92 protein-coding genes and 1 tRNA gene (1 of these 93 cut by a window edge) are annotated in these 115,343 nt (G+C 45.6%); 31 read left to right on the top strand and 62 right to left on the bottom strand.

Annotation, left to right across the window (positions count from 1 at the left end; genetic code table 11):
* The 6 genes from KOE27_RS27235 to KOE27_RS27210 all read right to left on the bottom strand — a co-directional run.
* Positions 1 to 1,104: the 5' portion of a RagB/SusD family nutrient uptake outer membrane protein gene (locus KOE27_RS27235; RefSeq protein WP_215242013.1), read on the bottom strand. The gene continues 384 nt to the left of window position 1, outside the view; only the first 1,104 of its 1,488 coding nucleotides appear in the window; its start codon is at positions 1,102 to 1,104; its stop codon lies beyond the left edge, outside the window.
* A gap of 24 nt (positions 1,105 to 1,128) precedes the next feature.
* Positions 1,129 to 4,542 carry a SusC/RagA family TonB-linked outer membrane protein gene (locus tag KOE27_RS27230; protein WP_229253012.1) on the bottom strand — a complete coding sequence of 1,138 codons (3,414 nt, stop codon included), beginning with the start codon at positions 4,540 to 4,542 and terminating at the stop codon, positions 1,129 to 1,131.
* 133 nt (positions 4,543 to 4,675) lie between these two features.
* Complete coding sequence (locus tag KOE27_RS27225) at positions 4,676 to 5,650, bottom strand: FecR family protein (RefSeq protein ID WP_215242012.1); 975 nt, start codon at positions 5,648 to 5,650, stop codon at positions 4,676 to 4,678.
* A gap of 21 nt (positions 5,651 to 5,671) precedes the next feature.
* Entirely contained in the window at positions 5,672 to 6,304 is a 633-nt protein-coding gene (locus tag KOE27_RS27220) for an RNA polymerase sigma factor (RefSeq protein WP_215242011.1), read from the bottom strand.
* Positions 6,305 to 6,358: 54 nt separating this feature from the next.
* Entirely contained in the window at positions 6,359 to 7,855 is a 1,497-nt protein-coding gene (locus KOE27_RS27215; protein WP_229253011.1) for a PQQ-dependent sugar dehydrogenase, read from the bottom strand.
* A gap of 332 nt (positions 7,856 to 8,187) precedes the next feature.
* Complete coding sequence (locus tag KOE27_RS27210) at positions 8,188 to 8,634, bottom strand: SRPBCC family protein (RefSeq protein ID WP_215242010.1); 447 nt, start codon at positions 8,632 to 8,634, stop codon at positions 8,188 to 8,190.
* Between the two features lie 437 nt (positions 8,635 to 9,071).
* Here KOE27_RS27210 and KOE27_RS27205 point away from each other — a divergent pair, with 437 nt between their 5' ends.
* From KOE27_RS27205 to istB, 7 genes are all read left to right on the top strand, one after another.
* Entirely contained in the window at positions 9,072 to 10,286 is a 1,215-nt protein-coding gene (locus KOE27_RS27205) for an inositol-3-phosphate synthase (protein ID WP_215242009.1), read from the top strand.
* 598 nt (positions 10,287 to 10,884) lie between these two features.
* Complete coding sequence (locus tag KOE27_RS27200) at positions 10,885 to 11,418, top strand: hypothetical protein (protein ID WP_215242008.1); 534 nt, start codon at positions 10,885 to 10,887, stop codon at positions 11,416 to 11,418.
* Between the two features lie 23 nt (positions 11,419 to 11,441).
* Positions 11,442 to 12,653 carry an IS256 family transposase gene (locus tag KOE27_RS27195; protein ID WP_215238454.1) on the top strand — a complete coding sequence of 404 codons (1,212 nt, stop codon included), beginning with the start codon at positions 11,442 to 11,444 and terminating at the stop codon, positions 12,651 to 12,653.
* Between the two features lie 233 nt (positions 12,654 to 12,886).
* A complete protein-coding gene (locus tag KOE27_RS27190) occupies positions 12,887 to 14,257 on the top strand; it encodes a sensor histidine kinase (protein WP_215242007.1) in 1,371 nt (456 codons plus the stop codon).
* A 94-nt stretch (positions 14,258 to 14,351) separates the two neighbouring features.
* Positions 14,352 to 14,663 (top strand): hypothetical protein, encoded by a 312-nt coding sequence (locus KOE27_RS27185; RefSeq protein WP_215242006.1) that lies wholly within the window; start codon positions 14,352 to 14,354, stop codon positions 14,661 to 14,663.
* Positions 14,664 to 14,939: 276 nt separating this feature from the next.
* A complete protein-coding gene (gene istA, locus KOE27_RS27180) occupies positions 14,940 to 16,517 on the top strand; it encodes an IS21 family transposase (protein WP_310590060.1) in 1,578 nt (525 codons plus the stop codon).
* A 21-nt stretch (positions 16,518 to 16,538) separates the two neighbouring features.
* On the top strand, positions 16,539 to 17,264 hold the full coding sequence (istB, locus tag KOE27_RS27175; RefSeq protein WP_215238296.1) for an IS21-like element helper ATPase IstB: 726 nt from the start codon (positions 16,539 to 16,541) through the stop codon (positions 17,262 to 17,264).
* Positions 17,265 to 17,296: 32 nt separating this feature from the next.
* Here the strand turns inward: istB and KOE27_RS27170 are convergent, their stop codons facing one another.
* From KOE27_RS27170 to KOE27_RS27155, 4 genes are all read right to left on the bottom strand, one after another.
* Complete coding sequence (locus KOE27_RS27170) at positions 17,297 to 17,596, bottom strand: hypothetical protein (RefSeq protein WP_215242005.1); 300 nt, start codon at positions 17,594 to 17,596, stop codon at positions 17,297 to 17,299.
* A gap of 323 nt (positions 17,597 to 17,919) precedes the next feature.
* Positions 17,920 to 18,210 carry a hypothetical protein gene (locus tag KOE27_RS27165; RefSeq protein ID WP_215242004.1) on the bottom strand — a complete coding sequence of 97 codons (291 nt, stop codon included), beginning with the start codon at positions 18,208 to 18,210 and terminating at the stop codon, positions 17,920 to 17,922.
* 58 nt (positions 18,211 to 18,268) lie between these two features.
* Positions 18,269 to 18,514: a hypothetical protein gene (locus tag KOE27_RS27160; protein ID WP_229253010.1), complete on the bottom strand. Its 246-nt coding sequence runs from the start codon at positions 18,512 to 18,514 to the stop codon at positions 18,269 to 18,271.
* A 54-nt stretch (positions 18,515 to 18,568) separates the two neighbouring features.
* On the bottom strand, positions 18,569 to 20,005 hold the full coding sequence (locus KOE27_RS27155; RefSeq protein WP_215242003.1) for an NADP-dependent isocitrate dehydrogenase: 1,437 nt from the start codon (positions 20,003 to 20,005) through the stop codon (positions 18,569 to 18,571).
* A gap of 91 nt (positions 20,006 to 20,096) precedes the next feature.
* Between KOE27_RS27155 and KOE27_RS27150 the strand changes: the two genes are divergently transcribed.
* Entirely contained in the window at positions 20,097 to 21,026 is a 930-nt protein-coding gene (locus KOE27_RS27150; protein ID WP_215242002.1) for a LysR family transcriptional regulator, read from the top strand.
* 300 nt (positions 21,027 to 21,326) lie between these two features.
* Here the strand turns inward: KOE27_RS27150 and KOE27_RS27145 are convergent.
* The 13 genes from KOE27_RS27145 to KOE27_RS27085 all read right to left on the bottom strand — a co-directional run bounded on the left by KOE27_RS27145 (position 21,327) and on the right by KOE27_RS27085 (position 41,107).
* Positions 21,327 to 21,398 (bottom strand) — tRNA-Arg (locus KOE27_RS27145).
* Between the two features lie 83 nt (positions 21,399 to 21,481).
* Positions 21,482 to 22,153 carry an NUDIX hydrolase gene (locus KOE27_RS27140; protein ID WP_215242001.1) on the bottom strand — a complete coding sequence of 224 codons (672 nt, stop codon included), beginning with the start codon at positions 22,151 to 22,153 and terminating at the stop codon, positions 21,482 to 21,484.
* A 31-nt stretch (positions 22,154 to 22,184) separates the two neighbouring features.
* Positions 22,185 to 22,871 (bottom strand): hypothetical protein, encoded by a 687-nt coding sequence (locus KOE27_RS27135; protein WP_215242000.1) that lies wholly within the window; start codon positions 22,869 to 22,871, stop codon positions 22,185 to 22,187.
* 134 nt (positions 22,872 to 23,005) lie between these two features.
* On the bottom strand, positions 23,006 to 25,000 hold the full coding sequence (gene glgB / locus KOE27_RS27130) for a 1,4-alpha-glucan branching protein GlgB (protein ID WP_215241999.1): 1,995 nt from the start codon (positions 24,998 to 25,000) through the stop codon (positions 23,006 to 23,008).
* A gap of 132 nt (positions 25,001 to 25,132) precedes the next feature.
* The gene (locus tag KOE27_RS27125; RefSeq protein ID WP_215241998.1) at positions 25,133 to 26,341 is read right to left on the bottom strand and encodes a dipeptidase; all 1,209 of its coding nucleotides are present in this window, start codon (positions 26,339 to 26,341) and stop codon (positions 25,133 to 25,135) included.
* 179 nt (positions 26,342 to 26,520) lie between these two features.
* On the bottom strand, positions 26,521 to 27,381 hold the full coding sequence (locus KOE27_RS27120; protein ID WP_215241997.1) for an esterase-like activity of phytase family protein: 861 nt from the start codon (positions 27,379 to 27,381) through the stop codon (positions 26,521 to 26,523).
* 249 nt (positions 27,382 to 27,630) lie between these two features.
* Entirely contained in the window at positions 27,631 to 31,098 is a 3,468-nt protein-coding gene (locus tag KOE27_RS27115) for a patatin-like phospholipase family protein (RefSeq protein WP_215241996.1), read from the bottom strand.
* A 234-nt stretch (positions 31,099 to 31,332) separates the two neighbouring features.
* Positions 31,333 to 33,447, bottom strand: coding sequence for an outer membrane protein assembly factor BamB family protein (locus KOE27_RS27110; protein WP_215241995.1), 2,115 nt, complete (start codon positions 33,445 to 33,447; stop codon positions 31,333 to 31,335).
* A 19-nt stretch (positions 33,448 to 33,466) separates the two neighbouring features.
* Positions 33,467 to 35,422, bottom strand: coding sequence for a sialate O-acetylesterase (locus KOE27_RS27105; RefSeq protein ID WP_215241994.1), 1,956 nt, complete (start codon positions 35,420 to 35,422; stop codon positions 33,467 to 33,469).
* Between the two features lie 258 nt (positions 35,423 to 35,680).
* Positions 35,681 to 36,628, bottom strand: a complete 948-nt coding sequence (locus KOE27_RS27100) for a hypothetical protein (protein ID WP_215241993.1) — start codon at positions 36,626 to 36,628, stop codon at positions 35,681 to 35,683.
* A 16-nt stretch (positions 36,629 to 36,644) separates the two neighbouring features.
* Positions 36,645 to 38,468, bottom strand: a complete 1,824-nt coding sequence (locus KOE27_RS27095) for an ABC transporter ATP-binding protein (protein ID WP_215241992.1) — start codon at positions 38,466 to 38,468, stop codon at positions 36,645 to 36,647.
* A gap of 107 nt (positions 38,469 to 38,575) precedes the next feature.
* On the bottom strand, positions 38,576 to 39,559 hold the full coding sequence (locus KOE27_RS27090; RefSeq protein ID WP_215241991.1) for a glycosyltransferase family 2 protein: 984 nt from the start codon (positions 39,557 to 39,559) through the stop codon (positions 38,576 to 38,578).
* A 681-nt stretch (positions 39,560 to 40,240) separates the two neighbouring features.
* On the bottom strand, positions 40,241 to 41,107 hold the full coding sequence (locus KOE27_RS27085) for a tetratricopeptide repeat protein (protein WP_215241990.1): 867 nt from the start codon (positions 41,105 to 41,107) through the stop codon (positions 40,241 to 40,243).
* Between the two features lie 220 nt (positions 41,108 to 41,327).
* Between KOE27_RS27085 and KOE27_RS27080 the strand changes: the two genes are divergently transcribed.
* Positions 41,328 to 42,611, top strand: coding sequence for a putative sensor domain DACNV-containing protein (locus KOE27_RS27080; RefSeq protein ID WP_229253009.1), 1,284 nt, complete (start codon positions 41,328 to 41,330; stop codon positions 42,609 to 42,611).
* Positions 42,612 to 42,616: 5 nt separating this feature from the next.
* On the opposite strand, the gene dinB is transcribed toward KOE27_RS27080, so the two are convergent.
* On the bottom strand, positions 42,617 to 43,741 hold the full coding sequence (gene dinB, locus KOE27_RS27075; RefSeq protein ID WP_215241989.1) for a DNA polymerase IV: 1,125 nt from the start codon (positions 43,739 to 43,741) through the stop codon (positions 42,617 to 42,619).
* 161 nt (positions 43,742 to 43,902) lie between these two features.
* On the opposite strand from dinB, the gene KOE27_RS27070 reads away from it, so the two are divergent.
* The gene (locus tag KOE27_RS27070; RefSeq protein ID WP_229253008.1) at positions 43,903 to 46,050 is read left to right on the top strand and encodes a M43 family zinc metalloprotease; all 2,148 of its coding nucleotides are present in this window, start codon (positions 43,903 to 43,905) and stop codon (positions 46,048 to 46,050) included.
* A 48-nt stretch (positions 46,051 to 46,098) separates the two neighbouring features.
* Here KOE27_RS27070 and KOE27_RS27065 read toward each other — a convergent pair whose 3' ends face one another.
* Positions 46,099 to 46,491 carry a hypothetical protein gene (locus KOE27_RS27065; protein ID WP_215241988.1) on the bottom strand — a complete coding sequence of 131 codons (393 nt, stop codon included), beginning with the start codon at positions 46,489 to 46,491 and terminating at the stop codon, positions 46,099 to 46,101.
* A gap of 463 nt (positions 46,492 to 46,954) precedes the next feature.
* On the opposite strand from KOE27_RS27065, the gene KOE27_RS27060 reads away from it, so the two are divergent.
* The 3 genes from KOE27_RS27060 to KOE27_RS27050 all read left to right on the top strand — a co-directional run bounded on the left by KOE27_RS27060 (position 46,955) and on the right by KOE27_RS27050 (position 52,976).
* Complete coding sequence (locus KOE27_RS27060) at positions 46,955 to 50,416, top strand: SusC/RagA family TonB-linked outer membrane protein (protein WP_229253007.1); 3,462 nt, start codon at positions 46,955 to 46,957, stop codon at positions 50,414 to 50,416.
* Positions 50,417 to 50,423: 7 nt separating this feature from the next.
* Positions 50,424 to 52,010, top strand: coding sequence for a RagB/SusD family nutrient uptake outer membrane protein (locus tag KOE27_RS27055; RefSeq protein WP_215241986.1), 1,587 nt, complete (start codon positions 50,424 to 50,426; stop codon positions 52,008 to 52,010).
* Positions 52,011 to 52,178: 168 nt separating this feature from the next.
* On the top strand, positions 52,179 to 52,976 hold the full coding sequence (locus KOE27_RS27050) for a hypothetical protein (RefSeq protein ID WP_215241985.1): 798 nt from the start codon (positions 52,179 to 52,181) through the stop codon (positions 52,974 to 52,976).
* A gap of 128 nt (positions 52,977 to 53,104) precedes the next feature.
* Here KOE27_RS27050 and KOE27_RS27045 read toward each other — a convergent pair whose 3' ends face one another.
* The 4 genes from KOE27_RS27045 to KOE27_RS27030 all read right to left on the bottom strand — a co-directional run bounded on the left by KOE27_RS27045 (position 53,105) and on the right by KOE27_RS27030 (position 59,869).
* On the bottom strand, positions 53,105 to 55,690 hold the full coding sequence (locus KOE27_RS27045; protein WP_215241984.1) for a T9SS type A sorting domain-containing protein: 2,586 nt from the start codon (positions 55,688 to 55,690) through the stop codon (positions 53,105 to 53,107).
* Positions 55,691 to 55,813: 123 nt separating this feature from the next.
* Positions 55,814 to 57,502, bottom strand: a complete 1,689-nt coding sequence (locus KOE27_RS27040; protein ID WP_215241983.1) for a tetratricopeptide repeat protein — start codon at positions 57,500 to 57,502, stop codon at positions 55,814 to 55,816.
* A 479-nt stretch (positions 57,503 to 57,981) separates the two neighbouring features.
* Positions 57,982 to 58,845, bottom strand: a complete 864-nt coding sequence (locus KOE27_RS27035) for a hypothetical protein (protein WP_215241982.1) — start codon at positions 58,843 to 58,845, stop codon at positions 57,982 to 57,984.
* Between the two features lie 142 nt (positions 58,846 to 58,987).
* Positions 58,988 to 59,869 (bottom strand): sugar phosphate isomerase/epimerase family protein, encoded by an 882-nt coding sequence (locus KOE27_RS27030; protein ID WP_215241981.1) that lies wholly within the window; start codon positions 59,867 to 59,869, stop codon positions 58,988 to 58,990.
* A 421-nt stretch (positions 59,870 to 60,290) separates the two neighbouring features.
* Here KOE27_RS27030 and KOE27_RS27025 point away from each other — a divergent pair, with 421 nt between their 5' ends.
* Positions 60,291 to 62,207: a CocE/NonD family hydrolase gene (locus KOE27_RS27025; RefSeq protein ID WP_215241980.1), complete on the top strand. Its 1,917-nt coding sequence runs from the start codon at positions 60,291 to 60,293 to the stop codon at positions 62,205 to 62,207.
* Positions 62,208 to 62,239: 32 nt separating this feature from the next.
* Positions 62,240 to 62,542, top strand: coding sequence for a hypothetical protein (locus KOE27_RS27020; RefSeq protein ID WP_215241979.1), 303 nt, complete (start codon positions 62,240 to 62,242; stop codon positions 62,540 to 62,542).
* A 68-nt stretch (positions 62,543 to 62,610) separates the two neighbouring features.
* Here KOE27_RS27020 and KOE27_RS27015 read toward each other — a convergent pair whose 3' ends face one another.
* Positions 62,611 to 63,597, bottom strand: coding sequence for a helix-turn-helix transcriptional regulator (locus KOE27_RS27015; protein ID WP_215241978.1), 987 nt, complete (start codon positions 63,595 to 63,597; stop codon positions 62,611 to 62,613).
* 119 nt (positions 63,598 to 63,716) lie between these two features.
* On the opposite strand from KOE27_RS27015, the gene KOE27_RS27010 reads away from it, so the two are divergent.
* Complete coding sequence (locus KOE27_RS27010) at positions 63,717 to 64,454, top strand: siderophore-interacting protein (protein ID WP_215241977.1); 738 nt, start codon at positions 63,717 to 63,719, stop codon at positions 64,452 to 64,454.
* On the top strand, positions 64,454 to 65,176 hold the full coding sequence (locus KOE27_RS27005) for a class I SAM-dependent methyltransferase (protein WP_215241976.1): 723 nt from the start codon (positions 64,454 to 64,456) through the stop codon (positions 65,174 to 65,176). Before KOE27_RS27010 ends, KOE27_RS27005 begins: the two co-directional genes overlap by 1 nt.
* A gap of 114 nt (positions 65,177 to 65,290) precedes the next feature.
* Here the strand turns inward: KOE27_RS27005 and KOE27_RS27000 are convergent, their stop codons facing one another.
* On the bottom strand, positions 65,291 to 65,572 hold the full coding sequence (locus tag KOE27_RS27000; RefSeq protein WP_215241975.1) for a hypothetical protein: 282 nt from the start codon (positions 65,570 to 65,572) through the stop codon (positions 65,291 to 65,293).
* A gap of 99 nt (positions 65,573 to 65,671) precedes the next feature.
* On the opposite strand from KOE27_RS27000, the gene KOE27_RS26995 reads away from it, so the two are divergent.
* Positions 65,672 to 66,058 carry a DUF2958 domain-containing protein gene (locus KOE27_RS26995; protein WP_215241974.1) on the top strand — a complete coding sequence of 129 codons (387 nt, stop codon included), beginning with the start codon at positions 65,672 to 65,674 and terminating at the stop codon, positions 66,056 to 66,058.
* Between the two features lie 205 nt (positions 66,059 to 66,263).
* On the opposite strand, the gene KOE27_RS26990 is transcribed toward KOE27_RS26995, so the two are convergent.
* From KOE27_RS26990 to KOE27_RS26980, 3 genes are all read right to left on the bottom strand, one after another.
* On the bottom strand, positions 66,264 to 67,187 hold the full coding sequence (locus tag KOE27_RS26990) for a S1C family serine protease (protein WP_215241973.1): 924 nt from the start codon (positions 67,185 to 67,187) through the stop codon (positions 66,264 to 66,266).
* 180 nt (positions 67,188 to 67,367) lie between these two features.
* On the bottom strand, positions 67,368 to 67,847 hold the full coding sequence (locus tag KOE27_RS26985; RefSeq protein ID WP_215241972.1) for a Dps family protein: 480 nt from the start codon (positions 67,845 to 67,847) through the stop codon (positions 67,368 to 67,370).
* A gap of 122 nt (positions 67,848 to 67,969) precedes the next feature.
* The gene (locus KOE27_RS26980; RefSeq protein ID WP_215241971.1) at positions 67,970 to 68,455 is read right to left on the bottom strand and encodes a TlpA family protein disulfide reductase; all 486 of its coding nucleotides are present in this window, start codon (positions 68,453 to 68,455) and stop codon (positions 67,970 to 67,972) included.
* Positions 68,456 to 68,585: 130 nt separating this feature from the next.
* Between KOE27_RS26980 and KOE27_RS26975 the strand changes: the two genes are divergently transcribed.
* The 4 genes from KOE27_RS26975 (at position 68,586) to KOE27_RS26960 (ending at position 72,082) form a co-directional block, all read left to right on the top strand.
* Positions 68,586 to 69,059 carry a response regulator transcription factor gene (locus tag KOE27_RS26975; protein ID WP_215241970.1) on the top strand — a complete coding sequence of 158 codons (474 nt, stop codon included), beginning with the start codon at positions 68,586 to 68,588 and terminating at the stop codon, positions 69,057 to 69,059.
* A 105-nt stretch (positions 69,060 to 69,164) separates the two neighbouring features.
* Positions 69,165 to 69,683, top strand: a complete 519-nt coding sequence (locus KOE27_RS26970; protein WP_215241969.1) for a DUF4199 domain-containing protein — start codon at positions 69,165 to 69,167, stop codon at positions 69,681 to 69,683.
* A gap of 206 nt (positions 69,684 to 69,889) precedes the next feature.
* Positions 69,890 to 70,750, top strand: coding sequence for a sugar phosphate isomerase/epimerase family protein (locus KOE27_RS26965; protein WP_215241968.1), 861 nt, complete (start codon positions 69,890 to 69,892; stop codon positions 70,748 to 70,750).
* A 66-nt stretch (positions 70,751 to 70,816) separates the two neighbouring features.
* Entirely contained in the window at positions 70,817 to 72,082 is a 1,266-nt protein-coding gene (locus KOE27_RS26960; protein WP_215241967.1) for an NAD(P)/FAD-dependent oxidoreductase, read from the top strand.
* Between the two features lie 27 nt (positions 72,083 to 72,109).
* Here the strand turns inward: KOE27_RS26960 and KOE27_RS26955 are convergent, their stop codons facing one another.
* From KOE27_RS26955 to surE, 10 genes are all read right to left on the bottom strand, one after another.
* Positions 72,110 to 72,691 (bottom strand): chemotaxis protein CheB, encoded by a 582-nt coding sequence (locus KOE27_RS26955; protein WP_215241966.1) that lies wholly within the window; start codon positions 72,689 to 72,691, stop codon positions 72,110 to 72,112.
* Positions 72,673 to 73,482, bottom strand: coding sequence for a CheR family methyltransferase (locus KOE27_RS26950; RefSeq protein WP_215241965.1), 810 nt, complete (start codon positions 73,480 to 73,482; stop codon positions 72,673 to 72,675). Before KOE27_RS26950 ends, KOE27_RS26955 begins: the two co-directional genes overlap by 19 nt.
* A gap of 11 nt (positions 73,483 to 73,493) precedes the next feature.
* On the bottom strand, positions 73,494 to 73,859 hold the full coding sequence (locus tag KOE27_RS26945) for a response regulator (protein ID WP_215241964.1): 366 nt from the start codon (positions 73,857 to 73,859) through the stop codon (positions 73,494 to 73,496).
* A 54-nt stretch (positions 73,860 to 73,913) separates the two neighbouring features.
* Positions 73,914 to 77,510 (bottom strand): response regulator, encoded by a 3,597-nt coding sequence (locus KOE27_RS26940; RefSeq protein ID WP_215241963.1) that lies wholly within the window; start codon positions 77,508 to 77,510, stop codon positions 73,914 to 73,916.
* A gap of 25 nt (positions 77,511 to 77,535) precedes the next feature.
* A complete protein-coding gene (locus KOE27_RS26935; RefSeq protein WP_215241962.1) occupies positions 77,536 to 79,107 on the bottom strand; it encodes a hybrid sensor histidine kinase/response regulator in 1,572 nt (523 codons plus the stop codon).
* Between the two features lie 295 nt (positions 79,108 to 79,402).
* Positions 79,403 to 80,020 carry a hypothetical protein gene (locus tag KOE27_RS26930; protein WP_229253006.1) on the bottom strand — a complete coding sequence of 206 codons (618 nt, stop codon included), beginning with the start codon at positions 80,018 to 80,020 and terminating at the stop codon, positions 79,403 to 79,405.
* Between the two features lie 91 nt (positions 80,021 to 80,111).
* A complete protein-coding gene (locus KOE27_RS26925) occupies positions 80,112 to 81,290 on the bottom strand; it encodes a THUMP domain-containing class I SAM-dependent RNA methyltransferase (protein WP_310590084.1) in 1,179 nt (392 codons plus the stop codon).
* A 259-nt stretch (positions 81,291 to 81,549) separates the two neighbouring features.
* Positions 81,550 to 83,868 carry a DUF7133 domain-containing protein gene (locus KOE27_RS26920; protein ID WP_215241961.1) on the bottom strand — a complete coding sequence of 773 codons (2,319 nt, stop codon included), beginning with the start codon at positions 83,866 to 83,868 and terminating at the stop codon, positions 81,550 to 81,552.
* 66 nt (positions 83,869 to 83,934) lie between these two features.
* The gene (locus tag KOE27_RS26915; protein ID WP_215241960.1) at positions 83,935 to 85,233 is read right to left on the bottom strand and encodes an MFS transporter; all 1,299 of its coding nucleotides are present in this window, start codon (positions 85,231 to 85,233) and stop codon (positions 83,935 to 83,937) included.
* 244 nt (positions 85,234 to 85,477) lie between these two features.
* Entirely contained in the window at positions 85,478 to 86,215 is a 738-nt protein-coding gene (gene surE, locus KOE27_RS26910; RefSeq protein WP_215241959.1) for a 5'/3'-nucleotidase SurE, read from the bottom strand.
* 91 nt (positions 86,216 to 86,306) lie between these two features.
* Here surE and KOE27_RS26905 point away from each other — a divergent pair, with 91 nt between their 5' ends.
* The 3 genes from KOE27_RS26905 to KOE27_RS26895 all read left to right on the top strand — a co-directional run bounded on the left by KOE27_RS26905 (position 86,307) and on the right by KOE27_RS26895 (position 88,683).
* On the top strand, positions 86,307 to 87,200 hold the full coding sequence (locus KOE27_RS26905; protein ID WP_215241958.1) for a diacylglycerol/lipid kinase family protein: 894 nt from the start codon (positions 86,307 to 86,309) through the stop codon (positions 87,198 to 87,200).
* 153 nt (positions 87,201 to 87,353) lie between these two features.
* On the top strand, positions 87,354 to 88,358 hold the full coding sequence (locus KOE27_RS26900) for an NAD(P)/FAD-dependent oxidoreductase (protein ID WP_215241957.1): 1,005 nt from the start codon (positions 87,354 to 87,356) through the stop codon (positions 88,356 to 88,358).
* Between the two features lies 1 nt (position 88,359).
* On the top strand, positions 88,360 to 88,683 hold the full coding sequence (locus tag KOE27_RS26895; RefSeq protein ID WP_215241956.1) for a 2Fe-2S iron-sulfur cluster-binding protein: 324 nt from the start codon (positions 88,360 to 88,362) through the stop codon (positions 88,681 to 88,683).
* A 69-nt stretch (positions 88,684 to 88,752) separates the two neighbouring features.
* Here KOE27_RS26895 and KOE27_RS26890 read toward each other — a convergent pair whose 3' ends face one another.
* Positions 88,753 to 89,466 (bottom strand): SGNH/GDSL hydrolase family protein, encoded by a 714-nt coding sequence (locus KOE27_RS26890; RefSeq protein WP_229253005.1) that lies wholly within the window; start codon positions 89,464 to 89,466, stop codon positions 88,753 to 88,755.
* Between the two features lie 364 nt (positions 89,467 to 89,830).
* Here KOE27_RS26890 and KOE27_RS26885 point away from each other — a divergent pair, with 364 nt between their 5' ends.
* A complete protein-coding gene (locus tag KOE27_RS26885; RefSeq protein WP_215241955.1) occupies positions 89,831 to 90,574 on the top strand; it encodes a peptidase in 744 nt (247 codons plus the stop codon).
* Between the two features lie 62 nt (positions 90,575 to 90,636).
* On the opposite strand, the gene KOE27_RS26880 is transcribed toward KOE27_RS26885, so the two are convergent.
* The 6 genes from KOE27_RS26880 to pdxA all read right to left on the bottom strand — a co-directional run bounded on the left by KOE27_RS26880 (position 90,637) and on the right by pdxA (position 99,117).
* Positions 90,637 to 92,916, bottom strand: a complete 2,280-nt coding sequence (locus KOE27_RS26880; protein ID WP_310590083.1) for an efflux RND transporter permease subunit — start codon at positions 92,914 to 92,916, stop codon at positions 90,637 to 90,639.
* A 118-nt stretch (positions 92,917 to 93,034) separates the two neighbouring features.
* Positions 93,035 to 94,219 carry a class I SAM-dependent methyltransferase gene (locus KOE27_RS26875; protein WP_215241953.1) on the bottom strand — a complete coding sequence of 395 codons (1,185 nt, stop codon included), beginning with the start codon at positions 94,217 to 94,219 and terminating at the stop codon, positions 93,035 to 93,037.
* A 107-nt stretch (positions 94,220 to 94,326) separates the two neighbouring features.
* Positions 94,327 to 96,138: a tetratricopeptide repeat-containing sensor histidine kinase gene (locus tag KOE27_RS26870; protein ID WP_215241952.1), complete on the bottom strand. Its 1,812-nt coding sequence runs from the start codon at positions 96,136 to 96,138 to the stop codon at positions 94,327 to 94,329.
* Between the two features lie 150 nt (positions 96,139 to 96,288).
* Positions 96,289 to 96,897, bottom strand: coding sequence for a DNA-3-methyladenine glycosylase (locus tag KOE27_RS26865; RefSeq protein WP_215241951.1), 609 nt, complete (start codon positions 96,895 to 96,897; stop codon positions 96,289 to 96,291).
* 151 nt (positions 96,898 to 97,048) lie between these two features.
* The gene (locus KOE27_RS26860) at positions 97,049 to 97,936 is read right to left on the bottom strand and encodes a YicC/YloC family endoribonuclease (RefSeq protein ID WP_215241950.1); all 888 of its coding nucleotides are present in this window, start codon (positions 97,934 to 97,936) and stop codon (positions 97,049 to 97,051) included.
* 74 nt (positions 97,937 to 98,010) lie between these two features.
* Positions 98,011 to 99,117, bottom strand: a complete 1,107-nt coding sequence (gene pdxA, locus KOE27_RS26855; protein WP_215241949.1) for a 4-hydroxythreonine-4-phosphate dehydrogenase PdxA — start codon at positions 99,115 to 99,117, stop codon at positions 98,011 to 98,013.
* 96 nt (positions 99,118 to 99,213) lie between these two features.
* Between pdxA and KOE27_RS26850 the strand changes: the two genes are divergently transcribed.
* The gene (locus tag KOE27_RS26850) at positions 99,214 to 100,161 is read left to right on the top strand and encodes a 2-hydroxyacid dehydrogenase (RefSeq protein ID WP_215241948.1); all 948 of its coding nucleotides are present in this window, start codon (positions 99,214 to 99,216) and stop codon (positions 100,159 to 100,161) included.
* 65 nt (positions 100,162 to 100,226) lie between these two features.
* Here KOE27_RS26850 and KOE27_RS26845 read toward each other — a convergent pair whose 3' ends face one another.
* The 7 genes from KOE27_RS26845 to KOE27_RS26815 all read right to left on the bottom strand — a co-directional run bounded on the left by KOE27_RS26845 (position 100,227) and on the right by KOE27_RS26815 (position 104,530).
* Positions 100,227 to 100,727 (bottom strand): DUF421 domain-containing protein, encoded by a 501-nt coding sequence (locus tag KOE27_RS26845; RefSeq protein WP_215241947.1) that lies wholly within the window; start codon positions 100,725 to 100,727, stop codon positions 100,227 to 100,229.
* A gap of 94 nt (positions 100,728 to 100,821) precedes the next feature.
* Positions 100,822 to 101,388, bottom strand: coding sequence for a 50S ribosomal protein L25/general stress protein Ctc (locus KOE27_RS26840; protein WP_215241946.1), 567 nt, complete (start codon positions 101,386 to 101,388; stop codon positions 100,822 to 100,824).
* 42 nt (positions 101,389 to 101,430) lie between these two features.
* Positions 101,431 to 102,375, bottom strand: coding sequence for a ribose-phosphate pyrophosphokinase (locus tag KOE27_RS26835; protein ID WP_215241945.1), 945 nt, complete (start codon positions 102,373 to 102,375; stop codon positions 101,431 to 101,433).
* A 39-nt stretch (positions 102,376 to 102,414) separates the two neighbouring features.
* Entirely contained in the window at positions 102,415 to 102,990 is a 576-nt protein-coding gene (locus KOE27_RS26830; protein WP_215241944.1) for a phosphatase PAP2 family protein, read from the bottom strand.
* Entirely contained in the window at positions 102,987 to 103,964 is a 978-nt protein-coding gene (trpS, locus tag KOE27_RS26825) for a tryptophan--tRNA ligase (RefSeq protein ID WP_215241943.1), read from the bottom strand. The genes KOE27_RS26830 and trpS overlap by 4 nt, the downstream gene beginning before the upstream one ends.
* 36 nt (positions 103,965 to 104,000) lie before the next feature.
* Positions 104,001 to 104,306: a type II toxin-antitoxin system RelE/ParE family toxin gene (locus tag KOE27_RS30080; RefSeq protein WP_215241942.1), complete on the bottom strand. Its 306-nt coding sequence runs from the start codon at positions 104,304 to 104,306 to the stop codon at positions 104,001 to 104,003.
* On the bottom strand, positions 104,303 to 104,530 hold the full coding sequence (locus KOE27_RS26815; protein ID WP_215241941.1) for a type II toxin-antitoxin system prevent-host-death family antitoxin: 228 nt from the start codon (positions 104,528 to 104,530) through the stop codon (positions 104,303 to 104,305). The genes KOE27_RS30080 and KOE27_RS26815 overlap by 4 nt, the downstream gene beginning before the upstream one ends.
* A 191-nt stretch (positions 104,531 to 104,721) precedes the next feature.
* On the opposite strand from KOE27_RS26815, the gene KOE27_RS26810 reads away from it, so the two are divergent.
* From KOE27_RS26810 to KOE27_RS26795, 4 genes are all read left to right on the top strand, one after another.
* Entirely contained in the window at positions 104,722 to 105,393 is a 672-nt protein-coding gene (locus KOE27_RS26810) for a DUF2461 domain-containing protein (protein WP_215241940.1), read from the top strand.
* Positions 105,394 to 105,461: 68 nt separating this feature from the next.
* Positions 105,462 to 109,112, top strand: coding sequence for a DNA polymerase III subunit alpha (gene dnaE / locus KOE27_RS26805; RefSeq protein WP_215241939.1), 3,651 nt, complete (start codon positions 105,462 to 105,464; stop codon positions 109,110 to 109,112).
* 88 nt (positions 109,113 to 109,200) lie between these two features.
* Positions 109,201 to 109,533: a thioredoxin gene (gene trxA, locus KOE27_RS26800; RefSeq protein ID WP_215241938.1), complete on the top strand. Its 333-nt coding sequence runs from the start codon at positions 109,201 to 109,203 to the stop codon at positions 109,531 to 109,533.
* Positions 109,534 to 109,757: 224 nt separating this feature from the next.
* The gene (locus KOE27_RS26795; protein WP_229253004.1) at positions 109,758 to 111,005 is read left to right on the top strand and encodes a sensor histidine kinase; all 1,248 of its coding nucleotides are present in this window, start codon (positions 109,758 to 109,760) and stop codon (positions 111,003 to 111,005) included.
* 38 nt (positions 111,006 to 111,043) lie between these two features.
* On the opposite strand, the gene KOE27_RS26790 is transcribed toward KOE27_RS26795, so the two are convergent.
* Genes KOE27_RS26790 through KOE27_RS26775 form a run of 4 tightly spaced genes read right to left on the bottom strand, consistent with a single transcriptional unit; the run spans position 111,044 to position 115,335 of the window.
* On the bottom strand, positions 111,044 to 111,934 hold the full coding sequence (locus KOE27_RS26790) for a serine hydrolase (RefSeq protein WP_215241937.1): 891 nt from the start codon (positions 111,932 to 111,934) through the stop codon (positions 111,044 to 111,046).
* A 28-nt stretch (positions 111,935 to 111,962) separates the two neighbouring features.
* Positions 111,963 to 112,841 (bottom strand): aldose 1-epimerase family protein, encoded by an 879-nt coding sequence (locus KOE27_RS26785; protein WP_215241936.1) that lies wholly within the window; start codon positions 112,839 to 112,841, stop codon positions 111,963 to 111,965.
* A gap of 4 nt (positions 112,842 to 112,845) precedes the next feature.
* Positions 112,846 to 114,060, bottom strand: a complete 1,215-nt coding sequence (locus KOE27_RS26780; RefSeq protein WP_215241935.1) for an aspartate aminotransferase family protein — start codon at positions 114,058 to 114,060, stop codon at positions 112,846 to 112,848.
* Between the two features lie 54 nt (positions 114,061 to 114,114).
* Positions 114,115 to 115,335, bottom strand: a complete 1,221-nt coding sequence (locus tag KOE27_RS26775; protein ID WP_215241934.1) for a hypothetical protein — start codon at positions 115,333 to 115,335, stop codon at positions 114,115 to 114,117.
* Positions 115,336 to 115,343 lie beyond the last annotated feature (8 nt).

Genomic DNA, 115,343 nt, shown 5'->3' with positions numbered 1-115,343 from the left:
TATTACTTCTGCAAAACGCATGATAGGAAGGTCAAGCCCGGAGGTATTTGGCAGGTGAGGAACCATGTATTTATTAATATAAGGATACCAGATAGGCTGGGAAGTTGGCGTGGCATTGGCAGGAAGCTGCCATTCCTCTATGGTCACTTTTTTCCGGGTATCCAGCGGGTCGTAGCGTTTGTGAAGGTCCCAGGAAGGGCGTCCCACCCTGTTTCCTGTGGAAACGATCCCATAAACACCCTGCAAAGGCGCGAAAGTAGTTGACAATTCCTGGCCATTGGTACCAGCCACAAAGGGTACCGAATAAATCGCCTCTGTATTGGCTTCCGTTTCCAGGCTGAAAAGATCGCGGAAATTGGTAACCAGTTTGTAGTTAAAGCCATTGATCACCTGTTCCAGTCGTGTTTTGGCATTGGCATAATCCTTCATCTGAATGTATACACGGCTAAGAAGTGTAAGCGCTGCGGCTTTGGAAGCCCGGCCTCTGGGCACCGCCGATGGGTTGGGTAAATTGGCCACCGCGTCATTTAAGTCGGCAAGGATCTGGGCGTATACATCGGCACTGGGAGTTCTGCCGATCTGTTCAGCTTCTGCGGCAGAAATCTGATTAAGAACCAGGGGCACATCGCCGAAAATACGTACAAGGTCAAAATAAAACAGCGCACGCATAAACTTTGCCTCTCCGATGTACTGATTCTTCTTTCCCTCGGCGTAATTGGTGGGGCGGTCGATGTAGTTAAGTACCGAATTGGCTCTGAAAATTCCGCTGTATGCATTTTTCCAGAACACATTGAGGATATTGTTTTCAGACGAAACGGTAAGAAATTCCATCTCAATAAGCCCTGGTTCGGTAGCGTAATACTCGGCGAACATATTGTCAGAAGTCATCTCCATGATCAGATAATCCTTCTGGACCTTCGTCTGCAAGCTGCTGTATATCCCCAGCACGGCCAGATCTATATCCTGTGCGGTATTAAAAGCGTTTGCGGTGGTCAGTACGGATTCGGGAACCGGATTCAGCAGCTCATCGTGACAACTTGTTACGCCGGTCAGGAGCACGATCGCCGTAACGATCCTGATCAGTATAGTATTTGTATTTTTCATATCCCTATGATATTTTCTGTTTGATTAAAAACTGACATTCAATCCCAGGGCATAAACCCGGTTGATCGGTTCCGAACCGCTGTTGAGGCCCGGTATACTGTTAACACCGCTGATCTCTCCGTTTGTAAAACCCTCAGGATTGTAGGAGTGATTTCGTTTGCTCTTCACCATCAGCGGGTTATTGATAGAGGCGTAAATGCGTAACTGGCTCATTCCCAGTTTGCCGATCAGGGTAGGTTTGAAGGTATAGCCAAGGTTCAGGTTCCTGATCGTCATGTAGGAGGCGTTTTCCAGATAGAAATCTGTATTGGCGTTGTACTGAACCAGCTGGCTAAGGGCTGCCGCCGGTGTTTTGCCGTCACCAGGGTCGGACTCAGACCACCACTGATTTTCAGAAAGAGATCTTCTCATAGCACCCAGCGTATTTCCTTCGTAGTACTGATTTTCCAGGTTATACATTTTTGCACCGAGCGAAGCTTGTATCATCAGGTTCAGGTCAAATCTTTTGTAGGTGAAATCATTGACAAAACCCAGCAGGTACTTAGGCTGGAAGTTACCAAGAACCACTTTGTCCTGCGGATCGATCTTGCCGTCATTGTTCACATCGGTAATAATCGGATTGCCCGGTTTGGCCCCGGCCAGGTGAGGTGTACCGTCCACCTGCGCCTTGTTCTGATAGATACCGTTCATTTTGTAACCGTAGTACGAGAACATAGGATCTCCAACTTTCAGTATCCAGCTCATGCCGAGAGAATAATTGTAAATACGTTCCGAAATACCTCCCAGGTTAACCACCTCGTTTTTGTTGTGGGAAAAATTGAAAGTCGAGTTCCAGGTCACAGGTCCCAAAACGTTACGGGTGGTCAGTTCCAGCTCAATACCCTTGTTTTTGATCTCACCAACATTTGTGATGGTACTGGTAAAACCTGTGATGGCAGGAATGGAAACGTTGTAAAGAAGGTCATTGGTGGTCTTGTCGTAAAGATCCACGCTCAGGTAAAGACGGTTGCTGAACAACCCCACGTCAAGCCCAAGGTTGTAACTTACCGTTTTTTCCCAGCCAAGCCTAGTGTTTTCAAATGAAATGGGTGCCTGTCCGTTCACAAGGTTATTATCAGGAGAATATTTTACCGATCCCACACGGCCCAGGTATGCAAAGTCGCCGATGTTGAAATTACCAGTGGAACCATAACTTGCCCTTAATTTCAACTCGCTGATGCTATGAACCCTCTTCAGGAAATTCTCCTCACTGATCCGCCATGCAGCCGAAAATGCTGGAAAAAGCGCCCATTTATTATCGGGGCCGAAGCGGGAGGAAGCGTCGGTACGAATGGAGCCCGCTAGCAGGTACTTACCATTGTAACTGTAATTCACCCGCCCGAAGTAAGATACCAGTCCCCAGGCCGACTTGCTCGTGCTGGTGGCGGCGGGGTTGATGACAGCATTGTTCAGGGTCTGGATGATTTCGTTATTATAAGATCCCTGTACTGCGCCAATGGAGGTACTTCTGGAGGTCTCTTTCTGGTAAGATGCGCCCAGCAATCCGGTAAAGTCGTGTTTATTAAATGTCTTAGCGTAGGTCAGCGTGTTTTCGTTGATCAGGTTGATCGAGCGGTAATCACTTGTGGAGCCCTGTGTGGGAACCAGCTTGTCACCGGCTCCGCCCCGGAAATAGTCGGTACTGTTAAAAGTGATATTGGTACCTACGGAGGTATGAAGAACCAATCCGTCCACAATTTTTAAGTTACCAAAAATCCTTCCGATATTTTTGAACGAATTGGTTTGGTTGTTGGTCCCGTACAGAAAAACATAAGGGCTGGCTTGTCCGGAGTGTCCGGTTAATATATAATCCTGCGTACGGGGATATCTTCCCTGTTGGTCGGTTGGGGGTACAAAAGGGGGATATTTGGCCAGGCTGACCATATTACTCCCTGCCAGGCGACGAGTGGAATAGGAGGGGCTCAGTTCTACTCCCAGGTCAAGCGCATCATTGATACGGGCATCCAGATTGGTTCTCAGGCTGTACTGTTTGTACCCGGCCGTCAGGACATTTCCTTTTTCATTCTTAAGAGATCCGGACAAAAAATAGCGTGTTTTACCTTCTCCGCCGCTAATAGAAAGGTTGTAGTTCTGTATAGGAGCATTCTGGGTAATTTCATCCTGCCACACCGTCTGGGGAAGCTCATAGGTAAGGGGGTTAACCTGATAGGTCACCGGGCGGCGGCTGTCGCCGAACATCGGAAGGCTAACGTCTCCACCTGCCCACGCAAATTCCCTGTTCTGATATTTTACAAGGTAATCATACCACTCTTTGCCGGTAAGCCAGTCGTTGTGCAGCATGGGTACACCTACACCCACATACGTGTTGAAATCCAGCTTTGCTTTGCCGGAGCCTCTTTTTGTGGTCACCAGGATCACCCCTCCGGCGCCGCGTGACCCATAGATGGCCGCAGCTGAGGCATCCTTTAAAACTTCTATGGATGCGACGTCGTTCATGTTGAGCTGGCCCAGATCTCCGCCGGGGAAACCATCAATAACGATCAGCGGGCTGTTCTCGGCGTCAATAGAGCCCACACCCCTGATCCGGATCAGCGGGGCGGCGCCTGGAGTTGCTGAGTTGGTTACCACGCTCACACCGGCCAGCCGGCCTGCCAAAGCACTTTCTATACGGCCTGCAGGCATCTGATCCAGCTTCTTGTTTTCGACCCTGGTAACTGCCGCTGTCAGTGAACTTTTCTTTACCGCACCATACCCAACCACAACCAGTTCTTCCAAGGCATTTACATCCGCTTTCATGACAAGGTCCACCTTGGTCTGGTTTTTAATAACAACTTCCCCGGTTACGTACCCGATAAAAGAAAATATTAAAACAGGTTCGCCCTCCGGAACACTGATCAGATAATTACCGGCATCGTTGGTAACAGTACCTTGCTGAGTACCCTTGATGAGGATGGTTACACCGGGTAGCGGCTCACCTTTTTCGTCGGTCACTTTTCCGGAAATATCCCGCGCCATGCCACCTTTGTTCGACGAGGAATATCCCGAGGAAGAACTTTTATCGCTCGTCTTGTCGGTTTTATTGCCGGTATCATTTCCTTTGTTATCTTCCACGATGGCATAACCCCCTGACGATAACTTTCTGTATTTCAGATTGAAAGACGGGAGTACCTGTTTCAGTACCGATTCCAGATCTTGCCCCGGCTTAAGGGAAAAGTTTACTTTTTTGTTCTCCGGCAGTTCAGCGGAGTAGACAAAAGTGGTTTTGTACATCTTTTCCAGCTTTTTCAGCAGGATTCCCAAGGTTTGAGCCTCCTGTTGAACGGATGCAGAGGTACTGGCAGGATAGTTGGCAGCAAGGGCATTTTGCCCGTGACATCGCTGATCGGGAAGGGACAGCAAGCCGGTAATGCATAGTAAAGGAATAGTAAAATATTTCATAACACGTAAACAGGTTTTATAAAATTTTTTACATGTAAAACAGTTGAATTTCCTGCTTTTCCCTTTTTTTTTGAAAAAAGTTAAAATTTTCTTTCAGCAGTGCGTTTGCTTAAGGCAGGGATAGGAACAAGGGTCAGTAAAGACGGTATCCCTTGGCAGTTTTCATCACCTGAAGGTCCAGAATGATGGCCAGATCATTGGCGAAATCATTGATATTTTCAAGCGGTAGCTGGCCGGAAAGGTTTTTCCTGAGCAATTCGGGCTTTGCCAGCTCGATTTTAACACCGAATGAATCTTCAACCGTAAGAAGGGCTTGTGATACCGGTGTGTTGTCCAGAATCAATACCCTCTTCATCCAGGAAAGGTAGTCGCTGGGTTTTACTTTCTGCAGGGCAATCGCCGCATTCTGTTTACTCACCGAAGCCATTTCGCCGGGTTTCATATAAACCGGTAATGTTTTTCCGTTGGAAAGGTTAACTTTCCCCTCACGCAATACGACTGTCGTGTTTTCGCGCCGGGTATGTACGTTAAACTGTGTACCCAGTACCTCCACCCGTGCTTCGGGTGTTTTGACAATAAACCTTGAACCTTTTATTTTGGCTATTTTAAAAAATGCTTCTCCGTTCAGTTCTACTTCACGGTTACCCGACAGGTTTTCATAAACAACTACTGAGGAACGGGCATTGAGGACGATCTCACTGCCCTCTTTCATTTTGATCTCCCGGAGTTCACCGTAACCTGTTTCATAGCGCACCCCTCTGGAAGAAGTATATATCCTGAACCCGACGGCGATCAAAATCATTGCGAAACAGGCCGCAAAGGAGTACCGCAGGTAGCTTCTCTTTTTGTCATACCCGCGATCTGCCTTGTCCAGTTCGTATTCAATCCTGGATTTGAGAGCAGCCAGGCGTTTTCCCGAAGGTTGGGTGACCTCAAACTCAATGGAATTGAGCATCAAGATGGCACTCCTGATCTCCTCTTCCTTTTCAGGGTGTACGGCCCTGAACTCCTTCCAGAACATGTCTGTATCGGTGGTAGGGGAAAGCACCCATTGTACAAAATGAGGATCAGCGCAAAAATCGGCAGCCTTGTAATCAGAATATTCCATCGGGTGGGGTTTTTAACAAACTTACTCGGCTAGCCAGAGCCCGTATGTGATAAGTTGTATAAATGTATAAAACAGTCCTTCCTGATAAAAAGAATCTTTCATACACTTTTTTAATGACGACAAAGCAATATGTACGGTGTTGTAAACACTTTTGATGGTGATGCCCATGATTTCGGCAGCCTCGGGGTAGGAGAGCTCCCGGAGGTATACCAGATAAAGGATTTCCTTTTGCCGCCGGGGTAATTTATTGAGCTCACTCGCGATGATCCTGGCTCTCATGGAATGGTGCTGCTGCTCTATCAGTTGTTTTTCAACGGGCTGTATTACAAACTCGGACGTCTCAAATGCATAGCCGTTGGCCGACAAGATACTTTTTTTCCGGGAAATGGCGTTAAGGAGACGGTTCCTGACGGCTTTGTAAAGGTAAAACCGGATATTGTCCGTTGTGCCCAGAGATCTTCCCTTGACGTACATAGATAAAAACAATTCCTGTATACAATCCTCCACCAATTCTTTGTCCCGGACCAGGTTATAACCATACCGGTAGAGCTCCGAGGCGTACAGCTCGTATATCCGGGAAAATGCTTCCCGGTTACCTTCCCGGAACGACTCCCAAAGTAAAACATGATCTTCCGGCTTTTTTAATGTTTTCATCTTAATGGGATGATGGATAGTTTGTTAGACTGCTTAGATGTTATAAACCCAATTTCATTTTCCCGGGTCCTGTCTTGCTTTACTTACCTCCCGGGGCATTACTCTCTCGCTATCATTCTCAAATCCGGCGCGTATGTAGGTGGCAATGTCGGCTATATCTTCGTCCTTAAGAAAAAGAAATGCGGGCATTTGCTGATCGTATTTTCCTGAGGCATTCTGTTTTGCCGGTGAAATTCCGCCCAGGATTATCCTCAGCAGTACGGGTTTGTCTCCTTTCACATGAGGCGAGCCTGCCAGCGAAGGAAAAACACCTGCTACGCCTTTTCCGTCCTCTTTATGGCATGAGGAACAGTACTGGTGGTAAAGCGCCTTGCCCGCAGGTTCATGAGCAGGCCGGGCCGATGCCACCGGGCCACTCAGGTCAGCCAGCTTAATACCCCCATTTTTTCTGCGGATACGAAGAATTCGGTCATCTCCCTGTGTTGGGAAACCTTTTCCCGGGTTCCAGTCACGATTGCTGGTAGAGACATAGACATCGCCCGTGGGTGAAACACACACATCTCGTAGGCGGCCATACTGCTGATCCAGGTAAATTCTTTCAGATATGATCTTATCTCCCTTTTCGTCCGGTTTCAGAACACGCAGGTCTGCTTCTTTGAGGGTGGTCATCAGTAAACAACCCTGCCATTCCGGAATAGCGTGTGAGCCGTAAAAGGCGATTCCAGCCGGGGCGATGGTCGGGGTCCAGGCCATCAGCGGAGGTGTTATTCTGGCAGAATCGCAGCATTGTTTTTCCCTGGGCTGGTCACAATAGCCTTCCACTTTTGGCCAGCCGTAATTGTTGCCGGGCAGTATTTTGTTCAATTCATCATCGGTTGCATCCCCGTGTTCCGAGCTGAATAGTATCCCTTTGGGGCTGTAAACCAGGCCCTGAATGTTGCGGTGGCCCCATGACCATACGGCGCTTCCTTTAATAGGGTTGTCTGCTGGTACCGTCCCGTCCAGATTCAGGCGAAGTACCTTGCCGTTGAGAGAAGCCAGGCTTTGCGCATTAGTGATGGTTACCGCATCACCAGTGGCGTACATAATTTTGTGGTCAGGAGAAATGACAATCCGCGAACCGTTGTGCCCTTTGTGCCCGGGTATTTCAAGCAGGATAACCGGGGCCGACAGTTTTCCTTTACTATAAGTGTAGCGGACCAGCTTGGTGGCGATGGTGAGGGAATCCTTTCTATAGGTATAATTGGTAAATAGGTAGGGCTGACGTTTGAAATCGGGATGGAAGGCGAGGCTCATCAGCCCTGGCGTGGTGAGACGGAGTACATCCGGAATATGCACAAGCAGTTCGCTTTTTCCTGTGCCAGGGTCCAGCCTGCTTATTTTTCCGGCCTGCTCGGTATACCAGATCTGGTTATCGGGCCCCCAGCACAGGTCCCAGGGAACATCAAGACCGGACAGCAGCGTACTGACCTCCACGGTGGATGAAGAGGGGATTTGCCTCGGTGCAGATTGAGGCCTGGGAAATAAAATCCCAAAGACCATTATGCTCATACCGGAAATTATCAGCATCCAAATTCTCATATCTGTTTTATTACTTTCCTCAGTGTATACTAAACTCTTCCTGCTGATTCGTTTCTCCCGTTTGATATCCCCTCTGACCGTATCTGCCCCGCATTTAACCTTGTCACAAGCAATTAGCAGAAGTTTAGAATTTCAATTGCGGGTACGTACCCGTGAAATTACAAATCTATTTTATAAAAGCAAACCTGGGAAATAAATAATAACAAATCCGGGTAAAAGGGAAATAAGCTACTGCCAATTTCTCCTTTACCCGGATTCTATTCTTTGGCCCATAACCTGGAAGTTATGTGAGCAGCAAGAAACTAATTCCAGTTGTCTATTTTCACATCATCAGGATCCGGTGATCCCTTGCCAGTTTCTATCAGTGATTTCAGACTCATCAGAAAGACAGCCCATTTGGTACTGCAATGATGCATGAACTCAACAGGCTCCTGCCAGTTCATGTGTTTGAAAAGCAGAATGATGAAATCATCTTCCTGCCGGAGTTCAAAACTGATGCTGGTGCCTATCCATTCTTCCGGCCCGTCGGATACTTCCCACCGGACATAGGCAGGCTCTCGCAGCTCCGTTACCCGCATATCGAAACCTCCGGCGCCAAAGCGGAACGCGATGATATTGCCCGTCTGATCACCTTCCCCGCTGGTATTGGTGGTCCACCAGCCTGCAAGTCCATCCCGGGTAGTTAATGCCTGGTAAACTTTTTCGATGGAAGCGGTCTGGATGCCCACTCTGTGTAAGATATCTGCCATGATCTTTGTTTTAATTTTTCTGATGTTGATAATGTTAATTTCAATGCTCAAAAATATAGAGTTGGCTATTCATTACCCCCGTGTAATATAGACATTTCACGGGGTTGATTTGGACTTTTTGAGACTGATTGTAAACAGATTTTCTATGATACCCATGATAATGCCTTGTTTGGAATGCTCTTATTTACATGTAAAGCTCTTTTTTGACTTAAAAAAAATATTTCAATCTCTATTTTTTTTAAAGTGTTGAATATTAAATAAATATAATGTTTTTCAGTTTTAAGATTTAATATATCCACTCGATTTTCAAATTTATGCAAACGTTTGCATAAATTTGAATGTTAGCTTTTCAAAACAGATTTTCCTCCCTTTTTGTATAGTAGGTTGGGGATTTTTCTTAGAAAATAATCAATGGTTTATTAAATTCATTATCAGGAATGTTTCAGGAATTAAAAAAAATTAAGGTGGCCATTTTGGGCGTTGGAAATTGCGCCAGTTCACTTGTTCAGGGGGTGGAATATTACACCAGATATTCGGAAAATACCTCGGGGCTGATGGCGGATGATATAGGTGGGTACAAGGCAAAGGATATTGAGTTTGTTTGTTGTTTTGACATTGATGAGAGGAAAATAGGGCTTACATTAAAAGATGCGATTTTTGCGCGACCCAACTGTGCGATCGTACTGAATCGCGAGATTTCTTCGGAAGCACTGGTATACCGGTCGCCGGTTATTGACGGAGTTTCTCCACAGATGTCACTTTATCCGGCAGACAGCCGGTTTGTGGTAAAGGAAGAACTGAAAAAAACAGATGTTTTGGGTAGCAAAAGTAATTACGATGCTTCCTTTATTGCCGTTTTAAGAGCAGAGATTGTTCAGCAGCTGAAACACCACCAGGCGGAAGTTTTAATTAATTATCTGCCTGTCGGATCTCAGCTAGCCACGGAATTTTATGCTGAAATTTGTCTGGAACTGGGCATCTCATTAGTGAACTGCATCCCTGTATTTATTGCATCGGACCCTGTTTGGGAGCAAAAGTTTGTGCAGGCGGGTATTCCGCTCATCGGCGACGACATGCGCAGCCAGTTTGGGGCCAGCATCGTATCCCAGATGTTACAAGAACTTGCTTTTGAGCGAGGTCATCACGTAAAAGCCCATATCCAGCGTAATGTAGGGGGCAACACCGACTTCCTTAATATGGAGGACAAGGGCAGGCTACAGTCTAAAAAGATATCGAAGGAAAATGTGATCAGGGCGCAGAACGACATAAGGGGGATTTCTACCAACGATAGTTTTCTCCATGCGGGGCCTTCCGAATACATTGCCTATTATGGCGATAACAAGGTAGCCAATTTCAGGCTGGAACTGGAAGGCTTCATGGGGGCTCCGGTGATCCTGGATGCCCAGCTTTCTGTGCAGGATTCCCCCAATTCCGCTGGAGTAGTCATCGATGCAATCCGTTATGTTTATGTAGCCAGAGAACTTGGACTGGTGGGGGCACTGAGAGGCCCTTCCGCTGCAACACAAAAAACGCCGCCGCAGCAGATGATGTTTAGCGATGCGTTAGCTGAATGCCGCGCACTGGCCAACCGTGAATTAACGGAGTCTACCAGGAAACAGCTTAAAAGTAGAAGCCAGGTGGGCCTGATGTAAAAAGGTGGCCAAGGAAATGAAGAGGGTTGTATGCCGTTCTGCCATGCTGGGGTACGAAAGCGATCCCCTAAACTTTGGACCGGATGAGTCTGAAAACTAAATTCGTTGGCTCGGGCCTAATGAACTAAAAAAAGAGACAGCTTGGAAATAAACCAGGTTGTCTCTTTTTGTGTGCCCCCAACGAGATTCGAATTGTTGCTTGAAATCAACCGGGATTAGGAAATCGGTGATTTGGAGAAAGCGAAAAGCGTTTTACCGGGAACAATGGCAATACTATTTATCCGCTAAACATGGGTGACAAAAGTGGAAGTCAGCTGGGCGAAAGCGGAGTTGAAACCAGGAAAGTGATAAAAGGTACTATTGTCCAAACTGTTGCTGAAGTAATTGTAATTTTACCCCGAATTCACGTTAGTTAATAGGTATGAGAAGGTGTTTACTCTTTTTTCTTCTATTTTACTCTTTTGCGCAGGCGCAATCGCTTCCCGATTTGTCTGGGTATAGGACGTCTGGGCAAAAACTCCAGCGGTTGGCTGAGTTGTGTGACTCCCTTTTTTTTGCGCGGAACTTAGCAGGGGAGCGAAAATTGGCGAGCTATGGTTTGAGAATTTCGCCTTCTGACGACAACTTTAACCGGTCACGTTTTCATTTTTATCTCGGTGTTGTTCATGAGAATCAGGTAACAATGGACAGCTCGGAAATGCACTATCTGTTGTCAAAAAAATATGCATATCTCTCAGGAAATGCTAAAAGAATCAGGAATGCCCTAGACAGGCTATTTATCATTTATTCTCAGCATGTAGGAACCACGGACAGAAGCAAGGGAGTGCTTCGGGAGTCACTGGCGTTTATCGACTCTACCAAGAATGTGAAGGAAAAAGTAGCTTTATATGCTTCTGTGGCACGCTACTATAACATGATAGGGCAGTATGAGAAGCAGATATTTTACCTGTTGAAAGGGATCGAGGGTAAGAAAGCAATGATTGCCAATGGTTTGATCACGGATCGGGAAGAAGTTGTGATAGATCTGGTCAATTTGGCCGAAGTATATCTGGACCAGGAAAAGAGTGAAAAGGCCATTCAATATCTCGGAGAGGCCAGACCGTATAGAGACTGTAAAATGAACTCTGTCTAAAAGTTTTAACTTTAAGACAGAACATGGAAAAGACAGAATTCGAACAGATGCGCGACAAGGCGCTGGAACAGTTGATGAAAGGACAATCGTTGACTGGTAAAGACGGGGTCTTCGCTCCGCTACTTCAACAATTTTTGGAAAGTGCTCTTGAGTCAGAAATGAATGCTCATCTCAGTGAGCAGGAGCGGGAATCCGGTAACAAACGCAATGGCAAAGGCAGCAAACGCTTAAAGACTATGTCTGGTGAAATTACTCTGACTACGCCAGAAGACCGAAAGAGCAGCTTTTCCCCACAAATTGTCAAGAAACGCGAAACGGTCCTGGCTGATAACCTCGCTCCTCAAATTATTGGATTATACAGTAAGGGCATGAGTTTTCGCGATATATCTGATCACATTCAACAGATGTATGACGTTGAAATATCTCATGCAACACTCTCCGAAATCACAGAAAGAGTAATTCCGCAAGTCAAGGAATGGCAAAGTAGGCCACTAGAAAGCCTTTACACCATTGTTTGGTTGGATGCTATGCATTATAAGGTGCGAGATGGAGGCCGGGTCGTGACACGGGCTGTCTACAATGTGCTTGGTGTGAATCGACATGGCTATAAAGACTTGATTGGCATGTATGTCTCAGAAAGCGAGGGCGCTAACTTCTGGCTTTCAGTACTTACAGATCTGAAATCCAGGGGAGTGAAAGATATTTTGATAGCTTGTACCGATAATCTTACTGGCTTTTCCGAGGCAATATTGGCGTCATTCCCGGAATCGGAAATTCAAAGTTGCATCATTCATCAGATCAGAAATTCGCTTAAATACGTCGCTTCTAAGGATCAAAAAACTTTCATGCAAGACCTAAAAACGGTCTACCAGGCGCCCACGAAAGATAAAGCAGAGTTAGAGCTGGATAAACTCAACGATAAATGGGGCCCCAAATATCCGGTTGTGATCAAATCTTGGCAGAATAATTGGCATAAACTGTCAACCTATTTTGCTTATGATGAGCAAATTAGAAGACTTATTTACACGACCAATGCCGTAGAAGGCTTTCATAGGCAAGTCAGAAAAATTACAAAAACAAAAGGTGCCTTCCCTAATGATATGGCCCTGTTAAAATTGATCTATCTGGCGGTTGAGAATATAAGTCGGAAGTGGACCTCCCCTTTACAAAATTGGGCACTTACCGCCCAACAATTGCATATCAAATTTGGCGACAGAATGCGGATGGACCTTTAATTTTGCTTCCCAATATGAAACGCAAAAATAGCCTGCTATTGAATTTATCAAGGGTATATAAACGGCTTCGTGCCTCCGCCGCCCTTGACAAACCCAATAACAAGCAAAAAAGCATTTGAAATCGAAAAGAAAAATTAAATTTGAACCAACCTAGATAGCCAGACAGAGTTCAGATTACACTCCCACCGTATATTGAAAATACACTGGATTATATAAGTTATTATTACAAAAGGATGGCCGAAGCTTTCCTTTTGGAATCAAACCTCGCTCAGTCCAGAGTCTATTTTGATAGTCTAAATCTTTTATCCTTAAAACATCCGAAAGATCCTGGGGTCAGCATAAATATCATGACTACGGAATTGGCGTATGCAGACTTTTATTTACAGAAGAAACAACCTGATCTGGCGTATGTCTACATTTTGAGGGCAAATCATATTGACCGGAAACTTTTGGGCGATATTGACCGGATCCAACTTGACCTAATGACGGGAAAAATGCTCGTGGAACAAAAAGAATATGCGAAAGCATTGCCACTTCTCGAATCGTCGGCAACTGTCGGATACGAAATTGGTCCAGAGGTATATTTGTCTTTGTTGCAGACCCTATCACTTTGCTATTCCAGATTGAATCGCTGGCAGGACGCCTACCTTACTCTTGAGCGATATGTTCCTTTGAGAGACTCTCTTTACCTGGAATCATCAAAAAAAAGCATAGCAGACGCTGAGGGGAAATATCAGAATAAAGCGAAACAACAACAGATAGACGAGCAAAAAAGTGAACTTGAATTTGTCAGAAAGCAACGGTTATGGCTTACAGCCGCGGCGTTGATGTTTATACTAATCGCCGCTTTGCTCATTGTGATCTATCGCAACAAACAAAAGTCGGCTGCGAATCTTAATGCAAAAAATATAGAACTTGGACGAGTGATTGTTGCACTTGAAGAAGCGAACAAAACGAAAGCGAAGCTATTCGGAATTCTCAGCCACGACCTTCGTTCGCCGATCAGCCAGGTATATCAGTTTCTTAAATTGCAGAAATTAAACCCTGGCTTATTAACTGAAATTCAAAAAAAAGAATTGAGTCATAAGATCGAAACAGCCACTGCTTCCTTATTAGAGACGATGGAAGAATTACTTGTTTGGTCAAAAACGCAAATGAATTCTTTCAACTTCGATATCAGACCTGTGGAGGTATTTTCATTAGTGAAGAATTCACTGAATTTGCTGCAACTCAATATTGAAGCCAATCAAACTATAATTGAGAACGCTATTCCAGAAGATCTGATTATCCAGACAGATGAATATTTTCTTCAGACAATTCTTCGGAATTTGTTACAGAATGCAATCAAGGCCTCTGGTGAAAATGGTGAAATTCATATCAGCTACCAAGAAGAATCAAGCGGGAGCGCCATTGTCATAGCAAATACAGGGAACGAATTCTCGCAGGATGACTACGAGTCTGCGCTGGTAATGGATCTACTGCATCAAGGACTCAATGGCCTTGGGTTGAAACTGGTTGATGAATTGTCAGTCAGGATTGGCGCACGTGTATCTTTTTCCAGGCTGAACAGCAGAACGTTGGCTACAATCCTTTTTCCTAACTAACGCTCAGCGATTTCCAGGCGCCTTTCATCGATATTTGTTTCTGCCAAAATACATCTCGTTTTAATTTTGGTCGTACTAAAAAACCATTGCTAATATGAAACGATTGATAAAAGCGACGATGAGAAATGCCACTTTGGCGGGTGGTTTGTTGATTTTTTGTGCAGCCACTTCTTGTGGAAAAAATGAAGTGGAGAGGGACATGATGACTGTTGATAAAGCGGGAAGTTTTAATATTGACGGGTCAAATTTCAGAGGCAAAAGTTCCGTTCAGAAATTTGGGAATGGGAACTACTCGATTTTATGTGAACAGGAAGATCCTTATAAGTTGATTCAGATTACTTTTCACAGCCAGGCGGAGGCCGAAACAGGTGGTACATTTAAAGTGGGTGCATATTCCACTCTATAGTTTACCACGATTCCGCTACAAAGTTTACCAGGCATTCCGCTGGAAAGTTTACCACTGTTCCGGGGCAAACCTTACCAGTTATTCCATTGGAAAGTTTACCACTTATTCCGGAGCAAACTTTACCACTTTTGGATAAATTGGGTTAATAACGACCTGACATTCCGACGTATAGTTTACCAGTTATTCCGTCGGAGCGCCGACCGCTGCAAAGTTTACCACTAAGGATTTAAAATACGCTGTCTGATACATTTGATTACGATCAAAATCTATCAGAGAATGGCTAACAAATCCCTTAGTATGCAAAAAATACGTCAAATACTGTTGCTTCTTTCGCGCGGTCATTCAGAGCGATCCATAGCGAAACAGACCCAGGTCTCACGGCCTACAATTCATCATTACAGCGTTATATTCTCGAGTGCTGGGAGTGATTATAATTATAGCACACTCATGGAGCTTACCGACCAGGAGTTAAATTTGCTGGTTGAAGGCGGCAAGTCAGGTAAGGTGCAAGTTCCTGATCTTCGCAAAGTACATTTTTTTGAGCAGGCGGACTACTTCATTTCGGAGCTCAGAAAGGTCGGTGTGACACGCTATCTGCTTTGGCAGGAATACCTGGAGGCTTATCCAGATGGTTTTCAATATTCGCGGTTCTGTGAGTTGCTGGATTCTGCCATGAGTACCAGAAAGCCCAGCATGCATTTATACCATATTCCAGCAGAGCTGATGGAGGTCGATTTTGCAGGCTCCAAGCTTCATTATGTTGATCAGGATAGTGGCGAGGTAATCGAATGCCCTGTGCTTGTCGGTGTGCTTCCTTTTAGCGGCTACTCTTTTGTTCAGGCTCTTGTGGATGCGAGTCTTCCACAAGTCGTATCGGCTTTGAACAATATGCTGGATTATCTAGGTGGTGTACCCCTAAACGCTATCTCGGATAACATGAAACAGTGGGTGAGTAAAACCTGCCGATACGAACCTACCTTCCCAGAGATGCTTCAGCAATGGGCTGTTCACAATCACATCGGTTTACTCGCTACGCGACCTGCCTCACCGAAGGATAAGGCATCTGTAGAGAACCAGGTTCTGATCACGTACCGACGTATTTATGCGCTTCTGCGAAATACCACCTTCCATAGTCTGGCGGAGATAAATACAGGAATTATGCAAAAACTGGAAGAGCATCACCGGAAGAATTTTCAGAAGAAAACTTACAGCAGACAAGAACTTTTCGTCTCTCAGGAGCAAGGTTTATTACAGGCTTTGCCTGATACAGTCTACCATCTGAGACATTACACCCGCGGTAAAGTACATAAAAACTACCATGTAGTTATTGGGGAAGACTGGCACTTTTACAGCGTGCCTTTTACCTATGTTGGAAAAGAAGTCCGGATTGTTTACGACAGTGATCATGTAGAAATATATTATGGACATGGACGTATTGCGCTGCATACCAGAAACTTTAAGAGTCATGGATACAGTACCCAGTTGGAGCACATGCCTGAAAATCATAAAATAATAGCGCAGCAAAAAGGATGGGATCCGGAATACTACCTCAGAAAGGCTTCTGAAAACGGCCCATCTACCCGTGCTTTTTTCGATGAGTTGATGAAGAGCAAGATCACCATTCACCAAGCCTATGGTCCCTGCCTGGGCATACTCAGGTTGGTGAAAGAGCACGGAGGGGACAGAGTCGAAGCAGCCTGCAAAAGAGCCCTGCAAGGCCATAAGTACAACTATGGTGTAATCAATACCATCCTGGAAAACAACATGGATCTTCTGGCAGAAGCCAGTGAAGCTCATTCGCCAATCCCTGCACATAATAATCTCAGAGGAGCGGAGAACTACAAAACAAAGTAACCAACCTAATCAAATAACGATATGAACACCCAAATGACACTGGAACAGTTGAACACCCTCAAACTTACGGGTATGGCCAAACGCTATCAGGCTGCACTCGCACTTCCCTCACACCAACAAGAGGATGCACATTCGCTACTTGCTTTGCTCTGTCAGGCTGAGATGGAATACCGTAACCACTACCGAACAGAGCGACTGCTAAAAAACAGCAAGCTCCGGTATAATGCAATTTTAGAAGAAGTTGTTTGCACCCCCGAAAGGGGGTTGTCCAGAGAAATGCTGATGCGTCTTTCAGACGGAATGTTTATCGAAAAGGGAGAAAACGTCTTAATCACCGGCGCTACCGGGACCGGTAAAAGCTACCTTGCCTGCGCCTTAGGGCGCAGCTGCTGTCTACTTGGCTATAAAACCCTGTACTTTGCAATGAACAAGTTCCTGGAAACACTCATTCAGGCCAAACTGGATGGCTCTTACCTCAAATGGATCAAGAATATCGCCAGCCACCAGGTCTTAATCCTTGACGATTTTGGCTTAAAACCGCTTACCCATGACGCCAGACTCGCCTTGCTGGACATCCTTGAAGACAGGTATGGAAAGTGTGCCACCATAATCACCTCTCAGCTTCCACTCGACAGTTGGTATGCATTCATAAACGAGCCCACCGTCGCTGATGCGATCCTTGACAGATTGACAGCTTCGGCTAATAAAATCGATCTTTTAGGCCGCTCCTTGAGAAGAAGAAAATAAAACTTTAATATTGATAAATCATAGACACATTCTTAGTGATCTAAACCAGCAGCTACTGGTAACCTTTCATCCGGAAAAACTGGTAACCTTTCGTCCGGAATCACTGGTAAACTTTCCCCGGAATATGCAAAGTGGGAGATGATATCCTGAATATTCCAGCTGGACAAGTAAATATTGGCGTTGATGGTCTCACATTTGACCCGGATGGCAGCTTTTCCGTTACAGTTACTGGTCATAAAATTGTTGCTTCTGGTATCAAATTGATCCAGACTGGCGGAGGCAGTAAGAAATTTGTTATTAAAAGTGCCAGTATCGAATTTTAATTTTGCCATCAGCAGGCTGGCGTAAATTTCTGCCTAGTACCATCCGTTGTGCAGGATGATGCTAGGCAGAAAAGCCCTCCCAGAGCACATTCTAGCTTCACGTGGGTGTCTTCGGTAGCTTGTCTGCGAACGGGCTATTTTTCTTTGCAATCGTGATCGGAGACATCTTGCCTAGCACAGGCCTCAGCAGCTGGTCAACGATACGCAGAATAATACCGAAGGTTAAATAGCAAAACAGAGAATTAATTAATGGGAATTCGGCTGCAAGTACTTTGCTTTGCATAACGGGACTTTCATGTTATCTTTTGAAAATTCATGTTTAGATTTTCAGGTTACATTACCCCAGCTGGAGGTAGTAATTGGATCGAAATCCTGGCATGAACAGACAAGGTGCATCCAAGGGACGTGGCAAGTTTTGTATATTCTTCAACATTAAGTCGGGCCTGTGCCAGCTCTTTGATCCTGGATGTACTTTGGTTGTCAACAGTGCCATATCGTTCCTGTTGGCTGAAATTTTTTAATTGGTGATATTGAATCTTTTGGTTGATCAGGCCTAGCAGGAGATCTCGGGCATCATCAGACTCAAATACCCCGGAAATAAGTGAGATTTCGGCATTTTCCATATTTATGCGTAATTGGTTTTTGGCTATGAATGCATTTTTATGAAAGGAGTTCGTTGGGTTATTCAATATTTACATGGGATGCCAGTGCCACATTTCCTGGGATCCCGGCTATGTGTTTTTTTACTTCGGACAGGTCTTCTTGCAGTTTTTTTATTTTTTTCTCTCGAAACTTAATATCCTCCTCGCTCATATCGGAGCTTATCTTTTGCTCATGATATTTAATTTTAGTTTGGATAAGATTCGTAATTATCCCCAAAGCATCACTAGCGGAAAACTCCCCTTTTATTAATTGAATAGTCATCATGAGATCGTTAGTTTTTTTTGAAATTTGCTAGTCTTTTAAATATCTCCTACTTTTTTACTGTCCTTGCCCTAAGGAAAACCCTGGCTTCCCGTCGAATGCATAGAGGTTTTCGGTCTTTATTGCATCAATGTTTTCTTCCAGGCATTTGGACAGAAGCCTAACTACAACGGCTTTGTCAATGACTTGCCCCGACTTGTGCTGAAACCGGCATCGCCAATGGTCCGTACAAAACGTTTCCTTAAACCCGTTCGGCCAAACTTTTATGCCCCGGTTGGTGATCATGCGCAGGCTAATGTCTTGTGCATCTAATTTCTGGACCTGCTGTGCGAGTTCGTTCGGGTCTGATCCATCCCAGTGGACAAATACATCCACACCAATCAATTCCTTTTTGGCTTGTGGTTTTCGCTTATAACGCGGAAGTGTAATTGTTACATTCTTCGTGTATGCAACCGGTTTTAATTTTGATGGTTTTTTCCCAATGTTTGCGATGACTGCATCTGCAAATTCACTGGTTCCGACTTGCACTTTGCTGGTTCCCTCTTTAAATATGTCATAGGTATGGATTCCATCCTCAATCGTTTTCAGCCATGCGTTTTGTACCTTTTCGGCTATGTCTGTCTGGCTTATGTGATTCAGCATCATGATTGCTCCTTGCAGGAGTCCCGATGGATTTGCCATATTTTGGCCAGCTCTTCTTGGTGCCGAACCATGGATCGCTTCAAACATTGCGCATTCTTCCCCAATATTAGCGGAACCGGCCAGTCCAACTGATCCGGCTATCTGCGCTGCCACGTCGCTAAGTACATCACCGTAGAGGTTTGGCATGACCAGCACATCGAAAACCTGTGGAGTATCTGCCAGTTTTGCTGCTCCGATATCAATGATCCAGTGCTCATTCTCAATATCGGGGTATTCTGTCGCGATCTCGTCAAAGACACGGTGGAACAGACCATCTGTTTGTTTCATAATGTTGTCTTTTGTAAAGCAGGTGACTTTTTTTCTTCCCTGTTGCCGGGCGTATTCAAATGCATAACGAATGATTTTTTCACATCCCGGTCGGCTGATCAATTTGAGGCATTGTACTACTTCATCTGTTTGCTGATGCTCGATACCTGCATATAGGTCTTCCTCGTTTTCACGTACTATTACAAGATCCATTGCTGGGTGCTTTGTACTTACAAAAGGATGAAGGCTAATGCAGGGCCTTACATTTGAATAAAGTCCTAAAAATTTACGAGTCGTCACATTTAAGCTTTTATACCCCCCGCCTTGAGGCGTAGTAATGGGGGCTTTCAAAAAAATCTTATTACGTCGGATAGCCTCCCATGCCTCAGGTGTTATCCCGGCGGTGTTCCCAGCCAGGTACACGGCCTCTCCAACCGTAATTTCTTCAATTTCTATTCGGGCTCCTGCGGCCAAAATAATTTTAAGGGTGGCATCCATGATTTCCGGGCCGATCCCATCACCTTTTGCTACTGTAATTGTTGTCATTCTGATTTATTTGATTGTACAGCTGCAAAGCTATTTTTAAGAATTCATAAATTTTTATTTATATTTGTAATGATTAGTATAATGATAATTTATGAATTATACCCTGAACCAACTTCGAATATTTTTAGCTGTCGTAAAATCCCAGAGTGTTACCAAAGCGTCAGAAGAGCTTCATTTATCTCAGCCAGCCGTATCTATTCAGCTTAAAAACTTCGAAGCACAATTCGACATCCCCCTGACCGAGGTAATAGGAAGGAAGATATACATCACTGACTTCGGACGTGAGATCGCTACGGCAGCAGAGAGCATTATTGAACAGGTGCACGCTATTAATTACAAAACACTGGCATATAAAGGGGGAATGACCGGAAAGCTGAAAATCTCCGTTGTATCGACCGGAAAGTATGTGATGCCATTCTTTCTTTCTGACTTCCTTTCCAAGCATGCAGGAATTGAACTGTTACTGGATGTAACCAACAAGAATAGAGTCCTTGAAAGCTTAGAAAATAACGAGATAGATTTTGCCCTTGTTTCTATTTTACCGACTACTATCAATATTGACCGGCTGGATCTTCTGCCCAATCGGCTTTTTCTTGTTGGTAAGGCTGGGCAAAAAGTCAAGATTAAAAATGATGTAAAGGAACAGTTTCAAAGCTTGCCTTTAATTTTTCGGGAAAAGGGCTCTGGTACCCGACTAGCCATGGAACGCTTTTTCTCTGAACAGAATATTACTGTTGTCAAAAAAATGGAGCTTACTTCTAATGAAGCAGTTAAACAAGCCATTTTGGCAGGATTGGGTTATTCGATTATGCCTTTGATAGGTATCAGAAATGAACTAAGTAATCATGAACTGGAAATAATAAACGTTCAGGGGTTACCCATAAAGACAACGTGGAGCCTGGTCTGGCTTGCAGAAAAGAAGCATTCTCCGGCGTCTTTATCTTTTTTGGAATTTGTGAGTAGTCGAAAATCTGCCATTGTTGAGCAGAATTTTAGTTGGTGTGAGCCATATTATAATTAACCCAGCATGGAAATCAGATTACCTGATCCTACTTGTACAAAATCAAGGAAGTCAGTGCGTATGATCAGAAATAGCCGCTACTCACCAAAAGATTCCGTGAAAACGCATCGGTAAAGTTCTTCTGGTCAATTACTACCACCATCTTCTATGGATTTGCGGAGTTAACTATTGAAAACAAACAGTATGATCAACTTACAACCAGATTCCCGGGGATATGCAAAGGCCATAATGTCCCTGAGGATCTAACGGATTTTAATTATCAGGGAGTTGCAGAATAAAAATGGCTGTGATAAAGAAATGTGCACCCAACGAGATTCGAACTCATATCGTCGGTACCGGAAACCGAAATTCTATCCATTGAACTATGGGTGCTTTTATCTACCGGGGTGCAAATATAGGCGCTATTTTATTTTATTGACAATTTTAAGGGAAAATTTGTTGAGATAAAAAATCACCTATAGTGCTTTCAAAAGCTCCCAGTCGGCTACATCTTTAAGATACAGGAAGTTGAGCAATAAACCATTGCTGTTGGTGATAAGCTTGTGGCCTTCGGCAAAGGGGGCCACGTAGGTATTGATGTATTCATGATCCGATAAAAGCCCTTGAGCCTGGTTATGATAACCACGGATCTCTTCGCCTGTCAGTTCGATTTCACAGTAGAAGAAGTACATCGCTTCGTCGCTGGTACCGGTTGAGGGATAACAGGGCTCTTTTCCCAATTGAATCAGGCTTTCCTTTGCGATTTCAATGCCGGTTTCTTCCCATACTTCCCTTGCTGCTACCGCAGCTGCGTCACTTTCGCTGTCGAGCATTCCGGCGGGATGTTCAAAAGTAAGCGAGCCGTCGCAGATTCTGCGTTGCTGAACCAGCAGCAGGAATTTTTCCCTTGTTTCTATGTCAATAAAGCAGATGAGAACACATACTACCTCTCCCTTGATGAAACAAATTGGTGGGATTTTATATCCTTCCGGCGTGCTGGCATCGGTATATACCAGGGAGAAGAGTACATCTCCTTTACCGGTTCTGCGCGTATAGAGCTCATCTATCTGATGAATATCCATTCCGTTGGCGATCAGCCTTTTTGTCCAGAGGTTGTACTTATGCGAATCGGTAAGCTTTTCAGTCATCGATGTAAGAGAAAATGTTTACTGACCGCGGTCAGTTGAAAATAGGAAAAGACAGCGCAACGTAAGGTACGCCATAGGTGGTCGAAAACCGCTTTTGGTCATTGTTTAGTTTTACTTCCGAAACATAAGTGGTACGGCCATGTATGTACGCAAATTTTACACCTATGCGGGGTGTGATCCAGTATCTCAGGTATATTTCCGATTGCCCCGCCTGTTTATCAAGCAGAAGGGGCAGGGCATGGACAGCAGTGGGCGTACTTTTGACATAAGCATTGTAATATTCTTCCCCTGCGCCGCCAAGCCTCGATGACGTATACAATCCGCGTCTGCGGGCGCCAAAGGTAACTCCGAAGATATCCGTGTTAGCACCGATTTCGAAATGCCATAAACGTACGTTGGCGCCAAGCAAAAAGCTTACACTATTGGAAGTAACCTTTCCGAATTTTAAGGTATCACCAGAAAGTGCCGTGTTTTTCGGGATAAGATCGGTACGGCCGGCATAATAACCCGATGTCCTGACGCCCCAGCCGATATTGAACCAGGAGAAATTTCGTAAGCTTAATTCCTGGTGGTAGGTGACGGCAGGAACCGATATCTTTTTATCATAGTCATAACCAAATCCCAGGTCTATACCGGAGGTGACCCTAGACAGGCTTTGTGCACTTATGGAAGTTGAAACGGACAGAAAGAAAAGAATCGCTAATACACTATTTTTCATTTCGGATATTACGGTTGATCTGACAAAGGTAAAGAATTGTATAAAAAATAAGGCAGGGATCACCTCCCTGCCTGAAACTATTTACTTAGCGTTTAGACTTACGATAAGCATAAAAGTCTTGGAAAACCATTTTTTTATTCCTTTTTCAATTTCAAAACGGTTGCCCCCAGTGGCGGGAGATCCAGTCTGAGCGAATAGGCTCTTCCATGCCAGTTTTCTTTTTCGGCGGTCACTGGCTGGGTGTTTATCTGTCCGCTGCCATAAAACTCTTCGCTGTCGGAGTTGAAAATTTCGACCCATTCGCCTTCGGAAAGTACCCCAACACGGTAGCCCTGACGGGGGACCGGCGTAAGATTGAGGATCACCACAATGTTCTGTTTGTAATCCCTGGACTTACGGGAATAAATCAGTACCGAGTTCTCGCGATCTTGGGTATCAATCCATTCGAAACCCTCGCTGCTGAACGTGAATTCGTACATGGCGGGTTCGGTCCGGTAAAGGTGATTCAGCGCTTTTACACAAGCCTGCATACCCTGATGAGGTGCCAGTTCCAGTAAGTGCCAGTCAAGGCTTTGCTGGAAATTCCACTCCGAGGTTTGCCCGAATTCACTTCCCATGAACATCAGTTTCGTGCCCGGATGAGTGAACATATAGGTATATAACACCCGGAGGTTAGCAAACTTTTGCCATTCATCGCCGGGCATTTTACTAAGCATTGATTTTTTACCGTACACTACCTCATCGTGGGAGAGGGGCAGCATAAAGTTTTCGGAAAAGGAATATACGAGACTGAACGTGAGCATATCCTGGTGCCATTTCCTGAATGAGGTGTCTTTTTCAAAATATTTCAGGGTATCGTTCATCCAGCCCATCATCCATTTCATTCCAAAACCAAGGCCCCCCACAAAAACCGGCCTTGATACACCCGGGAATGCAGTGGATTCTTCTGCGATTGTCTGGATATCAGGAAAGGCCGAATAGGCGGCAATATTCATTTCCCTGAGAAGTGAAATTGCTTCCAGGTTTTCACGACCACCGAATTCATTCGGGATCCATTCACCGTGTTTTCTTGAATAATCAAGATATAACATGGAAGCAACGGCATCCACGCGAAGGCCATCGGTATGATACCGGTCGAGCCAGAAGAGGGCATTGCTGATCAAAAATGAGCGTACCTCGTTTCTGCCATAGTTAAAAATATAGCTCTTCCAGTCGGGATGGTATCCTTTCTTAGGGTCGTCGTGCTCATACAAGGCAGTACCGTCGAAACGATACAATCCGTGGATGTCGCCAGGAAAATGGGAAGGTACCCAATCCACATAAACTCCAATCCCAGCCTCATGCAGGGCGTTGATCAGATACATCAGTTCCTGCGGAGTACCCAGTCGAGATGCGACAGAGAAATAACCAGTGATCTGATACCCCCACGACGGGGCATACGGGTGCTCCATCACGGGCATCAGTTCTACGTGTGTGAAACCCATTTCCTTGACATAGGGCACCAGCGATTCGGCAATTTCCTTAAAAGTAATATGGCGGTCAGGGTCTGACGGATCCCTTTGCCATGAGCCTAAATGGACTTCATAGACCGAAATAGGTGCATTCAGCTTATTTTTTTCCTTCCGGTCCTGCATCCATTGGGTATCGGTCCATTCGTACCAGGTATCAAACACGATGGAAGCCGTACGGGGGCCCACCTCGCACCAGAATGCAAACGGGTCAGATTTTTCGAGATGTTCCCCTTCCGCCGTAACGACCAGGAATTTATATACCTCGCCCACGCCTACGTCGGGTATCCAGCCTTCCCAGATACCGCTGCTGTCCCAGCGGGCTGTAAGGGCATGGGTTTCTTTATTCCATCCGTTAAAATTACCGATCACCGAAATAAAACGGGCGTTAGGAGCCCAGACAGCGAAGTAGGTACCTATCACGCCCTGATGTTCTATGACATGGGCGCCCAGTTTTTCGTAGAGTTTGAAATGTTTCCCCTGGCGGAAAAGGTGAATATCAAAATCAGTAAACCGGCTCACTGCTTCCACGGGACCAAGCTGATGCCGTTTTGCTGCCAGGCCGTTGTCCACAGAAATAGGAGAAGGGAGTTCTGTTTTCTTCTTGGTTGATTTTGCCATTGGGGATTATATAGTAATTGATAAAGGTGTTATCAGCATGTAATATTTACAATTTTATTAAACTATTTCTTAAAATGTATATATTTTTTTAAAGGTTTTTTAGAAACGATTGGCTGTCAATACCCAACTCTATTACAAAGTTTTGGCTATTTTCTCCACTTGGTCCAGCACCCGCATCACATTACCACCCCAGATTTTGGCAATGTCTTTTTCCGAATAACCCCGCCGAACCAGTTCTTCGGTAATGGCACCTATCTGGCTCACATCATGCAGGCCCTGCACCTTTCCTCCTCCATCAAGATCCATACCAATTCCAACATGGTCCGCACTCGTCAATCTGATGACATGTTCAATATGGTCCACAGCGTCTTTTACAGTTGGTAAATCATGCTCATATTTTTTACTGCTCGCCTTCATTTCCTCCTGTAAAACCTGTCTGTCCTGTTCGGAAAGATCCGTCTGCCGAAGTTTCATTCTCAATGCCTTCATGGAAAGTTCCTGCTGCTCAGATGGCCTTTTTACAAAACCAGGCACGAAATTGATCTGTATGACTCCTCCGTTTTTGGCAAGTGTTCTGATCATATCGTCGGTCATATTTCTGGGGACGTTACACAAAGCCCGGCAGGAAGAGTGAGATGCAATTACCGGGGATTTAGTAAGTGTAATGACATCGTAAAAAGTTGAGTCCGACACATGGGAAATGTCCACCATAATGCCCAGCCTGTTCATTTCCTGCACCACTGTCTCACCAAATTTACTCAGGCCATTATGTTCAGGTCCGTCGGGGTCCATGGAAGAGTCGCAGATATCATTGTTCAACGAGTGCGAAAGGGTGATATACCGCAGTCCCCGGTCATAGTATAATTTCAGGTTTTTAAGATCGTCCCCTATTGGCCAGCCATTTTCCATTCCAAAAAAAACGGCTCGTTTCCCATCTTTTTTCAGCCGGTAGGCCTCTTTGGAGGTAGTGGCTATCCCTGCCATGTCGGGGTGCAGCTTTACCGCCTCATGGATTTTATCAAAAATAGCAAGAGCGTTCTTTTTTGCTTCTGCGTTAGCTTCCGGCGTTCTTTTGCCTTGCCCGAGATATACCGCGAAAAACATGGCGTCCATGCCACCTTTTTTCATTCTTGGGAAGTCAATCTGCGACCCATCTTTTTCGTAATCGTGCTCTACCGAAATGTCAAAACCATCCTTCATCATATTAATGGGGACGTCGGCATGGGTGTCTATGGTTAAAACCCTTTTATGTATTTTCGCAGCTTTTTCAATGATCTGATCCTGAGCGTCCTGCGCAGAAGCAAGAAAAGGGAGTGTTAGCAATAGCAGAATTTTTTTCATACAGAACAGCTGGGTTCAGAAATAAGAGGTCGGATGAGCCAAGATGGATTTTGAGCTAATATACAAGTTTGCAGCTTTGCCTCGTCCAGCTGTGGCTTCCCGATTTGCAAAAACCTTATTTGCTTATAATCAAAACCGGTAGAATGATAAATAGAAGCGTTTGCGACCTGGCGGAGGCTTTAGTTTTCTTCCAGCAGAATAAGCTGGGTTCTTTGTTTGTTTTTCAGGCCAGGGTTATCGTCACTCACGATGAGCAATCGCCTTTTTCCGTTTTCGGACGGCCACCAGGCCATTGCCTCCAGGTTATCCGGGGCGAAGGGCAATTCTTTATTAAAGTCAAAAGCTGGTTCAGGGGATTTTATCAATTGACGGCCCTGCACGGTTGCCAGCCATAACCGGGCCTTTATCCGATCCGATCCGCCGGGTCCGTTGTCATAACACCTTTCCAGTACCAGAAGCTGGTTTTCTCCCAGTGCTACAATTTCAGAAATACCTCCCAGTTCTTCACCTGAGGTACTGTTGGGGCAACCATTTCTTTCCAGGTTGTAGCTGTAAATACCTTCCTGCATATATCCGGCACCATGATCCGCAAAGCGTAAAATATGGATGGTATCCTGCAGCAGGGTTGCCTCGCCCTTCCAGCCAGCTTCGGGTGCAATCCACACTTTCCCGCTGTCCGAGATGGCTATTGCTTCAATTCCTTTGTTATCCGCAAAAAGGTGTGTTGGGGGGATCAGGTAAGCAGGGGTAAACTTTTTGGGAAGGTACTGGTTGTAGTAAGCAACATAAGTGGTGGTATCGGGATTTTCCCATAATGGTTTGTACTCGTTTTCGACTGCAAAAAAGAACCTGTCCGTCACCGGATCAACACGGATGGATTCAAACCAGTAAGGGGTTAGTTTTGGGGTAATCTTGTCTTCCAGCTTTCCGAAATCCCTGATATTGCGGATTCCCTCAAAAATATAATAGGCGCCTCTGTCGCTCGCAAAATGCCATTGCTTCTTCGACTTAATATATTCAATGCCAGAAATTCCGTGCATTTGACCAGCCGGTTTTGGGGGTAAAAACGTGCTGTCGGCAAAACCGAACCTTAAAGTCTGAGCAAAAGTATTATTAAAAATAAAAAGTACAAAAAGTATAAAATGGCAACGACGCATGGTTCTTTCCCGGACAAGACTGATTTCCGGTAAAATTAGCGTATAACTTTGAACCTTCCGGTCCGGAGAGTCCCACAATTTGTGATCATACGTCTCCCACGCTCAGGATGCCTAAGGGGCAATAGGTTAAATTTATCTTTTGGGTGCGGGTGTTGGCTGATATTTGGGCCTGGCAAATTCGGTGCGTTTCTTTATCCCCGTGTTGAGCGGGCTTATAATTTTTGTTTCCCAGTCGTCACCTTTTGCCTGGATAAAGGAATTGATACTGAGATCAAAAGTTTTCGTCAGCTGCTCGTTAATCTGTTCTGTAGCATGGATTCCGAGTGCCCGGTAACTCTCAAACTGGCTTTCGCTAAAAAACTGGTCTGCGGTTGTTTCGTGGGGAAAGGCCGGGTTTACACTGGCATAGTTAAAAATATCCTTGGGTTCGGTACCATAAAAACCGGGTTTGACGTAAAGCAATATTCCATCGGTTTTGTGAAAAACAGGACTATTGCTGTCTGTTTCGTTTTGATTTTCGGGATACCTGATCCGGCCTATTGCCCAGTATTTTCCATTGGTTTTGTCAGCATCAAGGCGCGAAAACATATCAAAACCCAGGGGGAAATCTATGATCGTGCCGAAATCTATCCTGATTTTACGGATTGCATTTCCAAGATCTTCCAACTGACAGGATGCATCGCAGGAGCCATCACTGAGGAGTATGAACCGGTTTCGGCGTAAGATCATTTCATAAAGTCCCAGGTTCTCAAAATGCCCGCCGTCGGATAGGTTGACATACTGATTCAGGTCGTTGGTCTGCGCAAACATTTCGCTCATGATGGGTACAATGGCCAGCTTGGGAGAAGAGCGGAAAAATGACTGGTCGCCTACCGGGCCGGGATTTCCCAGCCACCAGCCCAGCCGGAGATTGAACAGGGTCATGAAAAACGCAACAAGCGGCGAGGTACTATACCCCATATTCGGGCTTACAGCAGCCCCGGAAATGGTGAGGGCTGTTCCCAGAGAAATCCCGTCATCGCCGCCATATTGTAGTTTTTTGGCACCCGGCTGACTCTCCAGATACACCCTGCGGTAACCCAGTCCAAGTGAACCGGCATGTAAAGAAGATACTGTAAAGGAAGAGGCTTTGCGTTCCTGCCAGGCAAGATTTTTCCCGGCCACCAGGTTCATAGCCAGGTTAATGATATGAAAAGGCTTTTTTAATTGCCCCGAAGCATCTTTTCTGGCCAGCTTACCCATATCAATGTTGTCTGATTCGTCAAATCCGGTAAAGGGATCGGGGCGCCGGACACCTTCCGGCCGTGCTGCGCCAAGGTAGGCGCGGATCAGCCGGGACCGGTACATGGCGTGAAGGGAAAAGCGGTTACTGTCTATCAGTTTGGAAGAAATAAAGGTAAGCACCAGCATTCCGGCAAAAACCAGGACGGCATAAATGGGATTCTGCGCAGCTGCCTTCAGAGGTGAAAAATTTCTCCAGGAAAAGTCATTTCCTTCGATCAAAATTCCCAGGAATGTCATTACCAGGTAGGATAACGCAACCAACAGCGCAACCAGCGCCAGCAGCGCCAGTAACGGCAGGCTCAGGTAAGAAAGCAGGCCGGTGTTTTTTTCTGCATCTTTTCCTGACTTTCCATTGGAAGAAGAGCGTTGTCCCAGGTATGCGGTGAGGTAACTGATAGCAGCTCCAAAAGTAAGAACATAACCCATCCCCAGGAGTTTTTCGACCAGCACGGGGCCGTAAAGAACAATCCCCGAAATAACGAGCCACCCCAGCGCTGCAATCAGGAACCAGGCACTGTAACGCGCTGTCCATTCCCGGTCCGAATCCTCTGCAATGGTACTTTTCAGGCCTTCATATACAAAACTGTTGAACAGCAGTGTAAGCATGAACAACGGAAACGCAAGGCAGGTGTAAACGATGGTTTTTTCCGGCGTATGCGTATTGTCTGGAAGTAAATCTGAAATAAAAGTCAGTAATATTCCTGAGAGAACGCCGGCGATAGCCAGAAAAACCAATTCGTGACCCCGTTTATCTTTGGCTTTACCGGTTTTAAAACGAGGAGGTATGTCATCAATACGTTTGCCGATTTGAAGAAAAAAACGGCCCAGGCGGGTGTCAGGATTTTTAAGAAAATGTGGGATATAACGCTGCCTTTTTTCGACTATATAAAATATTGCCAGTTCAATCAGGACAAAAACCACCGCAACTGCAACCACCCACCACTTGCGTTCGTCTTTGTGACTTTCCATTATAAAAATATCATGGAAATCCCGTAGCGACTGACTCGCTGATGAAAAATCTGCATTGATAAACCAATACCAGGAAATAGCCCAGATGAGTACGCCTGCTGCACCCGGCAGAAGGCAGAAGGCGAGGAATTTTGTTTGAGAGCTTTTATCTGTTGATTTGGTATCTTCCACAGAAAGCATGGGATTGGAATCAGAGGACGGCTTTGGCAGGGGCGGATGCTTTTTGGTATACAGGTCGCTGTAAATGAATAAGATACCTCCAATCAAAATACCGGCTATGGGATAAACGTGGGGAACCGTCAGATGTAAAAGGGAACTGAAAAACCACGGCAGGGCCACGAAAGCGGTAAGGAAAGGAATGATGATCAGCCAGTTTACGATCAGGTTACGAATGTAAATCGCCAGAAGCGTCCAGGTATCGGCCGAGAAAAGTCCCACCAGAGGACTCATGTAATTACTGTATTGTCTTAAATGCCGAATAGGGCCCGGTTCCCGCGGGAGAACGTTTTGAGGTTTGAGCTGCTGATGTACCTTATCGGCTCCTTCATGATGCAGCCATGAAGTAAGCCATCCGCCGGTGTATCCGCCTCCCGAAACGGTCGATAAAAAGGTAAAGTCATCCGGTTTAATACCCAGTGATGCCAGTCCCTGAATTACACCCAGTGCAAAGGTTCCGCTTCTGATCCCTCCGCCTGACAGACACAGCGCTTTCTGATACTTGTGGTGCATATTCATGCGCAGTTCCTCCAATTCCTGGTCGTCTTTTCTCAGCACAAATTCGCTGTAAACATCTTCAATCACCAGGCGGTTCAGGGTGAAAATATCCTGATCAGAAAACGTAGCTTTCTCCGACCGGGACGTTAGTTTTTTCCACCAGCTTCGGTCGTTGATATATAAATCCAGCAGCCCGCGGGTATAGGCCCGGAGTGGGGCATCCATCATCCATTCCTCTTTTAGAAGCAGGTCCTTCTCGCCAATTTTTGCGGTCAATGCATTTTCAACACTGATTTCTGTAATGGAAAGTGCTATTGACATACTGTCATCCGTTTCCGCAGATTCCGCTTTTTCCTCAGACCACGCACTCAGCTTGCTGAAACGTAGCTGATCAAATTGTGATAATGCAAATGTATATTTGCCATCTGCCGGGGAAGCACGCAGGTTAAGACCCTTATGCTCTTTTGCTTCCAGGCACCACTCTATCCGCTTCAGCAGCTCCCTAGAATTCCGGCAGGAAATTCTTCCCTTATCAGCGAGCACCATTTTGACTGCCTCCGGACTTCCGTATAAGTTTTTGAATTCATCCTTAAGGATTTCAACCAGGCGCAGCGAAGGATTGGGAGTTATCATTTCGTTGAAAATTGAGGGTAGGGAATGGCAGGCAATTTAATTTATTCCGTGTAACTATCTATATCAATGGTTCTATTTTTATTTAACGGATCTTACACATTATTAAAGGTTTATGTGGCGGATACTTCGCGGCTACATTTGAAATCTTTCCTGGACAGGATGATAATTTTGACGGTATTCAAAAAAAATGACCGGTTTGTAGGCCGGGCCATTTTTTTTGAATACGTGTTATGGTTATTCCAACGCAAATGCCACGTACAGATTTCCTTTTTTTGTCCCCAGCTTGGATCCTCCGCAGGCAATTACCACGTACTGTTTTCCATTGGCCAGGTAGGTAGCCGGGGTGGCAAATCCTGCGGCGGGAAGTGTTGTTTCCCACAAAAGTTTACCGTTATTTTTATTAAACACCCTGAACTTGCCATCCTTGGTGGCTGCAATGAGGAGTAAGCCGCTGGCCGTAACCACCGGGCCTCCATAATTTTCGGTCCCTGTGGCAGGTATCCCTTTGGCTTTCAGAGATTCTACTTCTCCAAAAGGGATTTTCCAGAGATACTCCCCCGTATTGAGGTTAATTGCGTTAAGCGTTCCCCATGGAGGAGCAATGGCAGGAAGGCCTTTGCTGTCCAGGAATTTATTGTAACCGGTACTCTCATAAGGCAGATAGGTTTTTTTTGACGCAGGAACCGCCGACACGGCTTCTACTTTTTCCTCACCAAACAAGAATGAGATCAATGCCTGTTTTTCACCGGCCGTCAACATAGTAAACCCTGGCATCATACCTTTTCCGGAGGTGATCAGCTGACTTACAAAGGCATGGTCCCGTCGGGTGCCAATGTCGATTAAGGAAGGATAGCCACTTTTGGCATTGCCTTTTCGCTGTGGGCCGTGGCACATGGTGCAGTAGGTAGCATATACCTTTTCACCAGGGCTGAGATTGGATAACTCACTCAATTTCGGGGTATCCCGCATGGTAAGTATCCATGCCATTTCGTTGCTGTTGACATAAAGTATGCCCTTGTAGGGATCTGCCGCCGCGCCTCCCCATTCCGCACCACCGTCGAATCCTGGCAGGATAACTGTTCCTTCCTTGCTTGGGGGGGAGAACATTGCTTTTTTATACCCTTTGAATTTAATCACCAGAGAGTCACGGTCTTCGGCATACGGACTGATATCCTTTTCGGTAAGCGTATACGCCTGGCGCGCATAGGGGGCGGGCTTGGATGGGACCGGCTGAGTAGGCCAGGGAGTTTCTCCAGGCAGCGCTGTTTGGGGGGCAGCCACCTCTCTGATCGGAAAGAGCGGCTTGCCGGTAACGCGGTCAAATATAAATACATACCCCTGCTTGCTTACCTGTACCACTGCGTCAATACTTTTGCCATTTTGCTTTACCGTCACCAGGTTGGGAGGTGCTGGCAGATCCCGGTCCCACAAATCGTGGTGCATGGTCTGGTAATGCCAGAGCCGTTTTCCAGTGCGTGCGTCAAGAGCCAGCAGGCAGTTTGCGAAAAGATTCTGTCCTTTACGTTTGCCTCCGTAAAAATCATATCCCGCCGATCCCGTCGGCACGTACAGGATCCCGCGTTTACGGTCAACCGCCATCCCGGCCCAGTTATTGGCCGCTCCGGTGAAAGTATTCTTGTAGGCATCGGGTGGGAAAGTTTCATAGCCAAATTCTCCGGGATAGGGGATGGTATGGAAAGTCCATTCCAGTTTGCCAGTGCGGACGTTAAAAGCGCGGAGGTCACCGGGAGCGGCATCGGAGTCTTCTGACAGCCGAAGCGGCATCACAATAAGGTCTTCGAAGATCGTACCCGGGGTGTTGGAAACCATGTATTTTCCTTTGGCGATATCGGGAAGGCCGGTGTGCAGGTCAATTTTTCCATGGTCGCCAAAGCTGTCGATGGGAATTCCCGTGCGTGCATCCAGCGCATAAAGATAGGAGCCCATGGCATGCATGATACGTTTATCATTTCCATCGCTCCAGTAAGTAAGTCCGCGGCTGGTGTTGAGGTTTCCCTTACCTTTTTCGCCAAACATCCATAGCTGTTTACCTGTGGCAGCATCCAGCGCAAATGCCTGTACGGTGGAGGTTACACCATACAAAATGCCGTCAATAATGATTGGATTAACCTGGGTTTGTCCTGAATCGGGCATGGCGTAGGTCCAGGCAACTTTCAGGTTTTTAACATTTTCAGGGTTGATCTGCGTAAGTCGTGAATAGTGGTTCCTGTCGGGTCCACCCAGGTATTCCGGCCATTCTGTTTCCCCTTCGGGTGGATGGGTACTATTTTTTGCCGCCACAAGGAAAAGAACCGCTACTGCAGCAGAGAGTACTAATGATTTTATCATTGCATTGTTAAAATATATCTTATTCAAACTTACCCTTCTCAGTTATTCCAGGCCAGGTATCGGTACGGAAGCCGCTTGCCGGAAAACCATCGGTATTATACAGATTGGCATCAATGGGCGAATCGGACCATGCGTACCGTACGGCTACCGGTTTGCTGACTTTAGGATGCGATACAATCACTTTACTGCCATCAATTTCAGCCTGTGCGAAATGGAACACCTTATCGTCACCCGCAATTTCAAAACCTTTCAGGTAACCATATTTGTCTTTTACCATCAAGCCTTTTTCTGCATTCTTGAAAGATATTACTGCCTTTCCATTGCTGAACTCGGAGCGGTCATACAGAGGAGAGGCATAAGGAATATTCATACCGTAATCCAGCTTCAGTGCATTGACCGCGAGCCTGTGACCCACATCCTGTTTGTTGGTGGGATGGATATCCTTCGGATTGCCTATATCCGTAATCACTGCCATTCCGGTTTTGGGTAAGCTTAACGTCATGTCTTGGGCCTCACGTAATTCGGCCCAGTTGCTTCCGGTGTTACTATTGTTTTCGGGCCCGTAACTGGATAATTGTGCCCAGTAGAATGAAAAGTCATCACCCCAAAGTCTGCGCCAGTCGTTGATCATCAACGGGAACGATTGCCGGTACTGATAAGCTCTGCCCGCGTTACTCTCACCCTGGTACCACAAGGAGCCACGGATAGCGAACGGAAGCAGAGGGACAATCATTGCGTTGTAAATTGAAGTACCTACATTGTTCATCAGGTGCGCGTACACATGTTTTTCGGCGAAAGAAGGCATCAATTTCCAATCTCCGGCAAGGCTTATTTTTTGACCGCTTTCCTCAACATAGAGATCATTAGCGGAGCCCGTCAGCCCCGGGCCAAACCAGGAGAGTTTTTCATGGTTGCCCAGTGCCATCACCAACTGGTTTTTTCCCGATTTCCAGGTATCTGCCGGTACTGTTATTTTTCTTGAACCTTTGATGATCCCCTCGCTAATGAGTTTACCATTGATATAAATTCGGTTGGGACTATCATTTTCGGCGAGTGAAAGAATCGTTTGTTTGGCAACAAAATCAGCAGGGATATCTACCTCCCGGGCCATATACCCACGGCCCCGAAAGCCCATTAAACCTTTCCAATCCCACTGCCCGATTGGATCTGCCGTTTTTTGCCAGCGTGTAAGATCCGCATTTCCGCTTACGTATATCAGCTCTTCTGCTGCGGAGGGGGTATAGGAAGCATCCTTAAAAAGTTGTTTCCGAAGTTTTGTATCCATGATCACGTCCGCTTCTTCCCAGGTTTTGGGCAGGTTCTGAGCATAGGATCTCAGGCCGTCATTGGTGAGCATACCTTCCTTGCTGATCCACCCCTCTATCTGCGAACCACCCCATGAGGAATGCAGCAGACCAACCGGTACTTTTAGTTTTTGGTATAATTCTCTTGCAAAGAAAAAACCCACCGCCGTAAAACCGCCGACTGTTTCGGCTGAGGCAATTTTCCATTCCCCTTTGTCAAGGTCCTTTTCTGGTGTGAGCGTTACATTGTGCTCTACTCTGAAATGGCGGATCTGCGGATAATCCGAGTCTTTTTTCTCTTCCTGGTAATGATTGGATGCCGCCACAGGCCACTCCATATTGGACTGTCCGGAGCATAACCATACTTCTCCGATCAGGATATCGTTTACCGCAGCATTTCCGGATTTACCAGAAACCTGAAGCTGATGAGGTCCGCCCGCTTCCAGGGCTGTAAAGCGAACCAGCCATTTGCCGGTTGCATCGGCTTTGGTCTGCTGTGTCTGACCGGCCAGTGTAGCTTTTATTTTTTCCCCTGGCTTTGCCCAGCCCCACACCGGGATCGGTTTTTGCCTCTGCAGGACGACGTGATCAGAAAACAGCCGAGCCAGCTTTACCTGTGCTGTTGACGTGACATGGATAAAAACAAACAACAGTAAAATAATCTGCTTCATAAACGTCGGATAAGGATTTTTTTGGAAAAATAGTCAGAAATCAACAATAAAAATGAATGGAGAATAAATTGTACAAAACAGGAATCCAAATGTAATGGCAGTACCTTTTTGGTACCGTACCTAAAAGGCCACATACCTATTGATTTAACTATGGAAGCGAAAGCAGCGGGGCATAAAATCAGAACGGGAGTAATTTGTGCCGTCTTATCACAAATTACTCCCGTTTCGGGCAGGCCAAAATAATTCCAGGTGCCTGCGTTACGATTTGTTATTCAGGTTGTAAACCAGGGATTCCAGGTGCTCCTGGAAAAAAAAATCATAACCGTTATCGCCTTCAGGAACCACATTAATCACTTCGAATGCCGTTTCGAGGATACGCGGTACTTTGAGCCCCTCAGCAACAGAATAGGGGAACGACTGATTCCCTATAAAAAATTTGGCACCGGCTATAATGCGGGCCATCTGCATAAAATCGCTGACCTGTATCCAGCGTATGCCGGGGATCGTTTTGCGGATATCTTTAAACTCCGATTCCACACCGATGAAAGCAATATCGGGGTACTGAATGAGGAACTTATAATTAATCGTATAATTCCGGTACCTTTCGCTGCGGGCCATCACGATGGTATCTGCATAGGTTGTGTCGGGCTCAACGGTCAGCCAGGGCTTCCAGAGTACAGGGTTAACGCCCGTAAGATAACTGCACCAGCGCGCAATATTTCCTTTATCCAGCGGTATGCCACCGGCGCGGAAATAGTCCAGGTCTATATCAATAATCTGTTTGTCGTGAATTTCAATATGGTCAATGTAGGGTTGTGGCTTCAGCAGGGCAATGAGCATGGTGGCCATTTTTTCGTTCAGCATCACATTCCCCAGCGGATGTGAATTATAACCGGACAAGATCAGCGGCTGGCCCAGCCTGAGGTAAAGTTCAATTCGGGCGTTTGTATATTGTTTTATGGCTTCGATGGTCGGCAGCGCGTAAATGATATCACCCGCATTACCGCTGTGGCTCAGCCTGATCACTCCGTTCTTTTCCGCGTAACTTTTAATTTTAGCCGGACTGGTCAACTTTTCGGCCTGGGTGATGAAATGAGCAAAAGCAAGCTGCTTCTGGTTTTTCAATTCCCATTTATACTCTTTATAACGTACTCTGTCTGTGTGTTTTAACCAGAGCCTTGATATAAGATTTCTTTTTTTGAACATAAACTTGATCCTTCAGTTATTCGTTAAATGTCTGCATGTCTATCAGCCTTTTGTAAAGCCCCTCCCCGGCAATCAGCTGCGTATGAGAGCCTTGTTCCACTATTTTCCCCCCTTCCAGGACAAGAATCAGGTCGGCGTTCTGGATCGTGCTCAGCCTATGCGCAATGACGAGAGAGGTGCGGTTTTTCATCAGATTGTTGAGCGCTTCCTGCACCAGTTTTTCCGATTCGGTATCCAGTGCCGAAGTGGCTTCATCCAGCAGCATTACCGGAGGGTTTTTTAGAACCGCCCGTGCAATGCATATCCTTTGTTTCTGGCCGCCGGATAGCTTCATTCCCCGGTCACCAATGTTACTCAGGTATCCCTTTTCGGTCTGCATGATAAAATCGTGCGCATTGGCAACCCGCGCCGCGGCTTCCACTCTTTCCGGTGTGGCTTCGTCCGTTCCAAAGGCAATGTTATTATAGATGGTATCATTGAAAAGGATGGATTCCTGGTTCACCACACCGAATAATTTCCACAGAGATTCCAGCTTGATCTTTTTAACATCTTGTCCATCAATGGTAACGCTGCCCTCGTCTGCATCTATAAACCTGGGAAGCAAATCCATCATTGTAGATTTTCCTCCGCCGGAGGGTCCGACGAGCGCGATGGTTTTTCCCTTCGGGATCACAACGTTGATATGATCCAGTACGGGCCGGGAAGGATAGGAAAATGAAAGATTATTGAGACGGATCTCGTCATTGAAATGTTTCAGATCTACTGCGTCCGGGGCATCCTGTATTTCAGGCTTTTCATCAATCAGGGCAAGTACGCGCTCTCCGGCCGCAATACCGGCGTGGACTGTACTGAACGAGTCTGTGAGTGCCTTGGCCGGGCGCATCACCTGTGAAAAAAGGGCGATGTAGGCAACGAATTTGGACACGCTCAGTTCCGACTGGTTGTCCAGTATCAGCGAACCACCGTATAACACGATAATGGCCACCATCACTACCCCGAGGAATTCGGAAACCGGTCCGCTGAGCTGCTGCCTGCGCGCCATTTTTTTTCCCAGGTCGGAGTATCGGATGTTTTCCCGGTCGAATTTTTCCTTGATATCTGCCGTGGCGTTAAATGCTTTAATGATCTTGATACCCGACAGGGCCTCGTCCAGATAGCTGATCATCAGCCCGAACAATTCCTGCGCCTGTGTGGCCTGTTCCTTCAGGCGTTTAACAATTTTGGAAATAAGAAAAGCCGATACCGGAATCACCAGTATGGCAAAAAAAGTAAGCTTGGCAGAGGTTGCAAACAACATAAAAACATAAGCCAGCAGTTGTAATGGTTCTTTGAAAACGACTTGGAGAGTACCTGTCACGGAAAATTGCACCACTTGTACATCCGACGCGATCTTGGAAATAATATCTCCCTTCCTCTGGTTGCTGAAATACCCGACCTGCAGGTTCATGACATTGTTAAAAACCGTTTTCCGGAGATTCAGCAACGTATGAATACGAAGGTTTTCGATCACGCGCTGTGAGAAATATTTGAAGATATTGGAAAACAGAACGGAAGCGACGATAACACCGCAAACAATCCTGAGTGAGCCGTGAGGGCCATATTCAATGCTGGCCTGCTGGGCATAATAGTTAAAATAACCTAGTACGTCAAGCCAGCTGTCTGGACGGGCCACAGCTGCGGCACCCTCTTTGTTATTATTGAACAGGGTCATTAACAACGGGGCAAGCAGCGCAAGATTTAAGGTATTAAAGATTACGCCGAGAACGGTAAAAATAACATACGGGACCGCAAACCTGTAAATAGGCCGGGCAAAGGATAATAATCGAAAGTAAGTCTTCATTTTTAATGTTGAGGCCCGGAAATTCCCGGGCCTGGTTCCTATACAACGTATAAGTTGCAGAGAGCTTGTTTGGGGGTGGACTGCTTTAAATTAATGACAAAATTAAACTATAACTTAACCACGTGTTCATATTTGAGCATGAGGCTGATATTCTGAACGATATCCCGGATGCCTATTTCCGAACGATGCCTTCTCATTTGCCGTGAAAAAGCGTTTTTCTTTTTCTGAAGACCCTTACGGTTGCGCAGAAAGTCCAGGTATGCCTCAGCCTTATAAAACTGTAAAGTGAACAGGCTGGGCAGTACATCACAGAGAATTACCTGCAGATGGTACAGGTTGAGATCAAACCCGTGCAGGTGCAAATGATGGATGTAATAACGGTTCCGAAAATAGATTCGTTTTACGTTATACTTATCCTTGTGTCCTTTGGTACTGGCCGAAACTTCGTGGCGACATACGGCGTCATGTTCATAGTAACATTTCCAGCCAAGGCGCCAGGCTCTGATCGAAAGCTCCTGATCTTCACCATAATACGGATTGAACATTTCGTTGAAGCCGTGAATGGTCTTTAGTTTCTTGGTATCCATCAGCGCAATAGCACCGGATAAATAAAAGGTTGGAGTTAAAACCTGGCTGTCGTTGAGATAGAAAAAATGACTTGGTTTGATTTTCCGGCCAAGTATCTTGGGCGAACGCGCCGCATCCAGAATGTTGTCGTCATCCATGCCGATGATACGCCCCATGACCCCAAAAGTGTCCTTATACTCAAAGTACTTGTACAGCTTTTCAAAGTAACCAGGTTCCAGGGTCACGTCCGTGTTCAGCAGAAATACCAGGTCGTTGCTGGCTTGTTGGATCCCTATGTTGCAGGTTTCCGAGAAACCGGAGTTGGTAGCTTTTTCAATGACTGTAATGCGGTCCTGATAGTGCTCACGAAGATAGGCTACGGAACCGTCCCTGGAGGCATCGTCGACCACAATGATTTGAACGTCAGTGTTTAATGAAGTTAAAAGTTTGTAATTATGTTCAAAGTATTTCTCGAAAAGATGTTTTCCGTTATAATTCGGAATCACTACTGATATGCTTTTCATCAATTATCACCTGGTTTTGTGAAGTAGATTGTTTTGTCAATCGCTATTGCTGTTAGTTGACGAACAGGATATTCTTTATGAGGGGGGAGATTATGGCTTTTTCGGATTGTTGTTACAGCAGTATCAATAATCAGGCCATCGGAAATCATTTTGCTATTCAGTAATACGCGCACGCAATGAAAAATGTAACAGGTCAGCATGAATTATATTATGGCAGGCCGGCCGGTTGCTATTGTCCGCTCCAGTCATACTTTCGAAACGTAACCAGAGGAAACAAATCAGCGGACCTTACTTTTTTGTCCTCCGTTCGGATCTGCGGAATGGCAACGATTTTTTTTGTTATTATCAGCATAATAAAATTGTATTATTTCATGGTTAATTAATTTCGAAGCAGGAAGCCAACATTTTATTCGGACGGTCTTCTGCAACAGGCAGTCACGGTGTGTCTTCCGTGTGTCATGTCTTAAAGAACCATCCTGAGCTAAAAAGGTTGTAAGAGGTATGTTAAATCAAGCAGATTTTTGATGAGCGGATTTAAAAAAAACGGGAAGAAAGCTGATAGCTAGGTTTTAACAGGTCAGAAGAAAATTTGTTTTTTTCCTGGATTGTGGAAAAAGGTCACAATATGTGAGTACATCGTTTCAGTTCACCGGCCCAGGGTAGCGAGAGATTTTTTGGATGTCAGGATGAAAAGGCTCTTTTGAAAAATGCGCCAAGAAAACTCGCCGCAAAAGTCAGTCCGATGGAGCCATACAGCGCAAAGTTTTCCAGTTCCTGCCGGGCCGGATTTGGAGGTAGCTGGGTGAATAGGAAATAACCTGCTAACAGAAAGATACCCTGCAAAATGGCAAGTATCCAGCCCCTTTGCGGTTCCACAAATCCGATTGCTACCGAAAGTGCTACTGCGGCCAGGTAGGGCAAATGAATACCGGAAGCGCTTTTGACAGCTAGCAGTAAAATGGCGGTGGTGATCATTACAAGGAATGAATTGAGCAAGAGTTTTTTATCAAAACCAGGGGTTTGGGTTGTGCCTCTGGAAGCCATTTCAAGAGCGAGTTTCTGACTGATTCCTGCTTCTGTCCGGAAGTCGTTTTCAGCTTCTTCTGTCAGGTTCATCTGCTGATAGGCCAGTCCTCGGATGTGGTAGATTTCGGGTATTTGTCCACGAGATACCTCAATCGCCTTGTTAAAATGATATATTGCTTCTGGCAGAAGGTTTCTCTCCTGATACAGCTTTCCTGCTTCCAGATAAAGATCAGCCACCTGGTAATCGTAACTGATTCCGGTTGCAAAGTCACGGGCGGCGAGCTCGTTGTTGCCCATTTTTTTGTAACACAATCCCCGATACAGATAAGAGATTGCCGAGCCAGGCCTCAGCTTAAGGTGTTCATTAAAAAAATCGAAAGCCTTTTCTGTCTCGCCCTGGTTATACAAGCCGATGCCATCTTTTAGCTTGGCTGCTTCTTTTTCAGTGGGAGTACCCAGATCGGCATAATTTCTGAGGTAAAATATATATCCGAATAAGATGATCAATACCAAAAACTCCATACTTGTGTGGCTCAACCAGCTTTTTAAATTTTTTCATGAACGTATCCCGTTACAAATTTTATCATTATTCCTTTAAGTCTGAAACGGTGGGGTGGTCAATTATCCGGTTGCAGGATTTTTTTATTAAACGGAGAGGTTTTGTAAAAAAGACCAGCGACCTAGAGATGAAATTAATTAATATTTCTATTTTGATAAATAGAAGGAGTTAATATTTAACTTTTTGTTTGCGAACCTTGTTCAAGATTTTAAAACCAGATGCGGCAAAGGTTTTGAGGGAGAGGGTTTCCCGGAAATTGTAACAGAACATTTTATATCTCCGAAAATGACGAGTGATTTTAATGCAGATATCCAGATTGGGGATTTTGTACCTTTTTCAACCTATCAGGCGGCGCGTTCGGTGGCACGTACTGTGGAGGAACATTTTGCACATCACCACAATCTGGCCGATATTTCTCCAGGCCCGGACCTTGCACCTCGTCCGGATGCCCGTGCCGTTGAATTGCTCATCGATACTACCTTCTGGGCCAGCCTGAGGCGGGAGGAAGGGCACTCCCCTAAAATTTCCATCGCTTTTCTGGCACCAGAGCATGCTGGAGACCCCCTGGTATTTCAGCATAAACTTGCTTTCAATGCAAATGTACTAACCAAACTTGCCCCGGCGGTGGAACGGGCCGGTATTCACCTGGGGGTTTGGTATGATGCGAATGAGCTCTATATCTGGGGTACCACCAGGGCTATACCAGCGTTGTGTTTTGTTGTTGAAGTGGTGGAGCCCGGCATGCTGGTTATCAAACACAGGCGGCGCGGTGGTTACGGAAAGTTTGTCAATGTTGCTGTTTTAAAGGGTGATCAGGTTAAAATTATTGATGATATTGCCAGTAAACAACCCGATTGCCCTTCGTTGGTAAACTCAATGATTGGGTTTGGGGCTCCTTCTCTTTGGAATGATAAGTTGAATATTCAGGTAATGCTGTCTGCGTCCATGCGTGCGCATGGACGGGGAGGTATATTACTTGTGGTTCCTGCCGGAAGTGAGCAATGGAGAGAGTCTATTGTACATCCCATTTCCTACGGGGTTGATCCGTCGTTCACGGAACTGGCGCAGCTGAGCAGGGCAAAAATTGATAAATCAGGCTTTAACGAGTGGCAGAGTAAACTCACACTGGCCATTAACAGCCTTGCCGGGCTGACTGCCGTAGACGGCGCCACGATCATCAACGAACAATATGAATTGATGGCCTTTGGTGCCAAAATAGCACGTGCACAGGGGAAGCCTCCCGTAGAGGAAATTCTGGTTACTGAGCCAATAGTGGGTAATAAGGGGATAGTGGTACCTCCTGTTCAAAATGGGGGTACGCGCCATTTGTCTGCTGCCCAATTCGTTTACGACCAGCGTGATGCCATTGCACTGGTGGCTTCGCAGGATGGCCGGTTCACTATTTTTTCCTGGTCTAAGTGTGACCAGATCGTACAGGCCCATCGGGTGGATGCCCTGCTGTTATAGTTTTTTCAGAACAGTTCGAGCTGATCCGGATCATTGTGCCTTTTACTGGCACGGGGTTCCGGTTCTCCAAAATTGGAAAGAGATATGCCAAGGAGCCTGACGGGCTTGTCGGCCATTTCTATTTTTTCTAACAGCGTTTTTGCGGTTTCAAGAATTGTATCCAGCTCTCTTACGGGGCTGGCAAAAGAATGATTGCGGGTGATTTGTGTAAAATCGCCGAATTTGACTTTCAGGGTAATGGTTCTTCCAGCCAGTTTACTTTTCGTGAGGCGGTTGTATACCTTTTCGCCGATCCTGTCCAGCTCCCGGTTCATTTCATCCAGCGTCATCAGGTCCTGCGGGAAGGTATCTTCCGCGCCCAGAGACTTGGTTTCACGGTGCGTTTGCACGGGTCTTTCATCAATTCCTCGTACGATCCGGTAAAAAAAGCGCCCTATCTTCCCGAAGTGTTTGGTGAGGGTATCTTCACTTAAGGCTTTTAGGTCGGCTCCGGTGTGGAGGCCCATGCTTTTCATCCGTTCTGCCGTGACTTTTCCCACACCAAAAAACTCTTCGACAGGGAGGTTCTCTATAAAAGACTGGATCTTTGATGGACCAATGAAGGTAAGGCCGTTGGGCTTGTTGAGGTCCGATGCAATTTTTGCGACGAATTTATTCGTCGAAACTCCCGCGGAGGCAGTAAGCCCTAGTTCCTCAAAGATAGCGGCCTTGATCTCCCTGGCTATTTCGATGGCAGACCCGATATTCTTTTTGTCTACTGAAACATCCAGAAAGGCTTCGTCCAGCGACAGAGGTTCGATGATATCCGTGTATCTTTCAAAAATTTCCCTTATATGCCTGGAAGTTGCTTTGTAAGCATCAAACCGCGGAAATACAAATATGATATGAGGGCATAACTGCAGCGCTTTTCTGGACGACATGGCGGAACGTACCCCGAACTTCCTGGCTTCGTAACTGGCCGTTGCCACCACGCCGCGCCCGTCAGGTGAGCCGCCTACTGCAATGGGTTTTCCTTTATATTCCGGATGATCCCGCTGCTCCACAGAGGCATAAAACGCGTCCATGTCAATGTGGATGATCTTCCGGCCCGGCGGGGAGGGCACTTTGTTCTTTTCAGTGTTTCCCTGCATAGTAGCGGATACAACGTAAGGAAGCGTTTTGATACTTATTAAATAAAAATTAAATCGTAAAAATACCGCATCATAATTGAATGTTTTAACGTATTTGATAATTAAACGCCAAAAGAAGAAATCGCACAGCCGCCGACATTACAAATTACCACTTTCTGGAAATGAAAAGATATACCCATGTGAAATTAATACGCAAACTATTACCTGTTTTCTTCCTTTTAATTTGGTCAAACGTATTAAAAGCACAGGAGAAGTGCGGCAGCATGCTGCTTCTTGAGAACCGATTCAAAACGCAGCCCAGCTTAAAGATCCTTTACGACCAGGAGGAATTTCGGTTTCAGCAGCAGGTGAGCCAGCGGATCAAATCGGGAGCAAGCTTCCGGACCACCAGTCTGGTTACTATTCCGGTGGTATTCCATATCGTCGTCAGCCGCCAGTCCAATGTAACCGACGCACAGGTTATGGCACAGCTGGATACCATCAACAAGGATTATGCAGGCATTAACGGCGGGGCTTCCAGGATACCTTCTTATTTTAAAGATCTTTTCGGACAATCAGGTATTCAGTTCTGTCTGGCACAGCGCACCCCTGACAACCAGCCCTCCACTGGGATCGTGAGATATACTACCAGCTCCGGATCTTTCAATTACTTGACTGAAAATGTAAAACATGCTGCCACTGGCGGTGCTGATGCCTGGGATACCAGCAAGTACCTGAATATCTGGATATGCTCGCTGAGTGGCGGAATTCTGGGTTATTCATCTTTTCCCGGGCAAGGGGCTGATAATGAAAAAGGGGTAGTTGTAGACTACAACAGCCTGCCCGGTGCCAACAATCAGGTTTATAACCAGGGGAAAACCCTGACGCATGAGATCGGGCATTTTTTCAGCCTTCGTCACATCTGGGGTGATGATGAGGGTGCCTGTACAGGCTCAGACAATATTGACGATACCCCGAACCAGAGTAACAGTACCGCCACTTGTGCAACCGGCGTGGTAACAGACCGATGTACACCCGCTTCACCTGGGATTATGTACCAGAATTTTATGGACTATTCCCCGGATAATTGTCTGCTCATGTTTACAAAAATGCAGGTGGCCAGGATGGAAGCAGCCTATAATTCCTATTATTCACTGATGGCCAGTTCGAACGGCTGCCTGCCTGTGGACCTGAAGAATAACGATTCTAACCTGAAATCCGTCACTTCTCCTGAGCAGCGCCTTTGCCAGGATACTTTTGTACCCACGCTGATCCTGAGAAATAATGGCCTACAGGCCCTGCGTTCGGTCAATATTTATGCCAAAATGGATAACGGTACAACGTTGAGTTACAGCTGGACAGGTAACCTGGCGACCTTTGCAGAAACTACCGTAAACCTTTCGCAGTTTGAAGTTGGGGAAGGAGACCACATTCTGACCGTTTATACCGCCAGCCCCAATGGTGTGCAGGACGAGGATACCTCTAACGATGAAAAAAGTGTGAGTTTTATTTACTATGCGCCATTCCCGCCGCCGGTTGTCGAAAGTTTTGAGAATACCTTCCCGCCAGCGGGGTGGGATATTGTCAATCCCGATGGACTAACGAGCTGGGAAAAAACGACGGTGGCTGCAAAAACGGGATCGGCCTCGGCACGTATTCATAACTATGAATATTCTTCCATAGGCCAGAAAGATTACCTGCGAAGTCCAAACGTGAACATTGCCGGTGTTGACTCGGCGTTTGTTTCCTTTCAACTGGCAGCAGCAACTTACACCAGTACCAACAGCCAGAGTACCCAGTGGGATACCCTCCAGGTATTGATCAGTACAGACTGTGGGAAAACCTATACCAGCATTTATAAAAAATGGGGGGCAAACCTGATCACACGCTCCGCAGCAACACGTATCGCCTTTACGCCTGCTCAGAATGAATGGAGGAAAGAGGAGATCAATATTGGCAGTTACATCAATTCCGGTAATATCCTGATCGCCTTCATGAATACAACGGCGAACGAAAATGATATTTATCTGGACGATATCAACATTAGGACGGTGACGGTAAATCCCAATCTGAAAGAAGCGGGGTTTCTGGTTACTCCGAATCCTACGGAAGGAGATGTTTCCGTACAGTTTTATCCGCATCCCGAAGACCTGCAGGCCATCTATATCTATAATGTTTCAGGACAGAAAGTAGCGGAACGTGTGATTTCGGGAGCTGTTAGTACCAATATCTACGATTTTGACATGCGTTACGCTTCTGCCGGTTTGTACATCGTGAAAGCAGTGTTTGCAGAGAAAGTACTAACGAAGAAATTTGTGAAGACAAGATAGGGGAGAAGCAGGACCGGTGCACTTTTGCGGTGCACCGGTTTTATAAGATTAATGAATTCTCCGCACAATTACCTTGCTATTGGTCTGTGCAACAGCGTATTCCTTCGCATTTTCGTCAGCGGGGGCTATAAAAATCTGTTTCTTTTTTTTGCCATCCGTATGTACCCAGTTGGCAGAATAAATTTCAGGAAGCGGCCCGGCGTAGATCGGGTGGTTATCAGAATGCAGAAAGACCTCTTCTACTTCATAGGCTAATTCCAGGTTACTGCCCTCAATGACATCACAAATAATTTTGAGGGTTCCAAAATTGTCGTCGAGTCCCTTGATTCTTGCTTTTCCGTAAAACGGGTCTTCCTCAAATTCCCAATGGATATAGTATTCAATGATGTTGCCAATCTGGGAATCTATATAATCAACGGTAAGTAATTGCTCCTTTCTCATGGTGTTTATGTTTTCTACTACTCCTTTGTTGTGGTTTGTCACTAAAATTCCCGGAGATTTAGGCGTTTTGACAAATGTAGCTGCAAAGCTGATTTTTCCAAAAATAATGCATCCAGTATTTGAAATATTCTTAAAATTAAAGTATAGCAAGGAAATACCCTATCCGCGCTCCGTTTGCAAAGCGGAGTAAAACATGTTTTTGGGAGTTTTTTTGTCTGTAAATTGTTGATATACAGAATATTGATTTCAGTCGCTTACGGTAACCGAAACGGGTTTAGATTGCCTTCGCCCTTAACTTTTCTGTTTTCTTTCAAAATCTTTCCAAATTAAAGTGCCGCATTTCGTTACAGGAAAGGTTGTGCTTTATTCTATACCATCGGGTATATAGGGTATGGTTTTTGTTTGCTGGGGCTAGGCGTAAATGTTACGCGGAGTTACTCAACATCACTTAGCCATTACCGATATGAAAGAAATACAACCACCTGACGGGTGTCCCGGGAAAAGGATATCTCTCAAAAAGCTCGGGCCAATAGGTATGGTCTGGGGTTTTCTGGTCATGCACACAGTCGCATATTCGCAGCAGCCTGCCGTTAAACCAGACTCGCTTTCAAATACAAAAACTGCTGCTGATACCTTGCCCAATAAAAATCCGGCCGGGCTTAGAGGACAGGATTTTGATCCTCTTATCAAATCTGCAACAGTCATAGATACACTTAAAAAGACTGTTAGTCTGTCCGATAGTACTACCTCCAGCCTTGCCGCCGACAGTACGTCCAGCTCCCCGAAAGGCGCTGCGGTTACGGCCGGGAACGGACAGGATTCGACTTCTTCAGGAGTAAACAATGATACCATTCAGGATCCCGGGCCTGGCGCGAGGACGGTCAGGGGGATGATCACGGACGAAAAAGGTACAGGGCTGCCGGGAGTTGGGATTGTGGTGAAAAATACTAAAATACAGACCGTCAGTAATACCGATGGAACATTTGAAATGAGGGTTCCTGCGCAGGGTGGAGTTCTTGTGTTTAGTTATGTGGGATTCATACCACAGGAAAAAGTAATTCGGCGGCAGTCTACCCTAAACCTGCAGATGTTCCCTGAAACAAAAGCACTAAAAGAAGTGGTGGTGGTAGGTTATGGAGCGCAAAGCAAGCGCGACCTGGCGAGTTCCACCTCACGCGTTTCATCATCGGAATATAAATCAGCGGTTGTGAACACCCTCGATCAGGCCTTGCAGGGACGTACCACGGGGGTTCAGATCACCGAAACTTCCGGAGAGCCGGGGGCATCATCCGTAGTCCGCATCCGGGGAAACAATTCGTTGAGCGGTAACAATGAACCCTTATACGTCATTGACGGATTTCCTATGCCGCCTTACCGCGAAGCCGGTGTCAACTTTGCAGGAGCCTATTCTCAAAATGGGCTTTATGGTATCAACCCCAATGATATTGAAAGTATTGAAATTTTAAAGGACGCCTCCGCAACCGCTATCTATGGGTCTCGTGGAGCTAACGGTGTGGTGCTGATCACCACCAGGTCTGGCAAGAGAGGGGAGGGGCGCGTCGAGCTTGTCAATAAAACTTCCTTCGGGTCAGTAGCCAACCCCATCCGCATGATGAATGCCAGACAGTATGCACAGATCATCAATGAAAGTTACCGTATGACGGATCGAATGCCCCCGTTTGAAAACCCTGACGATGTTAGCACCAATACGGATTGGGTCGCGGCGGTTACGCAGCCCAGCTTCCGTCAGGATGTGACATTAAGCCTTTCAGGCGGAAGTCCCAAATCGTCTTACTACCTGTCGGGAAATTATCTCAGAGAACGTGGCACGATCATCAATTCCAACAATAACCGGGCCAGTATCCGGGCAAATATGAACAGTGACATAAACGATTGGTACAGCCTGAAGGCGCAGCTTGCGTTTACCAGGCAGAAAACCAACCGTGCTGTAACTGCCTCCCGTGCATGGCCCAATTCAGGCGGCCTGATGGACGGCCTCAGAGCTGCCCCTACGCTTGAGATTGATTATCTTGGTAACAACAGTTTGGGAATACCGGGGTATCAGGGTTATTATTTTTCCAATCCCTATCATGAACTGATGGCGAAAACGGACATTACCAAAAATGATTATTCCATCATTAACGTCGAGAACTGGTTCAAAATAGTGAAGGGTCTGCAACTGGTGGTAAGCCTGGGAACCAACCAGAACCTGACTCGCCGGCAAGTATTTTTGCCACCCAGTACGGCGGAGGGGAATGCGGTGAACGGACGTGGAAGCAACAATACTTCCAATACCTACAGCTACAACGTGAATGCCTATTTCCTTTATGAACAGACCCTGAAGAAAAATCATTATCTCAACACTACTTTAGGTGTGGAATATAACGACCAGACCGTTGAATTCGTCAACACGTTATCGTCTGGTTTTGAGATACCTTACTTCGGAGTGGACAACATTGGTACTGCGCAAAGCCAGGCCATTGGCTCGTATAAGGAGCAGCGGAGACTGCAGTCTGCATTTTTCAGGGCAAATTACTCCTTCAAAGGAAGGTATGTACTGAACACTTCTCTGCGGCTCGATGGTGCCTCGCCTTTTGCAGCCAACCGGAAGTACGGCCTGTTTCCGGCAGTAGCATTGGCCTGGAATCTGGACGCAGAGGAATTTATGAAAGGTGTTAAATTTGTTTCCAATGCAAAGATAAGAGCATCCTATGGTGAAACAGGAAGCCAGGCAATCGGGCCCTATTCTTCCCTTTCGCAGTATGGGAGCAGTTTTTATGAGGTCGGGGAGGGAGGTACCCTGGTTACGGGTGTTTTTCCCAATACCATGGCAAACCCCAATCTGTCGTGGGAAAGAACAAGACAGTTTAATGCAGGGCTGGACTTCAATACTGCCAGGGACAGGCTCGTGCTTAGTTTTGACTATTATAATAAAGTAACCAGTGATCTTCTTCAGCAACGGCGCGTACCTTCGCAATCGGGGGTGAATACCATCATAGATAATTACGGAACCATGCGGAATACCGGGGTGGAGCTGAGCCTTCAGGCCAACATTGTACAGGCCAGGCATGTTACCTATTCCACCAGGATCAATATTTCGAGAAATCTCAATACGCTGGTAGACCTCGGTGAAAGAACGCAGTCAGACTATGTGAATATCAATGGGAATCTCCTGGGAGGGGTGTCGGGTATCCTCACACCCGGGGAAGAAGTAGGCAGGTTTTTTGGCTATCGCGTTCAGAGGCTCACACAGAAAACCGACTTTGATTCAGACGGTAACCCTACTTTTACCACTTTTGAAGGACCAAGGCCGCCGGGCACCAAGGGAACACCGGTTTATGGTGCCTGGATTTATGAAAATACCGATGGAAATGACATCATCAATGCTGATGACCGCGTTGTTTTGGGTAAATCAACGCCCGATTTCATTTTTGGCTGGTCGCATGATCTGGTATGGAAGGGTTTTTCAGTAAATGCCTTATTTACAGGATCCTATGGTAATGATGTGCTGAATCTTACGAATTTTTATATCAACAATGGGGTAGTGGATTATGGGGGCGTTGGTTTCAACCAGTCGCTGGAATGGTACAATAAACGATGGACCGAAGCCAACCAGCACAATGACCCTAAGTATCCGGGCATTCAGCGCGGAATAGCCTCCGGAGATATTAATTCAACCATGATAGAGGACGGTAGTTTTGCCCGATTGAAAATGCTGACCCTTTCCTATACTTTCCCCAAACTCGGACCCGTCAAAAACCCGCGTTTGTTTGTTACCGGCACCAATCTTTTTACAATTACAAAGTACACAGGTTTTGATCCTGAGGTGAGTTCTTACGCGCAATCCCTTCTTCAGCAGGGAATTGATTATGGAGCATATCCCTCCCAGAAATCTTATACAATCGGTCTTTCCCTGAACTTCTGATAAAGCTATGAAATACTTAACGTTAACATCTATGTGCATTGCCTTTGCGGGACTTATGGTTTCCTGTAAGGATAATCTTGACGAAAAACCATTTTCCGCACTCAGCAAGGAAGAAGTCTTTAAAGATGAGGCGGGTTTGAAACAAGCCACCTATGGTGTTTATCAGAGCTGGACTGCGCCGGATTATACCGATGTTCTGAACCGGTTTATCTTGACGGAGTCGGGGCACAGGTATGCTACTGCAGGCATTTTGGGTTCAGGTTCCGATCCCTATTATCGCTTTGCGCATGTTGCATCTTCAGGTGCTTTTGAGTCCGTCTGGGCAAGATTTTATAAAATTATTTTCCGGGCCAATACCGTCATCGCCAACGCTGATTTAGCCGTGAAAGAAAATGTGGAGGCCGATTCATACATTGCGGAAGCCAGGTTTCTGAGGGCCTATGCCTATTTTAATCTGGTGCGGTACTTTGGCGGTGTTCCGCTTCTTTTAACTGAAATAACAGGTTTGGACGACGAGGCGTCTCTCTATGCGCCCCGGTCGGCTGCGGAAGAAGTGTATCAGACAATTGTTGGAGACCTTACTTTTGCAGAGGAGCATCTGCCGGACATACGGACTGGCGCGGAACGCGGAAGAGTTACCGCCGGGACGGCCAAAGCCATGTTGGGGAAAGTGTATCTGCACATGGCCGGGAAACCGTTGAACAAGACGGAGAACTTTCAGAAGGCAGCGGACAAGCTGGCGGAGGTAACCGGTGAAACCAATGAGGCGAAATATGGTTTTGGCTTGCTGACCGATTTTTCAGAGGTATTTTCTCTGGACAATGAACGGAATGAAGAAATCGTTTTGTCGTTTGGCTATTTCGTGAATTCCAGTAATCCCAATGGGAACGTACTCCCGTTTCACTTATTTCCAGCTGGCCTTGTGAATGGGGATGAACAGACCAACTATGGATTAACTTATGATTTTTACAAACTGTTTGAAGCATCAGATAGTCGACGTGATTTTACTTTGGTAGATAAATACGTGTTCAAAGGCGGGGCAAGAGCCGGAGCAGAGCCCGGCGATAGTATTACGTACAATGTGACGAAAGGAAATTACGTGATCAAAAGAACCGGAGCGTCCCTTGCGCATGATGATTTTAAGTATGGAATGGCATTTGGAAAACTTGCACGTGTGGCCCGGCCTGCGGGGGCTGCTATTCAGGGATACAGTTCGGATCTGATCGAGTTGCGTTTCTCTGATGTTTTACTCTGTTATGCCGAAGCACTGAATGAAGTCGGTAAGTCGGCGGAAGCGCTGGCGTTACTGAACAGGGTCCGCGCGCGCGCAGGGGCAACGCTGTCCAAAGCCTCCGGCGTGTCTGCTCTCCGGAGGGCGATCCGCCTGGAAAGGAGGCTTGAACTCACCGGAGAATTTACCACGGTTTTTGATATCAGGCGATGGGGTACCCTTCAGGAAGAAATTGCTGCCATGAGTACGGCCCAAATCGTGGATAATGTGCTGACTCCTTACAGCCCCCGCCTTGAATTATTTCCGATTCCGCAGTCTCAAATCGATGCAAATCCAAAACTGAAACAAAATGACGGCTGGTAGTCCGTTTGGTTTAAAATAAGTATTTGTTGTTCCGCAAGTATCTTTATGGTATACTGATGCAGTTTGTTTTGAGAAATCGTAAGATTTGATTCAGAAATCCGATTATTGAGAATTACTTTCTGGCAAAAACAGATCAACTATTTAATGGACTCTACCGGGCAATCTCTTATGGGACAGAAAATTTCTTTCTTATTTTATTCTTTGTGGTTTATAGGGCTACTTTCCGCCGCATGTACGGTGTCTTACGGACAAACGGCGACTACGGCAGCCAGCAATTATTTTAGACTGTTACCGGGTTCGGAGCACTCTGTGTTCCGAAGGGCGGTAGTATCTTCTGATATAGATTCCACCTGGGGCCGCTGGAAGGAGCGTGGGTACCAGTTTGGTTTTGATCCCAGGCTCACACCCATGTATACAACCGTCGATGGCATTCTGAGTACGCCATATATGGTTCAGGTGAGGGGAAATGAATATGAACGAAATAAAAAGCGCTGGGGGTACCATGTGTTTGAAGGGTACGCCCGAGACGACAAGTCGCGCATTACCATGCTGGTCAACAAACATGTTGAAGAAGGCAAGCCTGTTGCAGAAACCTATTATTACGGCACGGAATACAATCATTCCGAAAAGGCATATAATTGGTTTAAGATTGGGTCGGACGTCAACCAGCACTCCTTTATGTTCAGCCGCGACAAGGCTGTTTTTTACGGTTCGCTCAGGCTGACCAATGCCTTTACCCTGGGAAATATCGGTCGGAGCGATCTCGTTGAAAAACAACCTGAAAAGGATGCCGAACAGAATTATGAGGAAGATGCCAAAATGGTAAATTTCAAAGAACTGAAAGGAAGTGGCAACGGCACTATGTTCTATGATAAGGACCGGAATATTGTGGTGATCAAAGTAGATGGAAAATGGATGAAAATACGGGTTGAACCCTTGCCGGATGATGTACAGTATCCATTCTGATGTACTTTCGGAATGGATACTGTACACAAGCGAACATTTTTAAATTCCTGACAAAGATTGTCCTTGAGTTTTATAATCTTTATTTCAGTCTGTATTGTTTGTGAATTGGGGTGAAACATTTGTCAGAACTATTCCGCTACCAGCTTCATCACCCGGCCATCTTCCGTCTGGATCAGGTATAAGCCAGGCGCCAGTCCGGTCAGGTCGATACTGACTTTTTTATCTTTCACTTCTGCTTCCCCCACCAACAGACCATTCGTGTTGGTTATTTTTAATTTCTTCGTCGTGTAATCTGATTGCAGCTCGACCGTAACTTCACCGCGTGCCGGGTTAGGATATACGCTGATCGGAGCACCTTCCCGCCCGGTAAGGCTGATGATTTTGCTGTAACTGAATGAGCCATCCAGGTCTTTTTGCAGAATGCGATAATACACCTGTCCATAAGGTATTTGCTGATCAGTGAGCGTGTAAGATTGCCGACCGGTCCCCACGGCGGTTACTTCATCAACCTTTGTGAAAAGCCTGGCATCGTAGCTTCTTTCCACTGTATAACTCGCCACACCCACCTCATCTGCTTCCCAACGCAATACGGAGCGTCCCTGGTCGTCGGGGCGCCCTGTAAATGATATCCAGCGCACGGGCAAGGGGCTGCTGGTTGTTTTCAAGAAGAAACCGCTGAAACCTGCGGTAATGAATTGCACTTCCCAGATCTGCGAAACCGGGTTCCAGAATACTTCCGCAGGGGTAATAGTTTGCACCGTTCCCGGGTAGGAGTTGGGAGTGCCCGAATCGTCGCTGCTTTGCCCTCCTCTTTTTTCGATCAGTACATTAGCTTTATTGTTGCCCGTGTCTGTGGGGTCATGGGGTAGTTCTACATCATTGTCGGCGTTGAAAGCATCGAAATCCGCCTGAGTGAAGTAAAGCGTGACACTACCGGTTACACCATTGGGATTGGTGACCGGCGTTATCTCAAAATGCCGCCTTACGTACTTGCTGTTGGGCGTGACATCTACCCAAACTTTCCCGTGAACATCGCCGGAAACATTCAACGTCCCACCCCAGGATTGCACGGTGGCCACTACGCGACAATCCGAGTTAATGGTTCGGATAGCAGTGCTGACATTTGGAATGGCGGCATCGGCTTCGATGGCATCCCCGGCAAGCAAGTCGTTCGCCGTTAGGGCAGTTCCCGAAAACTCAAAGGCGCCGATATCGGTATTGCTGGAACCAAACTTTCGTGCATTACCATCCAGATCGCTGCTGAAGGTGGCCGAATAAGTGTCGACACCTGCATCGATGGCCGGGCTGCAGGCGCGGAGGCGATAATCGCCATTCGCCGCATCGACAAACATGGGGTCCGTGTACCGGCTGTTCGCACCGTCGCCTGTTATACCAAACCGGCCTTGCATCAGGGAGTTAAAGACTTTTATGTCGTAGCCCTGGTAATAGGCACCCAGGCTATTGTTGTGGACAATACAGTTGATAAATTGCGCATTATATGTGTCAGCGTATATTCCATATTTACCATTGTCCACAATGGTCGTGTTGATGATCCTCATATCCGTTTGGTAGGGGGTACCTTCGATTATAGCCCAGTTTTTCATGGTAATTCCGCCAGCGGGGTTGTTAAAAAAAAGGCTGTTCGCTACTCTGTTCGGTCCATAACCGGCAAGGTAGAGCGTTCCTAGCTCTCCTTCGTTTCCATAAAAGGTGCATTGAGAAGCGGTAAGCACACCGTGCGAAGAAACTGTCCCAAAGCTATCGGACCTGTTCTCGGCAACAGTAGCCCGAGTGAGCGAAACCCGATTCCTCAACTCTTCATCGAAATGTGTCAACGCGCCACCCCAGCCTCCTATATTCCGATAGAAAGAGACATCGGTAAAGGACATAACGTTACACTCAGTCAAAAAAACGGCCCCTCCAATCACGGCAAAGTTTGAATAAAAACTCACATTTTTAACAGAGAGATTGGCGGCATTGCAGGCTAACAATCCACCTCCTCCTTCCGATCCGGAATATATCCACGTACCATCCACATAGCGGTCACGTTGGATAGTTCTTGATGCCCCGCCCCGGACCGTGAAGCCGTCGACAACCAGTTGCGAAGATCCTGTCGCCATCAGAATAGAGGATGTATTGTCTACGTTATTCAGGAGCTGGTGATACGGAGCCGTGCCCGAGATTGCATCGTCATTATTGTTGTCACCGCTTAGTACGGTTCCCTTTATTTCGCCGCCGAGCTCGTTTTTTGTCAGATTAGGCAAAATACGGGCGTGGGTCAGATCAGTGATTCCGTTGTCGGGGTCAAAGCCACCATATAAACTTACCCCTGGAACCAAAAGAAAGGTACGTTCCCGATGATCCCTGCTCATAGCGACCAAACCAGCCGAATCTGCGAAAGCGCGTCCATCGTCGGGGGTATAAAGCGGTTTGTAAGTTCCTTTGGAGACCCAAATCTGTTTGACCGTCGCGTCGGACTTGGCCAGTTTGAGTGCATCGGCCAGTTCGCCCAAAGCGTTTCCCCAGGAATCGCCGGTGCCTGAACTTCCTTTTTTGACGTAAAGCACACCGTTGGCGTCAGGGCCGGATAATATTGTATGGGGAACGAGATCAACCTGCTGTTTACTCGTTTCAGGATGAGCCTTTGTTTCAGAAAATGAGGGTACTGCCCACACAACAAGGAGGAGGGACAAAAAAGTTAACGATTTTTGCATAAGGTTCGGACTGTGGTTCGCAAGTTTTGTTGAGCAGACAAAAGTCCATAAGAACCTGTCTGAAACAACGGAATCACACCTTACAAAAACCTTACAATTCATTTGGCGCCGATCGGAATGCGCTCAGATCCGGTTAATTTCCACTTCCATGACCTGATTGTCGGCAAAGCCCAGCTTCTTTCGGATACGGTGACGCATTACCTGGATCGTATTGGGGGAAACTCCCAGCATCGCAGCGATTTCCTTTGCCGAAATCGCGATCCTGGAAAGAGCGAAGTAACGGAGCTCGCTGGTCGTGAGGTCGGGATAGGTCTGCCGGGCGCGCTGGATAAAACCGGGATAGGCCTGATCGAACAACCGTTGAAATGCGATCCAGTCGTCCTCGGTAAGAATGGTGCTCTCTCGAAGTTCTCTGAAAATTCCAGTTTTTTCGGCTTCCGGATTACGGCTTTCCAGTTGTTCTATCAGGTTGTTCTTTTCCCGAATACTCTCGGTGAAGCGATCCAGGTCAAGCGCCGCAATTTTCAACTCCTGCGTCGCGGCCTGGAGTTTGAGGTCATTGGTCAGCTGTCTTTTTTTCTGGATAAAATAGGTCAGGACAATTACAATGCAGAGAATCAGCACCAGCAGTACGAGCAGATTTCGTTCGGCTATTTTCTGCTGCCGTTCAAGCGTGTAGCCGGCTACTTGCAGTTCCTGGTTTTGCCGGTCCACGCGCTGCTGCGCTCTCAGTACTTTAAGCGCGCTGAACCTTGCATTGAACCGGTTCAGCGCCGTCATCGACGAGTCCATGTACTGTCTCGACCGCTCCGTATCGCCAGTCGCCACATACCATTTGCTCATAACCGGGTACAAAAGACGAAGCCGCTCCGGTTGTTCAGCTTTCGCAATATTCTCCTTTGCATACCTGATGAAGGCTGCCGACTGTTTCAGTTCTCCCTTATCTCGAAAAATATCGGCCAGCAAAATAGAAGCACCCGCAGCACAGCCATAATCGTTCACGGCAACCGATCCGTAAAAATCCTTTTCTAACAGAGGAATCGCCCGATCGTAATCCTGACGCAGGTACATATTCGTACCCAGGTTCCCCGTGGCAATCCTTTTCCAAACCGCGGCCTCCGGGAAGGTCGTTTTGAGTACTTCTTTAAAGTAGTAGTCTGAACTATCAAGGCTATTGAGCTGCTGGTAGCACAAGCCCAGGGTGTTTCGTGCGTCATTGATCACCATGGTCGTAAACGGCGTTTCCGGCAAAACGACCGCTCTTTTGAAGTATTCTCCGGCAAGCTTGTAGTCCTGAAAAAAATAGTAGGCTTTGCCGATCTGCATCAGGTCCCGGGCCATCTCCGGGTATTCTTCCGGTTTGATAGCCACCAGTTCTTTATCCAGAAGCAAATATTGTTCAAAGGCCAGCTCGTAATTTCCTTCAAGATTCCAGTAAAACTCCGCCAATGCTCTGAGCGATCGCGCTTTCAAAAAGTCAATATCTTCCTCCATTGCTGATTCCAGTTGCCTTTTCAGCTTTCTGAGCGACACGTCCCTGGGTTGATGCTGCTGAAAAGTGCTAAAAAAAATCAGAAAAAAATCTACATTCAGTTCCAGCGCCCTGTCCTTGTTCCTACGTGCAAAACGTTTGATCTCTTCTGTCTTTTTTACCTGCTGCACCGAATCTCCGATATTGGAAAGATCCCTGTACATGGCATGGATGCCGGTTACCTTTTGCGCATACGTCTTATGAAGCAAATGCTCATATTGCGCAAATACAGGCTTCGGAAAGAGAAGTAGAAGTAACAGGCAGGGTTTGAGAAAATGCATACGTCATCATTCAAAACTACAAGCATAGTGAGCTTGCTTTTTTTTATTCGGTTGACAAATATAGGTATCCAGGACTATGAAATGTAATTTTAGCGACCGTTATAATTTCGAACCAACTATTTGGGATACTCCTACAATTATTCAATTTTTACTTCTTTCCGAACTGATATAAGCCTTTTCTATCGGTTTGTATTTCTTTGCCGTTATTGTCCTACTTATCGTTCCAGGACCTTCTAATTGGTTCAGTTTCATGCTGCTCGACCAAGATCCATTGGCATTGCCCCGCTGCATATGCGCTTTTCTATATACTTTTTTTTCTTATTGGGTTGTACAATGGACGAGCGGCCGCAAGCGCGCGTTATTAAACTGCTATGGTTGCGAGCCGCTTTAAATCCATTAGGAATAGGCTCGAAATTTGTACAGGCAGGGCGGGGTGCTATCGGAAAAAAATGCAACCCGCCAATGAAGTTTCGCCTGGTTTATTTGGATACCGTTAACGTTGTGAACTTAATTCCGCTGGTATGGGGCCAGTTGATGGCGAAAGAAGTACCATTACTCGTTATGGTTCCTTTATAGATCATGCCGTTCATACTGATTTCCAGTGTACTTGTTCCGTTTTTGATCCTGTTAAAAATGGAATAACTTTTTGGATTGTAATTTCCCGGCGTGCACTGGAAATATTCATACACACCGGGGTAATCGAGCTTTAAATCATCACCTGATTTCGAGGCGTAGGCTAACAGATAGGAAAAAGAACATTTATAACTTTTTAAAGTCACAGCTCTGATCCCCAGCGAAGGTGCGGGCAGGGAGTCGATGAGATAAGGGGTCAATAATAACTCGTCTCCCACCAGCTCCGTAATGTGCTGAACACTATCCGGATGGATCGGTTTATCTGGTTTGACTTTTACCGTGTCGGTTTTTAAGGTATCTCTGGGAGGAAGGGCGACAATGGTATCTTTGTCTGGTACAACCAGTTGTGCAGTATCAGCCTTTGTGGTATCGGAAGGCACGTAAACAGTACTGTCAACCCGCACCAATGCTTCTTCGGTTACGACCCTGTTTGTGGCGGTTATCTTGTAGATGCCTGATTTTTGGAAAGTGATCAAAGCCTTGTTGGCACTGGCCTTCAAGTCTGTGTGCCCGGAAGGGGTTACCTGCCAGTCGATTTTTCTTCCGGAGGAGTCCGATTTGAAGGTGAATGTTACGGGTTCACCCCGTTTGATGGATACCGTTTTGGATGCATCCAGCACCGGGCCGGCGGTAGGCAGTTCGTTTTGGGTACAAGACACCGTAATGGCGGCCAGCAACAGTAATAAAAGGTTACTGAGTTTCGGTTTCATAACAGATTTTTGGTAAATGATTTGAAGAAAATCAAATAACCGGCCGGATTATTCTCAACGACATAAACAACACAGCCGCACTCAAAGGTTGGGTACGGCTGTGTTGTTTATGAAAAAAAATTGAATCCCGCAGAACTCCCTGTTACTTTCCTTTCAGCATTTTTTCGAAAATCTCGCGCTGTGCTATTAATGCTTTCACTCTGTCCGCCGGGTTGGTACGGCATTCCAGCAGTATCCAGCCCTTATATTTTTCTTTCTTGAAGAGATCGATCAACTGCTGGTAGGGATAAGAAGTATCATCCAGTTCCCGAACGTGGACCGTATCACCAAAACGGTCTTTCACCAGATTGAAATTGTATTCCAGGCCCTGTCCATTAAGATCTTCGGGGTTGCAGTTCCAGCACACGGTTGCATTTTTGTTATCAGCTGCATCCATGATCTTTTTAATATTTGGTAGTTCCTGGGTTTCTTTGCCATGAACCTCCAGCCGTATCTGCTGGCCAAACTCTCTGGCATAGGCCCCCAGTTCGCTCAAAGCTTTTCCGATCTGTTCCAGGGTTTTCTCAGTAGGTACCTCTTTGTGCAAGGCATTGGGTTTTACTTTCACCCCTGAACCACCCACATCCGCACTCAGTTTTATAAATTCTTTGGTGCGGTTGATGGACTTTTTCAGACTTTCCTGGTCCACATAATCATATTGCTCGTTGGTACCCAGGCCCACTATTTTTATGGGACTATCGGCAAATTGCTTACGGACTTCAATCCGCTGGCTTGGGCTCAGGTCGGGCATCACTTTATGCGCATGTTCCACCCGTAGCTCCACTCCGTAGATTCCCGCTGTTTTGCAATTGGTGATCAGCGTAGGAACGTCCCAGTCTTTTCCCCACTGGTAGGTACATAATCCCAGCTTCATCCCGGTTTTGGCTGGCGCCAAACTTTCCGCAAATGCCTCTGACGTTAAAGCGGTAGCTCCGGCCAGGGCACCTAAACTATATAAAAACTCACTTCTTGTAATTTTTGTCATAACAGGGATTGTTCTTGTTTTATCAGATAAAGTCCCCCGTATTTAAAGAATTACTGTATTTCTGTTCAATTTTTGAAAAGTAAAATGTTTGAGCATTCAGGTGCAGACACATCTTAGGAAACTCTGATTCCCCTGAAAGGTATCCGACGGCGGTATACCACAGAACAAGTCCGTAAAGTTTTATCTTTTCTTGTGATATTTAACGGTGTTAGGAAATAAAGAGCCGTTTTTCGCTCACCTGAATTTTTGTTTAATCATTTGTATTCCAGAATTATACTCATATACTTTTGGCGTTGAGATTTCTGCGGATCGGGTTTTACGAAATTTGTTGTTAAATTGTATCCGTTGTTATACTGAGCCGCTCCCTGCCAGTACCGGGAGTTTTTGTGTTCCTGTTTTTACTCTTTTAACCCATCACCTGATGAAGTTTAAACGGATACTTATCCTTTTTTTTGTCCTTATTTCAGGAATCATACAGAGTTTGCCCGTACAAGCCCAGGCGCCTGCTGTTAACCAGGATTCTCTTTTTATTCGTGAACATTATACCAAAATAGAGAAAATGGTCCCCATGCGGGACGGTGTTAAATTGTTTACATCGATCTATTTGCCCAAAGATATTTCGAAATCCAAAACATACCCGATCCTGCTTAACCGTACGCCGTACAGCTGCGCTCCTTATGGAGAAGATAAGTATAAATTGCTGATCGGACCGTCAATGCTTTTTGCCCGGGATGGTTATATTATTGTATATCAGGATGTAAGGGGCAAGTATCTGTCGGAAGGTGACTTTGAGGCTAACCGTCCCTTTATTCCTAAGAAAAAGGGTAAAGCAGATACGGACGAGAGCTCGGATACCTATGATACAATAGAATGGCTTTTGAAAAACCTTGCCGGAAACAACGGCAAGGTGGGTTCCTGGGGAATTTCCGCTCCCGGGTTTTATGCCACCATGGCGGCAGTGGAAGCACATCCTGCGCTGAAAGTAGTATCTCCCCAGGCGCCGGTGACCGACTGGTTCATGGGGGACGACCGGCATCACAATGGTGCGTTTTTTCTGATGGGTTCTTTTTCTTTTATTTCCTCCTATGGTGGCCCCAGACCAGCTCCAACCACCGTCGGATACAGGGGATTTACCGATTACGGAACACCTGATTCATACGCATTTTATATGAAACTCGGACCTTTGAAAAACGCCAATGAAAAGTTTTTCAAAGGTGAAAACAGGATTTGGAACCAGTTAATGGAGCACGAAACTTATGACGACTTCTGGAAGGAACGCACGCCAGTACCTCACTTGAAAAACATAAAACCTGCTACGCTGGTAGTAGGAGGATGGTTTGATCAGGAAGATTTGTACGGGCCGCTGAAGACCTATGAGGGCATTGAAGCCAATCGGCCGGAGGCGGCCAACATGCTGGTAATGGGGCCATGGATTCATGGCAGCTGGTCAAGAGGGCTGGGGGAGTCATTGGGAAATATCCGGTTTGGTGCGAAAACCAGCCTTTTCTATCAGAAAGAAATTGAATTTCCTTTATTTGGCTTTTATCTTAAAAATCTCCCCAATCCAGGTTTGCCCAAGGCATATATTTTTGAAACGGGTGCCAACGAATGGAGAAAGTACGATCAGTGGCCGCCCAAAACTTCGGTTGAAAAAAAGCTTTACCTGCACCCGGGCGGAAGGTTGTCGTTCACTGCGCCGATGTCCGTTATGCAGGAAGGAGGTATGCCTTCGTTTGATGCATACGTGAGTGACCCGGCCAAACCCGTGCCTTATACTTCGGAGATCAGGATTCTCAGAGGGAGTGATTATATGTATGAAGATCAGCGATTTGCCGCCAGCAGGCCCGATGTTCTCGTATATGAGTCTGACCCGCTGACCGAGGATATTACAATTTCCGGAAATGTATTTGCTGATCTTTTTGTATCCACCACCGGTACCGATGCCGATTTTGTTGTCAAACTTATTGATGTGTATCCGGATAACGCACCAAACGACAGCCCTGTTAATCCTAATATGAAAATGGGCGGTTTTCAGCTGCTGGTTAGGGGAGAGGTAATGCGGGCGAAGTTCAGGAATAACTTTTCAAAACCAGAGCCAATGGTGCCTGGTAATATCGAACACGTTAAGTTTGACATGCAGGACGCGGCTCACAGGTTCAAAAAGGGTCATAAAATAATGGTACAGATACAAAGTAGCTGGTTTCCTTTGGTAGACAGAAATCCTCAGAAATTTGTGAATATCTATAACGCTGCCGAAACAGACTTTCAAAAAGCCACGCACAAAGTATACCATTCCGGGCAAAACTCGTCCTATATTGGTGTGCGGGTAGTGGAATGATTTAGTAATAACTTACATTTAAAATAAATTCTATGGAACATCAGTCTCATTATGATACCGTTTCGAATGCTATTAATGCATTACGTCAGCAGGGTTATGTAGATGATTTTAAACTGGATGGTGATTTTCTGAGAAATGCCAGTAGCGAGGTTCACTGTAACGATTTTACAATCGTGGACGTATATCGGTACGAAGGAAACAGTGATCCGTCGGATGAAGCCGCCGTATATGCTATTGAGTCTAATGCAGGGCACAAAGGTATTCTGGTAACGGGCTACGGTATTTCAGCAGACAGCCTTTCCGCAAAGATGCTTGAAAAGCTAAGTATCAGGTAACCATTTTACCTACCACCCACTGCCTACCGCTTACTGCCCACTGATTATCACCCTCCTCCCACCGATCATCACGTGCGGAACCCGCCGGGAGTGATACCGAACCGTTTGCGAAAAGCGGTGGTGAAATGCTGCACGTATTCATAACCGCAGTATGCCGAAACTTCCACGATAGGAGTATTGCAGTCGAGCAGCATTTTTTTTGCTTTCTGCATCCTGATCTCGTGCAGATATCCGAAAACAGTATGTCCAAAAAGTTGTTTAAAACCCTTTTTTAACTTAAAATCGTTGAGTCCTGATAGACGGGAAAGCTCGGCTAGAGAATGGGGATTGCTGACATTCTGCTCCACCAGAAATTTGGCATGATGCAGCTTTTCAATATCATAAGGTTTAATTCCTACCGATGTAGTCTCCTTTGCGGACTCAAACTGTTCCATCTGCAGCATGAGTAATTCCAGTACCCTTGCTTCGAGAAAGAGCCTTTTCATTACCCCCTGTTTGTTGCAAAGCAGCACCTGCTGAAGGATTTCCATCATTGGCCCGGTGATATTCATATTCGTTTTGCTGATAAACGACATTTTTTTCTGTTGTATGGTGTCAGCAAACCAGCTGAGAACGTCACTGCCTGAGCTGGCTAAACGCTGAAAGTACCTTTCGCTGAAGTGCACTTCAAAAGCATCATTGTGCTCCGTTTGTTCAGGAGCTTCAAAATAACCATCAAACTCAGGCAGATAGTAGAGATTATGCTGCCGTGATTTGAAGTTAAACTTGTTCCTGCCGCCGAAAACTGTGGCCTTCGCATCACCCGCAAGATTAAAGTGCATTTCAATGACCGGTTGGTCACTTTCTGCTTTCAGCAAAAGCCCCTGTTCCAGTTTAACCCTGCCATGCATAATATGTATACCTTCAAACCAGATCTCGTCCAGAAATGCCTCCCCGAACCGGTGATTTATCACAGTATTTTTTTCTTCAATTCCCGAGCCACAGCTAAAATCATCGGGTAGTACTCTTTCGTAGATCAACTCCTTTAAATCAGAATCGGTGAGGCGCATTTTCATGGTAATCCGTTTGGCGTTAAAGATAATCCTTTTCGGGTACTCCGTATCATTTAGCGGAACCTATCTTCGCCTCATAATACATACTTATTTAGAAACATTACACATAAAAGCTAATTCACATGCCAAGAGTTCCTAAATGGCTGGGCAATACCGTGGAAAAAGTATTTGCCGGCCAGTTTCGTCAGGTCATTGTTACGGAAACAGCATATTTGGACAGGGATTTAAAAAGAATCCGTTTTGAAGGCGATTTAAAATCAACCAGATTTGTGCCTGGAAATGTCATTGAATTCCGCGTAAGCGATACCGAGTACCGGCACTATACGCCTTCCTATTACGATAGCGAAAATGGTATCTGCGATGTCATATTTTACCTTCATGATAAAGGGCCCGGCAGTAAGTGGGCAGATCTGCTGGAAACGGGAACACAGGTGAAAATTATGGGGCCGGGGGGAAGGCTGAGATACAACGAAAGGAGCAAACACCATTTTTTGTTTGGCGATGAAACCTCGCTGGGGCTTTTTCAATGCTTAAAGGAGGTGGTACAGGAAAACGACCAGGAGTATTTTTGTGTGGCAGAACTTGAAAAGAATAACCGTAGCTGGGCTAGCCTCGCCGGTTTGTCGGCAGAAGTTGTCAGTAAGTCGGATGAGCATCCGGCACGGGAGGCAATTGCTATTCTGACGGAAATAAAGCAGTATAAGTCCGAATGCTGGGATGCCTGGCGAAAGGCTACCTTTTACCTGACAGGACGAGCCAAATCGATACAGGCGTTTCGGAATGCATTGGTTACCAGCGGTGTTTCCCGTAGTCAGATACTGACCCAGCCTTATTGGGCAGAAGGTAAATACGGACTTTAATGATTAATATACTTTCGGTTGTAACACCCCTTGCCGGAAAACATGAATATAGAATGATGCAAAAAGAATGGACTGAAAGCGACTTAAAAGAAGTTGCACGGCAGCTGAGCAACCCCGAGGGAGATGCCGGTGTGAAAACCGGTGCTTTGATGCAGGTAAATAATGCCAACATGATTCAGAGCACCATTATGTGCCTGAATATGGATGACGGGGATACGGTCCTTGAGATAGGGCCGGGGAATGCTGCCCATCTGAAATTTCTGTTGTCTCAGGCAGACGGGCTCATCTATACCGGTGCAGATATTTCCGCCACCATGGTTCAGGAGGCGCAATGGCTTAATCAGGATCATATACTGGCCGGTGAGGCATCTTTCCGTCTGACAGACGGCGTCACCCTTCCTTTTCCTGATCATAGTTTTGACAAAGTTTTTACTGTGAATACGCTGTATTTTTGGGCGGAACCTCTGATATATGCAAAAGAAATTTACAGGATTCTGAAATCCGGCGGATTGTTCGGGCTCACTTTTGCTGATCAGGATTTTATGAAGGACTTGCCGTTCACTAAGTACGGATTTCAGTTGTACAGCCAGGAAATGGCCGTTGGTCTGTTGGAGAAGGCAGGTTTTGAGATTGAAAGTATCATACAGCAAAACGAAAACATTACGGGCAATCAGGGGATGAAGGTATCGCGCGACTTCATGATCGTGCTTGCCGGGAAATGATTATTGGGGATATGATTTTCGGGCCTGCTCCCGTCGCAACTTGTAAAAAGGACCTTCTCCGCGGAAAAGGCCCTTTTGCGGGGTGAAAATAATATTGTGTAGCCTGTCGAAGGTTTAATTCGGACAAGGCTCGGCCAGAAATTCGTCCAGGGCATCTTTGGTAGCGCCTGTATAATAAGTAGGACAGCTTTTAAACAAGTCTTTCACCGCATTTTTATAGGCTTCACAGTTGGCTTTGGTAGGGTTGGTGCCATAATTTGTTGCAGCTGTACTTGCTTTTTCTGCACTGTTGGAACAGTTCTGGGGATTTAGAACACTGTCTTTTTTACAGTTTGTCAAAAAGAAAAGTCCTAGCATGGCAACGAGGGGTACGGTTGATTTGAGTAGTTTTTTCATAGTTTTTTTGAACAAAATTAAAACCACGAAAAAACTGCTACAACCGTAAAACTACGTATTTGAGTTAACGGTTATGCCCGGAATCCCTACCTTTGCAGAATGGCAGCTATGATCCCCGACAATCTTAAAGAAATCATGATCCACAACGCCCAGGAAGTTCAGAATGGGCTGGGTAAGGATCATGAACCAGTTGTAAAGCTTCATTCCAGATACGGCAAGGCCATCTGGCTGTTGTCCGAACTGGACCCGGCCAACCAGATAGCCTTTGGGTTGTGCGATCTTGGTACCGGAACTCCCGAGCTTAGTTACGTATCCATTACAGACCTGGAGAGTATCAAACATGCTCGCCTGAAGGTACCGATGGTTGAAATGGATCAAGCGTTTGAAGGAAAATATCCCATGTCGGTGTACGTTGCTGCTGCCAAAATTTCCAAACGTATCACTGAAGATGATCAGATTCTTCGGAGGTTTTTGAGTTTGAGTTAAAAGTTGGCAGTTCACTGTAGGCAGTGATTTCAAGCTTACAGTAAGCGGGGAGGATAAGGATTTTTGGCTGATGTGGATAATACCTTCCAGGCATTTCCATTCTCCTTGAACTTCAAACTGCCAGCTGCCAACTCCGCACTGTAGACTGTTTACTTCAAACTGCATACTTCAAACTGAAAACTCAATATCGCAAACCGCCTCAGCCCTACTTCCTCTCCACCGGAACAACAATGAAATTGAGGAGCTCGGTATGGCGGATTACCGATATATTCTTTATGTCGAGTACCTCCTTGTGAGTCAGTTCTTTGAATAATTCGTTGGAACTGCTGATGGGTTTGTCATTGAACGATATGATGATATCTCCTTCCAGCAGTTGAGAGCGGGAGGCCGGTGAACCGGGCTCAATTTTGGTGATGAATATCCCTTTCCGGTTGCTCAGCTTATAGTGCTGGCGTATCTTTTCATTCAGGGCTACATCCTGAAGCTGCAAACCGAGGTAAGCTTTGAAAACCTTGCCGTCTTTGATAAGCTGACGGGCAATTTCCTTTGCAGTATTGATATCTACTGCAAAGCTGAGTCCCTGAGCACCTTGGATGACAGCGGTATTCACGCCTATGACTTCCCCGTCCGTATTGATCATCGGCCCTCCGGAATTGCCTGGATTCAAGGCGGCATCCGACTGGATGACATTATCCACCATCCGTCCCGACTGCGTCTGGAGTGTTCTTCCAAGGGCACTCACCACACCAGTTGTAACGGTATGCTGGTAGCCATAAGGGTTCCCGATCGCAATCACGAACTGCCCGATCTGTATCTGGCTTGCATCACCCAGCCTGGCAACGGAATAGCCCTGAGTATAAATTTTGAGGATGGCAATATCGGTATCGGGATCCTTGCCAATCAGTGTAGCTTCAATCTCATTTTCGTTGAGCAGGCTCACCATCATTTTTTCTGCGCCGTCTACCACGTGGCTGTTGGTAAAAATGTACCCGTCCGAAGAGAAAATAAAGCCTGAACCTGATCCAGCCGCGCGGAGTTTACCATCTATAGTTTTAAAAACGTCTATTTTAACCACCGCGTTTTTGGTTTTTTCTACCGCCCCGATGATCATCGTTGAAAAGGTATCCATGTTCTGTTATGTTTAGAACAGCAGTTCCTTTAAAAATATACCTATCGGTATTTGGCGTCAGATTGTCAGCCGGGAAGTAGTGATGTTGCCGAAATGGCAGAGATATGGACTGAGGGCTTATGAACATAAAAAAGCCACCCCACCGATAGCGGGATGGCTGTGTCCTGATTTTTGAAAATCTTACTTTTTGCCGGCAAATGAACGTAACATCCAGGTATTTTTTTCCTTGAACTGCATGAAACGGTTAACCATGTCGTTCGAACCATCGTCACCTGCTTTTTCAGTTGCCTCCAGAAGCTCTCTTTCCTGGCTGATCAGCTTTGCCATGTCGTCCAGAATGGCATCCACCATGTCCATGTCTTTCATGCCGATGGTATCTATTTCCTTTATGGCCGATTCACTGATATAGTCGGCAAAGCGGCTGTGGGGCGGTTTGCCCAAGGTGAGCACACGCTCTGCGATTTCGTCGATCGTCAGCTGTGCATTGGTATATAATTCCTCGAATTTTACATGTAAGGTAAAGAAATTCTGTCCCTTAATATTCCAATGACAACCTCTCAATTTCTGATAATGAATGTGATAATTGGCCAGGTAATCATTGAGAAGATCAACTACTGGTTTCACTTCCTTTTCGTTAAGACTGATAGCTTTCGCGTCCATAAAATTGAAGTTTTGAATAACAACTGAATTTCCGGTCCTGGTCAAAGTGACTCTGGAGCAGGTAACATCATAACCTGCAGAACAGCAAAAACCGTTCCCTTAAAACAGAAATCCAGGCCAGTTTATATCTGCTTCAAAGTATTGAAGATATCGGCATGTGGCTGTTCTCCTTCAAACGTCCTCACCAGGTTTCCCTTCTTGTCGTAAATGGCTATGTAAGGAAAGGAACGGATCTGATAATAACGCTGCACAACGTAAGAGGTACCTTCTGTGCCCACTTTGATGTTAGGATACTGGGCAAGTTTATATTGCGTTACAAAAGGTTTGAGCATGGTCATATCTTGGAAAGTTACCATAACTACCTGTTTATTAGCGACAACGGAATAATTTTTAACGAGGTCTTTAGTGAAATTCTGGCAATGCTCACAATCGGGAGAAAAGTAAATAAGTACCACCGGGCCCTTTGATAGCTGTGTAGACGCATACTGTTGCCCATTGGTCAGTTTAATCTGAAACGGTGCAATCGTTTTGGGGATAGGATGCTGCGCTTGAGAAACAGATGCCGCCGTGGTAACGAATAGCAGCAGGAAGACTAATTTTCTGGTCATAATTTAAATCTGATGAATCGGTTTGCAAGATATCATTCTTTTTAATAGCAACAGAGTGTAAAATACCGGTCCGCGGACTTCTGTTTTGAATTATCTGACTTTTACTCCGGTAACCGAACACTGCGCATAGATGAATTCAGGCTTTTTTTTCAGATATAAACAATCTATTCTTTACGGGCTTTCCCTTGCCCTTCTGCTGTTTTTGTTGAAATGGCTGGAACTGAGATTTGTTATTTACAGTCATGCACTGGAGATTTATGCAGGCGCCATTGCTCTTACATTCACAGGTTTAGGTATATGGCTGGCCCTGAAACTTGCCAAGCCCGCAACCAAAACGGTAGTTGTTGAAAAGGAAGTGGTTGTTCGGGCAGCAGATTCCTTCACGCTCCACGAGAAAGAAATAGCAGCGCGGGGTATCAGCAAACGCGAGCTGGAAGTGCTGGAATGGATGGCTGAAGGGCTGAGTAACCGGGAAATTGCAAGCAGGCTTTTTGTATCTCTCAATACTGTGAAAACCCACACTTCCCGCCTTTTTGAGAAACTGGAAGTAAAGAGCAGAATGCAGGCGGTTGAGAAAGCAAAGAGGTTGCAAATCATCCCCTAGCAGAGCATAAATATACTTGCTTTATGTAAAATCACCCTAAAGTATGATTCTCAGAAGCTGGGCATACCTGAAATTTGGAACCTGTTAACCAAAATAATCAAGGATATGAAAAAAAATATCATGGTCTGCGGACTGATCAGCGGCGCCCTTCTCGCAGGTATGATGGTGGCGTCGGTAACGGCATGTTATAACAACGACAATTTTGAGGATAACATGGTGCTGGGCTACGCCGCCATGATCCTCTCTTTTTCGTTGATATTCGTAGGTGTGAAAAATTACCGCGACAAGTATCAGCAGGGTATCATCAGTTTTGGAAAGGCCTTCCGGATAGGGCTGTACATTACTCTGATTGCCTCCTCAGTGTACGTGCTGGTCTGGCTGATCGATTATTATCTGTTCATTCCGGATTTTATGGACAAGTACACCGCACACGTTCTGCGGCAAAGCAAAGCGGATGGAGCCACCGCTGCGGAAATGAAGGCCAAAGCTGCTGAGATGATGAATTTTAAAGAAATGTACAAAAATCCCTTTTTTGTTGTGCTGATTACTTTTGCCGAGGTTGTTCCGATTGGCCTGGCGGTTGCGCTGGTCAGTGCTTTTATTCTTAAGAGAAAACAGGCGTAATCCTCAGTGATATGTAAGTTTCATGCGCATGGGCAATAAAAAAGACGGGAATTTTTGCCGTCTTTTTTATTGCCGCCTGTGGGGGGAACACTAAAAAACCGGCTTTCTCTGAAGGTAACTGATAATTTTGGTATTGATTTAGGTTTCCTTTGAATACCTTGCAGAAATGTAATTGATAGTACCTGTTCTAAACCTTTAATGTAATCATGATTAAGTTTTCATTCTTGCCCCTTGTGCTTTTACTTCTCAGTTTCCCCTCCCAAAGCCAGCATCATTCAAAAAAGACAGTAGCTTCCAAACCCGCAAAAGACTGGCAATTGGGTGTTGCCATGTATACCTTCCATACCATGTCCTACCCGGAAGCGCTGCATACAGTGGATAGCGCCGGATTAAAAGTGGTGGAGGCGATGACCTTTCACAGGGCAGGTGCCGCTCTTAAGGACAGTGCCATATCAAAACTATCGCCCTCTGGCATAGCTAAGCTTAGAAAAATGGCGGAGCAGAAAGGTATCAGGATTGCTTCGGTGTATATTGGCGGGGGAAAAACGGTGGAGTCGTGGAAGAAGGAATTTGAAATTGCAAAACAGCTTGGCGCGAAATTTGTAACCGCAGAACCGCCGGTCAGCATGTGGGACAGTATTGATAGCCTTGCGGGTGTTTACAAGATGAAAGTGGCTATCCATGAACATTGGAAAGGCGTAAGTGCTTACTGGCATCCCGACTCGGTGCTGGCGGCCATAAAGGACCATCCTAATTTCGGAGCCTGCACAGATCTGGGACATTGGCCAAAAAGCGGAGTGGATCCTGTTGAGGGTGTTAAAAAACTGGCAGGGCATATTGTGTGTGTACATTTAAAGGACATTGCGGAGTGGAACAACCCCAAGCTTAAGGATGTACGCGTCGGAACGGGAATTGTAGACTTTCCTGCGGTGTTTGCTGAACTCAAAAGGCAGGGCTTCAAAGGAAATATTTATATTGAACGTGATGCGGAAATTCAGCCCAGTAACTTACCCTCTGTCATTGAAACGGTTAATTATTATAATACCACTTTGAAAAAGCTGAAATAGTAAAGAGAGCAGGCTCTTATACTCCGGAATTTAAACTTACCACATCACACATTTTAACTGATTGGAATGAAAGTAGTCATTATAGGAGGAGGTTTTGCCGGGGTGAATTTATCCCTGGCACTCGCAAAAGACCGTCGGTTTGAGATTACCCTGGTTGATAAAAACAACTACAATTTTTTCCCTCCGCTCATTTATCAGGTGGCAACGGGCTTTCTGGAACCTTCCAGCATCAGTTATCCTTTCCGAAAACTTTACCGGGGAAAAGAGAATGTGTATTATCGCCTGGGCGAGTTACTGGAGATTAATCCCTTGGAAAACAAGGTTATACTGTCCAATGGTGAGCTGTCCTACGATTGTCTGGTTATTGCCACCGGGGCAGAAACGAGCTTTTTTGGTATGGAGAATGTGAAAAAGAATGCAATTGCCATGAAAACGCTCGACGATGCCATTGAAATGCGTAATAAATTGCTCCAGCAGATGGAAAAGGCAAGTATTTCAGACGATGAGGAGGATATCAGGAAGCGGCTGACGGTGGTGATCGCCGGTGGCGGGCCAACGGGTGTGGAATTATCGGGTATGTTTGCAGAAATGAGAAACGGAATCCTCAGAAAAGAGTATCCCGAACTGGTGGGTAAAGGAAGTGAGATATACCTGGTGGACGGAGGAGATGCCCTTTTATCTCCCATGAGTCTGCAATCCCAGAAAGATACCTACGACGATCTTCGGAAACTGGGCGTGCGAATCAGGCTGAAAACAAGAGTAACTGATTTCAAGGATGACGCCGTGGTACTTAGCAACGGGGATACCATCAAAACCAAGACGCTGATATGGGCTGCCGGTGTCAACGCCAGAAAGTTTGCCGGTTTGCCGGAAGAAAGTTATGGCCGTGCTAACCGCATGGTAGCCGACGCCTTCAATAAAGTGAACGGAACAGAAAATGTTTACGCAATAGGGGATACTTCCCTGTTACTTTCTGACCCCGCGTTCCCATTCGGGCACCCTCAGGTGGCTCAGGTGGCTATACAGCAGGGACGTAACCTCGCGGAAAATCTAAAAGCACTGGCTGACGGCAGGGAACAAAAACCATTTATTTATAAAGACAAAGGCTCCATGGCCATCATTGGACGTATGAAAGCTGTGGTTGACCTTCCTAAGCCTAAGGTACATTTTCAGGGTGTTATTGCATGGCTGGCCTGGTTATTTATCCACCTGATTTCGCTGATTACCTATCGTAACAGGGTCAGGACATTATACAACTGGATGATTGCGTACTTTACAAAAGACCAGTCGCTGAGGATGATCATCAAACCGACGGAGAAGAAAATCTTATAAAGAAGATTGAAGCAATGGCGTTTGGTATCAAAGGGTATTGAGGAAAATGATCAGATTCGCAACATCCAGGATTTTGTCGATATTTTCATGATCTATGGCATATTGCGGCATCATAGGCATTTGGGCACTTTGCGGGTCCTGTACAATGGTCATCCCGCCGTAATGCTTCACTGCATGCAGGCCTTTGGTACCGTCGTCATTTGCACCAGATAAAAGCACGCCAATGAGGCTCCGGCCATATACCTGTGCGGCAGATTCAAAAGTAACGTCCAGGCTTGGTCGGCTAAAATTCACCTTTTCCGAATGATCCAGGGAGAATATGCGGTTGTTTTCGATGAGGACGTGATAGTCTGCCGGCGCAAGGTAGATGTTGCCCGGAATAATCGGATCTTTGTCTTCTATTTCTGTCAGTGTGTTCAGCGTTTTAGAGCCCAGAAGTTCGGATAGTGAGGACTCTGCATTGTATTTGCGATGCAGCACGATGATCAGTGCGAAATCGTGATCCTGCTTTAATTTGGGGAGAATTTCAAACAGCACGGCAAGGCTGCCCGCGGACCCACCAATTACAACGGCTTCACACTTTGGCGTAATCATACTATTTTCTTCCATATTTTTTCTCGGTTCAGCTGTTTAAACCTGTTCTGAACAGCTGAAAATTTCAGCGTTTCTTTGGATCCCAAAGCCAGGTAGCCCAGGGAAGAGAGGCTGTCATCGAAGAGCTTAAGCACCCGATCCTGAAGGTCCTTGTTAAAATAGATCAGTACATTCCGGCAAAGTATAAGATCGAATTCATTAAAAGAACTATCGGAAACCAGGTTATGTGTTGAAATGATAATTTTTTCGGACAGTTCATCATTCAGTTTGGCCTGGCCGTAATTGGCTGTGTAATAAACCGAAAAGTCAAGCTGCCCACCAGATTCCATATAGTTTTCGGAATACTGTTTCATTTGGTTCAAAGGAAATATGGCTTTTCTGACTTTCTCCAGAACTGAAGGGTTAAGGTCCGTAGCATAAATCAGCGATTTTCTCAGCAGTCCGGCTTCTTTCAGGAGTATGGCCATAGAATAGACCTCCTCACCGGTTGAGCAGCCCGCATGCCATATTCGTATAAAAGGCTTGGTTCCCAGGATGGGAAGAATGTCATTTCGCAGCGCCTGGTAGAACGACGGGTCACGGAACATTTCTGTTACGTTTACGGTAATTTCTTCTACAAAGTATTTAAGATAATCTTCATCCTTACAGACCTTGTACCGCAGCTCCGCAAAGCTGGGGAATTTATTGAGCGTAAAGATCCTGTTGATACGCCGTTTCAGTGAAGCACGCGCATAACTGGTAAAGTCATACCCGTAAAGCCTGAATACATCGTCCAGTAGTATGTCTATTTCTTCCTCCTCAATCATGGGTCGTGGCGTTAAACGGTTTCCAAAAGAGCCAGAAGTTTATCTACATCGATCGGTTTGGAAATGTAATCATCGGCACCGGCTTCCAGGCACCTTTCTTTATCTCCAACCATAGCCTGTGCGGTAACGGCAAATATGGGAGTATTCTTCCTTCTTTCAATATTTTTTATCAACGGAATGGCTTCATAACCGTCCATTTCAGGCATCATCATATCGATCAGGATGGCATTAATGGTTTCATCCGTTTTCAATAATTCCAAAGCTTCAATTGCTCCCGGGCGAGATATACAGCTGTAAGACTTAGATTTAAGGGTGGCGGTCAGGGCAAAAATATTACGGGCGTCATCATCAATGATCAGTACTTTTTTTGAGTTCATGAGGGGATCGTTTAAAAAGGTCAGAATGAGAGATGATCAGCAAAAGGAAAATGTTTATTTTTCATAGAGCCAGACCCTTAAAAGTGAGACCAGTTGGTCAATATCTACTGGTTTGGTAATATAGTCAGAAGCGCCTGCATTAATACACTTTTCCCTGTCGCCGGTCATAGCCTTGGCTGTTACCGCAATGACAGGCAAGGTTTTCCATACGGGGTTGGCTCTGATCTGCCGGGCTGTTTCGTAGCCGTCCATTTGTGGCATCATCATATCCAGCAGTACTACGTCAATTTCAGGAGTTTGTTTTAATTTTTCAAGAGCTTCCTTGCCATCCAGGGCCGTAATAACGTTCATTTTATAGTTTTCCAACGATTTGGTCAGAGAGAAAATATTACGCACATCATCATCCGCCACCAACACTGTTTTGTTGTTCAGGATATCCCCCAGAGCGCCCAGCTTGCGGTAGTCGCCTTTGGTACTTGCTGGCTTTTTATTTTCTTCAACTACATGTAAAAACAGGGAGACTTCGTCCAGCATACGCTGATAGGAGTGCGCCGTTTTTAAAATGATCGAATCGGCATATTGTTTGATCCGGTATTCTTCATTGATAGACAGACTTTTACCCGTGAAAATGATAATGGGTATATGCTCAAAATCAGGTGTCTTTTTGACTTCCTCGAGCATTTGGTACGCTTGCTGGTCGGGGACGCCCATATCCAGGATCACACAGTCCACTTCGTTTTCCCGAAGCGCCTGCAATCCATCTGATATATTATCCTTTAGCTCCGAATTAATGTTGAAAGTACCAAGGAAATAAGCCAGTGCGCTGGCATGCTTTGAGTTATCTTCAACGATCAGGACTTTCTTGGACTTACGGCTTATGACATATTCAATTTTCTCAAATATTTCTTTCATACGATCAGGCGCCACAGGTTTGTCAATAAAATCAACGGCACCTTTCAGCAAACTTTCATTTTTCATGCGGTGCGACGACATAATATGTACCGGTATATGCCGGGTAGCAGGATTTTCCTTCAGCCTATCCATTACTTCCCAGCCGCTCAGTATCGGCAGCTGCAGGTCAAGCAGGATTCCTATTGGCTTAAATTCTTCCGCCAGCTGCAAGCCTTCGTCACCACGGACAGCTACAATACCCTTGTAACCTTTTTTCCTGGTATAATCCAGCAATGATTTAGCGAAGAAGGTATCGTCTTCAACAATGAGGATCGTTTTATCCGTTTCCAAGATCGCGTTACGGTCATCAGGGATACTTTCAGGTACTACCGAGCTGATGTATTTCAATGCATCTTCTGTTCCGGTATTTTCGCTGATATCGGTGTAGTTAGTCATGAAATTCTGAACCGGATGATGGTGGCTTACCGACTTGCGGACCGGTAAAAACAAGGTAAATTCGCTGCCTTGGTTGATTTCACTTTTCAGATGAATTTCGCCTCCGAGTAATTTAACCAACTCCCTGCTGATGGAGAGGCCAAGTCCCGTACCGCCGTATTTTCTCTTCGTTGAACCGTCGGCTTGTTGAAAGGCCTCGAAAATCAGCATTTGCTTTTCAGGAGCAATACCTATACCTGTATCCTTTACAACAAACTCGATAAAATCGGGACGCGTTGGGCTGTTGCGGATATCCATGGTGACTGATCCCTTGGAGGTGAATTTAAGGGCGTTTGACAGCAGGTTCTTAATCACCTGTTCCAGCCGCATCTTGTCTGTCTCCACAACGGATTTTACGGAGGGCTCGAGATGGAAATTCAGTTCAATACCCTTTTCCCTGGCAACTGGCGAAAACATGGCCTGCAAACCCCTGCTCACTTCTTTCAGGTCAACATTGGTATATTCAAGTTCCATCTTTCCTGCTTCTATCTTGGAAAGGTCAAGGATTTCATCGATAAGCCCCAGCAGTCCGTTTCCCGAGGAGTTAATAACCGATGCATATTCGATCTGGTCAGCCGAAAGGTTCTTTTCGTCATTTTCGGCGAGCAGCCTGCTCAGGAGCAATATGGAGTTAAGCGGCGTTCTGAGTTCATGTGACATATTGGCCAGGAATTCAGATTTGTAGCGGGTGGTTATTTCCAGCTCTCTTGCCTTGCTCTGGATTTCCATGTTTTTCTCTTCCAGTAGCGTACTTCTTTCTTCCAGCTCTTCGTTGGTTTGCTGAAGTTCCTCCTGTTGTACCCGTAATTCTTCATCAGAAGCCTGTAGCTTTTGAGATTGTGCCTCCAGTTCAGAATTGAGGTTTTCCAGCTCATTGTGCTGCGCCTGAAGCTCCTCGGCCTGCGCCTGCGTTTCTTCCAGGAAATTCTGTAATCTCGAGTAATCCAGAGCAGCGTTTAAACCAATGGCTATAGCTTCCTGATTATCTTTTATAAACTGTATTTCCAGCTCAGACGGTTCGTTCAATAAACCTATTTCGATGACCCCGATGCATTCATGAGCGTAAATTAACGGTATAATCATCACCGTACGAGGGTGGGTAGTACCAAGGGTGGATGTGATATGTACATAATTTTCAGGCAAATTGTTGACAATCAGCAGTTGTTTGCTTTCGATGGCCTGTCCCGCCAGGCCATTACCTGCGTATACATACCGCGGGGCATCGCTGTTGGCATACGCCGCCGTTAGCTTGTAGTGATAGTCATTGTCAATGATATATAAAGTCCCTAATGGCGCATTTAAATAGGATGTAAGAGAATTCATCAGGTTGGCGGACAGGCGTTCCAGGATTCTTTCACCCCGCATGGCCTCACTCACGTGAAGAGTACCCGTTTGCAGCCAGTTACGTTTTTCAAGATCTGTAAAGGTTTTTTCCAATTCTCCTGCCATGGTATTGAGCGCGCTGGAAATCCTTCCGAGCTCATCGTCCAGCGTATCCTTACTCCTTATGTTGTAATTTCCGGAGGCAATCTGTCTGGTAACACCTTCCATCAGATTAATCCGGTTTTTGGTTTGGGTATAGAGTTCCTCTGCCTCACGTTCTTTTTCAATTCTTTTGTCAATATCCTGTTTGATCCTCAGGAAAGAAACAATCGTGATCAGTATGGAGATAACGGCCGCAACGATCATGAAAAATGGAGTGTACACAATGTAGGTCTGCTGTTCGCTGAGCCTGCTCTGAAGCATTCGGTTTTCTTCATCTTTGACTTCATTGATCATCAACCGCAGGTCATCCATTATTTTTTTTCCGAAAAGCATTTCCCTGCTCCGAAGTTCTGTGTTCTTCGTCAATGCAGGATCTTTCTTGGCAATATCAATAACCCGCTGCATCTGGGCATATCTGGCCTCGTATCTTTCCTTCATGGGAACCAGTGTTTTCTGCTGCAACTTATTGTCCAGGGTCAGTCGCACCAGATTGTTGTATGCTTTGGTTACGCGGGAATAGGATCCTTCATAAGGCTCCAGAAAGGAGGGGTTCATGGTAATAAGGTATCCGCGCTGACCCGTTTCGGCATCTTTCAGATGTGACATGATATTTTCGGCCTCCAGTAACACTTCGTGGGTGTGGTTAACGAGTTCGGAATTCTTGATCAGCTGCCGGGTACTGTAAAGCGATGCAATAAGGCTGGTAAGCAGCAGCACGACCGACGCAGCAAATACTACTTTGAGTTGTTTAATGATGTTCTGGGAAGCTTTCTTTGTCATTTTATCGTTTCTGGTTCAGGATCTGTTATTCTTGATTTTGCTTTACAGGTAGGATTATGATGAAGGTAGCGCCTTCATTTTCAGTACTTTGAGCCGTTATGATTCCGTTATGTTTATCAATTATTTTTTTTGCAATGGCTAGTCCTATACCGGTTCCTTCATAGGCACTGAGATTATTGAGCCTCTGAAAGATCACAAAAATTCTGTCCAGGAATTTTTCGTTAAAACCTATGCCGTTATCACTCAGGCTGATCCGGCAATAGTTACCCGTAGCGGACGGAGGGGAGTCTATGGATTTATCCTCAGTCAGACAGGCCCGGATCGTAATCTGGGGTGGGATGTTTTCCCTCGAGAATTTGAGCGCATTGCTGATCAGGTTTTGGAAAACCTGTCTGATCTGGCTTGGTATGGTTTCAATTACCGGTATGGGATCAACGATTATACGGGCTTGCTTCTCCAGGATCGTTTCATTAAAATCCTCCAGTAACTCTCTGAATATGTCGTTGATACTGGTTTCCTGAAATTGGGCGGAAACGGAAAGTCTCGAATAGTCCAGCAGGTCGCTGATCAAAAGGGCCATCCTGGCCGAAGCGCCTATTGATCTGTCCAGATATGACATAGCCTCTTCGTTACCCGCCAGGAACTTATCTCTGATCAGCGTATTAAAGGTCTGGATCTTGCGAAGTGGTTCTTTGAGATCATGTGATACGACCCATGCAAACTGCTGCAGTTCATGGTTAGTGGTTTCGAGTTCCGAATTTTTAGTCAAAAGTTCACTGGTACGCTGCGCCACTTTATTTTCCAGTACTTCGTTGGCCATCTTTTGCTGGTTAATGTCCGTAAAAGTACCTACCCAGCGAACCACTTTACCGCTCTGATGTATCGGAATAATTTTAAGCAGGAAATAGCGGTATTCTCCGGTTCTGACATCTTTGAGCCGGGCCTCGTTGATATATTCCACGCCAGCGATAAAACTTTTTTTCCATAAATCCCAGGATTCGTCATCGGGATGCGTCTCAGGAAACGTCCCTACACTATCAGAGTATGTGAACCAATGTTGGTTTGCAAATTCTACCCGGCCGTCGGTACCAACGGTGAAGGCGATCTGGGGTAAGGATTCAAGTACGAACTGAAGATCCTGCATCCGTTCATTAAGTCCTTTTTCGGCTCTTTTCCGAATTTCTATCTCCTGTTGCAACTTTGCTTGGGTAGCCTTAAGCTCCTGCTTTTGTTCGAATAATTTAAAGAAGGATTTGACCTTCAAAAGCAGTATGTCAGGGTCTACCGGTTTGGTGAGGTAATCAATTCCTCCAGATTCGTACCCTCGGGTAATGAATTTTTTTTCGGTATTGACGGCTGACAGAAAAATGATGGGGATATCCTTGGCTTTGCTATAGCCTGAAATGGTTTCTGCCACTTCGAAGCCGTCCATTCCCGGCATTTGTACATCCAGGATAATGACGGAATAGTTGTTCTGAAGAATTTTCCTTAGTGCTTCCTCTCCCGATGTGGCACTGTCGGTAAGGAAATGATGTAATTCCAGTATTTTCTTGAGCGGTATAATATTTTCAGGTCTGTCGTCAACTATTAGAATCATAATTGTGAAAAATCATTAATCATTAATCATTGTAAAGGGTTGTTACATCACCTGACAGAACGGTATTTCTGAAATTACACACGGGCGAAAACGAGGGATGTCTACACAAATTTTTGCAAAAATTGTGCCTCGAGGTGTAGCTGGCTAGTAAATTTTATAATTCAGTGATATGGCGGTCAGTAGCAAGTGCCAGTGGCCGGATCGCCCAGGGAGCGGCAATCATGCTGTGACAAATTATCTACTCAACGGCTAATGATGTGGGGATTTTTTTCCCTGCAAGTTGAAAACAGCGTTGTTATTCCAGATTACGGATCTTGATCCTGATATTCTGCGGAGCGGGTTCATCGCCTCCAAAATAGGGGAGTAACTTGTAGGAAACACCAACACCACCACTGCAATGACGGGGCATGATGGTTTCCGTACCGTTCAGATTAAAGACATAGGAATTGCCGGAAGTACTCAGTTTAAAACTACTGGGCTGGCCAATCTCAATTACACCGAGTTCCTTTGCCGAACGCAGGCCATCCACATAGATGTAGGCGTAAATGTGCAGGGCGTTGTTCTGCCAGTTCCAGCCGAAACGGGCACTGTTTACCTGATGCTGTGAGCTGCAGTCTGAGAAACCCATAAGCTTATTGATGTCATACTGATTTTCAGGAATAACAGTTTTGTAAATACAGGAGCTATCAAAAACGGCCTGAAAACGCATGGAACTGGCAGTGAAGATTGAACTAATATTGTTTTCAACATCATGAGAGCCAGCCTTAATGTCATAAGTAACATAGTCGTCACCAAAACTTGGGGAGTTACCGAGCCAGTCGCAGGAAAGGAGCATAAGCGCCGGTACCAAAAAGGTAAGGCATTTCAGCAGGGGAGCATATACAGGTGCCAGCGGTGTTTTGAAGAGGATCATAATTTTGCAAAGCCGTTGCCAATTTAACGACTGAGCCGTAAAAATCTGTTATATCATCCCTGGTTTTAGTTTTTTATTTCGGAACAGCAAACTAATCAACCGGTTTTTCTGCCTTGCTGCCTGCGTAAAGCTCATATTCCAGTAAGCGGCAGTCAATTTTACCCGTAAAGAATTCTATTCGGCGCTTTGCTTTTAATCCTATTTTTTTGGCAAGATCCAGGTTCCCGGTGAAAATATAACCATAATAACCGCCGCATTTTTTTTTCATGAAATCGCCCATTTCACGATATGTTTCTTCTAACTCGCTGCTGGAACCGAGTCGTTCACCATATTCAGGGTTCATAAAAACCACTCCGTTTCCATTTTCCGGTATGTATGTCTCCCGAAAATCGCATACTTCAAATTTTATGAGGTCTGCCACCCCGGCAGCTATTGCATTTTTACGCGCATTGGAGATCGCCTCTTCGTCGTGATCCGTAGCTACAATCAATTGGTCTACTATTTCAACTATTTGATTTTCAACTAAATCCATTTCATTGTAATAAACCTCGGCATCATAGCCGTTCAGGTGCATGAAGGCGTAGTCGGCCCGGTGTACACCAGGTTTGGTATTGGTGGCCAGCAGTGCGGCTTCAATGGCAAGCGTGCCGGAGCCACACATAGGATTTATGAAGGGTGTTTTCCTGTCCCATTTACTGGCCAGGATCGTTGAAGAGGCCAGGGCTTCCAGCATGGGAGCTTTGCCGGGTATTTTACGGTATCCGTGTCTTGCGAGCGATTCACCGGAGGTATCCAGGAAAATTTCAGCGTCTTCTTCATTCCAGTAAAGATGAACAACCGCGCCGGTGAGATCCGACCCCGTGGAAGGCCTGATACCTTTCTTATTGCGTATCCGGTCTACGATAGCATCTTTCACCTTCACATTGGCAAACATGCTGTTACTGATGGTGGGATTACGGACATTACTGGTTACTGAAAAATATCCTTCTTCTGGCAGGATATTTTCCCATTCCAGCCGGGCCAGATAATTATATACCGCATTGGCGTTGGTTGCTTTAAAAGTTCCCAGGCTATATAGTACCTGGCTCGCACAGTTCAGGTTAAGATTCAGGCGGATGCAGTCGTTGAGTGTAGCCCTGATTTTGACACCTGTTACGAAGGTCTGAATGGGCTTGAAACCAAGTTCGGAAACTTCTTTTTCCAGATAAGGAGCATGCCATTTATGGCAGGTAATGGTAACCGACGCGGGCGACTGAAAACTAAACATCATATTCTTGAGTTAAACCCTTTTTACCTAAGGGCTTGCAAAGGTAGTGATTTTCGGATAGGCAGTTTTCGGCAGGCAGTATGCAGTTCAGAGTTCGCAGTTTTGAGTAGGCGGTTTACAGTAGGCGGTATGCAGTTTTGAGTGGGCAGTTGCAAGTATGCAATAAGCAGTAATATTGAGTTCGCAGTCTCACTGTTTACTGTAAACTCAATACTGTGAACTGCGGACGGACGACCGCCCACGGAAACCGCCTACCGAAAACCTACCTCCCGTTAAGCTCTGCCTCTGTAAATGCTTTCTCACGACCACTGAGCTGCGTTCGTTTTTTTGAAACTTCGATTGTGGAGACGGTTTCGGCATTATTCCTCCACGACTTACGGATATAGCTGAGCAACTGCGCGATATCTTCGTTTGGCATATCTTTATCGTAACCTATGCCTGGCATATCCCCGCTTACTTCGGGGGTTTGATACAGATGTCCGTTCACCTTAACCGGGCCGGTTAATCCAAACAGTACAATGGAAATCAGCTTGTCCTTACTTCCCGTTACCCATTCCGACTGGTTCAGAGGCGGGCCCAGTGACTTTACACCGTTGCCGTCGGCTCCGTGGCAGGTCTGGCAGATGGACGTAAACAAAGCTTCTCCTTTGGGGAACTGTTTTTTGAGTACTTCGGGGTTTCTGTTTGCTTTGGCATTATTGGCAGTTGCAATAGCTTTTCTAAGTTGTCTGTGAATGCTGGAGGTAGTATCTTTTACCGAAGCGGAAAGTTCATGCGTAAACTGCTCCTCCTGATCCTGCAGCGTGCTTACAATGGCGTCTGCTACATATCCGTTTTTGGGATATGCCGAAGCCAGTTTTACCAGTAACCGTTTACCTTCGCGCTGATCAAATTCCTGGATATATTTTGCCAAAAATCCTATATATGGTGCTGCCAGGGTATCTTTTGTATCGATTAATTTGTCCAGTGAAGCAGTGATCCTGCTGTGGTTGGTTGCATCCATAACAGACGGAACCATGCTCAGGCCCTGCATACGCGTGTGCCAGCTTTGCTTCCCAATGGTTGTAATTACCTCGTCTGTAGTAAGTTTGCCAAGTCCTTCAAGCGTCCACAAAGCGTGTAGCGCGAGTAATTCGTTGTCGGTCTGAGCCGCTGCCGCCTTTAATTCAGGCACTAGCTGTAGGTACTTTCTGTCAATAATATTTTGCTGGGCTTTGTCTCTTATCCATCCGTTGGCATGGCCAAGAAGTTTCAACAGTTGCTGAGGGGAATCAGGCAGGGTAACTACAGCAGAAGTTTTATTTTTAGGCACGACTTTGTAAATACGTCCGGCTGACAAAGGCTGCGTTAGCCCCCGCTTGCCGATCTCCCCTTTGAGATAGGGCGTCAGATAAGTCTTGTGCTGGATAATTCCCCGGTACATATCCAGAATGTACAGCGCACCGTCAGGAGCGTTGTAGAGGCTCACTGGTCTGAAACGCTCGTCGGTACTGGCAATAAATTCCTTTCCCTTGTAGGCTTGTTCTCCTTTTACGACATAACCGTTTTCTCTAATGATATTTCGCTTGATCAGGTTAGCAGACGGCTCAGGAACGAAACCGTTAAAATCAAAATCTTTGCCAAAAAGATCACCCCGGTAAATGACCGGACCCGCAGCGGCTGTAAAGTTGTTGAGCTTGAGGCTGTCATTGAGGACATTTTTCATGTAGCCACGGTTCACTCCCGGTGTTGGCCGCAGAGGATATACCTTGTTGTTGGCCACTGTTTTTTCATTGAAGCCGGCAACACCCCGTTGATTTTTATTCCAGGCCCCAAGCCCCGGCGAGAAATAATCACCCAGCAGGTTTTGTGAGTTATTGTTATAGTAAAGGTGTCCATAATTATCCTGGCAAATGCCCCACTGTCCGCGGAAATGGGTGCTTTCGATCAGCCATTTGTTACCCTGTTTTCGGTATCTTTTGGTAGATTTGGCATTATAGATCCAGTTATCCATTGCGCGCAGCAACCCATTGGGCTGATGTTCCACATTACCTCCCTCGGTATATTGAGGATCGACCAACTCTCTTTTTACGACTTTATCATTCTTTAATTCATAAAACCAAAGGTTGGTTGGCTCAGCCACAAGTATACCGTTTTCAATCAGGCAGATGGCCCTGGGAAGTACCAGTGAATCTATAATTACCTTTCGGTCGTCATACACGCCATCCTTATTTTTATCATCAAGCAGCACAATATTTCCGTTAGGGACATCCTCACCAGTTCCGATGGTATCAGGCATATATCCGGTCATTTCAACTACCCACATTCTTGCCTGATCGTCAAAAAGCATTGCCACGGGTGTGCTTACCAAAGGTTCGGACGCAACGAGTTTTATTTCAAAGCCATCCGCTATGGCAATCCTTTTCATAGACTCCTCGGCGGTCAGAAACGGCGACTTACTCAAGTCGACCGCTTTTTCCGGTGCGGGCGTATCTGAGGCAGAGGTGATGGTGCTACTGGAAGAGGTTTGTTTGTTTGTTTTACAATAAAACAGTGTAAACGATAGGGTAAGGAAGAGAACCGGATAACGTAACCTTTTCATTCTGAATAATAACTAGCTGAATTTGTTTAGGAAAACTGCAAAATCTGCAGGGGCAAAGGTACTATATTAATTCTTTAACGCTTCTTCGACCGGTTTCATATTTGACGTCAGGAAATGAATGATGAGCCAAGCCACAAAATAGGCCAGACCGCATATCACAAAAAGAATGTTGTAACCAGCGCCAATGTTGCCCACCTCTTTGTAATGGTCGAGCAGGGCACCTACTACCAGGGGGAAAAGTGTGGAACCGATAGAACCTGCCATGCCGCCAATACCAACGACCGAACTCACTGCTCGTTTGGGGAAAATATCGGAAACAATAGTAAAGATGTTGGCACTCCAGGCCTGATGTGCGGCTGTTGCAATACTGATGATGCCCACTGCAACCCATACATCCGTTGCAAATTTGGCCAGTATAATGGGTAAAACAGCAAATGCTACAATCAATAGTGTTGTTTTGCGGGCCTTCAGGGGAGCCCAGCCTTTTTTAATGAGCAGCGATGACAGATATCCGCCCCCAATGCTGCCAAATGTAGTTGCAGTATAAACGATCGCCAGCTGAAGGCTTGGCTTTTTGAGATCCAGCGAAAATGTGGTTGCGAAATAGGAGGGAAGCCAAAAGAGAAAAAACCACCAGATAGGATCGGTGAGCAGTTTTCCGATAATAAATACCCAGGTTTGTTTCAGCCCGAGGAGGACCGTCCATTTGATAGGCTTTGCATTTTCCTGTCCCGCCGACTCATTGTCACTATGGATGTAAGTAAATTCTTCCTGAGAGATTTTTTTGTGCCGGGAAGGAACTTCGTAAAACAGCCACCAGAATATCAGCCAGATAAAGCCCAGTGCTCCGGTGATCAGGAACGCTTCCTGCCAGCCATAAGAGCCTAGCAGCCAAGGTACCATAATGGGTGCTACCACCGCACCGATGCTTGTTCCTGAGTTGAAGATCCCTGTGGCCAGGGCGCGTTCACGCTTGGGGAACCATTCGGCAGTAGCTTTTACTGCAGCCGGGAAGTTTCCCGCTTCACCCAGGCCAAGGAGCGCTCTGACTGCTCCAAAACCCATAGTACCTTTCACAAAGGCGTGTAAAACCGCAGCAATACTCCAGATAATGATGGATATGGAATAACCAAGTTTGGACCCTATTTTGTCGATAATATTACCGAAAACGATATATCCAAGTGCGTAACACCCGGCAAAAACCATGACTATATTAGCATAATCCGTTTCGGTCCAGTGAAATTCTACCTCCAGTGTGGGCTTAAGAAGACCAAGAATTTGTCTGTCGATGTAGTTGATTGTGGTGGCAAAAAATAAAAGTGCACAAATGACCCAGCGGTAATTTCCGTTAGTGGCTTGTTTCATGATAAGGGAAAATCGGTTTCTTGGGATTCAGGTTGAAAATGTCTTTCATGGCATAAGACTACATTTTGGCCTATCTACCCCTTAAAATAATTGTCGGCAGTTAAACTTTCAAAGGAGAAGTGGCTGGCCGGGGACAAAAATAAATCCCGTTTCATACCTAAAGTGCATGAAACGGGATGGTTAGCGATACCTTAATGAAATGGCAAAAAAACAGGCCACCGGAATAAGAACCGTTTCCGGCAGGTCAGGAGACCGGGTATTTAAGCAGCGCCTTTGCCAGTTCCGCTTCATTGGTAAGATCCAGACGAAGCGGTGTGATGGATACGAAATCATTTTCAACGGCCCAGCGGTCAGTTCCCTCTTCTGATGGTTCCAGGGGTATAACAGTAAACCAGTAGTGTTTCCTGCCCATGGGGTCCAGGCCGGGTTCTATTTTGTTGTCATACAATCGGACCGACTGCCTGGTCCATCTCACCCCGACAGGTTGATGCGGGAAATTTACATTGATCAGATTCAGATCGGGATTCTTTAGAAGTATCGAGAGCGTTTGCTCAATGAATCGGTCCAGCGCTTCAAAGTCTGGTTCCACCTTGCCTACCGGGGTACTCAGCGCAATCCCTTTCATGCCAAACAAAACTGCCTGTTTGGCTGCTGCCAATGTCCCCGAATGCCACATGGCATTCCCCAGGTTAGGCCCCATATTGATGCCCGAAAGCACCACATCAGGTTTGTCCCATAAATGTTGCCCAAGGGCCACGCAATCGGCCGGAGTCCCGTTGACACGGTAAGCGTCAATACCTTCGAACGTTATGGGTGATTTTTTGTAAGACAAGGGTCTTGACGCAGTTATGGCATGTCCCATGGATGATTGTTCCACGTCCGGGGCTACAATTTTTACTTCACCAAACCGGGTTGCAATCTTGGCCAGTGCCGCAATGCCCGGGCTGTATATACCGTCATCATTTGTTACCAGAATTTTCATAGGCTTGTTGTTTGACGCAAAAGCCAATAAAATTATGCCTGGTATGTTTTTAATAGTCTGACAGCAAATGTTGTTAATCCTCGAAAAATTTATGCTAAAAACCAATTTGTTGCATAATCCAAATGCCGGAGAAGAAGACTTTACAGAAAAGGAATTGGTCCGGCTGATCCGTAAGGAAGGTTTTGAATGTACTTATTCGTCTGTGAAACAAGAGGGCTGGGACGAGTTTGATGACCGCTGTGACTTTCTGATCATTGCGGGAGGAGACGGCACGGTGCGAAGGGTAAGTAAAGCACTTGTGAAAAGAAAACTTCTGCAAAAGCAATTTCCGCTGGCCATACTTCCGCATGGCACTGCCAATAATATTGCGGGGGCATTGTCGGTAAAGGGTGAGCCCAAAGATATAGTAGCATCGTGGAAGTCCGGGAAAAGGCATCGGTTTGACATAGGCAAGGTACAAGGTACGCCTGACGAAATGTTTTTCCTCGAGGGAATCGGATTCGGCGTTTTTTCCAAGCTAATCAAAGTAATGGAAAAGTTTGATAAAGAACTTGCCAACGATGTAGATGAAAAAATCAAGGCAGCAAGGGCGGTTTTCTATGACGTCGTAACTTCTTATGAGGCCAGGCAGTGCAGGATTATAGCAGATGGTTCCGACCATTCGGGGAAATACTTGCTGGTGGAGGTCATCAATACACCTTCAGTGGGCCCCAACCTCATTCTGGCTAATGGAACCGATACCGGCGATGGCGAGCTGGAAGTGGTGTTGGTCCCTGAGGAGCACCGGGGTAAGCTGGAACAGTATCTGTTAGCGCTCATCAATGGTACCGACATGAAACCTTCATTCACCACGATTAAGGCCAAGCATATCACTATTTTATGGGAGGGAAGGGATTTACATGTAGACGACGAAAGGATAAAACTTGATAAACCGGTCGAAATCAAAGTGGATGTTCTTCCGGGCGTGCTGGAATTTATGATCTGATTGTTCTGAGAAGTGTCTTGATAACTTTTGGTTATTATATATAACCATTTATGATTGGCGTGGAAGCCTCGGCAACAGTACTTTTGAGTTACAAAAACAGGACGAAAGCTTATCCCTGTTGACCATTACTCTAAAAGTTAAACTGTGAATGCCATGATCCAAACAGATATTTGCATAATTGGTGCGGGGCCTGTGGGCCTGTTTGCCGTTTTCGAAGCTGGTCTGCTGAAAATGAGATGCCATTTGATTGACGCCCTTCCGGAGGTGGGCGGGCAGCTTTCCGAAATATATCCTCAGAAGCCCATATATGATATTCCGGGAGCTCCGGGGATTATTGCGGGAGATCTGGTTAAAAATCTTATGATACAGATCGAGGAATTTAAGCCGGGATTTACCTTGGGCGAAAGGGTGGAGGTGATCAGTAAACAGGACGACGGCAGTTACATTGTGAGTACCAACGAAGATATCCATGTCCATTGCCAGGTGGTGGTAATCGCGGCGGGGCTGGGCAGTTTTGAGCCAAGAAAACCTGCCGTTGAAAATCTTGAATATTTTGAGGGCAAAGGAGTACATTACATTGTGAAACGTCCTGAGTTATTTCGTGACAAAAGGGTAGTACTTGCCGGTGGCGGAGATTCGGCGCTCGACTGGACCATATTCCTTGCAGGCGTGGCCGAAAAGGTTACACTGGTTCACCGTGGGGAGACTTTCCGTGGTGCGCCGGATTCGGGTTCCAAAGTATTTGAACTGGCCGAATCTGGCAAAATTGACCTGGTACTTCAGTCACAAGTAAGCGCACTGGCGGGCAACGGGGTTTTGAAAGAAGTATCCTTACTGGACAACAACAAAATCACGCGTACCATCCAGGCCGATCACTTCATTCCGCTCTTTGGATTAAGCCCTAAACTGGGGCCTATTGCGGACTGGAACCTGGGAATCGATAAGTCGGCGGTAGTAGTAGATACCCTCGATTATGCCACCAATGTAGAACGTATCTATGCCATAGGAGATATTAATACCTATCCGGGCAAGCTTAAACTTATCCTGTGCGGTTTTCATGAAGCTGCCATCATGATGCAAAGCGCGTTTAAGTACGTCTACCCCGACCAGAAATTAAGCTTTAAATACACCACGGTTAATGGTGTTAATCCTTTTTAAGATGATAAATATTGAGATCGAAGATAACGAAGGTAAACGTCATCCACTTGAAGTGCCTGTAGATATAGGCCTCAACATGATGGAAGTGCTGAAAGCGTATGAATATGATATTCAGGCCACCTGCGGAGGGATGGGATTGTGTGCCACCTGTCACGTCGAGGTTTTAAGTGGCTGGGATAAATTACCCGAACGGAATGATAACGAGCTGGATACCCTGGATACTTTGCCGGATGCTGGTACATTCAGCCGTTTGGCCTGTCAGATACGGCCAGACGAAAAGATGGAGGGGCTGGTTTTAAAATTGAAAGCGCTTCAGGAAGCCTGAATAGAGATTTAGATAATGGTATATAATGCATAAACCTTCGTTTGATAAAGCAGACGGAGGTTTTTAGTTTTATATCATGGTCTTCACTTTTGGCAGGATTATATCAACCCACTGTTTGTACATTGTGCCCGAAAAATGCAGCCCGTCTGGGGCAATCAGGCTGGGGTCATTAAGTGCGGTGCGGGAAAGGGGTGTAATGTCAATAAACAGTACTTTCGCTTTTTCTGATTCTTCCTTCGCTATTTGATTGAATAGATCTACTTCCAAGGCGATCTGATCCCGATGTCCGGAGCCGTAGGGTGTTACGCCCCAGTCAGGAATGGACACTACAAAAACCTTTTTGTTATCTCCACCGGCATAGGTTATGCATTTGGTAAGCAGCTGCCGGAATTGCATCCGGAATTCTTCCTGTGTTCTGCCCTGGTACTGGTTATTGACCCCAATCAGTAAAGAAACCATATTATAATCAGTGCGGGGATTACTGGAAGTCAGAGCATTCAGCAGATCGGCGGTTGTCCAGCCGGTGGTGGCAATGATATCCGGAATCTTGATTTTTTTACCGGTTTGGTTTAAAGCTTCCGCCAATAAAACGGGCCATCTTTCGCTGGCCGAAACACTTTGTCCTATAGTATAGGAATCGCCCAGGGCCAGATAACTCATGGTTTGTGTTGTTTGTTCCTCAGGTTGTTCCGCAGGCTGCTCCTTCTCAACGGCTGAAATATCTTTTGCTTTACAGCCGGTGAGTAATACCCAGGTGAGCAGCATCAATGAATGTAATTTCATGACAGACAAACTTTTTTTGATTGCGTGTTTTTCCGTATATACAGGATTCACAGTGGCTTTAGATCATTTTAGAGCAAAACTCCCTGTTCCTGACCTTCTCTTATCCCGGAAGGGGGCAATACTGGGTATGTTTCGGACAGCATCAGCGTCGGCTGTATGATGAAATTATTAATTTAATGGGCGAAGTTATGTATCTGAATGAGAGGTGTTTGGGGGGATTCGTTGCGTTTTTTTGTAAATAATACCGCCCATATCAGCCCGGAAATGCCCTGATGGATTATCAATTTGGTATTTTTGGGGTATAAATAACTAAAATCAAGTTGGCAGAGCCTCTCGCTTTTGCCAAAACGGATGAATAAACATTATGACATATTGCTTGGGAGTTAAAGTGAAAGAAGGCCTGGTAGCCATTGCGGATACAAGGATTACGGCCGGAACAAATACTACTGTTAAAAAGAAAGTGTATGTAGCACAGAAGGGAAATTATTCTCTTTTTATGATGACCAGCGGCCTCAGGTCCGTTCGTGACAAAGCAGTTCATTACTTTGAAGAACTGATTGAAGAAGGAGTAGTGTACAACAAGCTTTATAAGGCCGTAAATGCTTTCGGCGAACAGATTAAGAGGGTGGCGGAGGAAGATAAGGCCGCGCTGGAACGTGCAGGTTTCAAATTTAACCTTAATGCGATTGTAGGAGGTCAGCTTAAAGACGATGCCGAGCACAAACTTTTTTTGTTGTATTCCGAAGGTAACTGGGTGGAGCTGGATCAGGGATCGCCTTATGTGATTATCGGAAATTCAGGACAGGGCAAGGCGATTCTCAACAGGGTTTTGAACGAAAATTCGACAATGAAACAGGCATTGAAAGCAGGTTTTCTGTCATTTGATTCCACACGTGTCAGCAATAATGACGTTGATTTTCCTATCGACGTAATCTTATACAAGAAAGACAGTTTTTCCGTAGTGGAACACCGGTATGAGCAAAAGGACCTGCAGAGAGTGGCCGAGATTTGGGCAGATAAGTTAAAACAGGCGCTGGATGATATCCCCGAAGACTGGATGGATCAATCGTTTGATAAAATACCGGGTCTGGACGGGTTACCCGGATAAAATTAAAAGTCCTGTCGGCACACGCCGGCAGGACTTTTAATTTTATATCGTCAGTCCAATTGTCAGGATGGCTTTACATTCTTGCCCTGCCGTTTGGCAATGGATAATAACAAGGCGGGCAGCAGGATCAGATTGGTACACATAGCTACCAGCAGCGTAATGGATACCATTACTCCCATAGCGGCGGTTCCGCCAAAACTGGATGCAGCGAAAATTATAAATCCGCAAAACAATATGACGGCAGTGTAAATCATACTCAGGCCGGTTCCGAAAATAGACTCGGTCACCGCCTGGGAAGGCGTAAGTCCTTTTTCATAAATTTCCTGACGGTAGCGCGTGAGGAAATAAACGGTGCCGTCCGATGCTATTCCGAATGTGATACTGAAAATCAGGATGGTCGTTGGTTTGAAATAAATTCCAAAATAACCCATGATTCCGGCTGTAAGCGCCAAGGGAATGAGGCAGGGAAGTTTGGATAAAAGTATAATGGGTATGGAGCGGAAAAGGACCATCCCTACAATGGCAATGAGAAGAATGGCAATCAGCAAACTTTCGTAAAGGTTACTGAGCAGATAATCATTACTCTTCAGGAATACCAGGCTATGGCCCGTCAGGCTTACTTTGTACTGTTCAGGACTGAAAATAGAATCAACCTTCGGCCTGATTTTCAACATCAGTTCTTTGATTTTCTCAGAGCCCACATCCGCCATCTGGAAACTTACACGGGTGATACCCTTATCTTTACTTAAAAACGAATTAAGCTGGCTGGAAGCTCCATCCTTATCCTGAATGTAGCCAGTAAGTTTTGACAACTCGAGAACGCCGGGTAAGGCATAATATTTACGATCGCCACCGCGATATGACTGATACAAAAACCTGGAAGCTTCCACAATGGAAATAGGTTTTGAAAACTCCGGAAATTTGGCCATTTCGGTTTGCAGGGCCTTTATTTTGTACAATGCCTGCGCCTGATCTCCAAAAATGCCATTAGGTTTTTTGGTATCAATCATTACCTCAAAGGGCAGCACACCGTGAAAGTTTTTTTCAAAGAAACGCAGATCAGTATATACTACGTCCTTTTTAGGAAGATCGTCCACTACATAACCTATGGCTTTGATTTTTGTCATTCCTACGGCCGAAATAATGATCAGCACGACCATGGCCAGGTAAATCTCCTTCCGTTTGTGATGTACCAGATAATTTACCTTTTTCAGAAATCCTGATGCCCATTTTCCATCCAGATGTTTCAGGTGCCGGGGTTTGGGCACACTCATGTAATGCAGCGTGATAGGAAGGAGTATCAGACAGAGTGCGTAAGTAACCATTACGCTGATTGCAGCAACCACACCAAATTCGACCAGGAGACTGCTGTTTGTAAAATAAAAGACGCCAAAGCCAATGGCTGTTGTCATGTTGGCCAGGAAGGTGGACAGGCCAATCTTTTTGACCATTTCCAGTATTGCTTCGTCTTTGGAACGGCCTGATACTAGTTCGGCCTGGTACTTGTTGATCAGGAAAACACAGTTGGGGACCCCGATTACGATCAATAACGGAGGAATGAGGCCGGTCAGTGCTGTTATTTTATAACCAAACAAATGAAGCAGCCCCACGGAGAATATAACGCCAATCAGTACCACGGTAATGGAAAGAAGCGTTAACCGGAACGACCTGAAAAATGCCCAGAGAATCACCAATGTTACGAAAACGGCCAGGCCCATAAACAACTCCATTTCGCCTGATATCTTTTTCATGTTCACCGTTCTGATGTACGGCATACCGGAATAGTGGAGGTCTACATTGTATTTGACAGCAAACTCCTCGGACATGGTCTCAATATCATCTACGATCGTAAGTCTTCTTTTGGAGTTAAGATCTTTGTCATTGAAGGTAATGACCAGCAGAGTGGCATTGGTTTCCGGGTTGATAACCAGTCCTTCGTAAAAGGGCAGATTGTAAATTTCTTTTTTTGCACTATCAACTTCTGCCTGGGTTTCGGGTATTTTTTTAAGTGCGGGTTCAAACTGGAAGCTCTTGAGACTGTCATTTTTAACCACCTTCTGCAGGTTGGCAATGGAGAGTACATTTTTGATACCGTGGGTGTCTTTGATTCTTTGGGTAAGTTTGCACCAGTCTCTGAATTGGTTCAATTCAAAAATCTGAGGATCCTGCCATCCAATCACCATCACACTGCCATCTTCACCGAATAATTTCCGGAAATCCTGATATTCTTTTTCGACCGGATCGGAGGAGGGCAGTATTCTCGCAAACTGATAGGAGAGTTCAATTTTGCTGGCTTCATAGGCCATGAAGATCGTAGATACCAAAACTAATGCCACCCACATAAGCCTGTAACGGATTATATGAGCTGCTATTCTATTCCACATAAGCTGATTTTAATGTTCGCAAAAGCTACAAAGATAGTTGGCTCAACCGGATTTGACCGATATATTACCGAAAACCTTAGATACGCAGAATTTTCTCCAAATGATGATATTCGATTCCAAAATAGTTTTTGGCAGCTTTTATCCGTTCCAGGATAGGTGTGTTGTTATTTTCATTGTTTCGTTGCCTTACTCCCGCAATCATCACATTTTTAGGCGTATGGGCGTCGGAAATGAATTCAAAAACTTTGGTTTTGTAACCAAAATATTCAAGTATCATGGCCCGGATACCGTCGGTTACCATCTCTGCCTGCCGTTCCATAAAAACACCGTGCCGGGTGAGGAAATCCACATCATTGTTAGTTTTATGTTTTTCCATTTCACGTCTGATCTGTTTATGGCAGCAGGGGGCCACCACAATCAGCTCGGCATCCGCGGTGATACCTTTGGCAATGGCGTCATCGGTTGCGGTGTCACAGGCATGCAATGCGATGAGAATATTCGTATCTGCGGCGTCATACGCCTCAATGGTCCCCTGGGTAAAATGCAGGCTTTCAAATCCGGCATTCAAAGCAATTTCATTACAAAGTACCACCAGGTCCTCCCGAAACTCCACACCGGTTACTTCTGCGTCCTGCCTTAGAATATTTTTGAGGTAATCATAGAGAGCGAATGTGAGGTATCCTTTCCCCGAACCCATGTCCACCACCTTTATTTTATCCCAGGCCGGTAGTTCCCGGATCAGCGAGCTAAGTAATTCGATATAGTGATTGATCTGACGATATTTGTCCTGGGCATTTTTAAATACTTTTCCGTCCGCATCAGTGATGCGCAAGTCGGTCAGATAGGATTTGCTGTTCGTCGTGATCAGCCTTTGTTTGATATGATCGTGGTGCAACGCAGGAATTTCTTTCTTCGAAGGCTCTTTTTTCTGGAACCTGGTTTTCCGGTTGGGTAGTATATCCAGGAAGAAATCCGCTTCGGTTGTGAACAGGGAAGCGTTGTAAAAGCCTGATTCCAAATATTGATCAATGAGACCGGGCCCTTCAGTGAGCGCGTAGTTTTTGACGATATCCCGCGTTTTGTACCGGTACGTAAGGCTCAGTTTGTCCTGGTTCTTAATCCGTACCCGTTTGAGATAGATATTTTTAAGGGTTTCTTCCTGGCCCTTGTAGTTGCCCAAGGTAAGTGAGACAAAAGTACCTGAGGCAAGGCAGTTTTGAAAAGTGGTAACAAGCTGCTGCTGATGTCCGGGGGTATTCATAGATCGCCTGATTGTCGAGATAAAGTTAACCGCACTTTGCCGGGAATAGTTTGATTAACTTTCAGGTTAACGAGAAAAAACCACGTATAACGCATGTATTCAAGGTATTAATAGACAGATGTTTTAGGGATTTCGATCCTGATGGTTGTGCCGCTTTCTGTTTCCATGTTAAGCTTACCAGCCAGACTTTGCACCCTGCTCCTGACGTTGCCGAGCCCGATTCCCTGCCCCGAATTCATTTTTATCCCCTGACCGTCGTCTGAAATGGTAAGGCTGATACTTGTTTCATTGTCAATAAGGCTGATCAGCGCTTTTCTGGCTGCTGAGTGTTTGATAATATTGTTGGTAAGTTCCAGCACGATACTATATACTTCAAATTCTACTCTGGGACTCAGCCTCCTGTCGAGCCCCGAGGTTTCAAAGGTAAAAACGATTGTGTTGTTTTCGTTCAGGTTTTCAAGAAGGCGTTGAACAGTAATCACCAGGCCGTGTTCCGTTAACTCTTCGGGCATCAGGTTGTGTGACAGCGTTCTCAGTTCGCGGTAAGCCTTACCCACCATCTGATGCACGCTTTCGTAAAATTTCCGCTCTTCCTCGGACAGCAATTTTTTGTTGATACCGAACAGGTACCAGTTCAGCGAAGCCAGCGTTCCGCCTAAGTGATCGTGTAATTCTGCCGCAACACGCTTTCTTTCAATGGTTTGTCCCTGTATCAGGGCCTCTTTAATATCCCTGTTTTTTCTTCTGAGCCTTTTGTTGGTGAACCAAAGGAAAAGTGCGAATGCGATAACCAGGCATATGAAGCCGATCAGAAAAAGTTGAATTCTACGTTGTTCTTTTATGATGTCCTGTTGTATCTTGGAATCCATGCGTTTGTTTTCGAAAATCAACTGCGACATCGTAAACTGTCTTTCGATCCGCTCGTTGTGCATGAGCCTCCGGTTGAAATTCACCTGCTCCAGGTATTTTACCGTTGCCACCAGATCACCCTTTTGCTTGTAGGCCTTTGCCAGGCATATCAAAGCCCAGTTGATCTGTTGAGAGCAATGGTATAAATGAGCAAGTTCTAACGCTGTTTTGCTGGCTTCAATGGATTTGTCATACTCTTCGGTGTAGTAATAGATATTGCCAAGGTCGTTCAAGACATTCAGTATGCCATACCGGTGATCCAGTCCTTCATATAATTTCAGGGCTGTGAGCATCAGTTTTTCTGCCCGGTCATAGACCCCGTTTCTGACATACATATAACCTTTGGATTGAAGGACGGACGCTTTGCCCTGGTCGGATTTCCGCTGATCATGCAGCTTATAGGAAAGATCGTAATATTCTACCGCCCGTTTCAGGTCGCCCTGTTCCCGGTAAAAATTTGCAATATTTTCCAGGCATAAGGCCCGCGCACTGTCATCCTTATATCTCGTAAAGGTTTTCAACGCATTCTGATAGTGCTGCTCAGCCTTCTGCCAGTCTTTGTATTCGGTGTAACTTTCGGCCAGAAAGCGTTCGGCATAGGCGCTATAGAGTGGCATGGAAAGCTTCGAAGACAGATCCAGGCCTTCGTTGGATAGTTCTCTGAGGATATCAAAACTGCCGTCAATCAGATAGTAGGTGCTCAAGAGATTGTAGGTGTACAATTTTCCTTTACCCCAGTTGTGCTTCTGGCAGAGTGCCAAGGCTTTCTGGGCATAGGAAAAGCTACGCATGGCATCATGGTACAGGTATTTCTTTGCCAGCTGGTTATATTTGTTGATCAGGACGGTGTCTCGCGGGAAGTCAGCGGATTGGGCGCTGGCAGTACCTTTGTCAGAAAATAAACCAGTTTTGAAATCCTGAGCCTGGCTCGGATACAAGCCGTTGATAAATAATAAGATTCCAGTCAAAATCCTGAACTTAATAATATAAGTCTTGTTTATTTTGCTCATCAAAGGATACTTATTATGATACCAGCCGTGGTAAAGATTAATCAGAAATATTGATTTATGAGGAAGGTTATGTTCGGTCAAAGATAGGAAATGGGGGTGAAAAGCAAAACGTTTTAGAAATGGTTTGGTTGGTAGCGCTAACGAAACTGGCTATTTACTGACATAAATGTTGTCTTTAATAAAGTACCGGTATGGTAAATCTACCCCTTTTGTAATTCCAATTCTTGCAGATGTTTCAATCCCAGGGTTGGTGATGACCGGGGATGAAATGTAAAGGTTGTCTGAGCAAAGAGACTCGGTATTGTGCAAATACCTTGAAATACCCATTGCTACGACAAGTTTTCCTGGTCCGTTGCACAGGTATTTCAATGGAATAGGCTTGGATGGAGACTTTTTCTGGAACAATGCCCGGCGTGCTGCCATCAGTTCGGCTCCCTTTAAAGGTTGCAGCGCCCTGATCAGTACTGCTTCCCCGATTCCGGCCCGGTTACTGACCACATTGATGCATTCGTACATTCCATAAATTAAATATACATAGGCCGTACCTGGCTCACCATACATGGGTTCGGTCCTAGGAGTACGGCGATTATAGGCATGGCAGGCAGGGTCGTCTTGTAAATAGGCCTCTGTTTCTACAATAATCCCGCTGCTGATACCATCGGGACTATTGTGGACCAGCTCACAGCCCAGTAATTTTTTGGCAAGTGTGGTGGTATCAAAAGATTGATAAAATGAAAGCGGTAGTCGCTCGTCAGTCATAACAAATCTTAGTAGCCTGGTGTAAACTGTGATTGACGCGGGGCTGGTGATTCAGGGTGGATACGGTAAATTCAGATAAGGAACTTTAACCTGTTTTCAATAACTGAAAAACAGGTTAAAGTTCCACCCGCTCAGCATGTTTTGCCACGCATTAGATAATATTCAACGTTTGCTCCTTTATTTTTTCGAGCTCATCCTTCATTTGCACCACCAGATGCTGTATGGTTGAATCATTCGCTTTGGATCCGATGGTATTGATTTCACGTCCTATTTCCTGGGATATGAAATTGAGTTTTTTTCCGTTACTTTCCGGCAGGTTCAGGGTTTCCAGAAAATAGTCCAGGTGATTCTGAAGGCGTATTTTTTCTTCGGAAATATCAAACTTTTCGATGTAGTAGATCAGTTCCTGTTCAAATCGGTTGGGATCAAAGTTGTCATCCGACAGTAAATCCCGCACCTGTTTTTCAAGTCTTTCACGAACCGCCGGAATACGTAGTTTATCCTGTTCTCTTACCTGTTCCAGAAGTTTTGCAATGGTATCAATATACTCGATGAACTTGTCGGAGGTCATTTTACCTTCCTGCTCCCTGAAAATATTGCATTTCCGGATGGCTTGCGCCACTGCTACCTTGATTTGTTCCCAGTCCTGCTCCTTGGTAGAGTCGTCAACGGTTTCAGTGTTATAGGCATTGGGTAATTGCAAAGCCAGGCGAAGCAGCTCGGTTTGGTCAGGCGTAAAGCCCAGGTCGGCAGCAGTATCCGAAAGGTCCGAAAAGTAAGCTTTTACCAGCAAACGGTTTACGGAAGAGGAAGCTACCGTTTTGCCGACGGGCTGCACACTCAGATTAAGCTCTACTTTTCCTCTTTCCAGGGATTGTGTCAGCAGGTTTCTGATCTCAATTTCCCGTTCGGAATAATTACGAGGAACACGGCAGTAAATGTCCAGAAATTTGGAGTTCAGCGTTTTAATCTCGACCGTCACGTTGAGCGACTCGGTTTCAATTGTGGATACGCCATATCCCGTCATTGATTTAAGCATCAGGGCAGATTTTAAATATTATTTTAATGTTGTCAGATTATATTTCTCAGAAACCGGCTTGGAGGCAGCAACCTTTAATTGAATCGCTGTTTACCTCCTGATTTGGCAGGATGCTGGCTTTCCGACTGTTGGGGTTTGGAAATCAGGGCATTTTTCTCAATCTCACTGCTGTTGTTTCTATATTTTGCCACGTCGCAAGCCAGATAAATGGCCTGTAACAGAGAACCGGGTTCTGCAATATTTTTACCGGCAATGTTATATGCCGTTCCATGATCGGGAGATGTTCTTACCGCAGGTAACCCTGCCGTAAAATTGACGCCTTCATTAAAGGCCAGTGTTTTGAAAGGGATGAGTCCCTGGTCGTGATACATGGCCAGTACTGCGTCATACTGTTTGTAGGTACCTGCGGCAAAAAAGCCATCGGCAGGGAACGGTCCGAAAACGAGCTGTCCCTTTTCAAGAAAAGTCTGAAGCACAGGTTTGATAATCTCGTTTTCTTCGGTGCCCAGCAGCCCGTTCTCACCAGCATGCGGGTTAAGTCCCAATACGGCGAGCCTTGGTTTTTGTATGCCAAAGTCACTCTTAAGGGATTTCAACATTTGCGCTATTTTGTGAGTCAGCTTTTCAGCCGTCACCTGAGAGCGTACACGTCCCAGCGGAATATGGCCTGTCAGTACGCCAACGCGGAGGTCACCGGCCACCATAAACATCAGTGCATCTTCCACTGCGAAGGATTCGGCCAGGAATTCGGTATGGCCCGGAAATTTAAATTCAGGGCTTTGAATATTGTCTTTATTGATAGGGCCTGTAACCAGCGCTTTGATTTTGCCCGCTTTCAGGTCGTCCACAGCTCTTTTAAGGGATGCCAGAGAACTTTGTCCGGCTTCCGGCGTAATCTGGCCAGGGGCCGCTTCGGTCTGGTGGTCGTGCCAGCAGGTAATTACATTGGTTAGCTTGGGATTGGCCTGCTCGGGTTTTTGTATACCATGGAGGCTCCATTCTTTCATTCCAAGCAAATTTCTATACTGGTTCAACACCCTTAAGGAACCATAAATGACAGGTGTGCATAATTTGGCTAATTGGTTTCCTTCCAGTGCTTTAAGTATCACTTCGGGGCCTATACCGTTGTAATCACCCAGTGAAATTCCTATTACCGGTTTATCTGTACCTTGCTCGTTCATGTATGTAAAATCGTCTTATATCCGTTGGGATTTGCGTTTTCTATTACTTTTGTGATTCGCATTTTGCTGGCAAGTTACAAAAAATCCCGTGCTCCTATGAAAATCCTGATCGCAGACTCTATGCATCCTTCCATTTTTGGTATGTTCACCGATGCTGGCTGGTCGTATGATTATTTTCCATCGTATCGGCGGGAAGATATTCTTCGGGAGCTCAGGAATTATGAGGGCCTGGTTATCAGGAGTAAAACGGCGGTGGATGCTGAAATCCTGTCGGAGGCTTCCATGCTCAGGTTTATTGCAAGGGCAGGAGCGGGCCTTGATCTGATCGACCTGGAGATGACAAAGAAAATGGGAATCGAGGTGTTTCATGCGGGAGAAGGCAACCGGGACGCAGTGGCGGAGCAGGCGCTGGGTATGTTACTTGCTTTGTTCAATAACATCGTTAAGGCAGACGGGGAGGTGAGGCAGGGTATCTGGGACAGAGAAGGAAACCGTGGAGTGGAACTGATGGGCAAGACGGTGGGTCTGATCGGCTACGGCAATAATGGAGGCGCAACAGCCCGCCGGATGAGCGGCTTTGGATGCCGGGTGCTGGCCTACGACAAATACAGGGATCACTATGGCGATGAGTTTGCGGAGGAAGTACCACTGAAGGAAATTACTGCACAGGCAGATATTCTGAGCCTGCATATCCCGCTGACTGCCGAAACAAGAAACCTGGTCAATGAAGCTTTTATTGAGTCATTTGAAAAACCGTTTTATCTGCTCAACCTCTCTCGAGGGGAAACGGTAAGCCTGGCCTCCTTGGTAAAAGGACTGGAATCGGGGAAAATCAAAGGTGCCTGCCTGGATGTACTCGAAAATGAAAAACTGGGGAAATTGTCCTTTGCCCAGCAAGAGGCATTCGACTATCTCCGCGCTTCCAATAAAGTTGTATTAACGCCACATATCGGAGGTTGGACGCATGAAAGTTATGTACGGATCAATGAAGTACTGGTGGCGCAGATAAAAGGATGGCTTACGCGGTTGGAGTATGGGGTTTAAATTGATAGTAGGCGGTTTTAAGTAAGCAGTAGGCTAACGGTTGGTTAAAATGGGAAATTGGGGTGTCAGGAATCTTTTTTCAAGATGACACTGATGTTACCAGTGGACTCAAGGTAGCACGTTTTTACTTTTCTGTAATCATCCACCTCTTTTTCGCGGAGCAGCCCCATCAGCTCGTCTTCATCAATTAATTGCTTCTCCATATTGGCACGCAGCAACCGGCCATTTCTGATCAGCAAAATGGGGTCAGGGCGAGCCAGCCCACCGAAGAACATTTTTTTGTAACCTACGTAGTCGATCACATAATCCCACAGAACAAGTGTCAGGATCAGCACGGCGCCTTCCGGGATAGAATTATACTCGCCAGCCATAGAGTTTTGGGCGGCGTCCGAAATCATGGTTATCAGAAGCAAATCGCTGATCCCCAGCTGACCGGTACCTCTTCGGAACAATCTCAGGATTAGATATATGAGCCAGTATGTGATAGTCCCTCTTACAAATATTTCCAGAAGCGACTGGGTGGGGACCAGCATTTCCTGCCAGTTGAGGGCTATGATTTTATCCATGTTCCAAGACTTTTTTACGGGGGAAATATAAACAAAAATGCCGACCAAAGGTCGGCACGTTTGCATCTATTAGCCATGAAAAATAAAATACAAATTATTTTCCCAATGTACCACGAAGTGCACGAGGGATTTCTACTGAGGCAATCGGGTTGCTGCTCGCTGTCAAGATAACAAAATTTTCAGCTTTAATAGCGCCAACCTTTACTGATTTACCCAAATCAAGTTCCGTAACATCCACGTTTACATAGTCAGGAATGTTCTCTGCCAGACCTTGCACACGCAATTTACGCAATTTTTGATTCATTTTACCACCTTTCATTACACCGGAAGACGTTCCGGTTAATTTTACAGGTACTTCCACCTTGATCTCCTTGCCTGGAACAATCTGAAGAAAGTCGGCGTGGATCAAAGCATCATTCACAGGATGGAATTGTTTCTCCTGGAGAATGGCATTGTATATAGTTCCCTCAATATTGAGCGTAACATTAAAAATATCCGGTGTGAAAAGCAGTTCGCGGAACAACATCGCCGGTGCATAAAAATGCACTTGCTCGGTACCACCATACAGCACAGACGGAACATAACCTTGTGAACGTAATTCCTGGGCTTCCGTCTTGCCGAGATTCGCTCTTTTAAACCCTACAATCTCATGCGTTTTCATAAGAATATTTATTTTGGTAAGAAAGTTAAAAAAAATTAAAATTTACTGATAATTTATAAATAATGAACTAATAGATTCATGATCACGGATCCTGCCTATTGCTTTTGCGAATATCTCTGCAACAGACAATACGCGGATTTTGGGGTTCTGTTGCTTAAGAGGTATCGTATCTGTGACGATTAACTCTTCCAGAACAGAGTTTGCAATATTTTCGTGCGCTTTGCCCGACATAATCGGGTGTGTGCTGATGGCTCTTACCGAAGTTGCACCTTTATCTTTAATGATTTCGGCCGCTTTGCATAGGGTACCGCCGGTATCAATCAGATCATCCACAAGTACCACGTCCATTCCTTCCACTTCGCCAATCACCTGCATACTTGCAATTTCATTGGCACGTTTCCTGTGTTTGTCGCAAAGGATCATATCCACATTCATGAACTTGGCAAAATTTCTCGCTCTTGCCGCTCCGCCCATGTCGGGGGAGGCAATCAGAAGATTTTTCAGTTCAAGGGACTTGATATAGGGTACAAATATGGAGGTACCCTCAAGGTGATCAACTGGCAGATCAAAAAAACCCTGGATCTGTCCGGCATGCAAATCAATCGTCATCAGGCGATCCACCCCCACAGAAGTCAGCAGATTGGCTACCACTTTGGCCGCGATGGCTACGCGGGGTTTGTCCTTCCTGTCCTGGCGTGCATAACCGAAATAGGGAATGACCACCGTTACGTAGTGTGCCGAAGCACGCCGGGCTGCATCCACCATGAGCAATAACTCCATCAGATTATCCGCAGGCGGGAAGGTTGACTGAATCAGAAAAACATCACAGCCTCTGATGGATTCTTCAAAACTTGGAGATAACTCTCCGTCACTGAATTTACGTAGCGTGTACCCGCCCAGTTCTTTTCCGTAGTACCTGGCAATATCTTTTGCCAAATATTCGGATTGACTTCCTGAAAAAATTTTAACTGTGTTAAACGAGCCCATGACTAACTGAAAATTTGCGCAAAATTAAATAAAAATCAATTAATTACGATAATATTTATCCAAAAAAGTTAGGTAAAGCCTGAAACACAGGATGCCTGTCAGCACGCCTACGCAGCCGCCCACCAGAATATCTGCCGGATAGTGGACCCCTACATATACCCTGCTATAGGAATAAATAGCTGCCCAGATCAAAAGGAGCCAGATATAAGGCATTTTTCTGTTTAAGGTCAGGAACCAAACCATGGCCAGGGCAAAACTTGTGGAAGCATGGGAAGATGCAAAACCGAAATTCCCGCCGCAACCACCCACCTGGTGTACCAAACCGGCCAGCAGTGGTTCGTGGCAGGGCCTGAAACGGTGAAAATAGGGCTTCATGACGCCGGAAGTAATTTTGTCGGCTATGATCACCGCCGCCAGCACCGTTACGATGATTGCAATGGACCTCCGTTTTTCGGCTTTTACGGTCAGCAGGATAAGGGCGATGTACATCGGGATCCAGGTGTACTTATAGGTAACCCAGTACATGAGCGTGTCTGCCCAGGCGGTATGATGCCCGTTTAACCATAAAAACAGTTGCTGATCAGCCGAAATGAGATTATCAATAAGCGATATCATTCTCCAAAGCCTAAAATAAGCCGAACTTTCGATATGGTTTCACCGGCTATGGCCCGTGCCTTTACTTCACCTTCGCGGAGAATCTCTTCCAGCTCACCGGTGTTTTGAATATAGTAATTGTATATCCGCCGCGGTTCAGCGAAAGTATCCAGAATACATTCCAAAAGCGCCTGTTTGGCATGTCCGTAACCAAAGCCGCCCCGCAGGTAGTTGTCCCGCATGGCGGCGGTATCTTCCGGCGACGCCAGCAGCGCATACAACTGATAGGTAATATCTGAGTCCGGGTCTTTGGGTTCTTCCAGCGGAGTGGAATCAGATACGATTTTTTTGATAACCTTTTTTAACTCGTTTTCGGGTAAAAAGATATCTATATAATTGTGATACGACTTGCTCATTTTTTGCCCGTCGGTGCCGGGAATGGTCATGAGTTTTTCATCTATCCTTGCTTCTGGCAGCACCAGAATTTCCTCGCCAGCGAGCTGGTTGAAACGGTTGGCAATGTCTTTTGACATTTCCAGATGCTGTTTCTGGTCTTTACCGACCGGTATAACGTTGGCATTATAGAGCAGAATATCAGCTGCCTGGAGCACGGGATAGGTAAACAGGCCTGCATTTACATCAGCCAGCTTTTCCGACTTGTCTTTGAATGAGGTCGCATTGGCGAGCATCGGGAAGGGTGTGAAACAGTTCAGATACCAGGCCAGTTCGGTATGTTCCGGCACGCGCGACTGGCGCCAGAAAACATTCTTTTTTGTATCAAAGCCGAAAGCGAGCCAGGTGGCCGCAACAGCTGTCACATACTCTTCCCGAAGTTTTCCGTCTTTTAAGGAGGTAAGCGAATGGAGGTCAGCGATAAAGAAAAAGGATTCGTTACCAGGGAGTTCTGAAAGTTCGATTCCGGGCTTTATAGCGCCGAGGATGTTCCCAAGATGCGGGCGGCCGCTGCTTTGAATACCGGTTAAAATTCTTGGCATTTAATTTAAACAGAGTTAATAATGTATTTTCCTGTTCTAGTTATGATCAGTTTTTTTTGAAAGCGGCTTGCGCCTGTTATTCCAAAAGTAAAGCAGTATGATTGTATCGTCTTTGACCTCATAAAAAAGGGAGCACTGCTTTGAGATAAATCCTTTTCGTACATGAAGCGAAGTTCTCGAAGCTTCGAACATATAGGGGAAGTCAGCAATCTTTTGCAAAACCTTGTTTACGGTCCTTACAAATTTCCGGACTTGCCTTTCAGACCACTTTTCCTCTAGATAGTTTAGCACATCACCAAAGCTTTCTTCCGCTTCTGTGGTCCATCGGATCGTAAGGCTCATAAATATTTGGTGAATTTTGCCATTACTTCGTCATGGGATTTCGTTTCTCCCGCCAAAGCCTGCTTTTGCCCTCTTGTGATCCCTTCTTTTACATGTTCTGGTAATTCCTCCCAAAAGTCTGCATCACTTAGTTTTAACTTTTCCTGAATCTCTTCCCAATCCTTAATAGGTATCACGACGGCCGTCTTCTTGCCCTTTTCGTTTGACAAAAATTGAAGGTTCATAGCTTTCAGTTGATTATCAGTTTTAAAGAAATATTCCTTCTCTCAATTCCCAAAATTCGTTAAATTGAATCAGAAAATCGTAGTAAATTTGAAAATAATAGAAGTCGGACGGCCCGTTCCGGAAATTTGACAATGTCTCCAACGGTTTTAGTAAGACTTTTATTTCAGTAAAAAAGACTAGCAGAATACCTATGCTTCAGCATGCAACACTCGAATTTTTAAGATCACTGGCCCTGAATAATAACAGAGAATGGTTTCAGGAGAACAGAAGCAGATACGATACCGCAAAAGCAGATTTTGAAGGCCTCGTCGGTACCCTGATCTCAGAAGTTGGTAAATTTCAGGATCTGGGCAACCTCACGGTGAAAGACTGTATTTTCAGAATTAACCGGGACATCCGTTTTTCAAAGGATAAGTCGCCTTACAAGCGTAACCTGAGTGCCGGGATCGGCCCGGGAGGAAGAGGGGCGGGTCGTGTGGATTACTATCTCCATATCCAGCCTGACGGGGAATCGTTCCTAGGAGGGGGCATGTGGGATCCAACCACGGAGCAACTGGCAAAATACCGCCAGGAAATTGATTATAATGCGCAGGAAATCAAGGATATCATAAATAAAGCGGAATTTCAGGCCTATTTTCCGGAAATTCATGGATCCGTTCTGAAGACAACACCGAAGGGATACCCCAAAGATCATCCGGAAACGGAACTGCTGAAACGAAAGGAATTATTTTTCATGCATCGTTATACTGATAAGGAGGTGACTTCCAAAGGTTTTGCAGAAAATATAGTTAATGGGATCAGGCTATTGAAACCATACTGCGATTATATGAATTATATACTTCACGCTCCGGCGGAGGAATAGTCTGCCCCGCAAATCAGATTTACGACCCGGATTATCAGTTTCTAAGTCTTCCATACAAAATACCAAATATGCAATTTTCCCATTTACACTGCCATACCCAGTTTTCGCTGCTGGATGGTGCGGCTGATATCAAAAAACTCTTTAAAAAGGCCAAGGCAGATAATATGCCTGCTGTGGCCATCACAGATCATGGTAATATGTTCGGTGTTTTTGAGTTTGTGGCCGAGGGAAATAAGCAGGGGATCAAACCCGTGGTTGGCTGTGAATTTTACGTGGTGGACGATATGCACGTCAGGCAGTTCACCAAGGATAAAAAGGATGTAAGGTACCATCAGCTTTTGCTGGCCAAAGATGAGATAGGGTATAAAAACCTGGTAAAAATGTGTTCCCTTGGGTTTATAGAGGGGATGTATGGAAAGTATCCCAGGATTGACAAGTCGCTGATACTCCAGTATCACCAGGGGTTAATTGCGACTACCTGCTGTATTGGGGCCAGCGTGCCGAAAGCAATTCTCAGAAAAGGAGAGGCAGAAGGAGAAAAGGAATTTAAATGGTGGCTGGACCTCTTCGGGGAGGATTTTTATGTGGAATTACAAAGGCACGATATCCGCGACCAGCAGATCGTGAACGAGGTACTGATACGTTTTGCACGAAAGTACAATGTAAAAATTATCGCTTCCAACGATTCGCATTATGTTGACCGGGATGACTGGAATGCCCATGATATCCTGCTTTGTATTAATACAGGTGACAAACAGAGTACCCCAAAATCCAAGGATTTTGATGACGACAAAGGGATACCCAAAGGATCCCGTTTTGCATTTTACAATGATCAGTTCTATTTCAAGAACACCAGTGAAATGCTCCAGCTGTTCAACGACCTGCCGGAATCTCTGGATAATACCAATGAAATCGTTGGAAAGATCAAGAACCTTGACCTGAGAAAAGATATCCTGCTTCCAAACTTCCCCATTCCCGATGAGTTCAAGACGCATACCTTGTCGGAAATGGTTGGAAAAAAAGAGCTTACTGCCGACGTACTGAACCAGTGGGAGTACCTCAGGCATATTACTTACGTTGGGGCAAAAAAGAAGTATGGCACCATTACCAAGGAAATCGAGGACCGCCTGAATTTTGAATTGGACACGATCCGGAACATGGGTTTCCCTGGGTACTTCCTCATTGTTGCAGATTTTATAGATGCTGGCCGGAAAATGGGGGTATTTATTGGTCCGGGCCGTGGTTCTGCGGCGGGGTCCGTGGTGGCCTATTGTACCGGGATTACCAATATAGATCCGATCAAATACGACCTTCTTTTTGAGCGTTTCCTGAATCCCGATCGTATCTCACTCCCCGATATTGATACCGATTTTGACGACGAAGGGAGGCAGAAAGTTATTGATTACGTGGTTAAAAAATATGGTTATAACCAGGTAGCACAAATTGTTACCTATGGTACGATGGCAGCGAAGTCGGCTATTAAAGATGTTGCCCGCGTGATGGATCTTCCCTTGCCTGATGCCAACATGCTGGCCAAGCTCGTGCCGGACAAGCCCGCTTACAACATGACGCTCAACCGTATCTTCACGGCCCCGCTGGAAGGAGAGGGGAGTTTAATGAAGAAGGAAGGTATAGCGCCGGAGGAATTGGACAATGTCAAGAAAATGCGCGCTATAATTGCAGGTAAGGATTTACAGGCGAGCGTTTTACAGGAAGCTGTCAGGCTGGAAGGTACGGTGCGTAATACGGGTATCCATGCGGCTGGTATCATCATCGCTCCGAGCGACCTTACCGAAATTATTCCGGTAAGTACCTCCAAGGACTCGGAGTTTTTGATTACCCAATATCAGGGTAAAATCATTGAGGATGCGGGTGTTATCAAGATGGACTTTCTGGGTCTCAGAAACCTTACCATTATCAAAGAAGCGCTCCGCCTGATTAAACAGAACCATAATGTTGACATTGTCATAGACGATATTCCGCTGGACGACCCTAAGGTTTTTGAATTGTTCCAGAGAGGTGAAACCAATGCTATTTTCCAGTTTGAATCGGATGGGATGAAAAAGCATATGCGTGATCTTATTCCCGACAGATTTGAGCACCTCATAGCCATGAATGCCCTGTACCGTCCAGGGCCGATAGCCTATATTCCTAACTTTATCCGCAGGAAAAACGGGCAAGAGGAGATAACCTATGACCTTCCTGAACTGGAAGAGTATCTGGCTGATACGTACGGCATTACCGTCTACCAGGAGCAGGTAATGCTTTTGTCACAGAAGCTCGGAGGTTTTACGAAAGGCCAGGCAGATACCCTGCGTAAAGCCATGGGTAAAAAGCAGATTGAGACCCTGAATAAAATGAAAGGGGATTTTATGAAGGGCGGCGGAGAAAAAGGACTCGATCTGAAAAAGCTCGAAAAGATATGGACCGACTGGGAGGCTTTTGCATCCTATGCTTTTAACAAGTCCCATTCCACCTGTTATGCTTTTGTGGCCTACCAGACGGCTTATCTCAAGGCGCATTACACGGCAGAATACATGTCGGCTGTTTTGACGAGCTCTCTGGGCAACATTGAAAAGATAACCTTTTTTATGGAAGAGTGTAAGGCGCAGGGACTGGTGGTACTTGGGCCGGATATCAACGAGTCGGACCGCCAGTTTAATGCAAATAAAAAACGAGAGATACGTTTCGGGCTGGCTGGTGTAAAGGGTAGTGGTGATGCAGCGGTGGAAGCAATCATTGAAGAACGTAACCTTAACGGCCCTTATAAAGACATTTATGATTTTATAACAAGGGTCAACTTAAGGACAGTCAATAAAAAAACAATAGAAAGTCTGGCTTACGCTGGGGCCTTCGACTGCTTTACGGAGTATCACAGGGCGCATTTTTTCTCAACTGAAACAGGGGAAAACGGTACTTTTATAGAACGACTGATCCGTTATGCCAATAATTATCATGCTGAAAAATCTTCAGCCCAGTCTTCTTTGTTTGGTGCCTTCGGAGGAAATGATTCTTTACTGGTAAAACCCAAAACCAGTGATGTAATGGAATGGGGAGATCTGGAACGCCTTCGTTATGAGCAGGATGTGGTGGGCTTCTATATTTCGGGTCATCCCCTGGATACCTTCAGGATCGAGCTGGACAACTTCTGTACCTGTACGGCTGACGAAGTCATGTTCATTGCAGAAGGGGAGCGGCGCCCCAGGCATTTTGATAAAGAGGTTTCTATCGGCGGGATTGTTACAAGTGCCGTGGAAAGGATGTCCCGCAACGGGAATACATTTATGATTTTCCGTGTAGAAGATTATAAGGGCTCCATGGAAATGCTGCTGGGCGGTGAGGATTACATCCGTTTTAAAAACTATCTTCAGGTAGGACAATTTTTACATATTAAAGGAAAAGTACAAAATCGCTGGAAACAGGAGGATCAGTTTGAATTCAAGATACTGCACATTCAGCTGTTGACGGAAATACGTGAAAAGCTTTGTAAAAAAATCAAGATTAAGCTGCCCCTGGAACATATTGATGAACGAATGATCCAGATACTTAATGACGCTTTCAGCAGCAATCCGGGCCATTGTATGGTAAATATGACGGTTACAGACCCGGATACAAGAATTGAAGTGGAAATGCTCTCGCGAGGTTACAGGGTAGCACCAAGTAACGAATTATTCAAAACGCTGGGTTTGATGGAGGGAGTTAAATTCTTCTTAAATTAAAGTGAAAGCTGAGAACGAAGCGGGAACTTTTAGTGGCAAATATTCCTTAATCAGACATAATATAAACAACAAAGCAACAATTTTTGACATGGGAAAAGCACTTGAAATTACCGATAGCACCTTTGAGGAACTAATCCAAAGCGATAAGCCAGTACTTGTAGATTTTTGGGCCGAATGGTGCGGGCCTTGTAAAATGATCGGTCCGGTTGTAGAGCAGCTGGCGGGTGAGTACGAAGGCAAAGCGGTGATCGGTAAAATGGATGTAGATATGAATTCGGCGGTACCTGCTAAGTTCGGTATCCGCAGTATTCCTACTTTGATGATCTTTAAAGGTGGTCAGCTGGTTGATAAGGTTGTGGGTGTTGTTCCTAAAACAACACTTGAAGACAAACTGAATGCTCAGATCGAAGCTACTGTATAAATAGATATTCTTGCAAATGGATGAAAGAGGGCTCATGTCGGGCCCTCTTTCTTTTTGCGGAAGGTATTTATTCAAATAATAATTCACACACTTTGAATAAATAATGGGAGTCGAATGATCAATAAATAATACTTTTGAATAAAGTAACTTGCTCTTAATGAATAATCTTGCAGTTGCTCAGCAGTCAGTCGTTCTTTGAACAGGACTTTTTAATCAAAAAAATTGTGCGGTCTACAACTTTTGTGCAACGGCTGCTGAGCCAGTCGGGTTTACCTCTCACCATCAGGCAGTTCTGGTTATATTCATTTTGCTACTGGAGTATCTTTGCATCCATTACGTTTGTTCAGCTCACCATGTTATGGCTTCTGAAAGAGGGCGATACCATGAACCTGCATGAGGTTTTTATATGGCTTCTGGACGGACTTTTCTGGTGGAGCACCACGCCGCTTGTTTTGTATGCGTCGCTGAAAATTCCTATTGTTTATAAAGCACAACGGAAAAAGCTGCTGGTTCCGGTTTTTTATCATCTGCTGATCGTCACTTTTCTGAATATCTTAATCAACAGCCTGCACTATTTGGTCACCAATCCGGTTATGTTCTGGCTCATTGGCAAGTCCATACCAGCCGAAAGTTACCTTTTTTCATTCTTTGTTGCTTATACGGCAAGTTTTGGACAGTACATGCTGCTGGTCGTCGGATTTAATAAGGTATCCTATATCTATCGTTACCAGGCGTTGCAAAAGGAGCATTTCAAAACTGAGCTGGCTAACGAACAACTGCGGGGACAACTGGCTAATGCCCAGCTTCAGGCTCTGAAAATGCAGCTCAATCCTCACTTTCTGTTCAATACTCTGCACGCGGTAATAGGTCTGATGATCAAAAGTGATATCAAAAAGGCAACTTTAATGATCACCACTTTGAGCGATCTGCTGCGTGTAGTACTTGCCAACCGGAAAACTGATTATATTACTTTTGGTGAAGAACTGAGGCTCACCCGTCAGTATCTTGAAATACAGCGCATTCGTTTTGAAGATCGTCTTAAGGTTCAGTTTGAGATTGATCCGGCATCTGAACCCTACCCGGTACCCCAGCTTATTTTACAACCTTTGGTCGAAAACTCCTTCACCCACGGTATCGCAGATCTTACCACAGAAGGTGTGATCAGAATATCCACCCATGTGGATAAGAACGGCCTGCAGATCGAAGTTTCGGATAATGGTGTAGGGAGTAAAAAGCGCAGGGAAGCAGCTGGGATGGGCCTTGGGCTGGAAAATACTTTGCTCAGGATCCAGCAGGCCTATGGCCCAACTGCAAAGCTTACTTTCAACCAGCCCCTGAAGGGAGGTACCATAGTGACCCTGTTTCTTCCGGGAGAACCCCAAAATTATATTCCGCAGGAAGAAGATTTTAAGGCTGGCCGACCAGCGGATGTTTATTCCATTGCTACTGGTTCTTTTGATTCGGATATCTGAATGGGTGGTATCAAAATACCTCGGGACACGAAGCATTGTTATTTAACATAATCGTAAATCATTCGTGAGATACCGGATAACATGTCCAGTGTGGCTGGCCTGTCGTCCCATTCCCTGGATAGTATCACCACAACATATTTTCGGCCGTCGGGAAGAAATACAATGCCGGAGTCATGCTGTGTAGTACCGAAATATCCTGTTTTGTGCGCTACTTTCACATCTTTGGGTAGTTTGGCGGGTATTAAACTCCTGAACTTCTGATCCAGCAGGATTTTAATCATCGCATCGCAAGCCTCTTGGTTGATGATTTTACCTTCCGCCATTTTTTCAAAAATCAGCATGAGGTCATAAGCGGTCGTTGTATTGTTTAATCCTTGTGCAAATGCTTTGCTGTCTTCCACACCGCGCAGTATGAGCAGGTCCTTTGCACCTAGCTGGCGCATGGTTTGGGTGACTTTTTTCGGATCCACCAGATCTACGATCATGTTGGTGGCAAAATTGCTGCTGACGATGATCATGTCATAAACGAGGTCTTTGATGGCTGCTTTTTCGCCTATCCGCTTGTATAATTCGTGTTCACTGTCGTTGATTGAATCCTGGCTGTAAACACTCCCGTCCACAATGCTTTTGAACTCATTTTTGATGGTAATAGAGTCGGTCAATGAAAATTTTCCTTCTCCGGCCTGTTTGAAAACTTCCACCATTACAGGCATTTTCATGGTGCTGGCAGCATGAAAAACTTCATGTTCAAGGATAAGCAGCTCCTCTCCGGAGGTAAGGTCTTTAAAAGCAACCGCATAAGTCCCCTTGTGTTTGTCCAGTTCAGTTGTAATGCTGCTTTTTAACTCCGCAAGGGAAGTTTTTCGCTGGCCAAAGGTTGAATGATTTACCAGGAGGAGCAGTACTAAACCGTAAAAGAAATGCGTCATAACAGGGTCAGCTGATTTTGAATGTACTTTACTCGGTAATCTCAATGGAGTAGGCGGCTGTGAAGATATGCTTACTTTTTAGGGTAAGGATACCTTCTTTTTTTTCAAAATCCTGATCGGTATCAGCACGATCTGCTATACCGAGCCACGGCTCAATACAAATGAAATGCGCATTTGGCTTAGCCCAGAGTCCCAGGTACGGGAATCCCTCAAACTGCACCGTGATAACCTGTTGTGAACGCGTACTCCGCAAACTTACCTGGCGTGATTGTAATGATTTGAAAATCAGTGCGTCTTTGTCAAATAAATGATTATTCAGGTGTAATATATTCGTATCGTTTAATACAGGACTCGTTTCTCCGCTCAGAAGCCCTTCTTTGCTGAGGAGGTGGGTAGCATCGGTTTCAGGTTTTTCAAATTCCAGGTAATAGTCTTCGTATGTTTCATTTTCATGCAACGGGCAGCGAAAAGCCGGGTGTGCACCCAGAGAAAACAGCATATCCCCGCTTCCATGATTTTTTACTTTATAACTCACCACAATCCTACTGGCAAATAAGGTATAGGTTATCTCAAACTCATAATAGAACGGATAGGTTTTCAGGCTGTCCTCGTCATAAGTCAGTCCAAAAGTTAGGCTGCTTTCGGTATGCTCTGTCAGCCTGATTTTCTGATTGTTGCGTATAAATCCATGCCGCGGCAAGGTATAAGAGTTCCCTTGAAAATGGTAAGAATTGTTTTTCAGCCCTCCCACGATGGGAAATAATACCGGCGAATGGTTGGCCCAGACGGCCGGATCGGCATTCCACAAAAAGCTCTTATGAGTTTTAAGAGATTCAATCACACTGAGTTCGGCGCCAAGAGTGTTTACACCGATCCTGAAAAATTCGTTTTCAATATAATGTATCATATTTTTAGGAATTGTTGAGAACATCAATTATAACGGCACAGCCTTCACGGATCTGCTCTTCGGATATGATCAGGGGAGGAGCAATGCGCATGGAATTATCACAAAAGAGAAACCAGTCGGTAACCACACCTCTTTCAATGCATTGGTCGATAGTTTTTTTCAATTTTTCAAAAGATTCCATTTCAGCTGCCAGCATCAGGCCAAGCCCTCGTACTTCTTTAATGGCCGCGTGTTTCAGTAAATCTTTAAAAAGCTGGCCCTTTTTCAATGATTTTTGTGCCAGTGTATTTTCAAGGGTAATTTCCAATGCGGCCAGGGAGGCAGCGCAGCTTACCGGGTGGCCTCCAAAGGTGGTGATATGCCCAAGAACCGGATTATGCTTCAGCACAGCCATGACCTGGCTCGACGCCATAAATGCTCCGATGGGCATTCCGCCCCCCATACCTTTGGCGCTTATCAGTATATCAGGGTAAATATCAAACTGCTCAAACGCCCAAAAACTTCCCGTACGCCCGAATCCGGTTTGTACTTCATCCAAAATGAGCAGGGTCCCGGTTTCTGTGCAACGGCTGCGCAACTGGCGAAAATAGTTACTATCCTGAATTCTTACACCCGATTCTCCGCCAATAATCTCAATAACAACAGCGGCTGTTCGGGTTGTGATCTTTTCCAGATCGTCCAGATTGCCATGTCTGATCTGCGTGTTTCCGGGCAGAAGCGGCCGGAAACTTCTTTTAAAAAACTCGGCACCCGAAAGGCTTAATGCGCCTTGTGTAGCCCCATGGTATGCATTCTGGCAAGATATGAACTCTGAACGACCGGTGAATCTTTTGGCAAGTTTCATGGCGCCTTCTATGGCCTCAGTACCTGAATTGGTGAAATATATATTGTCAATTTTTCCAAAAGGGGACTGGTCAGCAGCAGGTAGTGCCAGGGTACCGGCCAGCGCTGTGGCCAGCTTTACCTGTACACTTTGGATAAACTCACCATATACCAGCAAGTGCATGTGTTTGCCAAGTTGCCGGTATATAGCTTCCAGGACTTTGGGATGCCTATGCCCCACATTGCTGACACCAATACCGGAAATCAGGTCCAGGTATTTTTTGCCATCGGTTCCGTACATATATACTCCCTCTGCTTTATCAATTTCAAGTGCCAGAGGGAAATCGGATGTTTGCGCTACATGCTGAAAAAAAAGCTGTCGATGTGAAATTTGCATTTAGTAAGATATATACTTTTAGAAAGTATAATATGTTTATTTTGATTCGATAATTTATGAAGTGGTATCGGGCAGCAAGCGTTTTTGCTCATAGAAACAGGCACTGCTACCCACCCAGGTAAATTCTTTGTTAAACCGTACACCAATCATTTCCCCCCTGCTCAAACGGCTCAGGCTGATCAGCAACTCAGGTTTTGGCGCTTTGTCCGGCCATCCGTACATCATCCTGATCTCACATTTGACTAAACCGTCAGGGGATTGTATTACAGGTTCGTACGTTACCTTTTTTTGCAGGATATAATTTTCGGGATCCGGCAAGGCGGCCAGAATAGTTGGTGTTACGGTAAGAAGCACTCCGGTTCCTGCAAATGAAAATAAAGGTTTGAGCACATACTGATCCAGGTCGGCGGGGTATTCTCCGTGATAGTCGCTTAGGAATTTTGTTTCGGGAACATACTTTCCTGTTAAAAAGGGCAATGTAAACTTACTGATCCTGAAAAACCAGTTGGGATGCCCCACCCATTCCACCTCGACATCATCTGTGAGGTTAAAGCTGGTTTTCAGTCCTGGATAGCTATGGAGATCATCAAAAATCAGGCGGTTGTAAATTCTTTTGATCTGAATTTTTTGGTTGTTATCCTCATAATATAGCTTCCTGCCTTCCCTGATCACCTTGGTATAACAAATAGTTTTAATGCCCATTTGTTGTTCGGTAATGGCAAAATCAATTCGGGTTTTTTGTTTTTCGGGGAATATTTCCAGCAATATTACCTCTTCGGGCCTATGAGTTCCGAGGAGCAACTCTCTCAACCTCTGATAATAGACCTCTTTGTCTGCCGAAGCGAACAGATAAGTAAAATCGTCCGGAATACTGAAATGCCTCATAAAGCTTTCCGACAAATAGGCCTGATAGCCAAATATGGACGGAAATCCCTGTAATTCTATTAATTGCGGAATAAGGTTGCCGGTATCATCCCGGCAGATGGCGAAGTCAAGCGCCAGAAACGACGTATGGCTGTTTTCATTGGGTACGCAAAGGCCGGGAGGAACGGCCCTGCTCGTTTTGGAAATAAAATTTTCAGCGCAAATAACTTCCATCATTTCATCACAGGCCTCGGTCAGTTTTGCTCTTAGCTCTTCGGGAATAAATACGGGACTCTCGGCAATCCTGAAATCCAGCTGTCCAGGATACTCGTTTTCTATTGCAGAAACAAACTGGTTATATTTTGCTTCCGTAAATGATTCATTAAATAGCTTTCGGGCCTCCTGATGCATGGTGTTTG

The organism is Dyadobacter sp. CECT 9275 (assembly GCF_907164905.1).
GTDB classification, from domain to species: Bacteria; Bacteroidota; Bacteroidia; order Cytophagales; family Spirosomataceae; genus Dyadobacter; species Dyadobacter helix.
The sequence above is the reverse complement of the archived record's forward strand: the minus strand, read 5'-3'. Positions and strand labels throughout refer to the sequence as shown.

Coding starts and splice junctions, on each gene's coding strand:
- KOE27_RS30080 (WP_215241942.1), bottom strand. CDS start 104,306: ATGAGCCTTACGATCCGATGGACCACAGAAGCGGAAGAAAGCTTTGGT.
- KOE27_RS27220 (WP_215242011.1), bottom strand. CDS start 6,304: ATGAAAACATTAAAAAAGCCGGAAGATCATGTTTTACTTTGGGAGTCG.
- KOE27_RS27110 (WP_215241995.1), bottom strand. CDS start 33,447: ATGATAAAATCATTAGTACTCTCTGCTGCAGTAGCGGTTCTTTTCCTT.
- KOE27_RS26875 (WP_215241953.1), bottom strand. CDS start 94,219: ATGAATACCCCCGGACATCAGCAGCAGCTTGTTACCACTTTTCAAAAC.
- KOE27_RS26920 (WP_215241961.1), bottom strand. CDS start 83,868: ATGAAAAGGTTACGTTATCCGGTTCTCTTCCTTACCCTATCGTTTACA.
- KOE27_RS26790 (WP_215241937.1), bottom strand. CDS start 111,934: ATGACGCATTTCTTTTACGGTTTAGTACTGCTCCTCCTGGTAAATCAT.
- KOE27_RS26845 (WP_215241947.1), bottom strand. CDS start 100,727: ATGGATAAAATCATAGCCCTCAACTGGCAGGAAATGCTGGTCCCCACC.
- KOE27_RS26945 (WP_215241964.1), bottom strand. CDS start 73,859: ATGAACTCAAAAAAAGTACTGATCATTGATGATGACGCCCGTAATATT.
- KOE27_RS26775 (WP_215241934.1), bottom strand. CDS start 115,335: ATGCATCAGGAGGCCCGAAAGCTATTTAATGAATCATTTACGGAAGCA.
- KOE27_RS27135 (WP_215242000.1), bottom strand. CDS start 22,871: ATGAAAAATAGTGTATTAGCGATTCTTTTCTTTCTGTCCGTTTCAACT.
- KOE27_RS27090 (WP_215241991.1), bottom strand. CDS start 39,559: ATGAAAAGCATATCAGTAGTGATTCCGAATTATAACGGAAAACATCTT.
- KOE27_RS26915 (WP_215241960.1), bottom strand. CDS start 85,233: ATGAAACAAGCCACTAACGGAAATTACCGCTGGGTCATTTGTGCACTT.
- KOE27_RS26865 (WP_215241951.1), bottom strand. CDS start 96,897: ATGACTGACGAGCGACTACCGCTTTCATTTTATCAATCTTTTGATACC.
- trxA (WP_215241938.1), top strand. CDS start 109,201: ATGGGAAAAGCACTTGAAATTACCGATAGCACCTTTGAGGAACTAATC.
- dinB (WP_215241989.1), bottom strand. CDS start 43,741: ATGCAGGGAAACACTGAAAAGAACAAAGTGCCCTCCCCGCCGGGCCGG.
- KOE27_RS26850 (WP_215241948.1), top strand. CDS start 99,214: ATGAAAATCCTGATCGCAGACTCTATGCATCCTTCCATTTTTGGTATG.
- KOE27_RS27125 (WP_215241998.1), bottom strand. CDS start 26,341: ATGAAAAAAATTCTGCTATTGCTAACACTCCCTTTTCTTGCTTCTGCG.
- trpS (WP_215241943.1), bottom strand. CDS start 103,964: ATGCCAAGAATTTTAACCGGTATTCAAAGCAGCGGCCGCCCGCATCTT.
- KOE27_RS26830 (WP_215241944.1), bottom strand. CDS start 102,990: ATGATATCGCTTATTGATAATCTCATTTCGGCTGATCAGCAACTGTTT.
- KOE27_RS27205 (WP_215242009.1), top strand. CDS start 9,072: ATGTTTCAGGAATTAAAAAAAATTAAGGTGGCCATTTTGGGCGTTGGA.
- KOE27_RS26950 (WP_215241965.1), bottom strand. CDS start 73,482: ATGATTGAGGAGGAAGAAATAGACATACTACTGGACGATGTATTCAGG.
- glgB (WP_215241999.1), bottom strand. CDS start 25,000: ATGGCAAAATCAACCAAGAAGAAAACAGAACTCCCTTCTCCTATTTCT.
- KOE27_RS26835 (WP_215241945.1), bottom strand. CDS start 102,375: ATGGGCTCGTTTAACACAGTTAAAATTTTTTCAGGAAGTCAATCCGAA.
- KOE27_RS27040 (WP_215241983.1), bottom strand. CDS start 57,502: ATGCATTTTCTCAAACCCTGCCTGTTACTTCTACTTCTCTTTCCGAAG.
- KOE27_RS26895 (WP_215241956.1), top strand. CDS start 88,360: ATGATAAATATTGAGATCGAAGATAACGAAGGTAAACGTCATCCACTT.
- KOE27_RS26975 (WP_215241970.1), top strand. CDS start 68,586: ATGAATTCAGGCTTTTTTTTCAGATATAAACAATCTATTCTTTACGGG.
- KOE27_RS26985 (WP_215241972.1), bottom strand. CDS start 67,847: ATGGACGCGAAAGCTATCAGTCTTAACGAAAAGGAAGTGAAACCAGTA.
- KOE27_RS27015 (WP_215241978.1), bottom strand. CDS start 63,597: ATGAAAATGCGCCTCACCGATTCTGATTTAAAGGAGTTGATCTACGAA.
- KOE27_RS27070 (WP_229253008.1), top strand. CDS start 43,903: ATGAAAAGATATACCCATGTGAAATTAATACGCAAACTATTACCTGTT.
- KOE27_RS27120 (WP_215241997.1), bottom strand. CDS start 27,381: ATGCACGGAATTTCTGGCATTGAATATATTAAGTCGAAGAAGCAATGG.
- KOE27_RS26870 (WP_215241952.1), bottom strand. CDS start 96,138: ATGAGCAAAATAAACAAGACTTATATTATTAAGTTCAGGATTTTGACT.
- KOE27_RS27020 (WP_215241979.1), top strand. CDS start 62,240: ATGGAACATCAGTCTCATTATGATACCGTTTCGAATGCTATTAATGCA.
- istB (WP_215238296.1), top strand. CDS start 16,539: ATGAACACCCAAATGACACTGGAACAGTTGAACACCCTCAAACTTACG.
- KOE27_RS27115 (WP_215241996.1), bottom strand. CDS start 31,098: ATGATAACTCCCAATCCTTCGCTGCGCCTGGTTGAAATCCTTAAGGAT.
- KOE27_RS26925 (WP_310590084.1), bottom strand. CDS start 81,290: ATGATGTTTAGTTTTCAGTCGCCCGCGTCGGTTACCATTACCTGCCAT.
- KOE27_RS26780 (WP_215241935.1), bottom strand. CDS start 114,060: ATGCAAATTTCACATCGACAGCTTTTTTTTCAGCATGTAGCGCAAACA.
- KOE27_RS27140 (WP_215242001.1), bottom strand. CDS start 22,153: ATGACTGAAAAGCTTACCGATTCGCATAAGTACAACCTCTGGACAAAA.
- KOE27_RS26815 (WP_215241941.1), bottom strand. CDS start 104,530: ATGAACCTTCAATTTTTGTCAAACGAAAAGGGCAAGAAGACGGCCGTC.
- KOE27_RS26990 (WP_215241973.1), bottom strand. CDS start 67,187: ATGGATACCTTTTCAACGATGATCATCGGGGCGGTAGAAAAAACCAAA.
- KOE27_RS26955 (WP_215241966.1), bottom strand. CDS start 72,691: ATGGAAGAAAATAGTATGATTACGCCAAAGTGTGAAGCCGTTGTAATT.
- KOE27_RS26995 (WP_215241974.1), top strand. CDS start 65,672: ATGGCAGCTATGATCCCCGACAATCTTAAAGAAATCATGATCCACAAC.
- KOE27_RS27010 (WP_215241977.1), top strand. CDS start 63,717: ATGCCAAGAGTTCCTAAATGGCTGGGCAATACCGTGGAAAAAGTATTT.
- KOE27_RS26905 (WP_215241958.1), top strand. CDS start 86,307: ATGCTAAAAACCAATTTGTTGCATAATCCAAATGCCGGAGAAGAAGAC.
- KOE27_RS26885 (WP_215241955.1), top strand. CDS start 89,831: ATGACATATTGCTTGGGAGTTAAAGTGAAAGAAGGCCTGGTAGCCATT.
- KOE27_RS26970 (WP_215241969.1), top strand. CDS start 69,165: ATGAAAAAAAATATCATGGTCTGCGGACTGATCAGCGGCGCCCTTCTC.
- KOE27_RS27045 (WP_215241984.1), bottom strand. CDS start 55,690: ATGCAAAAATCGTTAACTTTTTTGTCCCTCCTCCTTGTTGTGTGGGCA.
- istA (WP_310590060.1), top strand. CDS start 14,940: ATGGCTAACAAATCCCTTAGTATGCAAAAAATACGTCAAATACTGTTG.
- KOE27_RS27230 (WP_229253012.1), bottom strand. CDS start 4,542: ATGAAATATTTTACTATTCCTTTACTATGCATTACCGGCTTGCTGTCC.
- KOE27_RS27055 (WP_215241986.1), top strand. CDS start 50,424: ATGAAATACTTAACGTTAACATCTATGTGCATTGCCTTTGCGGGACTT.
- KOE27_RS27155 (WP_215242003.1), bottom strand. CDS start 20,005: ATGACAACAATTACAGTAGCAAAAGGTGATGGGATCGGCCCGGAAATC.
- KOE27_RS27165 (WP_215242004.1), bottom strand. CDS start 18,210: ATGGAAAATGCCGAAATCTCACTTATTTCCGGGGTATTTGAGTCTGAT.
- KOE27_RS26785 (WP_215241936.1), bottom strand. CDS start 112,841: ATGATACATTATATTGAAAACGAATTTTTCAGGATCGGTGTAAACACT.
- KOE27_RS26980 (WP_215241971.1), bottom strand. CDS start 68,455: ATGACCAGAAAATTAGTCTTCCTGCTGCTATTCGTTACCACGGCGGCA.
- KOE27_RS26860 (WP_215241950.1), bottom strand. CDS start 97,936: ATGCTTAAATCAATGACGGGATATGGCGTATCCACAATTGAAACCGAG.
- surE (WP_215241959.1), bottom strand. CDS start 86,215: ATGAAAATTCTGGTAACAAATGATGACGGTATATACAGCCCGGGCATT.
- KOE27_RS27030 (WP_215241981.1), bottom strand. CDS start 59,869: ATGACAAAAATTACAAGAAGTGAGTTTTTATATAGTTTAGGTGCCCTG.
- KOE27_RS27100 (WP_215241993.1), bottom strand. CDS start 36,628: ATGTTCAAAAAAAGAAATCTTATATCAAGGCTCTGGTTAAAACACACA.
- KOE27_RS27215 (WP_229253011.1), bottom strand. CDS start 7,855: ATGAGCATAATGGTCTTTGGGATTTTATTTCCCAGGCCTCAATCTGCA.
- pdxA (WP_215241949.1), bottom strand. CDS start 99,117: ATGAACGAGCAAGGTACAGATAAACCGGTAATAGGAATTTCACTGGGT.
- KOE27_RS27005 (WP_215241976.1), top strand. CDS start 64,454: ATGATTAATATACTTTCGGTTGTAACACCCCTTGCCGGAAAACATGAA.
- KOE27_RS27000 (WP_215241975.1), bottom strand. CDS start 65,572: ATGAAAAAACTACTCAAATCAACCGTACCCCTCGTTGCCATGCTAGGA.
- KOE27_RS27170 (WP_215242005.1), bottom strand. CDS start 17,596: ATGGCAAAATTAAAATTCGATACTGGCACTTTTAATAACAAATTTCTT.
- KOE27_RS27085 (WP_215241990.1), bottom strand. CDS start 41,107: ATGGAGTTTTTGGTATTGATCATCTTATTCGGATATATATTTTACCTC.
- KOE27_RS26965 (WP_215241968.1), top strand. CDS start 69,890: ATGATTAAGTTTTCATTCTTGCCCCTTGTGCTTTTACTTCTCAGTTTC.
- KOE27_RS27150 (WP_215242002.1), top strand. CDS start 20,097: ATGAATTATACCCTGAACCAACTTCGAATATTTTTAGCTGTCGTAAAA.
- KOE27_RS26810 (WP_215241940.1), top strand. CDS start 104,722: ATGCTTCAGCATGCAACACTCGAATTTTTAAGATCACTGGCCCTGAAT.
- KOE27_RS27065 (WP_215241988.1), bottom strand. CDS start 46,491: ATGAGAAAGGAGCAATTACTTACCGTTGATTATATAGATTCCCAGATT.
- dnaE (WP_215241939.1), top strand. CDS start 105,462: ATGCAATTTTCCCATTTACACTGCCATACCCAGTTTTCGCTGCTGGAT.
- KOE27_RS27210 (WP_215242010.1), bottom strand. CDS start 8,634: ATGGCAGATATCTTACACAGAGTGGGCATCCAGACCGCTTCCATCGAA.
- KOE27_RS26940 (WP_215241963.1), bottom strand. CDS start 77,510: ATGACAAAGAAAGCTTCCCAGAACATCATTAAACAACTCAAAGTAGTA.
- KOE27_RS26930 (WP_229253006.1), bottom strand. CDS start 80,020: ATGATCCTCTTCAAAACACCGCTGGCACCTGTATATGCTCCCCTGCTG.
- KOE27_RS27060 (WP_229253007.1), top strand. CDS start 46,955: ATGAAAGAAATACAACCACCTGACGGGTGTCCCGGGAAAAGGATATCT.
- KOE27_RS26890 (WP_229253005.1), bottom strand. CDS start 89,466: ATGAAATTACATTCATTGATGCTGCTCACCTGGGTATTACTCACCGGC.
- KOE27_RS27035 (WP_215241982.1), bottom strand. CDS start 58,845: ATGAAACCGAAACTCAGTAACCTTTTATTACTGTTGCTGGCCGCCATT.
- KOE27_RS26840 (WP_215241946.1), bottom strand. CDS start 101,388: ATGAAAACGCATGAGATTGTAGGGTTTAAAAGAGCGAATCTCGGCAAG.
- KOE27_RS27050 (WP_215241985.1), top strand. CDS start 52,179: ATGGGACAGAAAATTTCTTTCTTATTTTATTCTTTGTGGTTTATAGGG.
- KOE27_RS27190 (WP_215242007.1), top strand. CDS start 12,887: ATGGCCGAAGCTTTCCTTTTGGAATCAAACCTCGCTCAGTCCAGAGTC.
- KOE27_RS27105 (WP_215241994.1), bottom strand. CDS start 35,422: ATGAAGCAGATTATTTTACTGTTGTTTGTTTTTATCCATGTCACGTCA.
- KOE27_RS27185 (WP_215242006.1), top strand. CDS start 14,352: ATGAAACGATTGATAAAAGCGACGATGAGAAATGCCACTTTGGCGGGT.
- KOE27_RS26880 (WP_310590083.1), bottom strand. CDS start 92,916: ATGTGGGTGGCATTAGTTTTGGTATCTACGATCTTCATGGCCTATGAA.
- KOE27_RS26935 (WP_215241962.1), bottom strand. CDS start 79,107: ATGATTCTAATAGTTGACGACAGACCTGAAAATATTATACCGCTCAAG.
- KOE27_RS27025 (WP_215241980.1), top strand. CDS start 60,291: ATGAAGTTTAAACGGATACTTATCCTTTTTTTTGTCCTTATTTCAGGA.
- KOE27_RS27095 (WP_215241992.1), bottom strand. CDS start 38,468: ATGAAGACTTACTTTCGATTATTATCCTTTGCCCGGCCTATTTACAGG.
- KOE27_RS27195 (WP_215238454.1), top strand. CDS start 11,442: ATGGAAAAGACAGAATTCGAACAGATGCGCGACAAGGCGCTGGAACAG.
- KOE27_RS26900 (WP_215241957.1), top strand. CDS start 87,354: ATGATCCAAACAGATATTTGCATAATTGGTGCGGGGCCTGTGGGCCTG.
- KOE27_RS27160 (WP_229253010.1), bottom strand. CDS start 18,514: ATGATGACTATTCAATTAATAAAAGGGGAGTTTTCCGCTAGTGATGCT.
- KOE27_RS27225 (WP_215242012.1), bottom strand. CDS start 5,650: ATGGAATATTCTGATTACAAGGCTGCCGATTTTTGCGCTGATCCTCAT.
- KOE27_RS26960 (WP_215241967.1), top strand. CDS start 70,817: ATGAAAGTAGTCATTATAGGAGGAGGTTTTGCCGGGGTGAATTTATCC.